The 111,014-nt window shown below is 68.1% G+C and carries 104 protein-coding genes, 1 tRNA gene, 1 pseudogene and 1 riboswitch (2 of these 107 running past the window's edge); of the genes and pseudogenes, 51 read left to right on the top strand and 55 right to left on the bottom strand.

Annotated features, from left to right (window positions below; translation table 11 throughout):
* The 3 genes in view from B5D37_RS03980 to B5D37_RS03970 are tightly spaced (each overlapping or abutting the next) and all read left to right on the top strand, a layout consistent with a single transcriptional unit that may run on beyond the window.
* A protein-coding gene (locus tag B5D37_RS03980) for a PAAR domain-containing protein (protein WP_234987686.1) crosses the window boundary here: on the top strand, positions 1-465 show its 3' portion. It extends 66 nt beyond the left edge of the window; 465 of the gene's 531 nt are visible here — the last part of the coding sequence; the start codon falls outside the window, past its left edge; it ends in the stop codon at positions 463-465.
* Positions 462-1,169, top strand: a complete 708-nt coding sequence (locus B5D37_RS03975) for a peptidoglycan recognition protein family protein (protein WP_078757362.1) — start codon at positions 462-464, stop codon at positions 1,167-1,169. The genes B5D37_RS03980 and B5D37_RS03975 overlap by 4 nt, the downstream gene beginning before the upstream one ends.
* On the top strand, positions 1,114-1,506 hold the full coding sequence (locus tag B5D37_RS03970; RefSeq protein WP_143814110.1) for a hypothetical protein: 393 nt from the start codon (positions 1,114-1,116) through the stop codon (positions 1,504-1,506). Before B5D37_RS03975 ends, B5D37_RS03970 begins: the two co-directional genes overlap by 56 nt.
* 67 nt (positions 1,507-1,573) lie before the next feature.
* Here the strand turns inward: B5D37_RS03970 and gcvP are convergent, their stop codons facing one another.
* Complete coding sequence (gcvP, locus tag B5D37_RS03965; RefSeq protein WP_078757360.1) at positions 1,574-4,483, bottom strand: aminomethyl-transferring glycine dehydrogenase; 2,910 nt, start codon at positions 4,481-4,483, stop codon at positions 1,574-1,576.
* A gap of 42 nt (positions 4,484-4,525) precedes the next feature.
* A riboswitch (glycine riboswitch) is annotated at positions 4,526-4,644 on the bottom strand.
* A 170-nt stretch (positions 4,645-4,814) separates the two neighbouring features.
* Between gcvP and ligD the strand changes: the two genes are divergently transcribed.
* Positions 4,815-7,358, top strand: a complete 2,544-nt coding sequence (gene ligD, locus B5D37_RS03960) for a DNA ligase D (RefSeq protein ID WP_078757359.1) — start codon at positions 4,815-4,817, stop codon at positions 7,356-7,358.
* A gap of 13 nt (positions 7,359-7,371) precedes the next feature.
* Here the strand turns inward: ligD and B5D37_RS03955 are convergent, their stop codons facing one another.
* Together B5D37_RS03955 and B5D37_RS03950 are read right to left on the bottom strand one after the other, a co-directional pair.
* Complete coding sequence (locus B5D37_RS03955) at positions 7,372-9,594, bottom strand: PAS domain-containing hybrid sensor histidine kinase/response regulator (RefSeq protein ID WP_078757358.1); 2,223 nt, start codon at positions 9,592-9,594, stop codon at positions 7,372-7,374.
* A gap of 141 nt (positions 9,595-9,735) precedes the next feature.
* The gene (locus tag B5D37_RS03950) at positions 9,736-10,176 is read right to left on the bottom strand and encodes a hypothetical protein (RefSeq protein WP_078757357.1); all 441 of its coding nucleotides are present in this window, start codon (positions 10,174-10,176) and stop codon (positions 9,736-9,738) included.
* A 132-nt stretch (positions 10,177-10,308) separates the two neighbouring features.
* Here B5D37_RS03950 and B5D37_RS03945 point away from each other — a divergent pair, with 132 nt between their 5' ends.
* Entirely contained in the window at positions 10,309-10,764 is a 456-nt protein-coding gene (locus B5D37_RS03945; RefSeq protein WP_078757356.1) for a metallophosphoesterase family protein, read from the top strand.
* A gap of 15 nt (positions 10,765-10,779) precedes the next feature.
* Here the strand turns inward: B5D37_RS03945 and B5D37_RS03940 are convergent, their stop codons facing one another.
* The 3 genes from B5D37_RS03940 to B5D37_RS03930 form a co-directional block, all read right to left on the bottom strand.
* Positions 10,780-11,685, bottom strand: a complete 906-nt coding sequence (locus B5D37_RS03940) for a tetratricopeptide repeat protein (RefSeq protein WP_078757355.1) — start codon at positions 11,683-11,685, stop codon at positions 10,780-10,782.
* A gap of 137 nt (positions 11,686-11,822) precedes the next feature.
* Positions 11,823-13,424 (bottom strand): ATP-binding response regulator, encoded by a 1,602-nt coding sequence (locus tag B5D37_RS03935; protein ID WP_078757354.1) that lies wholly within the window; start codon positions 13,422-13,424, stop codon positions 11,823-11,825.
* Positions 13,421-14,905, bottom strand: coding sequence for an ATPase domain-containing protein (locus B5D37_RS03930; protein ID WP_078757353.1), 1,485 nt, complete (start codon positions 14,903-14,905; stop codon positions 13,421-13,423). The genes B5D37_RS03935 and B5D37_RS03930 overlap by 4 nt, the downstream gene beginning before the upstream one ends.
* 135 nt (positions 14,906-15,040) lie before the next feature.
* Between B5D37_RS03930 and B5D37_RS03925 the strand changes: the two genes are divergently transcribed.
* Positions 15,041-16,324, top strand: coding sequence for a multidrug effflux MFS transporter (locus B5D37_RS03925; protein ID WP_078757352.1), 1,284 nt, complete (start codon positions 15,041-15,043; stop codon positions 16,322-16,324).
* A 57-nt stretch (positions 16,325-16,381) separates the two neighbouring features.
* Here the strand turns inward: B5D37_RS03925 and B5D37_RS03920 are convergent, their stop codons facing one another.
* The 6 genes from B5D37_RS03920 to B5D37_RS03895 form a co-directional block, all read right to left on the bottom strand.
* Positions 16,382-18,430, bottom strand: a complete 2,049-nt coding sequence (locus tag B5D37_RS03920) for a M2 family metallopeptidase (protein ID WP_078757351.1) — start codon at positions 18,428-18,430, stop codon at positions 16,382-16,384.
* Positions 18,431-18,549: 119 nt separating this feature from the next.
* Positions 18,550-19,086 carry a hypothetical protein gene (locus tag B5D37_RS03915; protein WP_078757350.1) on the bottom strand — a complete coding sequence of 179 codons (537 nt, stop codon included), beginning with the start codon at positions 19,084-19,086 and terminating at the stop codon, positions 18,550-18,552.
* A gap of 111 nt (positions 19,087-19,197) precedes the next feature.
* Positions 19,198-19,470: a cell division topological specificity factor MinE gene (gene minE / locus B5D37_RS03910; protein WP_078757349.1), complete on the bottom strand. Its 273-nt coding sequence runs from the start codon at positions 19,468-19,470 to the stop codon at positions 19,198-19,200.
* A gap of 3 nt (positions 19,471-19,473) precedes the next feature.
* Positions 19,474-20,283, bottom strand: a complete 810-nt coding sequence (gene minD, locus B5D37_RS03905) for a septum site-determining protein MinD (RefSeq protein ID WP_078757348.1) — start codon at positions 20,281-20,283, stop codon at positions 19,474-19,476.
* Positions 20,284-20,344: 61 nt separating this feature from the next.
* Positions 20,345-21,136, bottom strand: a complete 792-nt coding sequence (gene minC / locus B5D37_RS03900; protein WP_078757479.1) for a septum site-determining protein MinC — start codon at positions 21,134-21,136, stop codon at positions 20,345-20,347.
* A complete protein-coding gene (locus tag B5D37_RS03895) occupies positions 21,133-21,753 on the bottom strand; it encodes a GNAT family N-acetyltransferase (protein ID WP_078757347.1) in 621 nt (206 codons plus the stop codon). The genes minC and B5D37_RS03895 overlap by 4 nt, the downstream gene beginning before the upstream one ends.
* Before the next feature lie 170 nt (positions 21,754-21,923).
* Here B5D37_RS03895 and B5D37_RS03890 point away from each other — a divergent pair, with 170 nt between their 5' ends.
* From B5D37_RS03890 to B5D37_RS03870, 5 genes are all read left to right on the top strand, one after another.
* Positions 21,924-23,126 (top strand): sensor histidine kinase, encoded by a 1,203-nt coding sequence (locus B5D37_RS03890; RefSeq protein WP_078757346.1) that lies wholly within the window; start codon positions 21,924-21,926, stop codon positions 23,124-23,126.
* Positions 23,123-23,776 carry a response regulator gene (locus B5D37_RS03885; RefSeq protein ID WP_078757345.1) on the top strand — a complete coding sequence of 218 codons (654 nt, stop codon included), beginning with the start codon at positions 23,123-23,125 and terminating at the stop codon, positions 23,774-23,776. The genes B5D37_RS03890 and B5D37_RS03885 overlap by 4 nt, the downstream gene beginning before the upstream one ends.
* A 130-nt stretch (positions 23,777-23,906) precedes the next feature.
* On the top strand, positions 23,907-25,040 hold the full coding sequence (locus B5D37_RS03880) for a polyketide cyclase (protein WP_078757344.1): 1,134 nt from the start codon (positions 23,907-23,909) through the stop codon (positions 25,038-25,040).
* Between the two features lie 99 nt (positions 25,041-25,139).
* Positions 25,140-25,532: a DUF423 domain-containing protein gene (locus B5D37_RS03875; protein ID WP_078757478.1), complete on the top strand. Its 393-nt coding sequence runs from the start codon at positions 25,140-25,142 to the stop codon at positions 25,530-25,532.
* Between the two features lies 1 nt (position 25,533).
* A complete protein-coding gene (locus B5D37_RS03870; protein WP_078757343.1) occupies positions 25,534-26,208 on the top strand; it encodes a DNA-3-methyladenine glycosylase family protein in 675 nt (224 codons plus the stop codon).
* On the opposite strand, the gene B5D37_RS03865 is transcribed toward B5D37_RS03870, so the two are convergent.
* From B5D37_RS03865 to B5D37_RS03825, 10 genes are all read right to left on the bottom strand, one after another.
* Positions 26,209-27,015: a M15 family metallopeptidase gene (locus B5D37_RS03865; protein ID WP_078757342.1), complete on the bottom strand. Its 807-nt coding sequence runs from the start codon at positions 27,013-27,015 to the stop codon at positions 26,209-26,211.
* Positions 27,016-27,052: 37 nt separating this feature from the next.
* Positions 27,053-28,393: an alpha/beta hydrolase gene (locus B5D37_RS03860; protein ID WP_078757341.1), complete on the bottom strand. Its 1,341-nt coding sequence runs from the start codon at positions 28,391-28,393 to the stop codon at positions 27,053-27,055.
* A gap of 61 nt (positions 28,394-28,454) precedes the next feature.
* Positions 28,455-28,580 carry a hypothetical protein gene (locus B5D37_RS15140; RefSeq protein WP_268776102.1) on the bottom strand — a complete coding sequence of 42 codons (126 nt, stop codon included), beginning with the start codon at positions 28,578-28,580 and terminating at the stop codon, positions 28,455-28,457.
* A gap of 11 nt (positions 28,581-28,591) precedes the next feature.
* Positions 28,592-28,771 carry a DUF4177 domain-containing protein gene (locus B5D37_RS03855; RefSeq protein WP_078757340.1) on the bottom strand — a complete coding sequence of 60 codons (180 nt, stop codon included), beginning with the start codon at positions 28,769-28,771 and terminating at the stop codon, positions 28,592-28,594.
* Positions 28,768-28,953, bottom strand: coding sequence for a type II toxin-antitoxin system antitoxin (locus B5D37_RS03850; protein WP_078757339.1), 186 nt, complete (start codon positions 28,951-28,953; stop codon positions 28,768-28,770). Before B5D37_RS03850 ends, B5D37_RS03855 begins: the two co-directional genes overlap by 4 nt.
* Positions 28,954-28,960: 7 nt before the next feature.
* Positions 28,961-29,821 (bottom strand): SPFH domain-containing protein, encoded by an 861-nt coding sequence (locus tag B5D37_RS03845; RefSeq protein WP_078757338.1) that lies wholly within the window; start codon positions 29,819-29,821, stop codon positions 28,961-28,963.
* A 153-nt stretch (positions 29,822-29,974) separates the two neighbouring features.
* Positions 29,975-31,075, bottom strand: a complete 1,101-nt coding sequence (locus tag B5D37_RS14785; protein ID WP_078757337.1) for a hypothetical protein — start codon at positions 31,073-31,075, stop codon at positions 29,975-29,977.
* Positions 31,076-31,196: 121 nt separating this feature from the next.
* Positions 31,197-31,880 carry an HNH endonuclease gene (locus tag B5D37_RS03835; RefSeq protein WP_078757336.1) on the bottom strand — a complete coding sequence of 228 codons (684 nt, stop codon included), beginning with the start codon at positions 31,878-31,880 and terminating at the stop codon, positions 31,197-31,199.
* Between the two features lie 68 nt (positions 31,881-31,948).
* Entirely contained in the window at positions 31,949-33,739 is a 1,791-nt protein-coding gene (locus tag B5D37_RS03830) for an acyl-CoA dehydrogenase C-terminal domain-containing protein (RefSeq protein ID WP_078757335.1), read from the bottom strand.
* A 69-nt stretch (positions 33,740-33,808) separates the two neighbouring features.
* Complete coding sequence (locus B5D37_RS03825; RefSeq protein WP_078757334.1) at positions 33,809-34,300, bottom strand: LEA/WHy family protein; 492 nt, start codon at positions 34,298-34,300, stop codon at positions 33,809-33,811.
* A 151-nt stretch (positions 34,301-34,451) separates the two neighbouring features.
* Here B5D37_RS03825 and B5D37_RS03820 point away from each other — a divergent pair, with 151 nt between their 5' ends.
* Both B5D37_RS03820 and B5D37_RS03815 read left to right on the top strand, forming a co-directional pair.
* On the top strand, positions 34,452-34,706 hold the full coding sequence (locus B5D37_RS03820; RefSeq protein WP_078757333.1) for a type II toxin-antitoxin system HicA family toxin: 255 nt from the start codon (positions 34,452-34,454) through the stop codon (positions 34,704-34,706).
* Positions 34,703-35,050 carry a type II toxin-antitoxin system HicB family antitoxin gene (locus B5D37_RS03815; RefSeq protein ID WP_234987684.1) on the top strand — a complete coding sequence of 116 codons (348 nt, stop codon included), beginning with the start codon at positions 34,703-34,705 and terminating at the stop codon, positions 35,048-35,050. The genes B5D37_RS03820 and B5D37_RS03815 overlap by 4 nt, the downstream gene beginning before the upstream one ends.
* A 124-nt stretch (positions 35,051-35,174) precedes the next feature.
* On the opposite strand, the gene B5D37_RS03810 is transcribed toward B5D37_RS03815, so the two are convergent.
* Positions 35,175-35,250: transfer RNA gene (locus tag B5D37_RS03810), tRNA-Phe, on the bottom strand.
* A gap of 162 nt (positions 35,251-35,412) precedes the next feature.
* Between B5D37_RS03810 and B5D37_RS03805 the strand changes: the two genes are divergently transcribed.
* On the top strand, positions 35,413-35,859 hold the full coding sequence (locus B5D37_RS03805) for a DUF6491 family protein (RefSeq protein WP_078757332.1): 447 nt from the start codon (positions 35,413-35,415) through the stop codon (positions 35,857-35,859).
* Here the strand turns inward: B5D37_RS03805 and B5D37_RS03800 are convergent.
* Genes B5D37_RS03800 through ftsY form a run of 4 tightly spaced genes read right to left on the bottom strand, consistent with a single transcriptional unit; the run spans position 35,838 to position 39,834 of the window.
* Complete coding sequence (locus tag B5D37_RS03800; protein WP_078757331.1) at positions 35,838-36,110, bottom strand: oxidative damage protection protein; 273 nt, start codon at positions 36,108-36,110, stop codon at positions 35,838-35,840. The genes B5D37_RS03805 and B5D37_RS03800 overlap by 22 nt on opposite strands.
* A gap of 20 nt (positions 36,111-36,130) precedes the next feature.
* A complete protein-coding gene (gene mutY / locus B5D37_RS03795) occupies positions 36,131-37,186 on the bottom strand; it encodes an A/G-specific adenine glycosylase (RefSeq protein WP_078757330.1) in 1,056 nt (351 codons plus the stop codon).
* A complete protein-coding gene (locus tag B5D37_RS03790; RefSeq protein ID WP_159447333.1) occupies positions 37,183-38,502 on the bottom strand; it encodes an AsmA family protein in 1,320 nt (439 codons plus the stop codon). Before B5D37_RS03790 ends, mutY begins: the two co-directional genes overlap by 4 nt.
* Before the next feature lie 12 nt (positions 38,503-38,514).
* Complete coding sequence (gene ftsY, locus B5D37_RS03785; RefSeq protein ID WP_078757328.1) at positions 38,515-39,834, bottom strand: signal recognition particle-docking protein FtsY; 1,320 nt, start codon at positions 39,832-39,834, stop codon at positions 38,515-38,517.
* A 66-nt stretch (positions 39,835-39,900) separates the two neighbouring features.
* Between ftsY and rsmD the strand changes: the two genes are divergently transcribed.
* The 7 genes from rsmD (at position 39,901) to B5D37_RS03750 (ending at position 45,324) form a co-directional block, all read left to right on the top strand.
* Positions 39,901-40,596: a 16S rRNA (guanine(966)-N(2))-methyltransferase RsmD gene (gene rsmD / locus B5D37_RS03780; protein ID WP_078757327.1), complete on the top strand. Its 696-nt coding sequence runs from the start codon at positions 39,901-39,903 to the stop codon at positions 40,594-40,596.
* Positions 40,593-41,096 carry a pantetheine-phosphate adenylyltransferase gene (gene coaD, locus B5D37_RS03775; RefSeq protein ID WP_078757326.1) on the top strand — a complete coding sequence of 168 codons (504 nt, stop codon included), beginning with the start codon at positions 40,593-40,595 and terminating at the stop codon, positions 41,094-41,096. The genes rsmD and coaD overlap by 4 nt, the downstream gene beginning before the upstream one ends.
* A gap of 28 nt (positions 41,097-41,124) precedes the next feature.
* Positions 41,125-41,622 carry a hypothetical protein gene (locus B5D37_RS03770; RefSeq protein WP_078757325.1) on the top strand — a complete coding sequence of 166 codons (498 nt, stop codon included), beginning with the start codon at positions 41,125-41,127 and terminating at the stop codon, positions 41,620-41,622.
* 83 nt (positions 41,623-41,705) lie between these two features.
* On the top strand, positions 41,706-41,954 hold the full coding sequence (locus B5D37_RS03765; RefSeq protein WP_078757324.1) for a YfhL family 4Fe-4S dicluster ferredoxin: 249 nt from the start codon (positions 41,706-41,708) through the stop codon (positions 41,952-41,954).
* Between the two features lie 4 nt (positions 41,955-41,958).
* The gene (ggt, locus tag B5D37_RS03760) at positions 41,959-43,698 is read left to right on the top strand and encodes a gamma-glutamyltransferase (RefSeq protein WP_078757323.1); all 1,740 of its coding nucleotides are present in this window, start codon (positions 41,959-41,961) and stop codon (positions 43,696-43,698) included.
* A 1-nt stretch (position 43,699) separates the two neighbouring features.
* On the top strand, positions 43,700-44,590 hold the full coding sequence (locus B5D37_RS03755; protein ID WP_078757322.1) for an MBL fold metallo-hydrolase: 891 nt from the start codon (positions 43,700-43,702) through the stop codon (positions 44,588-44,590).
* The gene (locus B5D37_RS03750) at positions 44,587-45,324 is read left to right on the top strand and encodes a TMEM43 family protein (protein WP_078757321.1); all 738 of its coding nucleotides are present in this window, start codon (positions 44,587-44,589) and stop codon (positions 45,322-45,324) included. Before B5D37_RS03755 ends, B5D37_RS03750 begins: the two co-directional genes overlap by 4 nt.
* Positions 45,325-45,437: 113 nt before the next feature.
* On the opposite strand, the gene B5D37_RS03745 is transcribed toward B5D37_RS03750, so the two are convergent.
* The gene (locus B5D37_RS03745) at positions 45,438-46,949 is read right to left on the bottom strand and encodes an aminotransferase class III-fold pyridoxal phosphate-dependent enzyme (protein WP_078757320.1); all 1,512 of its coding nucleotides are present in this window, start codon (positions 46,947-46,949) and stop codon (positions 45,438-45,440) included.
* Positions 46,950-47,124: 175 nt separating this feature from the next.
* Here B5D37_RS03745 and queA point away from each other — a divergent pair, with 175 nt between their 5' ends.
* From queA to secF, 5 genes are read left to right on the top strand one after another with little or no spacing between them, the layout of a single operon-like run.
* Positions 47,125-48,210 (top strand): tRNA preQ1(34) S-adenosylmethionine ribosyltransferase-isomerase QueA, encoded by a 1,086-nt coding sequence (gene queA / locus B5D37_RS03740; RefSeq protein WP_078757319.1) that lies wholly within the window; start codon positions 47,125-47,127, stop codon positions 48,208-48,210.
* Positions 48,207-49,331, top strand: a complete 1,125-nt coding sequence (gene tgt / locus B5D37_RS03735; protein ID WP_078757318.1) for a tRNA guanosine(34) transglycosylase Tgt — start codon at positions 48,207-48,209, stop codon at positions 49,329-49,331. Before queA ends, tgt begins: the two co-directional genes overlap by 4 nt.
* A 54-nt stretch (positions 49,332-49,385) precedes the next feature.
* A complete protein-coding gene (gene yajC, locus B5D37_RS03730) occupies positions 49,386-49,730 on the top strand; it encodes a preprotein translocase subunit YajC (RefSeq protein ID WP_078757317.1) in 345 nt (114 codons plus the stop codon).
* Positions 49,731-49,789: 59 nt separating this feature from the next.
* Positions 49,790-51,649 (top strand): protein translocase subunit SecD, encoded by a 1,860-nt coding sequence (secD, locus tag B5D37_RS03725; RefSeq protein ID WP_078757316.1) that lies wholly within the window; start codon positions 49,790-49,792, stop codon positions 51,647-51,649.
* Between the two features lie 13 nt (positions 51,650-51,662).
* Positions 51,663-52,628, top strand: coding sequence for a protein translocase subunit SecF (gene secF, locus B5D37_RS03720; RefSeq protein ID WP_078757315.1), 966 nt, complete (start codon positions 51,663-51,665; stop codon positions 52,626-52,628).
* 158 nt (positions 52,629-52,786) lie between these two features.
* Here the strand turns inward: secF and B5D37_RS03715 are convergent, their stop codons facing one another.
* The gene (locus B5D37_RS03715) at positions 52,787-53,617 is read right to left on the bottom strand and encodes an inositol monophosphatase family protein (RefSeq protein ID WP_078757314.1); all 831 of its coding nucleotides are present in this window, start codon (positions 53,615-53,617) and stop codon (positions 52,787-52,789) included.
* Between the two features lie 107 nt (positions 53,618-53,724).
* On the opposite strand from B5D37_RS03715, the gene B5D37_RS03710 reads away from it, so the two are divergent.
* The 3 genes from B5D37_RS03710 (at position 53,725) to B5D37_RS03700 (ending at position 57,677) form a co-directional block, all read left to right on the top strand.
* The gene (locus B5D37_RS03710; protein ID WP_078757313.1) at positions 53,725-54,501 is read left to right on the top strand and encodes an RNA methyltransferase; all 777 of its coding nucleotides are present in this window, start codon (positions 53,725-53,727) and stop codon (positions 54,499-54,501) included.
* Positions 54,502-54,606: 105 nt separating this feature from the next.
* The gene (locus tag B5D37_RS03705) at positions 54,607-55,530 is read left to right on the top strand and encodes a phosphate/phosphite/phosphonate ABC transporter substrate-binding protein (protein WP_143814108.1); all 924 of its coding nucleotides are present in this window, start codon (positions 54,607-54,609) and stop codon (positions 55,528-55,530) included.
* On the top strand, positions 55,527-57,677 hold the full coding sequence (locus tag B5D37_RS03700) for a putative bifunctional diguanylate cyclase/phosphodiesterase (RefSeq protein ID WP_078757311.1): 2,151 nt from the start codon (positions 55,527-55,529) through the stop codon (positions 57,675-57,677). Before B5D37_RS03705 ends, B5D37_RS03700 begins: the two co-directional genes overlap by 4 nt.
* A 3-nt stretch (positions 57,678-57,680) precedes the next feature.
* Here B5D37_RS03700 and B5D37_RS03695 read toward each other — a convergent pair whose 3' ends face one another.
* Together B5D37_RS03695 and B5D37_RS03690 are read right to left on the bottom strand one after the other, a co-directional pair.
* On the bottom strand, positions 57,681-58,310 hold the full coding sequence (locus B5D37_RS03695) for an exopolysaccharide biosynthesis protein (protein ID WP_143814107.1): 630 nt from the start codon (positions 58,308-58,310) through the stop codon (positions 57,681-57,683).
* Positions 58,294-59,631 (bottom strand): hemolysin family protein, encoded by a 1,338-nt coding sequence (locus B5D37_RS03690; RefSeq protein WP_078757309.1) that lies wholly within the window; start codon positions 59,629-59,631, stop codon positions 58,294-58,296. The genes B5D37_RS03695 and B5D37_RS03690 overlap by 17 nt, the downstream gene beginning before the upstream one ends.
* A 291-nt stretch (positions 59,632-59,922) precedes the next feature.
* Between B5D37_RS03690 and B5D37_RS03685 the strand changes: the two genes are divergently transcribed.
* Both B5D37_RS03685 and B5D37_RS03680 read left to right on the top strand, forming a co-directional pair.
* A complete protein-coding gene (locus B5D37_RS03685; RefSeq protein WP_078757308.1) occupies positions 59,923-60,549 on the top strand; it encodes a DUF47 domain-containing protein in 627 nt (208 codons plus the stop codon).
* A 10-nt stretch (positions 60,550-60,559) separates the two neighbouring features.
* Entirely contained in the window at positions 60,560-61,687 is a 1,128-nt protein-coding gene (locus B5D37_RS03680) for an inorganic phosphate transporter (protein ID WP_078757307.1), read from the top strand.
* Between the two features lie 25 nt (positions 61,688-61,712).
* Here B5D37_RS03680 and B5D37_RS03675 read toward each other — a convergent pair whose 3' ends face one another.
* Positions 61,713-62,123 carry a hypothetical protein gene (locus tag B5D37_RS03675; protein ID WP_078757306.1) on the bottom strand — a complete coding sequence of 137 codons (411 nt, stop codon included), beginning with the start codon at positions 62,121-62,123 and terminating at the stop codon, positions 61,713-61,715.
* A gap of 37 nt (positions 62,124-62,160) precedes the next feature.
* Here B5D37_RS03675 and B5D37_RS03670 point away from each other — a divergent pair, with 37 nt between their 5' ends.
* Both B5D37_RS03670 and B5D37_RS03665 read left to right on the top strand, forming a co-directional pair.
* Positions 62,161-62,505, top strand: coding sequence for an MGMT family protein (locus tag B5D37_RS03670; protein WP_078757305.1), 345 nt, complete (start codon positions 62,161-62,163; stop codon positions 62,503-62,505).
* 61 nt (positions 62,506-62,566) lie between these two features.
* Entirely contained in the window at positions 62,567-63,220 is a 654-nt protein-coding gene (locus B5D37_RS03665; protein ID WP_078757304.1) for a rhomboid family intramembrane serine protease, read from the top strand.
* A 90-nt stretch (positions 63,221-63,310) separates the two neighbouring features.
* Here B5D37_RS03665 and B5D37_RS03660 read toward each other — a convergent pair whose 3' ends face one another.
* Positions 63,311-65,395, bottom strand: a complete 2,085-nt coding sequence (locus tag B5D37_RS03660; RefSeq protein ID WP_078757476.1) for a M13 family metallopeptidase — start codon at positions 65,393-65,395, stop codon at positions 63,311-63,313.
* Between the two features lie 228 nt (positions 65,396-65,623).
* Here B5D37_RS03660 and B5D37_RS03655 point away from each other — a divergent pair, with 228 nt between their 5' ends.
* Positions 65,624-66,358, top strand: a complete 735-nt coding sequence (locus tag B5D37_RS03655) for a sulfite exporter TauE/SafE family protein (RefSeq protein ID WP_200809178.1) — start codon at positions 65,624-65,626, stop codon at positions 66,356-66,358.
* 331 nt (positions 66,359-66,689) lie between these two features.
* Positions 66,690-68,015, top strand: a complete 1,326-nt coding sequence (locus B5D37_RS03650; RefSeq protein WP_078757303.1) for a DEAD/DEAH box helicase — start codon at positions 66,690-66,692, stop codon at positions 68,013-68,015.
* Between the two features lie 74 nt (positions 68,016-68,089).
* On the opposite strand, the gene scpC is transcribed toward B5D37_RS03650, so the two are convergent.
* From scpC to B5D37_RS03630, 4 genes are all read right to left on the bottom strand, one after another.
* The gene (scpC, locus tag B5D37_RS03645; RefSeq protein WP_078757302.1) at positions 68,090-69,604 is read right to left on the bottom strand and encodes a succinyl-CoA:acetate CoA-transferase ScpC; all 1,515 of its coding nucleotides are present in this window, start codon (positions 69,602-69,604) and stop codon (positions 68,090-68,092) included.
* Between the two features lie 156 nt (positions 69,605-69,760).
* Complete coding sequence (locus B5D37_RS03640; protein ID WP_078757301.1) at positions 69,761-71,581, bottom strand: DUF885 domain-containing protein; 1,821 nt, start codon at positions 71,579-71,581, stop codon at positions 69,761-69,763.
* 125 nt (positions 71,582-71,706) lie between these two features.
* The gene (locus B5D37_RS03635) at positions 71,707-72,372 is read right to left on the bottom strand and encodes a DUF502 domain-containing protein (protein ID WP_078757300.1); all 666 of its coding nucleotides are present in this window, start codon (positions 72,370-72,372) and stop codon (positions 71,707-71,709) included.
* Between the two features lie 39 nt (positions 72,373-72,411).
* A complete protein-coding gene (locus tag B5D37_RS03630) occupies positions 72,412-74,421 on the bottom strand; it encodes a bifunctional serine/threonine-protein kinase/formylglycine-generating enzyme family protein (RefSeq protein ID WP_159447332.1) in 2,010 nt (669 codons plus the stop codon).
* Between the two features lie 155 nt (positions 74,422-74,576).
* On the opposite strand from B5D37_RS03630, the gene B5D37_RS03625 reads away from it, so the two are divergent.
* Positions 74,577-75,884, top strand: coding sequence for a hypothetical protein (locus tag B5D37_RS03625; RefSeq protein ID WP_159447331.1), 1,308 nt, complete (start codon positions 74,577-74,579; stop codon positions 75,882-75,884).
* On the opposite strand, the gene B5D37_RS03620 is transcribed toward B5D37_RS03625, so the two are convergent.
* From B5D37_RS03620 to B5D37_RS03605, 4 genes are all read right to left on the bottom strand, one after another.
* Positions 75,853-76,317 (bottom strand): DUF4442 domain-containing protein, encoded by a 465-nt coding sequence (locus tag B5D37_RS03620; RefSeq protein ID WP_078757297.1) that lies wholly within the window; start codon positions 76,315-76,317, stop codon positions 75,853-75,855. The two genes, B5D37_RS03625 and B5D37_RS03620, sit on opposite strands and share 32 nt — an antisense overlap.
* A 65-nt stretch (positions 76,318-76,382) precedes the next feature.
* A complete protein-coding gene (gene trxA, locus B5D37_RS03615) occupies positions 76,383-77,261 on the bottom strand; it encodes a thioredoxin (protein ID WP_078757296.1) in 879 nt (292 codons plus the stop codon).
* An 80-nt stretch (positions 77,262-77,341) separates the two neighbouring features.
* Positions 77,342-78,676, bottom strand: a complete 1,335-nt coding sequence (locus tag B5D37_RS03610) for a metal-dependent hydrolase family protein (protein ID WP_078757295.1) — start codon at positions 78,674-78,676, stop codon at positions 77,342-77,344.
* Between the two features lie 63 nt (positions 78,677-78,739).
* Positions 78,740-80,431 carry a sensor domain-containing diguanylate cyclase gene (locus B5D37_RS03605; RefSeq protein ID WP_159447330.1) on the bottom strand — a complete coding sequence of 564 codons (1,692 nt, stop codon included), beginning with the start codon at positions 80,429-80,431 and terminating at the stop codon, positions 78,740-78,742.
* Between the two features lie 156 nt (positions 80,432-80,587).
* Between B5D37_RS03605 and leuS the strand changes: the two genes are divergently transcribed.
* The 6 genes from leuS to rlmH all read left to right on the top strand — a co-directional run bounded on the left by leuS (position 80,588) and on the right by rlmH (position 86,732).
* Positions 80,588-83,320, top strand: a complete 2,733-nt coding sequence (leuS, locus tag B5D37_RS03600) for a leucine--tRNA ligase (RefSeq protein ID WP_425478026.1) — start codon at positions 80,588-80,590, stop codon at positions 83,318-83,320.
* A 76-nt stretch (positions 83,321-83,396) separates the two neighbouring features.
* Positions 83,397-84,035, top strand: a complete 639-nt coding sequence (locus B5D37_RS03595; protein ID WP_078757292.1) for an LPS-assembly lipoprotein LptE — start codon at positions 83,397-83,399, stop codon at positions 84,033-84,035.
* On the top strand, positions 84,035-85,081 hold the full coding sequence (holA, locus tag B5D37_RS03590; protein ID WP_078757291.1) for a DNA polymerase III subunit delta: 1,047 nt from the start codon (positions 84,035-84,037) through the stop codon (positions 85,079-85,081). The genes B5D37_RS03595 and holA overlap by 1 nt, the downstream gene beginning before the upstream one ends.
* A complete protein-coding gene (nadD, locus tag B5D37_RS03585) occupies positions 85,074-85,763 on the top strand; it encodes a nicotinate-nucleotide adenylyltransferase (protein WP_078757290.1) in 690 nt (229 codons plus the stop codon). The genes holA and nadD overlap by 8 nt, the downstream gene beginning before the upstream one ends.
* A 30-nt stretch (positions 85,764-85,793) precedes the next feature.
* The gene (gene rsfS / locus B5D37_RS03580) at positions 85,794-86,234 is read left to right on the top strand and encodes a ribosome silencing factor (RefSeq protein ID WP_078757289.1); all 441 of its coding nucleotides are present in this window, start codon (positions 85,794-85,796) and stop codon (positions 86,232-86,234) included.
* Positions 86,235-86,261: 27 nt separating this feature from the next.
* Complete coding sequence (gene rlmH, locus B5D37_RS03575) at positions 86,262-86,732, top strand: 23S rRNA (pseudouridine(1915)-N(3))-methyltransferase RlmH (RefSeq protein ID WP_078757288.1); 471 nt, start codon at positions 86,262-86,264, stop codon at positions 86,730-86,732.
* Positions 86,733-86,792: 60 nt separating this feature from the next.
* Here rlmH and B5D37_RS03570 read toward each other — a convergent pair whose 3' ends face one another.
* The 3 genes from B5D37_RS03570 to B5D37_RS03560 form a co-directional block, all read right to left on the bottom strand.
* Positions 86,793-87,476, bottom strand: coding sequence for an energy transducer TonB (locus B5D37_RS03570; RefSeq protein WP_143814105.1), 684 nt, complete (start codon positions 87,474-87,476; stop codon positions 86,793-86,795).
* 207 nt (positions 87,477-87,683) lie between these two features.
* Positions 87,684-87,872 (bottom strand): hypothetical protein, encoded by a 189-nt coding sequence (locus B5D37_RS03565; protein ID WP_078757286.1) that lies wholly within the window; start codon positions 87,870-87,872, stop codon positions 87,684-87,686.
* A 3-nt stretch (positions 87,873-87,875) separates the two neighbouring features.
* Complete coding sequence (locus B5D37_RS03560) at positions 87,876-88,634, bottom strand: SIMPL domain-containing protein (RefSeq protein ID WP_078757285.1); 759 nt, start codon at positions 88,632-88,634, stop codon at positions 87,876-87,878.
* Between the two features lie 162 nt (positions 88,635-88,796).
* Between B5D37_RS03560 and B5D37_RS03555 the strand changes: the two are divergent.
* The 4 genes and pseudogenes from B5D37_RS03555 to tldD all read left to right on the top strand — a co-directional run bounded on the left by B5D37_RS03555 (position 88,797) and on the right by tldD (position 96,271).
* A pseudogene (locus B5D37_RS03555) lies at positions 88,797-89,365 on the top strand (Maf family protein).
* The gene (gene rng, locus B5D37_RS03550) at positions 89,362-90,882 is read left to right on the top strand and encodes a ribonuclease G (protein ID WP_078757284.1); all 1,521 of its coding nucleotides are present in this window, start codon (positions 89,362-89,364) and stop codon (positions 90,880-90,882) included. Before B5D37_RS03555 ends, rng begins: the two are co-directional and overlap by 4 nt.
* Positions 90,883-90,906: 24 nt before the next feature.
* Positions 90,907-94,749 (top strand): YhdP family protein, encoded by a 3,843-nt coding sequence (locus B5D37_RS03545; RefSeq protein ID WP_078757283.1) that lies wholly within the window; start codon positions 90,907-90,909, stop codon positions 94,747-94,749.
* Positions 94,750-94,828: 79 nt separating this feature from the next.
* Entirely contained in the window at positions 94,829-96,271 is a 1,443-nt protein-coding gene (gene tldD / locus B5D37_RS03540; protein ID WP_078757282.1) for a metalloprotease TldD, read from the top strand.
* Between the two features lie 20 nt (positions 96,272-96,291).
* Here the strand turns inward: tldD and yjgA are convergent, their stop codons facing one another.
* Positions 96,292-96,855 (bottom strand): ribosome biogenesis factor YjgA, encoded by a 564-nt coding sequence (gene yjgA, locus B5D37_RS03535; RefSeq protein ID WP_078757281.1) that lies wholly within the window; start codon positions 96,853-96,855, stop codon positions 96,292-96,294.
* A 127-nt stretch (positions 96,856-96,982) separates the two neighbouring features.
* Here yjgA and pmbA point away from each other — a divergent pair, with 127 nt between their 5' ends.
* A complete protein-coding gene (gene pmbA / locus B5D37_RS03530; RefSeq protein WP_078757474.1) occupies positions 96,983-98,293 on the top strand; it encodes a metalloprotease PmbA in 1,311 nt (436 codons plus the stop codon).
* A gap of 270 nt (positions 98,294-98,563) precedes the next feature.
* Positions 98,564-98,911 (top strand): DUF4870 domain-containing protein, encoded by a 348-nt coding sequence (locus B5D37_RS15250; protein WP_078757473.1) that lies wholly within the window; start codon positions 98,564-98,566, stop codon positions 98,909-98,911.
* Between the two features lie 155 nt (positions 98,912-99,066).
* Here B5D37_RS15250 and B5D37_RS03520 read toward each other — a convergent pair whose 3' ends face one another.
* From B5D37_RS03520 to B5D37_RS03500, 5 genes are all read right to left on the bottom strand, one after another.
* Entirely contained in the window at positions 99,067-99,948 is an 882-nt protein-coding gene (locus B5D37_RS03520; RefSeq protein WP_078757280.1) for a polyprenyl synthetase family protein, read from the bottom strand.
* The gene (locus B5D37_RS03515) at positions 99,941-100,213 is read right to left on the bottom strand and encodes an exodeoxyribonuclease VII small subunit (protein WP_078757279.1); all 273 of its coding nucleotides are present in this window, start codon (positions 100,211-100,213) and stop codon (positions 99,941-99,943) included. Before B5D37_RS03515 ends, B5D37_RS03520 begins: the two co-directional genes overlap by 8 nt.
* A 31-nt stretch (positions 100,214-100,244) precedes the next feature.
* On the bottom strand, positions 100,245-101,690 hold the full coding sequence (tilS, locus tag B5D37_RS03510) for a tRNA lysidine(34) synthetase TilS (RefSeq protein WP_078757278.1): 1,446 nt from the start codon (positions 101,688-101,690) through the stop codon (positions 100,245-100,247).
* A 117-nt stretch (positions 101,691-101,807) separates the two neighbouring features.
* Positions 101,808-102,215: a type 2 periplasmic-binding domain-containing protein gene (locus B5D37_RS03505; RefSeq protein ID WP_078757277.1), complete on the bottom strand. Its 408-nt coding sequence runs from the start codon at positions 102,213-102,215 to the stop codon at positions 101,808-101,810.
* Between the two features lie 13 nt (positions 102,216-102,228).
* A complete protein-coding gene (locus B5D37_RS03500; protein WP_143814104.1) occupies positions 102,229-103,374 on the bottom strand; it encodes a hypothetical protein in 1,146 nt (381 codons plus the stop codon).
* A gap of 203 nt (positions 103,375-103,577) precedes the next feature.
* Here B5D37_RS03500 and B5D37_RS03495 point away from each other — a divergent pair, with 203 nt between their 5' ends.
* Positions 103,578-105,722 (top strand): methyl-accepting chemotaxis protein, encoded by a 2,145-nt coding sequence (locus B5D37_RS03495; RefSeq protein WP_078757275.1) that lies wholly within the window; start codon positions 103,578-103,580, stop codon positions 105,720-105,722.
* 39 nt (positions 105,723-105,761) lie between these two features.
* On the opposite strand, the gene B5D37_RS03490 is transcribed toward B5D37_RS03495, so the two are convergent.
* Both B5D37_RS03490 and B5D37_RS03485 read right to left on the bottom strand, forming a co-directional pair.
* Positions 105,762-106,721 (bottom strand): acetyl-CoA carboxylase carboxyltransferase subunit alpha, encoded by a 960-nt coding sequence (locus B5D37_RS03490; protein WP_078757274.1) that lies wholly within the window; start codon positions 106,719-106,721, stop codon positions 105,762-105,764.
* Between the two features lie 91 nt (positions 106,722-106,812).
* On the bottom strand, positions 106,813-107,298 hold the full coding sequence (locus tag B5D37_RS03485; protein ID WP_159447329.1) for a lysozyme inhibitor LprI family protein: 486 nt from the start codon (positions 107,296-107,298) through the stop codon (positions 106,813-106,815).
* A 65-nt stretch (positions 107,299-107,363) separates the two neighbouring features.
* Here B5D37_RS03485 and B5D37_RS03480 point away from each other — a divergent pair, with 65 nt between their 5' ends.
* Positions 107,364-108,428, top strand: coding sequence for an NADH:flavin oxidoreductase/NADH oxidase (locus B5D37_RS03480; protein WP_078757272.1), 1,065 nt, complete (start codon positions 107,364-107,366; stop codon positions 108,426-108,428).
* Positions 108,429-108,437: 9 nt separating this feature from the next.
* On the opposite strand, the gene B5D37_RS03475 is transcribed toward B5D37_RS03480, so the two are convergent.
* Both B5D37_RS03475 and B5D37_RS03470 read right to left on the bottom strand, forming a co-directional pair.
* Entirely contained in the window at positions 108,438-109,556 is a 1,119-nt protein-coding gene (locus tag B5D37_RS03475; RefSeq protein ID WP_078757271.1) for an alpha/beta fold hydrolase, read from the bottom strand.
* A gap of 69 nt (positions 109,557-109,625) precedes the next feature.
* Complete coding sequence (locus B5D37_RS03470) at positions 109,626-110,120, bottom strand: TspO/MBR family protein (protein ID WP_078757270.1); 495 nt, start codon at positions 110,118-110,120, stop codon at positions 109,626-109,628.
* A gap of 160 nt (positions 110,121-110,280) precedes the next feature.
* On the opposite strand from B5D37_RS03470, the gene B5D37_RS03465 reads away from it, so the two are divergent.
* A complete protein-coding gene (locus B5D37_RS03465; RefSeq protein WP_078757269.1) occupies positions 110,281-110,841 on the top strand; it encodes an outer membrane beta-barrel protein in 561 nt (186 codons plus the stop codon).
* A 79-nt stretch (positions 110,842-110,920) separates the two neighbouring features.
* Here B5D37_RS03465 and B5D37_RS03460 read toward each other — a convergent pair whose 3' ends face one another.
* Positions 110,921-111,014, bottom strand: partial view of an SGNH/GDSL hydrolase family protein gene (locus tag B5D37_RS03460; RefSeq protein WP_078757268.1) — the end only. Its footprint extends 659 nt past the window's final position; the window shows 94 of its 753 coding nt (coding positions 660-753); its start codon lies beyond the right edge, outside the window; it ends in the stop codon at positions 110,921-110,923.

Here is a 111,014-nt window from a genome sequence, read left to right as displayed (position 1 = left end):
CCTTTCACCGATATCGATGGTTCCCCGGTGGCACGGATAGGCGATTCCGCTACCTGCCCCAAACACAACGGCACCTTCCCGATCGTCGACGGCGATCCGACGACCATCATCGATGGGCAACCGGTAGCGCTCCACGGCTCCCGCCTGGCGTGCGGCTGCGGAATCCTGGCCGTACGCCAGACGCGGGTGCATCTCGAAGCTTCCGGGGTGGAAGCGACGGAACCCCCGCTCTTTGCAACTCCTACTACGCTAGGTGCGTCGCCTGATTCGTTTGCTGCGGCCTACGATGAAGCCTTCGTCCTGCGCGCGGAGAGCGGTGAACCGCTCGTGGGACGAGCGTACCGGATAGTCGGCGCCGAAGGCCGTACCGAGGAGGGGGTCACCGATGGGAACGGCAGGACTCACTTACTCGCTTCTCAATACTCGGAAACGCTCGTCCTGGAACTCAAGGAGGAAGGGCCATGAGCAGGTTCGTCCATGTGGCGGGCTCGATCACAAGTGTCATTGCCAATTCCCAACGCAAGGAAGTGGCAGTCCCCATATACGTGGGTAGCAACGGCTATGTGCAGAACGCAGGCTACGAGATCCGCCCTGTCCCGGCACTCGAGAACGGGCCCCTCGACGGACCACGGGCGATAGTTCTTCACCGCACCGATTCGACTACCACCGAGGGAACCATCCGGTCGTTTGAGCGCGGCGTCGGTACCCATTTTCTGGTTGGAAAGGATGGAGCCGTGATTCAGGCGGCGAGCCTGCTGCAGAAGACGGCGCACGTGGGAAAGATCCGTTCCCGCTGCCACATCACCGGAACATGCTCGGCCGAGGAGCAGGCCTTGATTGACAGTTGGGGGTGGGCGCCGTCACGGATCCACTCTCACGAGAGAGACAAGCCCTATCCGATTCGATTTCCAACAAACGAAGACAGCGTAGGAATCGAAACTGTTGCCAAGTTCGACAAAGCCGCGAATGTCTGGGAAGCACCTACAGTGGCGCAGGCTAGTTCTATTGCGCGGCTGATCGGGATCCTCAAGAGCGAATACGGACTTACCAATGCGGACATCTATGAGCACGATGAGATTTCATACAAACAAGGTGGTGAAGGTGCTGGGCTGTATGACAGTGATGGTGATGACCGGCTGCCTGTCCGCCTCGCCCCGCCCTTCTTCTGAGCCATCCGTACGAGTCGTCGAGGTACACGCACCGATCCATCAAGGCGTGGATGGCGCGGAGGGTTCGGCTTGCGCCGCCTGGCAGCTGGATGCAACGCAGGTAGAGCAGTTCTTCCGGCTGAGCGAAGAGTTCGAAGAATCTCCCTATGCGATGTTCTATCAGCTCCCCTGCAAGATCACTGGACGACTGATCTCGGAAGGGCAGTCATGGGACTTCTCCATCGATGGAGGCGGAACGGCTGTCTGGACCGACCATGGACGGACCCGCCATTGGGGATGCAGCGCCAAAGCCTGCGAACCCCTCGTGCTGCTGCGGACGGACATGATGTCGCCCTGACATTGCGGGTTCGCAGAAACAAAAAAGCCCCGCACGAAGCGGGGCTTCTCGTTTCACTCGCGGCCAATCAGGACACCATCGGCTCGCTGAAGGCTTCGATCTCGCCTTCATACTCGTTGATCGGCACGCAGCTGCAGAACACGTTCTTGTCGCCGTAGACGTTGTCCACGCGCGCCACCGGCGGCCAGTACTTCTGCCGCTTCAGCACGTCGAGCGGGAAGGCGGCGAGTTCGCGGCTGTAGCCACGGGTCCACTCGCTGGCGGTGACCTGGGTCGCGGTGTGCGGGGCGTGCTTGAGCGGGTTGTCCTCGCGGTCGAGCTTGCCTTCCTCGATGGCGCGGATCTCCTGCCGGATCTCGATCATCGCGTTGATGAAGCGGTCCAGCTCGTGCAGCGATTCGCTCTCGGTCGGCTCCACCATCAGTGTCCCTGCCACCGGGAACGCCAGCGTCGGGGCGTGGAAGCCGAAGTCGACCAGTCGCTTGGTGACATCCTCGGCGCTGATACCGGTGGCGTCCTTCAGCGGGCGCAGGTCGAGGATGCACTCGTGCGCGACCAGCCCGTTGCGGCCGGTGTAGAGGGTCGGGTAGTGCGGCTCCAGCCGCTTGGCGACGTAGTTGGCGTTGAGCAGCGCCACCTGGGTCGCCTTGCGCAGGCCCTGGCTGCCCATCAGCGTGATGTACATCCAGCTGATCGGCAGGATCGATGCGGAGCCGTAGGCCGCCGCGCTGACCATGCCGACGCCGGCATCCTCGCCACCCTCGGCCCGCGGCGCGGTGCGCGGCAGGTAGGGCGCCAGGTGCGACTTGACCGCGCACGGGCCGACGCCCGGGCCGCCGCCGCCGTGCGGGATGCAGAAGGTCTTGTGCAGGTTGAGGTGGGAGACGTCCGAGCCCCACTTGCCGGGCTTGGCGATGCCGACCAGGGCGTTCATGTTGGCGCCGTCGGTGTACACCTGGCCGCCGTGCTTGTGGATGATCTCGCAGATCTCCACCACGTCCTCCTCGAACACGCCGTGGGTCGAGGGGTAGGTGATCATCAGCGCTGCGATCCGGTCCGAGTACTTCTCGGCCTGGGCGCGGATGTCCTCGACGTCGACGTTGCCGTTGGCGTCGCACTTGGTCACCACCACCTTCATCCCGCACAGCTGCGAGGACGCCGGGTTGGTGCCGTGGGCCGACTCCGGGATCAGGCAGATGTCACGCTGCTCCTGGCCGTTGGCACGGTGGTAGGCGCGGATTGCCAGCAGGCCGGCGTACTCGCCCTGCGCCCCGGAGTTCGGCTGCAGGCTGACGGCGTCGTAGCCGGTGCACTCCACCAGCATCGCTTCCAGCCCGTCGATCAGCTCCTTGTAGCCCTCGGTCTGCTCGGCCGGGGCCAGCGGATGGATGTTGGCGAACTCGGGCCACGTGATCGGAAGCATCTCCGCGGTAGCGTTGAGCTTCATGGTGCAGCTGCCCAGCGGGATCATGGTGCGATCCATCGCCAGGTCCTTGTCCGCCAGCGAGCGCAGGTAGCGCAGCATCTCGTGCTCGCTGTGGTGCGTGTTGAACACCGGGTGGGTCAGGAACCGGCTCTTGCGCAGCAGGCCCTCGGGCAGGGCATCGGCGGTCTGGCGGTCCAGCCCGTCGATGTCGGTGACCTCGGTGCCGAACAGGCCGGCCAGGGCGGCGACGTCTTCGCGGGTGGTGGTCTCGTCCAGGCTGATCCCAACGCTGCTGCTGTCGATGGCGCGCAGGTTGATGTGGGCGTCGCGGGCGCGGCGGTGCAGCTCGGCGGCGTCGATGCCGCTGACGTGCAGGGTGTCGAAGAAGTGCTCGCCGACGGTGATGCCGGTCTTGCTCAGCACGCCGGCCAGGATCGCGGCCAGGCGGTGGGTGCGGTGGGCGATGCGTACCAGCCCTTCCGGGCCGTGGTAGACAGCGTACATCGCCGCCATCACCGCCAGCAGCACCTGCGCGGTGCAGATGTTGGAGGTCGCCTTCTCGCGGCGGATGTGCTGCTCGCGGGTCTGCAGGGTCAGGCGATAGGCCGGGTCACCCTCGGCATCGACCGACACGCCGATCAGGCGGCCCGGCATCGAACGCTTGTAGGCGTCGCGGCAGGCCATGAAGGCCGCATGGGGGCCGCCGAAGCCATAGGGCACGCCGAAGCGCTGGGTATTGCCGACCACGATGTCCGCGCCCCATTCGCCCGGCGGCGTCAGCAGGGTCAGCGCGAGCAGGTCGGTGGCGACGCACACGATGCCTCCGCTGCGCGCGCGGTAGCGCTCCACCCATTCGCGATAGTCGCGGACCACGCCGTTGACACCGGGGTACTGCAGCAGCACCCCGAAGCTGTCCTGCTCCAGGGCTTCCTCGCCGCTGCAGCTGCGCAGCTCGATGCCCAGCGGTTCGGCGCGGGTGCTCAGCACTTCCAGGGTCTGCGGCAGCACGTCGTCGGCAACAAAGAAGACGTTGGACTTGGCCTTGCTGGAGCGGCGCGCCAGTGTCATCGCCTCCGCCGCGGCGGTGGCCTCGTCCAGCAGCGACGCGTTGGCGATCTCCATGCCGGTGAGGTCGGCGCACATGGTCTGGAAGTTGATCAGCGCTTCCATGCGGCCCTGCGAGATCTCCGCCTGGTACGGGGTGTAGGCGGTGTACCAGCCCGGGTTCTCCAGCACGTTGCGCAGGATGACGTTGGGGGTGTGGGTGCCGTGGTAGCCCTGGCCGATGAAGCTGCGGAACACCTTGTTGCGCTGGGCGATGGTACGGATCTTGGCGATCGCCTCGACCTCGCTGATCGCGCGCGGCAGGGCCAGCGGCTCGGGCGACTTGATCGCCGCCGGCACGATGGCGTCGGTCATCGCCTCCAGCGACTCATGGCCGATGACGCGCAGCATCTGCGCGACCTCGGCGTCGTTGGGGCCGATGTGGCGCTCGATGAACGCGTCGTGGTGCTCGAGCGAGCGCAGGGAGGAAGCGGGGTCGTGGCTCATGGGCAAGGCATTCCAATGGGCTACGTGCGGTGCCGCACGTAAAGGCGCCCCTCTGTCCTTTTGCCTGAGAGTTTGAAGCGCGTTGCAATTGCAACGGGGGAGGGTCGCGCTTCGTGCACCTTCGGCGCCGGATTCGAACCGGTCTCTCCAGAGTTGTCCCAGCCGGTGGTTCGGGAGCCTGAGCGATTACGGGCGTTGCGCCTTCGGCAGCGGGTTGCCCCGCTTCTCCCACCGGTGGGTCTACCACCGGCCGATTATACGTATTCGCACCGGTTTCATCCTCCCCGGCCTATTCATGTGCACTCCAACCGGGGCCGGAGGACGTGCCACCTTGAGCCTGACCGAATACCGCCGCAAGCGCCGCTTCGACAAGACCCGTGAACCCGCACCGGGCAAGCGCCTGCCTCCGGGGCAGCGGGCCATCTTCGTGGTCCAGTTGCACCACGCCAGCCGCCGCCACTACGACTTCCGGCTGCAGGTGGGCGACGCGCTCAAGAGCTGGGCGGTGCCGAAGGGGCCGAGCTTCGACCCCAAGGTCAAGCGCATGGCGGTGGAGGTGGAGGACCACCCAGTCGACTACGCCGGCTTCGAGGGCGAAATCCCCAAAGGCGAGTACGGCGGCGGCCACGTCGCGCAATTCGATACCGGCATCTGGGCGACCGCGCATGATGCGGAGGCGCAACTGGTGAAGGGCCACCTGCGCTTCGAACTGTTCGGCGACAAGCTGCGCGGTGGCTGGCACCTGGTGCGCTCCGGCAAGCCGGCGAAACAGCCCCAGTGGCTGCTGTTCAAGGACGACGACGAATACGCGGGCGCGGTCGAGGCGGACGACCTGCTGGAGGACGTGACGCCGCCGCCGGACCCCAAGGACGCCAAGAAGACAGCAACGAAGAAGGTGGCTACGAAGGGCACCGGCAAGGCCGCCGCGAAGGCTGCTGGAAAGGCAGCCGGGCCGCCGCGACCCAAGGCGCGGCGCGTCGACTGGGCGAAGAAGGCGCTGAAGCTGGAGGGTGCGGCAAAGGGCAAGCTGCCGGACGAGGCCTTCCAGCCCCAACTGGCCAAGCTCGGCAACCACCCACCCAAGGGCGACCAGTGGCTGCACGAGGTCAAGTGGGACGGCTACCGACTGGTGGTGACGATCAGCGGCGGCCGGGTCCGTTTGTGGTCGCGCAACGCGATCGAGTGGACGCGGAAGGTGCCCGAGATCACCGCGGCACTGGAGGCGCTCGGGCTGGACAGCGGCGCGCTCGATGGCGAACTCATCGCCGGCAAGGGCACCCAGGCCGACTTCAACCTGCTGCAGGGGACGCTGTCGGGCGAGCAGCAGGGGATGTTGTCGTTCGTCCTGTTCGACCTGCTGCATATCAACGGCGTCGACATCGACAAGGCGCCACTGGTCGAGCGCAAGGCCCTGCTCGAGGAACTGCTGGACAAGCCGCCGCGCCACCTGGCCTACAGTTCGCACATCCCCGCCGATGGCGACGCCGCGTACCAGCTGGCGGCCGACCAGAAGTTCGAGGGCATCATCTCCAAGCGGGCGCACGCGACCTACCACCCGGGCCGCGGCGACGACTGGCGCAAGACCAAACGGCTCGAATCCGACGAGTTCGCGGTGGTCGGCTACACCGCAGCCAAGGGCTCGCGGAAGGGATTCGGTTCCCTGCTGTTGGCACGTCCCGATGCAAAGCATGGATGGCTGTACGCCGGACGGGTCGGCACCGGGTTCTCCGACGAGCTGCTGCGCGAGCTCGCCAAGCGCATCGGCAAGTCCGGTACCGCGAAGCCGACGGTACACGTGGCCAGCGGGAAGGCCGACCTGCGCGGGGCGAAGTGGTTCGAGCCGATGTTCGTGGTCGAGGTGTTCATGCGCGGCATCAGTGACGACGGTGTACTGCGGCAGCCGTCGTTGAAAGCCGTGCGACCGGACAAGGATCCGTTGGACCTGGCGGACAGCGACCGCGCGCAGAGCTCGGGTAGCAAGAACGGCAAGCCCGCCACCAAAGCTGTCAGCCCGGTGAAAATCAGCAGCCCGACCAAGGTCATCTACCCCGACCGCGGCCTGACCAAGCGCGACGTCGCCGATTACTACGAGGCGGTCATGGACCACCTGTTACCGGAGATCGTCGATCGGCCGCTGTCGGTCATCCGCTGTCCCGGCGGGGCGGGCAAGGCCTGTTTCTTCCAGAAGCACCACACGCCGGGCCTGGAGCGTGTCGACCTGGTGCGTCTGAAGGAGGAGGCCGGCAATAACGCCAATTACCTGGTGGTGCGCGATGCCGAAGGCCTGATGGAGCTGGTGCAGCTCAACGGGCTGGAATTCCACCCCTGGGGCTCTACCGCCGAGAATCCCGACATCGCCAATCGGGTGGTGTTCGACCTCGACCCGGGGGAGGGCGTGCCATGGGCGGAGGTCAAACGTGCCGCCCGCGACGTGCGCGATCTGCTCAAGCAGATGGAGCTGACCTCATTCCTGCGCGCGACAGGTGGCAAGGGGCTGCACGTGGTGGTGCCGCTCAACCCGGGCTGCGAATGGGACCTGGTGAAGTCCTTCGCACATGGTTTCGCCGATGCGCTGGCGCAATCGCAGCCGCAGCGCTTCGTGTCGGTGTCGACGCTGAAGCTGCGGCCGAAGAAGATCTTCGTGGACTACCTGCGCAACGGGCGCGGGGCGACAGCGGTCGCCTCGTACTCGCTGCGTGCCCGAGACGGCGCGCCGGTGGCGATGCCACTGGCGTGGTCCGAGCTGGGCGCGCTGAAGCGGGGTGACGCGTTCGACCTGGTCGAGGTGCCCAAGCGCCTGAGGCGGCGGCGCAAGGACCCCTGGGCGGGCATCGACAACCTGCGGCAGGACCTGTCCCGCTGGTCCAGCGGCTGACCGTGCCGCGGAATCAGAGGTTGGTCGCGGCCAGGCTGTGGCCCGGGCCGACCGAGGCCACCAATTCCCTGAGCACGCCGATGTCCGCCGGCTTCAGCAGGTGGTGGTGGAAGCCCGCCTCCCGTGCCTGGCGACGATCGTTCTCCTGGCCCCAGCCGGTCAATGCCACCAGGGTGGCGCCGTGGTCGGGGAAGCGGGCGTGCAGGGTACGCGCCACCTCGTAGCCGTTCATGCCGGGCATGCCGATATCCAGCACCACCACTGCCGGACGCCAGTCGGCGAACATCTCCAGCGCCTGCTCGCCGTCGCGTACCACGCGCGCTTCGGCGCCCAGCAGGCCGAGGACCTGGCCGAGACTGTCGCCGGCATCGATGTTGTCGTCCACCACCAGCACCCGCGAGCGCACCAGCTGGCCGTGACCCTCCGCAGGCGCGTCCGCGTGTTCGGGCGCGGATTCGGCCAAGGGCACGCGAAGGGTGAACTCGCTGCCCTGGCCGATGCCGTCGCTGCTGCCAACGAGGGTGCCGCCATGCATCTCGGCGAGCTTGCGCGACAGCGCCAGGCCGATCCCGAGGCCGCCCTGGCTGCGGCTGCTGTCCCGCCCGCCGCGGCTGAACATTTCGAACATGCGCGGCAGCTCGTCGGGCGTGATGCCCATGCCGTTGTCGCGCACAACGATGACGGCTTCATCGCCCTGCGCGCTGGCGCGGACTTCGATGCGGCCGCCGTCGGGGGTGTAGCGGGCGGCGTTGCTCAACAGGTTGCCCAGGATCTGCGCGAGCCTGACAGGGTCGCCCTGCAGCCATACCGGTTGCGCTGGCAGGTCGATCGACAGTTCGTGCCCCACGGCACCCACCAGCGATTCGACCGTTTCGACCGCGTTCGACACCACCGCCTCCAGTCCGACGCGCTCCATGCGCAGTGACAGATTGCCGCGGCTGATGCGCGACGTCTCCAGGAGGTCGTCGACCAGCCGGACGAGGTGGTTGACCTGCCGCTCCATCATCATGTGGATGGTGGCCGACTGTCCGGTGTCGCGGCCGATCATGCGCAGCAGCTCGATCGAGTTGCGCAGCGGCGCGAGCGGATTGCGCAGCTCGTGGGAGAGCGTGGCGAGGAACTCGTCCTTGGCGCGGTCAGCCTCGGCCAGCCGCTGCGCCTGCTCCCGGAGCGCCTGTTCGGCAGCCTGCCGCTCGGTGATGTCGCGGGTAGTGCCTGCAACGGCCACGACCTCGCCTTCGGGGTCCAGCACGGGGGAAAAGATGTACTCGTAGACGCGGCGCCCGTTGGTGCCGGTAAACGGGATCTCGCCACGTATCGGTGCCCGGGTCGAGATCACCTGGTCGATCTCGCGGTCGTGCATGTCCGCGTGCCACTGCTCGTAGCCCAGGTCCATCCATTTCTTGCCGCGGGCGTCGGCCACGCCCCACATTGTCAGCAGGGACTGGTTGGCATAGATGACGTAGTGCTCAAGGTCGAATACGTAGACGAAGTCCGGGGTGCTGTCGAGGGCGGTCTCGTACATGCGCCGCTGGTTGTCGGACTCCAGCACCAGCCGCTCGCGTTCGGCCTCCGTGTTCTTCTGGGCGGTGATGTCGCGGAAGTACACCGAGATCCCTTCGGGGGCGGGATAGGCCGTGACTTCGAACCAACTGCCCAGATCGGCATAGAAGGCGGTGACCGATCGTTTCTCGCGAGTAGCCATGGTATGCCGGTAGGCTGGGGCAAACTCGGTCTGCTCCAGCCCCGGGTACTCGTCCCACACGTTCCTGCCGTGGAGATCGCCAGGATGCCTGCCGAGGATGCGGTGAGCCTCGGGATTGGCGTAGTCGAACCGCCATTGGCGATCGATCGTGAAGAATCCCTCGGTAATGCTCTCCAGAATGGCTTCCGCATCGCGACTGGATTTCGGGGCGGTGTCCTCGATGCGATGGACGATGTATTCGACGCTGCCCGTGGCATCCAGCACCGGCGTATTGACGACCGACCACCGGTGACCGATGAAGCCAGCGGCTTGTCTTCCCTGGATGTCGTACCCGACGGTGCCCATGTCGTCGGGCGCGCACGTGGCAACGACGCGGTCCAGGGATTCGCCAAGCGGGTCCGCCTGCTCCGCACTGTCCGCTCCACCCACGACCTCCAACAGCGGCCGGCCGATGATCTCTGGGCCCGCAGATACCTCCCGGAGCCAGCCGTCGCTTGCGGCGACGATCGCGTATCCGGGGGAAGGTGTCACGACCAGGCACCGGCCCGGCAGGGCGCGGAGCAGGCGTTGAATTTCACTATGGTTCAAGTGCGGGTGCTCGCGCCGGCTGGAAAGCGGAGGGTAGGACAGGTCGGGCGAACGTGGCGTGGTGACGGCTCGGATGCGGCGTATCTAGGCCTCGTCGCCCTGCGGCGCTTCTTCGGACTGGCAGTTCGCCTCGTGCCAGGCACCCAGTACACCAGTGTGGCGTTGATAGGGCTCGGACTTCGCCATGGCGGTGGTTGTTTCGATAGTGGTCCCCTTGACCTCGTCCAGCATGTCGGCGATTTCGCGGGCCGCGTTGCGCAGCGTCGGCTGTCCGGTTTCGTCCAGCGGTAGAGCATCGGCTCCCCCTCGCAGGGCTTCGATGATCTCGTCGGTCTCGGGTGTTTGCTCCACCACCGACAAGGGGCCGAAGCCGGCGTGGAGCAGGGAGGTGTGGACCAGCATGCAGTCCTTGGCGCCTTCCATCATCGAGGGCAGTGCGGCGAGCTTGGCACCCTCTTCGGCGACGCCGCAGGCGGCCAGGGGCAGAAGGAGGGCGAGGGCGGTGATTCGGGCTGGTAGGCGCATGGGTCTTCCTTGCATGTTGGCTGCCGGCAAGTGTCGGGGATCGCGGATGGCCGCTCAACCCGGCCCTGGCCCACGGCCACGCGGGCTCCACGGTCGCCGTGCGAACGTCGCCGGCCCGAGCGGAGCATTCCCATGCGAATCGGCCTCGTCTCCGATACCCACGGACTGGTCCGGCCAGCGGCCCTAGACTACCTGCGTGGCAGCGACCACATCATCCACGCTGGAGACATCGGCCAGTCCGGGGTGCTGGATGCGCTTGGCGCACTGGCGCCGGTGACGGCGATCCGCGGCAACATCGACAGCGGCGAATGGGCGAGCGGGTTGCCCGAGGTGCGCGAGGAAACCATCGGTCGCGTGCGCATCCTGGTGCTCCACGACCTCAAGCAGCTGGACCGGGACCCGGCCGCCACGGGCATCCGCGTCGTGGTGTCCGGGCATTCGCACAAGCCGGCCGTCGAGGAGCGCGACGGCGTGCTCTATATCAACCCGGGCAGTGCAGGGCCGCGACGCTTCAGCCTGCCGGTCACGGCCGGGGAGCTGCTGGTCTCGCTCGACCTGGTGACGCCGAAGATCGTCGAGCTCGAATGAGCCGCGCCGGCTGCGCTACTTCCGCCGCGCCAGGAGGCGGTCGAGGTCCCTGCGGGCGTCATCCAGATCGGGTGCCAGTGCCACGGCGCGGCGGAAGTCCGCCGTTGCGGCAGCATGCTCGCCGCGTTTCTCGCGCAACTGGCCGCGGCGCCAGTGCGCGCCCCCCAGCGACACCTCTTCGGTCGCCTCGGCGGATCCCGTGATGATCCGGTCGAGTGCGGCCTCGCCCTCTCCTGTGCGCACGTCGTGCATCGCCGCGTGGCGACCGAGCAGGTACAGCAGCCGGGCATCTTTCGGGGAATGTTTGAGCCCGGCCTCCAAAGCCGCAAGGGCCTCGTCGGGGCGCTCGTTGCGGTCGAGCATGACGGCAAGCCCCCGGCTGTAGAGCGGTTGCCGGGGGTCGAGGCGGACGGCGCTACGCAACTCGCGTATCGCGGCAGAACCCTCCAGTGTGAAAGCACGCAGGTAATGGCCTCCGGCCGGGTTGCGGCCGGCATACGAGGCAATCTCCGCAGCGGCTTTGTCCTTGCCCCCGCCCATGAAGCCCGGCGCCATCGAGTAGAACTGCACCAGCCCCTCGCGGGCGCCCAGGTGATCCGGATCCAGGTTGGCCGCGCGCTGCCACGCGTCCCGGGCCTTGGTCGCCCAGCTCGCCTTGCGCAGCATGTTCACTTCGATGGCCATCCGTCCGTACGCCTGTCCAGCGCGATGCCAGGCCTCGGCACTTTTGGGCAGGGCTGCGATGGCCCGCTCCCCGGCAGCCACGGCCGCTTCGGTATCCGGCGTGCGCAGCGCCTTCTTGACTGCGTCGATCGCCGGCTCTCCCGCCCATGCGGTGCCGGCCAGCGCGAACCAGGCAGCGGCGGCGAAAAGGGCGATGAAGGCGCCTTTCGGGCGGCGCGAGGTGGTGTTCGTGTTCATCCGAGGGTCCTTCCTGCTTCGACGATGGCGGGATCCTAACCGAGTTGTCGCCCGGCGCGGCCCCCACGCACGCTGCTGGTCGCACCATGCTGCCCGCGCATGGTCGGCAGTTGCAGTGATGGTGGCGGTCTTGTCGCTCAGTGCATTCGGGCGGACATGAGGTCCGAGCGAATCTCATCGACCAGGGCAGTCAGTCGCGGAATATCGGCCGGCTTTGCCAGGTGGTGGTCAAAACCGGCGGCTCGGCTCTTTGCCAGGTCCTGGGCGTGGCTCCAGCCGGTGACGGCCACGATCACCGGATCGCCTGCTCCATCGCCGGTCCTGACACGGCGCGCCACCTCGTAGCCGTCCATCCCGGGCATGCCGATGTCCAGCAGGATCAGGTGTGGCTGGTAGTCCGACGCGATCCGCAATGCTTCGGGCCCGCTGTGTGCGACCCGTGGAGCCAGGTCCATGGACTCCATGACCAATGCCAGTGATTGAGCGGCATCGCGGTTGTCGTCGACCACCAGCACCCGGATCTCGGGTGCAACCGACGACAATGTCTTCCCCGGTGCGGGCGTGGAGGGCTGTGCACTCTTGCTGCTCGCCAGCGGTAGCCTCACCACGAACCGGGCGCCCTGTCCTCGCCCCTCGCTGTGGGCTTCCACCGTGCCGCCGTGGAGCTCCACCAGGTTCCTTACCAGCGCCAGGCCGATGCCCAGCCCTTCCTGCTGGTCGCCGCCTGCCCGGGCGCCCTGGGTGAACAGCTCGAAGACATGTGGGAGTGTCTCGCGGTCGATGCCCAGTCCGTCATCGGCGACTTCGGCCACTGCCTGCCCGCCGTCGGTATGGACCGTCACCTTGATGCAGCCGTCGCGGCGGCCGTACTTCACGGAGTTGTTGAGCAGGTTGCCAAACACCTGGGCAATGCGCACCGGGTCGGCGTCCACCAGAAGCGGGGTCTCGGGCAGGTCGACCTCCAGTTGGTAGCCGCCCTGGTCGAGCTGCGGCCGGCTGGCCTCGATCGCCACGCGCATGGCATTGCAGAGTTCCATGCGCTCGCGATGCAGGGTGATCATCCCCCGTGACAGACGCGAGGCCTCCAGCAGGTCATCCACCAGCCGCACCATGTGCACCACCTGGCGCTTCATCATGGTTCGCAGCGTCGCGCGGCGCACCGGATCGCTGTCGTCCATTTCCAGCACGTGCAACGCGTTGCTGATCGGCGCGAGTGGATTGCGCAGCTCGTGCGCCAGCATGGCCAGGAACTCGTCCTTGCGCCTGACCGCCATCACTTCCGCATCGTGCGCCTGTTCGAGCTCGCGCAGGTGTTCCTGGATCTCGTACTGCCGGTTTCGCGCGCGCAGAGCGGTCCGGACCGCGCTCAGCAGGGCCTGCACCCGCAGCGGGCGTTCGAGCAGGGTGACGTTGTTGAGCATGGCGACGGCGTCGCCGACGACGGTCGAGTTCGCGCCACCGTGGGTGAGCAGCAGCACCGGCAGGTCCGACCATCGCGGCTGTGACTCTATCGCCTGGGCCAGTACCGCCTGGGCGCCGGAGGACGAGAGGGTTTCCTCGGTCGCCATGACCGCGCCGGCGCCACGGGCGAGCTCGTGCTGCAGCTCCCGGGAGTCGGAGCAGACATGCGCGGGGATGTCGCTGCGCGCCAGCAGCTCCCGGGTGAGTTCCGTATCGCGCGCCGTCGAAAGCAGCAACAGGACGCGCTGGTGCAGGTCCGCCTGGCGGGCCCGGTTCACTCTCCTCCAACCCGCGGATCTTCGTCACCTTCCGGCAAGCCGCTCAGGACACCCCGGAAGTGCCTCAGGGGTTCGCCGACGGATATGCCGGCAGCGCCGAAAGTGAGCTCCCTGATCGAGCGTTCATGCGCGCCGGTGCGCTTCTTCAGCACCGACATCGCCTGTCGCACTTCTCCCTTGGCCTCGAAATACCGCAACAGCATCACCGTGTCGGCCAGGTAGCTGATGTCGATGCTGCTGGTCATCTGCCCGATCAACCCCTGCTGGGCGTTGATGAGCAGGGTCACCACGCCGAGCTGGCCGAGGTAGGCCAACAGCTCGTGCAGCTGGATCATCACGAACTTCTCGCCTGGCATCGCATTGAAATAGCCATTGAGGCTGTCGATCACGATGACCCGGGCGTTGTCCTTCTCGACCGCGCAACGGATGCGGTGGACGAATTCACCCGGCGAGAGTTCCGCCGGGTCGATCGACTGCACCGACACCATGCCATCGGCCAACCGGGCCTCCATGTCGAAACCAAGGCCCCGGGAACGGGTCAGCAGGGCGCGCTCGCTCTCGTCGAACAGGAACATGGCGGAGCGCTCGCCCCGCTTGGCGGCGGCCATCACGAAGTGGGCGGCGAGGGTGGACTTGCCGGTACCGGCGGCACCCACCAACAAGGTGCTGGTACCGCGGTCCAGGCCCCCGCCGAGCAAGGCATCGAGTGCGGGCAGGTCGCTGCTGACGCGTTCGGTGGCACCGTCACGACGGAACTTTGCGGCCACCAGGCGGGGGAACACGACCACGCCGCCGGTGTTGATGACGTAGTCGTGGTTGCCGCTGTGGAACGGTCGGCCGCGCAGCTTGCTGACCCGCAGGCGACGGCGGTCGCCGCCGTACTCGGGGCGCATCTGGTCCAGCTCGATCGAGCCATGGACGATGGTATGTACCGGCAGCCCGTGCTCCACGCCCTGGCGGTCGTCGAGCAGGAGGACGGTGGTGCCACGGCCGGCGAAGTACTGCTTCAGGGCCAGCACCTGGCGCCGGAACCGGAGCAGCGTGCCCGCCAGCAGCCGGATCTCGGCGAGGGAGTCGAACACCACCCGGTCGGGTTTCAGGCGCTCGACCTCTTCCAGCATCCGCCCCGTGGTATCGGCCAGCTCAACCTCGGATGGGTGGAACATCGTGTACTGCGATTCGGGATCGAGCTGGTTGCCCATCGGCAGCAGCTCGTGGATGTGCATGCCTTCCAGCGACCAGCCGTGGGAGGCGGCCGCCTCGGTCAGTTCGGTGCGGGTCTCCGATAGCGTCACGTACAGCACGGTTTCGCCCCGGCGCAGGCCTTCCAGCAGGAACTGCATGGCCATGGTGGTCTTGCCCGAGCCCGGCACGCCCTCGAGCAGGTAGAGCCGGTGGGGCGTGTAGCCTCCGTCCAGGATCTCGTCGAGGCCTTCGATGCCGCTGCTGACGGTGGCGGTCTTTTCGGCGCCTTGCTGCATGGGGATTCCCTTGGCTGAATACGGGAAACGATGCGCGACTGGTCGTGGTTCCGGGGTGAAAGTCCCCGCCAGACCGTGCCAATGCGACCAATGGGGCACAGGCATCGCCGCCGTGGATTGCTATGCTGCGCGGCCATGTCCGCCGCCTCCCCCAGTCCAACAACGGCCCTGTCGCTGCGGCGGCTCGCTTTGTTGCTGGGCGGCCTGGCGATGTTCGGCCCGTTCTCGATCGACACCATCTTCCCCGCCTTCCCGGCCATGGGCGCGGACCTGGGGGCCGACAAGGTGGCGATGCAGCAGACCATCAGCGTCTACCTGATCGCCTACGCCCTCACCAGCCTGCTGCACGGGCCGCTGTCGGACGCCTTTGGCCGGCGCAAGGTGATCCTCGGCGGCCTGGGCGTATTCACCATTGGATCGATCGGTTGCGCACTGTCTCCGGACCTGGGGACGCTGTTGATGTTCCGCGCGCTGCAGGGACTGTCGGCGGGGGTGGGGTTCATCGTCGGCCGAGCGGTCATCCGGGACGTCCTGCAGGGCGACGACGCCCAGCGCCTGATGAGCCAGGTCTCGATGATCTTCGGCATCGCCCCTGCGATCGCCCCGGTCATCGGCGGCTGGATCCTGGGCTGGAGCCGCTGGCCGATGATCTTCTGGTTCCTGGTGGCGTTTTCGGCGGTACTGCTGGTGGCGGTGTGGGCAGGCCTGCCGGAGACGCATCCGGCGGAGTCGCGCCTACCCATCCGGCCGGCACGGCTGGTCCGCGACTACACGGCGATCCTGGTGAACCCGCGGTTCCAGCGCCTGGCTGCCGCGGCGGCGTTCAATTTCGGCGCGCTGTTCCTGTACATCGCCTCGGCGCCGGCCTTCGTGCTGGACCTGCTGCACTTCCGCGGGCAGCCCCTCGACGAGGGCGATTTCGGATGGTTCTTCATTCCGATGATCGGCGGCATGATCATCGGCGCCTGGTTGTCGGGCCGCGCCGCGGGCCGGATCAGCGGCAACCGGCTGGTGGCGATCGGGTTTTCGGTCTCCGCCGTGGCGATGGCCTTCAACGTGGGCTACAACCTGCTGGTCGACGTGCTCGAGGTCCCCTGGGCCGTGATCCCGATGAGCATGAACGCCTTCGGCATCGCGCTGGTGTTCCCGATCATCACCCTGGCGATCCTGGACATGTATCCGCGACAGCGTGGGTCGGCATCATCGCTGCAGGCGTTCACCACGCTGGTGATGAACGCCATGCTCGCCGGCGTGCTGTCGCCGTTGATCAGTGGCAATGGCCTGTGGCTCGCTTTGACCGCCACGGCCTTCGTCGCCATCGGCTGGCTGTTCTGGCGCTGGGAAGCAGGTGCCTCGCCCTCTTTGGAAGCGACCGGGCAGGTCACCGAGGCGGAGCGGGTCCCGGGCGGGTCGCTCTAACAGGCGGACAAAAAAGGGCCGGCTTTCGCCGGCCCCCGGATACAGCGGGCAGCGGTATCAGGCTGTCCCATCCCCGTCGGCACCATCGGCAGCGGGAGCGTCCTCGGTACGTTCCGTCGCTTCCGTGGCCGGGCCCGGCCGGGGCGCGGCACTGGCCTGCCAGCCACAGGTCTGGCCTTCGTTCTGCTGCTTCAGCCAATCCTGGAGCGGGGCGAAGTACTCCAGCACCGCGCCCGCGTCCATGCCTTCGCCGCCGGTAAGCTCCTGCAGCGTGCGTTGCCAGGGCTGGCCCGCACCGCGCGAAAGCATCGCCTGCAGGCGCTCGCCCGCCGCCTCGTTGCCGTAGAAGCTGCACTCGTGCAGCGGGCCCTCGTAGCCCGCGGCATCGCACAGCGACTTGTAGAACTGGAACTGCAGCACGTGGGCCAGGAAATAGCGCGTATAGGGCGTATTGCCCGGCACGTGGTACTTGGCGCCCGGGTCGAAGAATTCCTCACCGCGCGCATCCACCGGTGCCACGCCCTGGTACTGCGCCTTCAGGTCCCACCACGCCTTGTTGTACTGGTCCGGCGTGATCGAGCCGTCGAACACACCCCAGCGCCAGCGATCGATCATCAGGCCGAACGGCAGGAAGGCGACCTTCGACAGCGCCATGCGCATCTGCGCGTTGATCACGGCCTCCTCGCTCTGCTGTTGCGCATCGACCAGGTCGATCGACTCCAGGTACTGCGGCGTCATCGCCAGCACGATGGTGTCGCCGATGGCTTCGTGGAAGCCGTCATGGGCGCCGGCCTGGAACAGGGGCGGCAGGTCGTTGTAGGCCAGGTAGTAATAGACGTGGCCGAGCTCGTGGTAGATGGTGGTGAAGTCTTCCTCGTTGGGCTTGATGCACATCTTGGTGCGCACGTCGCCTTCCATGTTCATGTCCCACGCGCTGGCGTGGCAGACCACGTCGCGGTCGCGCGGCTTGATGAACTGGGTGTTCTCCCAGTAGCTGTCGGGCAGCTTGGGCATGCCGAGGGAGACGTAGAAGTCCTCCGCGCGCTTGGTCATCTGGCGGGCGGCGGCCTCGCGGGCTTCCTGCTCGATGTCGGCCAGGCGCGACGGCGTGCGCTCCCCGGTCGCCTGGGCCAGCTTCTGTGCGTGGATCTGCTGGTACCGCGACTCCAGCGCGGCGTTGATGTCCAGGCTGCCGGCGTTCTCGTACGGCGCCAGCACGTCCCACAGGTTGCCCCAGTCCTGCTGCCACATGTTGCCCATCAGGTGCGCGGGCAGCATGCCGCCAGCGACCTCCGCACGCTCCTGGCCGTATTCGGCGCCCAGGCGCGTGCGGGTGTAGCAATGAAGCTGCTCGTAGAGCGGCTTGACCTGGGTCCACAGCCGGTCGGTTTCCGCGGCGATCTCGACCGGGCTCATGTCGTACGCGGAGCGCCACATTTCCCCCGCATCGGTGAAGCCCATCTCGTCGGCGCCCTTGTTCACCAGCTCGACGAAGCGCGTGTAGTCCTTGCGCATCGGCTGGGACACCGTGTGCCAGCCGCGCCAGGCATCGAGCTGGTCGTCGTAGTCGCGGCTGTTGCGCAGCACGTCCTCCAGCTCGCCGAGCTGGCGGCACTGCCGTGCGTCGCCTTCGCCGGTGCAGTACTCGCCCGAGCCGTACATGCCTTCCATGCGGGTGACGATCTCGGTCAGCTCCTTGAGCTCGGTCGGATCGGTGGGGGCCGGCATCGAAGTGGCCAGCTTGAGCAACTGGATCGAGCGCGCGGTCTCCGGCGTCATCTCCTGGCCTTCGAACCGCCGCGACTGCGCGATCCAGTCGTTGAGGCGCGAGAGGTACTCCTCGTTGGCCTTGGCGGCCAGCAACTGGCTGTCCTCGTTGATGTAGGTCGAGGAGAGCCACTGTGCCGCGGTGAGCTGCGGGTACATCTCCTTCAGCTCGGCGTTGACGCGGGCAATGAACTGGTCGGCGGTTTCCTCGCCCTGGGCCGTGCTGGACGTTGCCGGCTGGTCGGCGGTGGTATCGGGGCTGGGCGAGCGATCGCAGCCAGCCAGGGCCAGCACGCCGGTGGCGATGGCGGCGGCAAGGAGTGCGCGTACAGGTTTCATGTCGGTGCTCCGTTGGATGAAGCGCGTGCATCGCGCCAACCGACGAAGGCTAGATGCGGGCCGGCCGTGGCGCAAGCGCGGTGCCGCCAGGACCTGCGTCCGTACTTCGAGGGGCCGGATCAGGCGGAAGGAAGCGCCGGGACCTGCGGGGGCTGGAGCAGGTTGCGCGCTGAATCCACCAGTCCGCGTGCTGCAAGCCATGCCCAGGCCTCGTCGGCGTCGTGCTCGAAATAGGCGGCGGCGGACCCGAGGCGGAAGGTGTAGCCCCAGCCGTCCATGTCGGCGAGGATCCGGGCGCGGCCGACGCCCGGCAACTGGTCGCCCAGCAGGGCCTGCAGCAGGCAGACCGCGTCCTCCTCCTCGATCGAGTCGGTAGCGTCGGTGTGTACCGCATGCCGCCGCTCCGGGGGCAGGACGATCAGGTGGCACGCCTCGTGGAGCAGGGAGTGCACCGGCGTGTCCCGCCGGGCGTAGACGGTGCCGGCGATGATGCCGGCTTCGCAGTCGCCCCAGTAGCTGCCGGGGATGGGCTGGCCATCGGCGACGCGCTCCAGCTGCAGGCCGTAGCGGGCGAGCAGGGCGGTGGGGGCATCGAAGCCGATGTCGGCGAGCGTGAGCATTGGATCAGTGGTGCTGCCATCCCCGAGGGGCTTCATTCGGAACGTAGGAGCGGCTTCAGCCGCGATCGGATATCCGCGCGGCGACGACTTTCCGATCGCGGCTGAAGCCGCTCCTACAGGGGCAGGGGGCGAAAATGCCCGCGCGGATCAGCCGTGCGCGGGCCTGGCCTCGCCGTTCTGGGGCAGGGACACCGAGATGTCGAGCACCTTGTTCTCGCCTTCGCCCATCAGGTCGACCTTGACCGCCTCGGCGTCGACGCTGACGTACTTGCGGATCACCTCCAGCAGCTCGCGCTGCAGCATCGGCAGGTAGTCCGGCCCGCCGCGGGTGGCGCGCTCGTGGGCGACGATGATGCGCAGGCGGTCCTTGGCGACCGACGCGGTCTGCTTCTTGGCGAGCAGGAAGTCGAACATGCCCATGGCTTAACCTCCGAACATCTTGCTGAAGAAGCCTTTCTTCTCCGGCGTGATGAAGCGCATCGGGCGGGTGTCCCCGAGCAGGCGCGCAACGGCGTCGTCGTAGGCCTGGGCGGCGTCCGATTCGGCATCGAGGATGACCGGCTCGCCCTTGTTGGAGGCATGCAGGACATCGGTGGATTCGGGGATGACGCCGATGGTCTTGAGGCCGAGGATCTCCTCGACGTCGCCGACGCTCAGCATCTCACCCGATTCCACGCGCTTGGGGCTGTAGCGGGTCAGCAGCAGGTGCTCCTTGACGCGCTCGCCCTGTTCGGCGCGGCGGGTCTTGCTGGCCAGCAGGCCGAGGATGCGGTCGGAGTCGCGTACCGAGGACACTTCCGGATTGACCACGACGACGGCCTGGTCGGCGAAGTACATGGCCAGGAACGCGCCCTTCTCGATGCCCGCCGGAGAGTCGGCGACGATGTAGTCGAAGCCGTCCGCCGCCAGGTCCTCCAGGACCTTCTGCACGCCTTCCTTGGTGAGGGCGTCCTTGTCGCGCGTCTGCGAGGCAGCCAGCACGTAGAGGTTCTCGAAGCGCTTGTCCTTGATCAGCGACTGCTTGAGGCTGGACTCGCCGTTGACCACGTTGACGAAGTCGTACACCACGCGGCGCTCGCAGCCCATGATCAGGTCGAGGTTGCGCAGGCCGACGTCGAAGTCGATCACGCAGACCTTGTGGCCGCGACGGGCGAGGCCGCAGGCGAGGGAGGCGCTGGTCGTGGTCTTGCCGACGCCGCCCTTGCCCGAGGTGACTACGATGATTTCGGCCAAGTTCTGATCCTCCGGATGATTTGATGTGCGGCAATGCGTGACAGCATGCCCGTTTTTTGGTTCACGAGGCGGCCTGCGCCTCGATGTGCAGCTGGTCGTCTTCCAGCCAGACCTGCACGGGCTTGCCGCGCAGAGCCGCCGGGATGTCCTCGAGCACCTTGTAGTGGCCGGCGATGGCGACCAGCTCGGCATGGAACTCGCGGCAGAAGATGCGGGCCTGGGCGTTGCCCTGGGCGCCGGCCAGGGCCCGGCCACGCAAGGGGCCGTAGATGTGGACCGAGCCGTCGGCCATGACCTCGGCGCCGGCGCCGACGCCGGTCAATACCGTCAGGTCGCGGTTGTCGGCGTACACCTGCTGCCCGGAGCGCACCAGCCCGGCGTGGATCATCCCGGGTGCTGGGGGAGCGGTTGCCGTGGCCGGTGCGGGTGCGGCCGCCTGCGGCGTGGGAGCCGGCGCGGGCGCGGGTGCCGACGGCGGCGGAACGTTGGCGTCGGCCGGCTCGCCCGTCCGCTCGTACTGCGCGCGGAACTTGGCCAGCAGCGGCAGGCCGAGGGCCTCCGCCAAGTGCTCGGTGTCGCTGGATCCGTAAGCCAGCGCGACCGGCAGCACGCCGGTCCCGCGCAGGCCGTCCAACAGCGCTCGGGCGGTCGCCTGGTCCGGCACCTGCGAGAGGCCACCGAAATCGATCACCACCGCCGCCCTCAGGAACAGCTTCGGTGCCCGCTCGACCCGGCTGCGCATCTCCTCGACCAGCCGCGGCACGTCGAGGTTGCGGATGCGCAGGTTGGCGATGCCCACCTGGCCGATCTTCAGCTCGCCCGCCTGCTCGTAATCCACTGCGGCGGCGGTCATGGGCCAGTCGTCCCGGTCGGGCGCGGGGCGGCCTGCGCGGCCGGGCGGGCGGGAAGCACCCGTCGCCGGGTCCACGGCACCTCCGGCAGCTCGCTGCCGTAGGTCTTGCGTACCCAGGCGTGGCAACTGAGCTCCTTCATCAGCATCGCTGCGCGTAGTTCGTTCCCCGGCATCACGTGCTGTCCGACCTCGCGGAAGCCGAAGCTGCCGTGGAAGAGCAGCACCGGATCGTTCGCTCCCTGGTCGAGGAATACCTCGCAGGCCATCTGCGGATAGCGCAGTTCCGCGTAGCTCTGCGCATCGGCGTAGAACGCGCGGCCTACGCCGCCGCCGCGGCGACGGCTGGCGACGACGATGCGATCGATGTAGAAAAAATCCGGGAAATGCTTGCGGAACCAGCGGAAGTTGCTGCTGTCGTACTCGGCATTGCTGCCCATCCCGATCATGAAGCCGGCGATCGTGCCGTCGCGTTCGGCGACGCGGAAGTACTCGGCGTTCTCGTAGAACTGGCGCAGGCGCCCGGCATCGAGCGGCAGGATCGCGGGTCCGGCGGCGTTGTTGAGGGCAAGGACGGAATCCAGCTCGTGCTCGCGCACGTCGCGGACGACGATCGACATTCCGGGCTCCAGGGGGTGTTTTTACCGGTGTCGCTGGGCGACCGGCGGATTATCGCATGGAGGCCGGGGGCGGGCGAGCCGCGCCGATCTGATGGCGTCCGGCGCCGGTGCCTGTTCAGGCATGACTTTCGGGCGCTCCGGATGGGGGCGGATGCCGATAGGATGCGGCAATGCTCGCCCGCCTGAACCACACCCGACTCCTGAGGTTCGCCGGCCTCTTTACCTGGGGCGCTGTCGGACTGTGGCTGATCCAGATGTGGATGGAACCGGAGCAGTTCCAGTTCCTGCCTGGCGCCGGGGATCATCCGTTCCAACTGCTGATTGCACGATGGGTGGCCCTGTATCTGAGTTTCGGGGCCACCTACTGGTGGATCACGCGCGAGTTGGGGCAGCGGCGACCCGGTTACATGGACCACGTCCTGCTGCTGGTGCTTACCGCCTGTGCGGTGGGTGTGAGCTACTTCTCCAACAGCGGGTTGGGCAGCATCCTGCTGATGGTGGCGGCCGGTCTGCTGCCATGGCTGCTGTCGCTCCGGGTGGGCGTGGTGTGGCTGATTGGCGGCAACCTGGCGATCACGCCGGTATTCGTGGCCGCCGGAATGCCGGGGCCACTGGCGCTGGTGCAGGCGCTTGCATATGTGGGGTTCTCGGGCCTGGTTTTCGTCACCGCTTTCGTCGCGAGGCAGCAAGCCGAGGCCCGCGACGAGCAGCGGCGCCTCAACGCGGAGTTGCGCGCCACCCGCCTGCTGCTGGCCGAGAGCGCCCGCATCAACGAGCGCACCCGCATTTCCCGCGAGTTGCACGACCTGCTCGGCCACCACCTGACGGCGCTGAGCCTCAACCTGGAGGTCGCCGGCCACCTGGTGGAGGGCCGCGCCAAGGAACACGTCTCCCAGGCCCACACGCTGGCGCGGCTGCTGCTCACCGACGTGCGCGAGGCCGTCAGCCACCTGCGCGAGGATGGCGCGATCGATTTGACCGCCGCGCTGCAGCCGTTGGCGGAGAACGTGCCGGGACTGGATATCCACATGGAGATCGAACAGCCGCTCACCCTGGATGACCCGGAGCGTGCGCACGTGCTGTTGCGCTGTACCCAGGAGATCATCACCAACGTGGTCCGCCACGCCGCCGCCGACAATCTCTGGATCACCGCGCGCAGCAGCGGTGGGCTGATCACGATGCGGGCGCGCGACGACGGTCGGGGCGCCGACCAGTTGGCGGTCGGCAACGGCCTGCGGGGCATGCGCGAGCGGCTTGCCCAGTACGGTGGCCAGCTCACGATTGAAACCCGGCCCGAGGCAGGCTTCCGCCTGTGCCTGGAGTTGCCGGTATCGGCGGCAGCCGCCGCCGCTTGCGAAGGAGCCGTCAAATGAGTGCCGATCCGATCCGAGTATTGCTGGTGGACGACCAGACCCTGGTCCGCCAGGGCGTCCGCTCCCTGCTGTCCCTGGCCGAGGGTATCGAAGTCGTCGCCGAGGCCAGCGACGGCAAGCAGGCGGTCGAGGTGATCCCGCAGATCAGGCCCGACGTGGTCCTGATGGACATGCGCATGCCGGTGATGTCCGGCCTGGAGGCCCTGCAGGCGCTGGCCGGGCTGGGGCAACTCCCGCCCACGATCATCCTCACCACCTTCGATGACGACCAGCTGGTGCTGGCAGGGATCAAGGCGGGTGCGAAGGGCTACCTGCTCAAGGATGTGTCGCTCGAGCAGCTGGTCGGGGCGATCCAGACCGTGGCGCGTGGCGGTTCGCTGGTGCAGCCGGCGATGAGCCAGCGCCTGCTGTCGGGGCTGGAGCACATGCGCAACGATTTCGTCAGCCTGGACCGGCCCGATCCGCTGACCGACCGGGAGACGGAGATCCTCCGACTGATGGCGGGCGGCTTCTCCAACAAGGAGATCGCCAATTCGCTGGGCGTGGCCGAGGGGACGATCAAGAACCACGTCTCCAACATCCTGTCGAAGCTGGGTGTTCGCGACCGCACCCGGGCCGTTCTGAAGGCGTTCGAGCTCAAGCTGGTGTGAACGCCCCGGGGACCGGAGGACGGGCGGTGCATTTATGTGATCTCCAGAGGCTGCGCCCGGCACGGCATCCTTGCTAGGATTACCGGTCTGCGCCCAGTCCCGTCCCGGGCCCGGCCCTGGAGAACCCTGAATGACCCGTCTGATCGAGTTCCTGATTTCACTGGCCATCGTCGTCGCGGTATTCGTCGGCGTCGGCTTCCTGCTGCCTTCGAGCCGCCACTTCGAGCACTCGGTGGAGACCAACCGCAAGATGACGATCGTGTACGACACGATCAACAGCCTGCGTCGCTTCCCGGCCTGGAACATCCTGGTCGCCAAGGATCCGAACATGGACCTGGAGCTCGTTGGCCCGGAGGAGGGCGTCGGTGCCCGCCTCGAGTACAGCTCCGAGGAGCGCGGGATCGGCGAAGGTGCCTGGGAGATCGTCGAGACGGTGCCGAACGAGAGCGTGACCTACGCGATCGAGGACCCCGAGCGCGGCAACAACAAGCGCACCACGTTCCACCTGGAGCCGACCGGTCGCAACAACCGCAACGTCAAGATCACCCAGACCTATGACGTCGACTACGGCATGGACCTGCTGGGCCGCTATGCGGGCATGTACGTGAGCAGCAGCGTCGGCTCCGACATCAAGATGAGCCTGACCCGCCTGAGCAACATGCTGGCGGCGGTGCCGAACTACGACTACTCGCTGCTGAGCAAGGACAACCCCGAAAACGCGCCGCGCATCGAGGACCGTCCGGCGCAGAACGTGTTGATCGTGGGCGCGGCGGTGGAGCGCAACAACGAAGTCGTGCAGCGCACGATGAACAACAACATGCAGTGGATCGAGAAGGTGATGAAGGCCAACAACCTCGTCGCCGATGGTCCGGTGCAGATCATCACCAACGAGTTCGGCTCCGAGAGCTACGCGTTCGAGGTGGCCCAGCCCGTGCGTCCGTCCGGGAACGGCGACGGCGCGGACGAAGATGCCGAAGGCGAGGCCACCGACGGCGGGGATACCCAGGCAACCGCCGCCACCGGTCCGCTGGACGTCGACCTCGAAGGTCCGGTCGAGCTGGTGCAGCGCGAGGCGTCGAAGGTCGCGGCTGTCCCCTTCACCGGCCACATGGCGAACCTGCCGACCGTGCGCGACGGACTGCGTGCGTGGGTGCTGACCCGCGGGATGGAAACCACCGGGCGCCCGTACGAGGCCTGGAACGACGGTATCGAGGAAGGCTTCACGCCGGAAGGCGAGTTCACGGTGTACTGGTCGGTGCGCTGACCGATCCGGGACGCCAGACACGAAACGCGCCGCGGGCTTCCGCGGCGCGTTTTTTTGTGGGCGCTGGTATGGTTCGCGGTCTACCGCCGAGCCGTCGCGATGAATCCTGCAGATGCCAGCCGCCTCCGCCCTGACTCCGTGCCTGTTACGAGGGTGCGGCTGTTTGGATTCGCAGGCGGCCTGCTGGCGGCCGCGTCCGTTGCGTTGGCCGCCTATGCTGCACATGCGGCTGATCCGGCTGCGCGCGCGAGCCTGCAATCGGCGGCGTTGTTCGCGTTCGGCCACGGGATCGCCCTCACCACGTTGGCGCCCCGTGCATTGCCTCGTCTCGCTGCCGCGGCGCTGGGCCTGTTGCTGCTCGGCACGCTCATGTTCTCCGGCACGCTGGTCGCTGCGCATTTCCTCCAGCTGCCCACCGCGCTCGCGCCAGTCGGCGGCGGGCTGATGATCGTGGCGTGGTTGCTATGGGCCGCCCACGCGGCAAGGCGGTGAGATGGCAAGGCACGCAAGGGGGTTCGATACCGACGCCGCAGCAGCGCACCTGGCGCGGCGGGACCGCAAGCTTGGTACCTGGATGCGACGCATCGGCCCGATCGAGCCAGACCTGCGATGGCGCAAGCGCTTTGACCCGGTGGACGCGCTGGCCCGTGCCATCCTCTACCAGCAGCTCAGCGGCAAGGCCGCGGCAACGATCGTCGGGCGGGTAGAAGCGGCGATCGAAAGTCCGCGCTTCCATTGCGACACGCTGGGCCGGTGCGACGACGCCACGCTGCGCGGGTGCGGCGTGTCGGGCAACAAGCTGCTGGCGCTGCGCGACCTCGCGCTCCGGGAGTCGCGCGGGGAGATCCCGTCGCTCACGCAGATGGCGACGATGGACAACGACGCCGTCATCGACGCGCTGGTGCCGGTCCGCGGCATCGGCCGCTGGACGGTCGAGATGATGCTGATGTTCCGCCTGGGTCGCCCCGATGTGCTCCCCGTCGATGACCTGGGTGTGCGCAAGGGGGCACAGCGGGTACACCGGCTCGAGGTGATGCCGACGCCCCGCGAACTGTCGGCGATGGGAGAGCGCTGGGGGCCATACCGCACCTACGCCAGCTTCTACCTGTGGCGGGTTGCGGATGCCGATGCCAAGGCCACCACGCCGACCAAACGGTCGCAGGACTGACTACGGGCCGATCGAGGGGCCGAAGCGCCAGTGCCACGGCTCGTAGACGATGCCGTGGGGGTTGTCCCGCGGGTAGCTCATCGCGAAACCATGGTCGCCGGCGTGTTCCGACAGCCACTCGAACGCAGCCGTCTGCTCGAAACTTTCTTCGGCGGGAGGCTCGCCCGGTGTGCCAATGTCCAGCGCCAGCCCCGAGTGGTGCTCGCTGTAACCGGGCGCCGCGTTGACCGCGAGGATATGTTCCACCGTCTGGCCGCGTTCGCGCTTGCGCTCGAAGATGCCCAGTTGGTAGTCGTGGCTGCGATAGCCGGAGATCGCATCCAGGTGCATGCCCGCCGCCGAGGCGGCATCGCGCATGCGCTTCCAGGCGAGGGCGGCCAAGGGGTGCAGCCACAGGGCACGTCCAAAGCGGTCCTTCCCGGCGAACGCGAGCCACCCTGGCTCGGCCACCAGCGGCAACCCCGTCCTCTGCCCGTAGCTGCCGTCGAGACCGAGGCTTTCGAGCCGTTCCTGCAGCCGGTCCAGCGGCAGGTGGGCGACCCGGAGCAGTCCGGGCCGGGATGGAAAGTGCTGGCTCGTTGCCGCGGTCGCATCCGCCAAGCCCGGTTCCCGCGCCAATCGCGGGATCAGCGGTTGCAGGCCGTCGGGCCCCAGCGCCGCGAGGTACCGACCATCCCGCTTGCGCCGGAACACCCGCTGGGCGCCAGCGAGGATCCGGGCGTCGCGATTGCTGCGTGCGCGCAGCAGGCCGCCCGGCCACAGTTCGATGTGCGGAGTGTTGACGAGTATCCGGGGCTGTACACGCATGCCTGGCAGGTTAGTCAGTCACGAGGGGTGGCGCCAGCTATCGCTTGATCCACCGGGCGATATCGCCGATCAGGCGCTCGTCCACGTGGCCAGGTGTCTGGTATTCCTCGAGGCTCCCGGGGCCGTCACCGGCGATCCCGAGGTGGTTGAGTGACGGGTAATGCCGGAGGGTCACATCGTCGCGGTCGCCGAGCGCGCGCTGCCAGAGCTGCCAGTCGGCATCCACCACCTGGAAGTCGCGACCGCCCTGGAGAAGCAGCATCGGCAGTTCGGTCTGGACCGCGTCGGCGACGGGGTCAATGGCGTCGAACTGCCGCCAGTATCCAGGCGGCAATCCCATCGGCGTGTCCTTGGCCTCCATGGGTTCGCCGCTGCGGACGCGGGCAATCTGTTCGTCGAGCGTCTCGAGGAAGTCTTGTTCCGCGGCGTTTATCGAACCGTCGGCGGACAGCAGGTAGCGGTTCTGCTCCGGCAACAGGTCGAGCAGCGGACGGGCTGGCGCAGCCAGCATCACCAGTCCCGCGACTTCGCCGGATCGAGCCGCGATGCGCGGCGCCAGCATCCCGCCCTGGCTATGGCCCAGTACGAACACCCGGTCGGGATCGACGCGGTCGGCGCCGCGCAGCGCGGCAACCGCGGCTACGGCGTCGTCGGTCGTTTCCTCGTCGATGGTGAAATCGCCATCGGCAAAATCCTGCGGCCGTGCCGACGTACGCTTGTCGTAGCGCAGCACGGCGATGCCCTGGCTCGCCAATCCGCGGGCGATGTCCAGGAACGGCCGGTTGGCGCCAACGGTTTCGTCCCGGTCATGTGGCCCGGATCCGTGGACAAGGACCAGGCCGGGAAACGGCCCCTCGCCAGCAGGCATCGCCAGGGTACCCGGCAGCGCGTCGTCCCCCTCGCCGATGCTGAAGTCGCTTTCGCTGAATCCGGCATCTTCCGGCGGCGGTGCAGCGGCCGGCGGCGGGGCGGGCTTGATCATGAAGCCGGCGACCTTGCCCTCCGCATCGACGGCGACCTGCGCCAACAGCTCGCCCCGCTCGTGGTGCAACGGAACCAGCACCACCTGCATGCCGCCATGCTCGACGATCGTTGATTCGCCGCGTCCGGTTGCGGCACCGAACTGCGCCGGCAACGATTCCCACACGGCTTTGAGCTGGTCGACCGGCAGGGCGGCCGCCATCTCGGCGGAGAAACCACTTGCTGCGCCGCGATAGTCGCTGGCATCCAGCTGGTCCAGCAGCCGCGTCGCCGTCTCTTCGGCAGCGCTGGATGCCACGGCGGCGACAGGGGCGGGCGGGTTGGGAGTCTGGGCCAGGGCGGTGGCAGCGCCCGCCAGGAGCGTCGCCAGGGCGAGGGTGCTGATCGATCGATGCATGTGGAACTCCTTCTCTTGGCACGCGATGCGACGGGGCTGGCGTTGCGCCAGCGGTGGGCGGTCAGCGGTTCAGCAGCAGCACCATGCCGGCGAGCAGTCCCAGGCCGGCAGCCGTGGCCAGGATGGGGACCACCAGGTGGGCATGGGCGGGGAACCGCTGTTCGAGCAAACGGACGATGTGCAGCATGTGCGCCTCCTTCAGGCCTGCTTCTTGAGGATCAGCCGGACGTGGTCGAACGGTGTCACCTGGTTGCACGACACCAGCTCCCAGCCCTGCCGGCCCAGCTTGTCCAGTTCTTCACTGAGCCGGTCCGCCATGGGCGGGCCGATCATGTTCGGGCTCAGTTCGACGACTTCATAGATCCAGCGCGTGCTCATTGCTTGTCACTCCTGCCTTGTCGATCCGCGGCGTTCGGCAGCCGCCCCGCCTTGCGCAACGCTTCGCGCAGCACATATTCGATCTGCGCGTTGACGCTGCGCAACTCGTCGTCGGCCCAGCGTTGCGTGGCCGCCAGGACCTCGGCGTTGATTCGCAGGGCGTAGGCCTTCTTTTCCGCCATCGGGGGCTCAGTACAGGCTGCCGGCGTTGACGATCGGCTGCGTACCCCGGTCGCCGCACAGCACCACCAGCAGGTTGCTGACCATGTTGGCCTTGCGCTCCTCGTCCAGCTCGACCACGCCGTTCTTCTGCAGCTCCTGCAACGCCATCTCGACCATGCCCACGGCGCCGGCGACGATGCGGGTGCGGGCGGCGATGACGGCATTGGCCTGCTGCCGTTGCAGCATCGCGTGGGCGATCTCGGGTGCGTAGGCCAGGTGGCTGATGCGGGCCTCCAGCACATCCACGCCAGCAGTGGTGAGGCGCTCGTCCAGCTGCACCTTCAGGTGCTCGGAGATCTCCTGCGGGTGGCTGCGCAGGGAGATGCCTTCTTCGTGGTTGTCGTAGGGGTAGCTGGTCGCCATGGCACGCAGCGCGGCTTCGGACTGGATGTGCACGAAGCTCTCGTAGTCGTCGACGTTGAACACGGCCTCGGCGGAATCCACCACCTTCCAGACGATCACCGCGGCGATCTCGATCGGGCTGCCCTCCAGCTCGTTGACCTTGAGCTTGCCGCTCTCGAAGTTGCGCACCCGCAGCGACACCTTGCGCTTGGTGAAGAACGGGTTGTTCCAGCGCAGGCCGTTGTCGTGCACGGTGCCGATGTACTTGCCGAACAGGCTGAGTACGGCGGACTGGTTGGGCTCGACCATGTAAAGCCCGACCAGGCCGAACACCGCCAAGGCGCCGATGACGATGCCGGCAATGATGGAGGCGGGTTGCTGCTCTCCAACCCCGCTGATCAGCAGCCAGCTGGCGACCAGCAGTGCGGCGATGAGGGCCAGCAGGACGGGAATGCCGGGCAGGGAACGGACGGGGTTCTCTCTCATGGCGATGCTCGGGGACGAATGATGGATGAAAGTGATATCACTTTGATATCAGACAGGCAAGTTCCACCCACGAAAAAGGCCGCCCATGGAGCGGCCCTTTTCGTGGGGCGAGTCGATAATTGCGGCGCGGCGACAGGCCGTCGCCGCAAGGGCTCAGCGGCCGCGCAAACGGCCGAACAGGCCGGTCGGCTTCTGCGGCTCGGGAGTCGGTTCGGGCAGGTGCTCCACGTCGGCGAAGCCGGTCGCCAGGCTTGCGTTGACGAAGTCGGTGACGTCGGCGAGCGGGACACCACTGGCTTCGGCGATGTCCGGCAAGGTGGCCGGGCCCTTCATCATCACCGTCGCGATGCGGAAGTGCTTCGGATACTCGCGCTCGGTCTGCGGCCACTTGAGCATCTGGTAGCGGGCCTCCGGATCGAAGCCCTGCATCAGTTCCCCCTTGCCGGCCAGCAGGCCACCAAACCACACCAGTCGCGACAACGGCTGGCCGGCGCCGAGCGTGGCCGCTTCCCTGTCCCACCCGGCGTCATCGGGTTGCTGGAAATCCGCCGCGACCAGGGTGTCGGAGACGTGCGCGGACAAGGGTTTCAGCGCGGCAGGGCCATGGTATTGGCGTTGGCGGGCATCGATCAGCAGTGGCGTACCGTCGCGCTCAAGCCGCACGCGGCCGGCGATGCGGCCGCGCGCGAGCCACTCCGCCAGGGTCTTCGGCTCGGCTTCGGGTGCCGGCGCAGCGGGCCGTGGGGGCGTATGGGGCGCGACGGTCGGAGCGGCCGGCACCACCTTGGCCACGGCAGCGCTGGGCGGCTCCTCCGGGGAGGTGGTTTCCTCGGTGCTGGCGAGCGAGGGATCGGCTTCCTCGTCGGGCCGGGCACGCTCTTCCGGCAACTGGTCCTGCGGCACGGGTGACGGGGTCAGGCCGGACGGGATGGCCGTGTCGGCGCCGGCTTCGCCCGGGGCCAGCTCCTGCAGCAGGCGCGCCACCGAACCGGTATCGAATGGCTGGGATAGCCGGAAATCCGCCTGCGTGCGCGGGGCCGAGGTCAGGCCGATGACGGTCTTGCCGGCCGCATGCAGCCGCAGCCAGCTCATCGGGCCGTACATGCTGTCCATGTCCACCACGACGAACTCGGCCTGGGTCTCTGGCTGGAGTTGCCATGCACCGCCGAGGCGGGCGTTGGCTTCGTTGAAGGCGTCCTTCAGCGAGGCCTCCGTCGTAGCATCCATGCCGGTAAGGCCGAGGGTCAGCGCCATTCTGTGTTCCCGTGAGCAAACTCCCCGGAGTGTCGGGGAGCGCAAGACGGGCGTCAATGCGCGTTTCGCGTCGGTTGCACGCAGATCAGGTCGCAAATGGACAGGGCCGAGCAGGGGCGCGTCAATTGAGCGCGCGCGCGTGCTTCTTGGGGAGCTGGCTCTTCAGGAAGGCCATCTGGTCGGCCAGGATATTGCGGTTGGAGAGGATCAGGTGCTCCACCCAGCTCGGCCTGTATGGCACCGCGAGCAGGGGCATGTGGGCCTGCTGCGGCGTGCGGTTGCCCTTGCGCGAGTTGCAGTGGAAGCAGGCCGAGACCACGTTCTCCCAGATGTCGCGCCCGCCCTTCGATACCGGGATGACGTGGTCGCGGGTGAGCTTGGGCCGATGGAAGCGGTCGCCGCAGTACAGGCACAAGTGGGCATCGCGCGCGAACAGGGCGGTGTTGGTCAGCGCCGGTGTGGGGTTGAGTGCGCGGGCACGGGCGTGCCCAGTGGTGGCGACGATGGGGTGCAGGTGGAGCAGGCTCTGCTCGCCGCTGGACCGGCTGGTACCGCCATGGATGGTCAGGCAGGGGTCGCCGAGGGTCCAGGCGACGGCGCCGCGCGCATACAGGCAGGCGGCGTCCTGCCAGTTCATCCAGTCGAGTACGCGCCCGTGGGCGTCCAGCGACAACAGCCGCACGCCATTGAGCCGTTCAAGTGCCAGGCGCGGAGAGCAGTGGACTTCCTCCGGTCCCCGGAGTGCGTCGGCCGCCCCCGGGGTTCCGGAGCTGACCAAGCGCAGATTCGCTCTGTCGGTCTCCATTGGAAACCGAGCATACCCCCGTTGCGTTGCAATTGGACACCGGGGCCGGTGACGGCCCCGGCGGGGGCTCAGGCGTCGAAGTGTGCGGCGTCCAGCGTCATCAGCGACCCGGCGCCGGCGGTGATGCCTGCCGCGTGCGCGAGCGTGCGTGGCAGGATGCGGTCGAAATAGAACCGCGCCGTCTCGCGTTTGGCCGCCTTGAATGCTTCGGGATGCGAGGAGGCTTCGGCCGCCACCACGCTTCGCGCCCACCAATAGGCCAGCGCGACGTAGCCGGAGTACATCAGGTAGTCGTAGGCGGCGGCACCGATTTCTTCGGGGTTGGCGGCCGCGCGCTCGGCGACCTGCCGGGTCAGCTGCTGCCATTCGGCCGCCTTTTCCTGCAACGTGCCGAGCAGCCCGGCGACTGCCGGGTTGCCCGCATGTTCCTTGCAGAAGGCCCCGACCATGCCAAGGAACACCTTCAGCCCTGCGCCCTGCAACTGCATGACCTTGCGCCCCATCAGGTCCAGCGCCTGGATGCCGGTGGTGCCTTCATAGAGGGTGGTGATGCGGGCATCGCGGGCCAGTTGTTCCATGCCGTGCTCGGCGATGTAACCGTGGCCGCCGTAGCACTGCAGCGCGTGGTAGGTGCACTCCACGCCCCATTCGGTGAGGCAGGCCTTGACGATGGGGGTCATGAAGCCCACCAGGGCATCGGCCTGTTGGCGTTCGCCCTCATCGCTGGCGTGCTGGGCGGTGTCGATCAGCAGGCCGGCGTGGTAGCTCATCACCCGGCCACCCTCCACCAGCGCCTTGCAGGTCAGCAGCATGCGGCGCACGTCCGGATGCACGATGATCGGGTCGGCCGGTTTCTCCGGGAACTTCGGGCCGGACAGCGAACGCATCTGCAGGCGCTCGCGCGAGTAGGCCAGCGCATTCTGCAGCGCCCGGTCCGAAAGCCCGAGCCCCTGCAGGCCGACCGCCAAGCGTGCGGCATTCATCATGGTGAACATGCCGCTCATGCCCTTGTTGGGCTGGCCGACCAGGTAACCCTGCGCACCGTCGAAGTTGATCACGCAGGTGGCCGAGCCATGGATGCCCATCTTGTGCTCGATGCTGCCGCAGCGCACTTCGTTGGCGTCTCCGACGGTGCCGTCGCGGGCGACACGCTTCTTGGGCACCACGAACAGCGAGATGCCCTTGGTCCCGGCCGGTGCGTCGGGCAGGCGCGCGAGCACCAGGTGCACGATGTTGTCGGTGAGGTCGTGCTCGCCGGCGGTGATGAAGATCTTGGTGCCGGTGATGGCGTAGCTGCCGTCCTCGTTGGGTTCGGCGCGCGTCTTGAGCATGCCCAGGTCGGTACCGCAGTGGGGCTCGGTCAGGCACATGGTGCCGGTCCAGCGTCCCTCCGTCAGCGGCTTGAGGAAGACCTCGCGCTGCCAGTCCTCGCCGTGATGGAGCAGGGCTTCGGTGGCGCCGTGGGAGAGCAGCGGGAAGTTGCCCCAGGCCAGGTTGGCCGCATCGATCATTTCCTTCTGCGGGAAGCCCACCGCCTGCGGCAAGCCCTGGCCGCCGTACTCCACTGCCGATACCAGGCCGGTCCAGCCACCCTCGACGTACTGCTGGTAGGCCTGCTTGAAGCCCGTGGGCGTGGTGACGGTGCCGGTGGCCTTGTCATGGGTGCAGCCTTCGCGGTCCCCGACCTCGTTGAGCGGAGCCAGCACGTTCTCGGCGAAACGCGCGCTTTCCTCCAGCACCGCCTCCACCAGCTCCCGGTTGGCATCGGAGAAGCCCAGCCGCGCGAACTCGGCTTCGGCGCCGACCACGTCGAACAGGGCGAACTGCATGTCGCGCAAGGGGGCTTTGTACTGGCTCATCTCGACCTCGTTTCGTGGGGTGCCGGGTGCCGCCGATGGCGGACGGATGGAAAATGGCGGGCGTCTGCCTCAGCGCAACACGCCGGGCAGACCGGGGGCCGGCGACAGGGCGCTGCTGCGCTCTATCTCGAACTCGCGCTGCCGCTCTTCGTCAGGCGTGGCGGTGACCGAGCCCTCCAGCGAATAGCCGATGCTGCCGCGACCTGCGAGCGCGTCGGCGACGGCCAGCTTGGCGGCAGTGGAGGGCTGCAACTGCAGCGAGGTGACGTCGGCGGATTCCGGCCCGATGGTCAGGGCGGGGCTGGCCCGCAGCGCGCCGGCCTCGTGTCCGTCCAACTGCACGTCGATGTCCAGCGAGTCGAAGCGCATCGGAATGCTGCTGAAGTTCTCGATCCGCAGCTCGACCGACCAGCTGCCATCGGCGAGCACGGTCAATTGCTGGATCCTCGCCGACGGCTCGGACACGCGCCGCACCGGACCGCTGGCGCAGGCGGCCAGCAGGCCGACCACGACGAGCGCGGCCAGCCAGCGGATCAAGGGGGTCGGGCGGAGTGCCTTCATGCCGTACTTCCTTCGAGCGGGACCCGGAGGATACTACGGCGCATGGTGGGGGCGGGGTAGCGCCGGTCTTGCCTTTCGCTGTGGCCGCCTCGGCAGCGGCCGCACCGCAAGCCAAGTTGACGTGGTACCGAAAGGTAGTACTATCTACCGAATGAAACGGAAGCATGCCAAGACATTGGAAGCCATCTTTGCCCGTCCCGTATCCGGGTCGATCCGGTGGAGCGACATTGAGGCCCTTTTGGTGGTGCTTGGTGCGGACAGGGAGGAGCGGGAAGGTTCTCGGGTCGCCTTCATCTGGAAGAGCCAGGTACAAGTGTTCCATAGGCCGCATCCGTCGCCTGATGCCGATAAGGGCGCCGTGGTCAGCGTAAAGAAGTGGCTTGAAGCAAACGGAGTGACACCATGAGCATGCGAAACGTTCTCGACATTGACGGTTACAGCGCGGTGGTCAGCTATGACCCCGAAACAAATCTTCTGCGTGGCGAGTTCATCGGGCTCAACGGCGGCGCGGACTTCTACGCCGACAACGTGGCGGCACTTTTCGAAGAGGGGCGCAACTCCCTGACCTTGTTCCTTGAGGTTTGCCGCGAACGTGGTATCGCTCCACGCAGGAACTTCTCGGGCAAGTTCCAGATGAGGCTTGACCCCTCGGTGCATGAGAAGGCTACGGTTGCGGCTGCTGCGCGAGGCACGAGCTTGAACGCCTTGATCGAAGAGGCTGTCCAGCACGAGCTCGAGGCGGTTGCCTGACGTATTGGGCCAAAGCAGGAACGAGCTGCACATATGCTGCAGCGCCAGCCGACCCGTGCCTGAAAACAAAAAACCCCGCGAGGCAAAGAGCCTTGCAGGGCCTACGTTTCACACGCCACCAAGATGGTGGCCGGGGAGGGAATCGAACCCCCGACACGGGGATTTTCAATCCCCTGCTCTACCAACTGAGCTACCCGGCCGGACTTGCATCACGGCAGGCCGTGCGAAGGAGCGGAATGATACGGGGCCGGAACAGGACTGGCAAGCGGGATGTGCGCTGAACGTCGTCGGGCGGTCGTGCTGAAGCTTGCCCTCGATGCGCGCATCGTGCTTTGCATGTCCAAGCGCTGGAAGGAGTCGGTATGAACAAGCTGGATCCGAAGCGGTTCTCTGTACTTGCGATCGCGGTCGCGCTGCTCGCGGGTTGCGCCACGGGCGGCAGCCTGACTGATGAGCAACGTGGTGAAATCCACCGCACCCATGCCGGCGAGCCGGTCAGGAGCTTCCACCACTTCGGCACGCTGCACAGCTGGTCGCCGGTGGACGACTCGTCGATCGTGGTGCACACGCGCCCACGGACGGCCTACCTGCTGACCTTGTCGGGGAGCTGCCCCGGCTTGCAGTACGCGCGGGCGATCAGCCTGGGCGACCAGTCCGGGACGGTGCACGCGGGCTTCGACAACGTCACCGTGCTGGACCGCAATGCGATCGACATCCCGTGCAGGATCGAGCAGATCCAGCCGATCGATGTCGATGCGGTGCGCGAAGCGGAGAAGGCCGCCCGCGATCAGGTTTCCGGCGGAACGTAACCTGCGACCTTGTCGGCGCCGCCCTCGAACAGGAACTTGATCATCTGCTGTTCGAGGAACTTGCGGTGCTCGGGGTTCATCGGTGACAGGCGGTTTTCGTTGATGAGCATGGTCTGGTGCGCCAGCCATGCCGCCCAGGCCTGCTTGCCGATGTGGGCATAGACGCGTTTGCCGGCTTCGCCGGGCCAGGGGACGAAATCCAGCCCTTCGGTTTCGCGCTTCTCGTATTCGCAATGGACGGAACGGGGCATGGCGGGCCTTCGATGGTGGATCAGCCGGCTTCCAGCAGCCGGCGAATCGGGGCGGGGATGCCGAGCGACTGCATGTCTTCGCGCGTCACCCAGCGCAGGGCGCCATTGTCGCGCACGGCGGGCCGCAGTTCGACGCCACGCAGCCGGCGCGGGCGCAACTGCAACTTGAAGTGGGTGAAGGCGTGGTCGACCGGCTGCAGGGGCTCGGGCTCCGCCTGCCGGGCGTGGCTGTCGATGTGCGTGTCCAGCCACAACGTCGCCCCCGCATCGTCTTCCGCCTGCGGCAGGCTCCAGAGCGACGCCCAGATGCCGCTGGGCGGGCGCTGCTGGAGCAGCACGCGGCCGTCGGCGTCTTCCAGCCAGAGCACATCGGCCTGCCTTTGGGGCACGCTGCGTGTCGGCCGCGCCGTTGGCAGCTCGCCGGTGCGTCCCTCGATGCGTGCGACGCAGCCGTCTCGCAGGGGACACAGCACGCAGGCGGGGTTGGCGCGGGTGCAGAGGGTGGCCCCGAGGTCCATCTGCGCCTGGGTGTAGTCGGCCAGGCGCTCGTGGGGCAGGTGGTTTTCCGCCAGGGCCCAGAGCTGTTTTTCCACCGCCGGTCTGCCCGGCCAGCCTTCGATGCCGTGGTAGCGGGCGAGCACGCGCTTGACGTTGCCATCGAGGATGGCGTGGCGGTCGCCCCAGGCCTGGGCGAGGATCGCGGCAGCGGTGCTGCGGCCGATGCCGGGCAGGGCGACCAGTGCGTCCAGGTCCCGCGGGAGATCGCCGTCGTGTATCTCGACGCAACGCTGCGCGGCGGCATGCAGGTTCCGGGCGCGCGCGTAGTAGCCAAGCCCCGACCACAGCGCCAGTACCTGCTCCTGCGGCGCACCCGCCAGCGCGGGGACATCGGGCAGGGCGGCGACGAAGCGCTCGAAGTAGGGGGCGGCGGTGCGGACCTGGGTCTGCTGCAGCATGATCTCCGACAGCCAGACCCGGTACGGGGTGCGCGGGTGCTGCCATGGCAGGTCGTGGCGCCCGCTGTGGTCGAACCAGGCCAGCAACCCCGAAGAAAAACCGTCACCGACGGAACTCATTCCGAGCCGGCTCCCGCCTCGTCGCTGCCGTCGCTCATCTCGACCCTGACGCCGTGCAGCGTTGCACCCGCAAGTTCGAGGCGCGGTGTTTCAAACGTGCCGTCGACCGGCGGGAGCGGATTGCCACGGTCGAGCTGTTCCAGCCATTCGAGGATTTCCGGCAGGCGGAAATCGCCGGCAAGCCGGGTGGTGCCGGGCGTGCTGCCTTCGGTGGCCAGTTCCAGGTGCGCCGGCCCCGACAGGTTCGTGGCACCGGAATAGGTGAGCCGGAACGGCATCGCGTCAGAAGGCCGCGCCAGTGGCTCCGGCAAGACGGGCCATGCCTCCGGCCACCCTGCGAACTCGCCGCCCAGTTGCAGCGAGAGGTGTTCCTGCCATGCGAAACCGCCGGATGCCGCCAGCGTGGGCACGAGGCCGCCGCCGCGCGTCGCCAGGCCCATGGGCTCGATCGAGAGCATGCCGTCCCGGTAGCGCAGCGGACCTGCAAGCCCGAGTGCAAACCGGTGCGACTGGTCCGGCAGGGTCAGACGCGACGGTGATGCGAAACGCATGCGGTCCAGGCCGAAGCCGTTTTCACCCTGGAACAGCAGCCCCGACAGCGTGGGCTTGAGCGCGAGGCGCCAGTCCGGGGTGACCACGGTGGCGATGCCGGACGCGCCGAGGGCGGCATCCTGCGAAGGTGCGGTCAGTGCCAATTGCAGGTCGAACGGTACCGAAGTGTCGCCATTGACGAACCGGCCGTCCACGCGTGCCGCCACCGGAGCGGAGGGCGCCAGCGACGGCAGGTCGATGTTGACGCCCTCGATGCTCCAGCCGCTGCCGATGACTTGCCCCCGCACGATGTGCAGGCCTTCGGTCAGGGTCGGGATGCGTGGATCGGTGGTGGAGGGCGGGCGGCTGTCGAGCCATCTGCCGAGCATTTCGATGTCCAGCCGGGGGGCGTCGGCCTCGACCCGCTCCACCGTCAGGTCGGCGCCACGCGCGCGCAGGGTCGACCACGGCAGGGAGAGGCGCAGGCGCTCGGCGACCAGCAGCGGCTCGGATGCGCCGGGCATGCGTGCAACGACATCGCGGACCACCAGGTGCGGCGTGCCGCGCAGCCGGTACTCGCTCGCTCCTGAAGAGGTGATTTCCAGGCCGAGTGCGCTACCCGCCTGGCCGAGCACCAGCCGCGCGACCTGGGAGGGGCGGCTGAACCAGAACGCGAACGCCAGCAGCAACGCCGCCAGCACCGCGGCCACGATGAGAAGGGTGCGCCAGCGGCGGCGGGGACCGGGGTCGGAGCGATCCGGCGCTGGCGTGGCGCCCACGGACACGGGGAGCCGGCGCTAGGCGCCGAGCGTCTCCGGCAGCAGGGCGTCGACGAAGGCCTCCGCATCGAACACGCGCAGGTCCTCCGGACGCTCACCGATGCCGGCGAAGCGGATCGGGATGCCGAACTCGCGTGCCAGTGCGAACACCACGCCACCCTTTGCGGTGCCATCGAGCTTGGTCACCACCAGCCCGGTCACGCCGACGGCGGCATGGAACTGGCGCAACTGAGAAAGGGCGTTCTGGCCGGTGGTGCCGTCGATCACCATCAGCACCTCGTGCGGGGCAGTGGGGTCGACCTTCCGCAGTACCCGCCGGATCTTGCCGAGCTCGGCCATCAGGCCCTGCTGGGTGTGCAGGCGACCGGCGGTATCGGCGATGAGTACTTCGGTGCCCCGGGCCTTGGCCGCCTGCAGGGCATCGAAGGCGACCGAAGCGGGATCGGCGTTCTGGCCTTGGGCGATCACCGGCACGCTGTTGCGCTCGCCCCAGGCCTGAAGCTGTGCCACGGCCGCGGCGCGGAAGGTATCGCCGGCGGCGAGCATCAGCGGGCGGTTTTCGTCGCGGAAGCGCTTGGCGAGCTTGCCGATGGTCGTCGTCTTGCCGACGCCATTGACACCCACCGTCAGCAGCACGAACGGGCGCGCGCTGGAGTCGATCTCGAGCGGGACGCTGACCGGCTTCAGCAGCGACAGCAGGTCCGCGCGCAGGGCCTTGAGCAGGGCCTGCGCATCGGCGAACTCGCGCGATTTCATGCGCTTGCGCAGGCCTTCCACCACCTCGGTGGTGGCCGTCATGCCGACGTCGGCCGTGATCAGCGCGGTCTCGATGTCGTCCAGCAGCGCATCGTCGAGCTTGGGGTTGGAGTAGAACAACCCGCCGAAACTGCGCGCGAAGGCGCTGCCATGCAGGCGCTCGCGCCAGCCGAGTTTGCCCGCCGGTGCGGCCGGCTTGTCGGTGGTCTGTCCGATCCAGGAGCTGTAGTCAGGCTCCTCGATCGGCCTCGGTGCTGGCGGCGCCGGGGAGGGCGCGGGCACATCCGCGGGTGGCGGGCTGACCGGCGGAGGCGGCGTGGCTTCCGCGGTCGTGTCGGCAGCCGCGCCTACTTCCGGCGACTCCGCGCGCGGGCGGCCCGTATCGCGTTGATCATCGGCGGGGGCGCCGGCGGGAGGTGCGAGCGGTGCGGGCGGCGCCTTGCCCGTTTCGGCTTCGTCCTTCCGCGGCGCTTCTCGCTTGTCGGAGGGGGGCTGGGCGTCAGGAAACGCCGCCGCCAGCTCTTCTGTGCTGTAGCGACGCTCGGACGATTCCGGCTTTTTGCGGCGGAAGAAGCTGACCATCGACAGGTGGTATCACGAATGCGCGAGAATGCCGCACATGCTAGCACCGGGGCGCATGCGCCACCCATGAAGAAAGACAGCTCCGGCCGCCCCCGCGGGCGTGCGTCCAGACATCTCCACGCGCCGGGCCAGGTCCGCCTGATCGGGGGCCGTTGGCGCGGCAGCAAGCTTCCCGTCGCCGACATCGAAGGCTTGCGCCCGACCTCCGACCGCGTGCGCGAAACCCTGTTCAACTGGCTGATGCCGGTGCTGCCGGGGGCGCGGGTGCTCGACCTGTTCGCCGGCAGCGGCGCACTGGGGCTGGAGGCACTGTCGCGGGGCGCGGCAACGGCGACGCTGGTCGAGCGCGATCCGCTGCTTGCCACGGCCCTGGCGCAGGTCGCCGCGCGCCTGCCGGGCGGCGAGGCGGCCACCGTGGTGCAGGCCGATGCGCTGGCCTGGCTGCCGGCCCAGCCGCGCGGGTCGTTCGACATCGCCTTCCTCGATCCGCCGTTCCCGGCGGGGCTCTGGGAGCAGGCGCTGGCGGCGGTGGATCCGCTGCTGGGTGCCGGGGCGTGGCTGTATGTCGAGTCGCCGGCGGGACTGCCGGTCACCGCCCCCGCGGGGTGGGTGATGCACCGCCAGGGCACCACCCGCGAGGTGGCCCACGTGCTCTACCGGCGCCTGCCCGCCCCGTCGGGCGAACCCGGCGCGCCGGTTGATACACTTGGGCACGTCCCGGCCAGCCCGGGCACCCGTCCATCCGAACCCGGTATCGAATGACCTCGGCCCGCAACCGCATTGCCGTCTATCCCGGCACGTTCGACCCGATCACCAACGGCCACGTGGACCTGGTGGATCGCGCCGCGCCGCTGTTCGACCGGCTGGTCATCGGCGTGGCCGAGAGCCCCACCAAACGGCCCGCGCTGCCGCTGGAATTGCGCGTGCAACTGGCCCAGGGCGCGCTGTCGCACCACGACAACGTCGAGGTGCAGGGCTTCCAGTCGCTGCTGGCCCATTTCGTGTCAGGGATCGGAGCCGGGGTCCTGCTTCGCGGCCTGCGCGCGGTCTCCGATTTCGAGTACGAGTTCCAGATGGCGAGCATGAACCGCCACCTGATCCCGGATGTCGAGACCCTGTTCCTGACGCCCGCCGAGCAATACGGCTTCATTTCATCATCGCTGGTACGCGAGATCTCCCGCCTGGGTGGCGATGTCTCGGGTTTCGTGCCCCCGGCGGTGGCCGACGCGTTGCAGGCCCAATGGCAACGCACCCATGCCTGACCATCCAAGACACCACTGGGGAAACCACATGAAAACCACGACCCGACTGATGCTGATCGCCCTCCTTTCCATGCCGGTGCTGGCGGCCTGCGACAAGGAGGCCCCGCAGGCGGAAGTCGCCGAGGCGCAGGCGCCGATGGCCGCACCGACCACCAACGGCGATGAGGAGTGGGGCGCCTACCTGACCGACGTTGTCCGCCGCAACATCGGCGACACCAGCAACAGCCCGTACCTGTACTACCTGCCCTCCAGCGACAGCGAAGGATTCCAAGGCGCCCATGACCGTCTGAAGGAAGAAGTCGAGCTGGCCATGCAGCGTGGCATCGTCGAGGGCAACCTGGTGGCGTTCGGCTCCCCCGAATCCACCATGATGGCCGACATCGTCGTCGGCGCCTTCGCCCAGGTGGACCCCGCCTCGATGAAGGGCGTCCGGGTGATCTTCATCGGCGATGCGGCCGACAGCGAGCGCGTGCGCGAAGCCGTCGAGCCGGCCGGCGTGAACTACCAGTTCGTCGAGGCCAAGTAATCCGGCTGCGGTGAACGTCCGGGTGCGGCCAGCCGCACCCGGCACACAGGAGTACCGGGCGGTGTACGCGCCGCCCATCCCCCATGTCCCTCAAGATCAACGAGCTTTGCGTCAACTGCGACGTCTGTGAGCCGGCTTGCCCGAACCAGGCGATCTCGCAGGGCGAGACCATCTACGTGATCGATCCGGCCCGCTGCACCGAATGCGTCGGACATTTCGACGAGCCACAGTGCGTGGTGGTGTGTCCGGTCGAGTGCATCGATCCGGATCCCGAGATCCCCGAGACCCACGAACAACTGCTGGCCAAGCTGGCCCGGTTGCAACAGGAGTAGGCCGATGCGCATGGCGCTGAAGACGGTATTGCTGGTTGGCTTCCTTTCCACTGCCGTTGGCGCCTGCGCCACCGGTACCGATACCGGTACGGGGGTCCAGGCAGCCGCGGCCGCGCCGCAGGAAACCCGCACGCCCCCCGGCGTCGCCATCGCCAGCGCGCACTCGCTGGCCACCCAGGCGGGGTTGGACGTCGTGGCCGCCGGCGGCAACGCCTTCGACGCGGCGGTCGCGGTCTCGGCCACGTTGTCGGTGGTCGAGCCGATCAGCTCGGGCATCGGCGGCGGCGGGTTCTTCCTGCTGCACGATGCGTCCACCGGACGAGATGTCTTCGTGGACGCGCGCGAAACGGCGCCTGCGGCAGCCACTCCCGAGGCCTACCTCGACGAGGATGGCGAGCTGGACCGCGACCGCGCCACGAACGGCCCGTGGTCGGCAGGCATCCCGGGGCTGCCGGCGGCACTGGTGCACGTCTCGGAGAAGTACGGGCGGCTGCCGCTGGCCGAGTCGCTCGCGCCCGCCATCCGCATCGCGCGGGAAGGTTTCGAGGTCTACCCTCGGCTGGAGCGCGGCTATGCGCGGCGCAGCGAGGTGATGGAGCGCTACCAAGGGACGCGCGAGGTGTTCCTCGCCGATGGTGATCCGCCGCAGGCCGGGGAGATCCTCAGGCAGCCGGACCTTGCGCGGACGCTGGAGCTCATCGCCGAACGCGGTTTCGATGGCTTCTACCGCGGGGAGGTGGCCGACAAGCTGCTGGCCTCGGTGAGGGAGGAGGGCGGCCACTGGCGTGCCGGGGAACTTGCCGGCTACACCGTCCGCGAGCGCGAGCCGGTGGTGTTCGACTACCGTGACTGGCGCATCGTGACCGCGCCGCCACCGTCGTCGGGTGGGGTCGCACTGGCCCAGATGCTGCAGATCCTGGAAGGCTGGAACCTGCCCGAACTGGATGATGCCAAGCGCACGCACCTGGTGGTGGAAGCGATGCGTCGCGCCTACCGCGACCGCACCATCTACCTGGGCGATCCCGACTTCGTGGAGATGCCGCTCGGGCTGCTCACCGACGGGCGTTACGCCGCCGGCCTGCGTGCGACGATCCATCCGGAGAAGGCCACGCCCAGCACGCTGCTCTCCGGCGAGCCGGTGCCGCTGGAGGACGACGAGACCACGCACTTCTCGATCATCGATACCGAGGGCAACCGCGTCTCGACCACCCAGACCGTCAACCTGCTGTACGGCTCCGGGCTGGTCGCACCGGGCACCGGCGTGCTGCTCAACAACGAAATGGACGATTTCGCGCTCAAGCCGGGCACGCCCAATGCCTTCGGCGTGATGGGGTTCGACGCCAACGCGGTGGAGCCGGGCAAGCGCATGCTCAGTTCGATGACGCCCACCTACATGGAGTCCGCCGACCAGGTCGCGATCCTCGGCGCGCCAGGGGGCAGCCGCATCATCACCGAGGTGCTGATCGGCATCCTCGGCTACGACGATGGCCTCTCGGCGCAGCAGGTAGCGGCCCTGCCGCGGATCCACCACCAGTGGATGCCCGACGCGATCTCCGCCGAGCCCGATGCGCTGGCGCCACCGACGGTGAAAAAGTTGCGGGCGATGGGCCATACCGTCAACGCCGGGGAAGACACCTGGGGCAACCTGCAGACCGTATGGTGGGACAAACAGGGCAACCGCCTCGAAGGTGGTACCGATCCGCGCAATCCCGTGGGGTCGGCGGAAGTGGTCCTGGAGGACTGACATGAAACTCTGGTCGATCAACGGCAACAGCCAGAAGCTCGACGGCGGCGCGATGTTCGGCAATGCGCCAAGGGCGATGTGGTCCAAGTGGTCACCGCCCGACGAGCTCAACCGCATCGACCTGGCCTGTCGGGCGCTGCTGGCGACGCCGCTTGCGGGGAAGACGGTCCTGTTCGAGACCGGGATCGGCGCCTTCTTCGAGCCGCGATTGCGCGAACGATACGGCGTGGTGGAAGACCGCCACGTTCTGCTGGACTCGCTGGAGCGGGCGGGATTCAGGCCGGAGGACATCGACGTGGTGGTGCTGTCACACCTGCACTTCGACCACGCCGGCGGGCTCCTGGCGCCATACGAGGAGGGGGTGCCGCCGCGGCTGGTCTTCCCGAACGCGAGCTACATCGTCGGCGCCAGGCACTGGGCGCGCGCGACCGGCCCGCACGCGCGCGACCGTGCGAGCTTCATTCCGGAGCTGCCGGCGCTGCTGGAAGCCACGGGCCGATTGGAACTGGTCGACGGCGAATACTCCCGCACGCTGGGTGACGCCGTCCGTTTCGAGTACAGCGATGGGCACACGCCGGGGCTGATGCTCGCGGAGATCGTCGGGCCGGAACGGGTCGATGGCCAGGCTCATGGCGGGGTGGTGTTCTGCGCCGACCTCGTCCCCGGAAGGCCATGGGTGCACGTTCCGATCACCATGGGCTACGACCGCGACGCCGAACTGCTGATCGACGAGAAGAAGGCCTTCCTGGCCGACAAGCAGGCGCGCAACGTGCACCTGTTCTTTACCCATGACCCGGACTGCGCGCTGGCGCAGGTGACCCGGGACGAACGCGGGCGCTTTGGCACCACCCACGAAGTATCCAGCCTGCAGGCGAGGGCGCTGGGCGCATGATTCGTGCCGCCCGGGGGCTCGCGGTGGCCGTCGCGCTGGCCGTTGCGCTGCTGCTGCCGGCCATCGCATCGGGACAGCAGGCAGCACTGCCGCAGGGCGAGCCCGAACCCGGGCAGGTACTGGAGGATCCGGATTTCGGGGTGCGCACCGACCAGTTCGGGCTGGACCGCCGGGTGGAGATGCTCCAGTGGCAGCGCGAGCCCGATGGGGGCTATCGCCAGGTGTGGTCGTCGGGGCTGGTCGACTCGACCGGCTTCGACAAGGGCTACGAGAACGTGCCGGGCGTGCCGCTGGAGAGCCGCCGCTGGTGGGCGGAGGGCGCGACGCTGGATGGCAAACCGCTGGACCTGTCGGTGCTCAAGACACTGGGGCAGTGGCAGGAGTTCCGCCCCCCCTTCAGTCGCTTGCCGGCCAACCTGGCGGCCACTTTCCAGCCCGAAGGCAACGGCCTTGCGAGCTCGGACAATCCGCTGGAGCCGCGCATCGGCGATCTCAGGATCCGCTGGCGGGAGCTTCAGTTGCCGCCGCTGGCGGGGCGTGTCGAGCTCGTGGATGGCGCATGGCAGGTTTCGGCTGGCGCGGAGAATGCGGCGTTGAACGCCAGGCCCTTGCCGCCGGTTGCGACCGTGGACGGAAGCGCACTGCCGGACCTGCGCCTGCGGATCCTGCTTGGGGGCGGCGTCTTCCTGCTGCTGGTCGTACTCGTCGTGGTGGTGCGGCGGCTCAGGCGCTGACCTGACCGGCCCATGCCGCGCCGCGCGGTAACGGCGAAAAGACCGAAAAGAAAAAGGCCGGGAGCAACCCGGCCTTTCCGTCAAGCAACTGCAGGTGGCGATAGGTCAGGCAATCAGGCAGCAGCTTCCTGCTGCTTGCGCGGACCTTCCCTCAGCGCCCGCGCGACCATGCCCACCAGCAGGTCGACCTCTTCGCTGGTCATGGTGAAGGTCGGGGTGAAGCGCAGCGAGTTGGTGCCGCCGTGGATCACGCCGATGCCGTGGCGGCGCAGCCACTCCTCGGTGGAGTCGGCGCCGTAGCACTTGAACTCCGGTGCGAGCTCGCAGGAGAAGAGCAGGCCGGTGCCCTGGACCTTGGTGATCAGGCCACCCAGCTCGTCCTTCAGCTTGCCGAGCTTCTCCAGCGCTTCGGCGCCACGGGCGCGAATGTTCTCGCGCAGCTCCGGCGTCACCAGTTCCAGCACGGCGCAGGCGGTGTCGAGGGCGCGCGGATTGCTGGTCATGGTGTTGCCGTACAGGCCCTTCCGGTAGCACTTGGCGGCGCGCTCACCCACGGCAAGGACGGACAGCGGGTACTGGCCGGCGTTGAGGGCCTTGGAGTAGGTCTCCATGTCGGGCGCTTCCACGCCTTCGAAGCCCGGGTAGTCGACGATCGACAGCACGCCGTTGGCGCGCAGGCCGGCCTGGATGGAATCCACCAGCAGCAGCGAGCCGTGCTCGCGGGTCAGCTCGCGCGCGGCGTTGTAGAAGTCGACGGGCACGCTGCGGCCCGGGTCGCCTTCACCCATCACCGGCTCCAGGAACATCGCTTCGATGAACCAGCCGTTGGCGTCGGCATCGGCGAAGACCTTCTTCAGGGCATCGATGTCGTAGGGCGCCACGGCGATGACGCTGTCCTCGCCCCGGTAGCTGGCCAGGAACTGCATGTAGGTCTTGCGGGTGGAGTCGGAGTACAGCGCCGGGCGGTCGGTACGCCCGTGGAAGCCGCCCTTGACCACGACGCGCTTGATGCTGCGGCCGGCATGGCGGCCATCCTTGTCGGTCATCGCCTTGGCGTTGGCGTCGGCAATGCGCGCCGCAAGCGTCACCGACTCGGAACCCGAGTTCAGGCACAGGAAGTTGCTGTACGGGCATTCGCGACCGATGCCGATCGCCTCGCGCAGCAGTTGGGCGAAGCGCAACTGCGACAGGCTGGGGGTCATGATGTTGGCCATCGCCTGCGGCTTGGCCATCGCTTCGATGACCTTGGCCGGCGCGTGGCCGAAGCCGAGCATGCCGTAGCCGCCGGAGTCATGCAGCACGGCGCCCTTCAGGGTGACGATCCAAGGGCCGCGGGCGGCGAGCGCCACGTACGGGTTGACCGCATCGTCCTGGTAGAAGTTGACGTAAGCCTCCTGGACACGGGCCGCTTGGGCGTCTTCGTCGAGGTCCAGCAGGTCGCCGAACTCGTCCTTCGCCTGCTGGTAGGCGGCGACCGCCGCCTCGACGGCTTCCTGCAGCTCGGCGTTGCCGGCGAAGCGGGCGAGGGTGGCGTCGTCGAGGCCGGTGGTGCGGCGGGTGCCGGAATGGGCGCGCAACGGTGCGAGCTTGGCGACGACGGCATTGTCGTGGGCGGTGCTGGACATCGGGATGGATCCTCCAGGGTGTGGACAACGTCGCAAACAAAAATGCGCGGACACAACCGCGCAGCAGCGTTTTCCGTTTCTATTCAATTAGTTGCGGGATTCTATCACGCTGGACCAAGCGGCATAACCCCCGCCATCGCTACACTGTGCCGTTGCCCAGCCGCTCCAGCGCCCGATGTTCCCGGGGCCACCTGCCAAGCCATTGATCTTGAAGAAGTCCGATTTCAGCTACGAGCTGCCGCCCGACCTGATCGCCCAGGCACCGCTCCCGGAGCGATCATCCAGCCGGCTGTTGGTGGTCCCACCCGCGCCGGCATCCTTATCCGACCGTGTGTTCCGGGACCTGCCCGACCTGCTCGAAGCGGGTGACCTGCTGGTGTTCAACGACACCCGGGTCATCCCGGCGCGGCTGTTCGGCCGGAAACAGACCGGCGGCCGCGTCGAAATCCTGATCGAGCGCATGCTCGGTGGCCAGGAAGCGCGGGCCCAGCTGGGCGTCAGCAAATCGCCGAAGGCCGGAGCGCGTATCGAGCTGGACGCAGGCGGCGAGGCGGAGGTGATCGGGCGAGACGGCGAGTTCTACCACCTGCGTTTCCACGTGCAGACGGGGCTGGAGCAGTACCTCCTGCACGCCGGCCGCCTGCCTTTGCCTCCCTATATCCAGCGCGAGCCGGGCGCGGATGATGCCGAGCGCTACCAGACCGTTTTCGCGCGCCAGGCCGGCGCCGTCGCCGCCCCGACCGCCGGGCTGCATTTCGACCAGCCCCTGCTGGACGCCCTCGCGGCACGGGGTGTCGAATTCGGCCACGTGACGCTTCACGTGGGGGCGGGGACGTTCCAGCCGGTCCGTGCCGACGACCTGTCCGAGCACGTGATGCACAGCGAGTGGCTCAACGTCGGCGCCGGACTGGTGGAACAGGTGCGGCGGACGCGTGCAGCCGGACGCCGGGTGGTCGCCGTCGGTACCACCGTGGTGCGTGCGCTGGAGTCCGCGATGCAGCGGACCGACCGCCATCCGGAGGGCGAGCTGCAGCCGTTCGCGGGTGAGAGCCGCTTGTTCATCCTGCCCGGCTACCGGATCCGCTCGATCGACGCGCTGGTCACCAACTTCCACCTCCCCGAGAGCACGCTGTTGATGATGGTTTCCGCATTTGCCGGCAAGGCGCGCATCTCCGAGGCCTATCGGCACGCGATCGAGCAGCGCTACCGGTTCTTCTCCTACGGCGATGCCATGTTGCTGTTGCCGGAGGAGCGGTCATGAGCGCCAGTCCCGCCAGTCGGATGTCCTTCGAACTCCTCGGCACGGACGGCGGTGCGCGCCGGGGGCGGGTGTCGTTCCCGAGCGGCACCATCGAGACGCCGGCGTTCATGCCGGTCGGCACCTATGGATCGGTCAAGGCGGTGCTGCCGCAGCAGGTTCGGGAGCTGGGCGCCGAGATCATCCTCGGCAATACCTTCCACCTGTACCTGCGCCCCGGACTGGAGGTGATCGAGGCCCACGGCGGCCTGCACCGGTTCATGGGCTGGGAGCGGCCGATCCTGACCGACTCGGGCGGCTTCCAGGTGTTCTCGCTGGCCCACAAGCGGAAGATCACCGAGGCCGGCGTGACCTTCGCCGCGCCCACCGACGGCCGCAAGGTGTTCCTCGGGCCCGAAGAGAGCATGCACATCCAGAAGGTGCTCGGCTCGGACATCGTGATGATCTTTGACGAGTGCACGCCCTATCCGGCGACCGAGGACGTCGCGCGGGCTTCGATGGAACTGAGCCTGCGCTGGGCCGAGCGCAGCCGGCGCGCGCACGAGGGCAACGATGCCGCCCTGTTCGGCATCGTCCAGGGCGGCGTCCACCACGGCCTGCGCACGCGCTCGGCGGAGGCGCTGAAGCAGATCGGCTTCGATGGCTACGCGATCGGCGGCCTGGCGGTCGGCGAGCCGGAGGCCGAGCGCAATGAGATGCTCGAGCACACCACGCCGCAGTTGCCCCAGGATCGCCCCCGCTACCTGATGGGGGTGGGGCGGCCTGAGGACCTGGTGGAGGCGGTGGCGCGTGGCGTGGACATGTTCGACTGCGTGATGCCCACCCGGAACGCCCGCAACGGCCACTTCTTCACTGACCAGGGCGTCGTGCGCATCCGCAACGCCCGCTACGAGCACGACCTGCGCCCGATCGAAGAAGGCTGCGACTGCCATGCCTGCGCCAATGGCTTCAGCCGCAGCTACCTGCGCCACCTGGACCGCTGCAACGAGATGCTCGGCCCGATGCTGGGCACGCTGCACAACCTGCGGCACTACCAGCGCCTGATGGCCCGGATGAGGGCCGCGATCGAGCAGGGCGGTTTCGCCGCCTTCCGGGAGTCGTTCCACGCCGCCCGGCAGGGATGACCGGCGGCCGTATGCCATAATCCCCGGCTATTTTCAGCCCTTCCGGATAACGACATGAACCTGCTCGACCTCGTGATCGCTCCAGCCCATGCCGCAGCCGCTCCGACCGGTGGCCTGTTCGGCGGAGGCCTTGGCGGCCTGCTGTTCCCGATCCTGCTGATCGGCGTGATGTACTTCCTGATGATCCGCCCGCAGATGAAGCGCGCCAAGGAGCACCGGGCGATGCTCGAGAAGCTCTCCAACGGCGACGAGGTGCTGACCAACGGGGGCATCGCCGGCACCGTGGTGGCACTTGGCGAGAGCTTCATCACCGTCGAGATCGCCGACAACGTGCGCATCCGCGTGCAGAAGGGTGCCATCGCCAACGTGCTCCCCAAGGGCACCTTGAAGTCGGCCTGAGCCGTCTCCACACCACTTTGACGTAACGGCGGCCGGGGCGGCCGCCGCAGGGGCAATCGATGCTGACTTACGCGCGCTGGAAATACATCGTCCTGGTGCTGGCCATCCTGTTCAGCGTGCTCTATGCACTGCCGAACGTGTACCAGAAGGATCCCTCGGTACAGATCACCTCCAGCCGCGGTGCGCCCGTCGACCAGGCGCTTGCCGACCGGATGGGCAAGGTCCTGGCGGATGCCGGCGTGACCACCAAGTCCATCGAGCTTGCCGATGAGACGCTGCTGGTCCGGCTGCCCAGCACCGAACTGCAGACGCGCGCTTCCGATGTGTTGAAGGACGAGTTGGGCAGCGACTACGTGTCGGCCCTCAACCTCGCGTCGACGGTTCCGGACTGGCTGTCGTCGCTGGGCGCCGAGGGCATGTCGCTGGGCCTGGACCTCCAGGGTGGCGTGCACTTCCTGATGCAGGTGGACCAGGAGGCCGCACTCGACAAGCGGCTGGACGCGATCACCGACGATGTCCGGGTGGTGCTGCGCGAGGAGCGCATCCGCTACGAAGCGGTCAACCGTCGTCCCGACAACAGCATCACCGTTCGCCTCTCCGATGCCGCCGACGCCGACGAGGCCATCCGCCGGATCGCCGTCAGCCAGCCGTCGCTGCGCTCCGATGTCGACGGAAGCACCCTGCGCCTGGAGGTGCCGGAGACGGAGATCCAGCGCATGATGACCGATGCGCTGGAGCAGAACCTGGGTACCCTGCGCAACCGCATCAACGCCCTTGGCGTGGCCGAGCCGCTGATCCAGCGGCAGGGCAACGACCGCATCGTGGTCGAACTCGCTGGCGTGCAGGACACCGCCGCGGCAAAGCGCCTGATCGGCGCCACCGCCACGCTCGAATATCGCGCGGTGGTCGAAGGCAATGCATATGAGGCCGCGGCAACGGGCAACGTGCCGCCGCAGGCCGAGATCTATTACGAGCAGGTGCCCGGCGGAGAGCCCATCCCCCACCTGCTCAACAAGCGGATCATCGCCTCCGGTGACCAGCTGGTCGGCGCGACCTCGGGCATCGACCCGCAATCGGGGACGCCTTCGGTGTCGGTCCGCCTGGACAGCGCCGGCGGTCAGCGCATGTTCGATTTCACCAGCGAGAACGTCGGCAAGCCGATGGCGGTGGTGTACATCGAACGCATCCCCGAGGTGCGCATGGTCAACGGCGAGGAGGTGCGCAGCACCCGCGTCGAAGAGAACGTGATCTCGGTCGCCAACATCAACGGCGTCTTCAGCAAGGAGTTCCAGACCACCGGCCTCGACAGTCCCAAGGCCGCGGCGGAACTCGCGCTGCTGCTGCGCTCGGGCTCGCTGGCCGCGCCGATGGATTTCGTCGAGGAGCGCATCGTCGGCCCGAGCCTGGGCAAGGAGAACATCGAGCGCGGCCTGACCGCCGTCAGCTACTCGTTCGTGTTCGCGCTGCTGTTCTTCCTGGTGTACTACCGGATGTTCGGCCTCATTACCTGCGCCGCACTGCTGCTCAACATCCTGATGCTGGTCGCGGTGATGTCGCTGTTCGGTGCCACCCTGACCCTGCCGGGGCTGGCCGGCATCGCGTTGACCGTCGGCCTTTCGGTGGACGCCAACGTGCTGATCAACGAGCGCATCCGGGAGGAGCTGCGGGCGGGCATCCCACCCAAGTCGGCGATTGCCACCGGCTACGAAAAGGCCACCGGCACCATCTTCGACGCCAACATGACGGCCATCCTCGCCGGCGTCGCGCTGTTCGCCTTCGGCACCGGCCCGGTGAAGGGCTTCGCGGTCGCGCTGATCGTGGGCATCGTCACCTCGATGTACACCGCCGTCTCGGCATCGCGAGCCATGGCCACGCTGCTCTATGGCCGGCGCTCCAAGCTCAAGTCCATCGCGATCTGACGGGGATACGCATATGAAACCGTTCAACATCATCCCCCACGACGTCAACATCGACTTCCTGCGCATGAAGTGGGTGGCGCTGGCCATCACCAGCCTGCTGGTGCTGGTCTCGATCGGCGCGATGGCGACCAAGAGCTTCAACTTCGCGCTCGATTTCACCGGCGGCACCGTCACCGAGCTGCGCTTCGAGAACGAAGTGGATATCGATGCCGCCCGCGGCCGGCTGGCCGAGGCCGGCTACGGCGATGCACAGGTTATTTCGTTCGGATCCGGCAACGACATCCTCGTGCGCATGCAACTGGAAGACGGCAGCGATGGCAGCAACCCGGCCGCCAACTCGGCGGCGGCCCGGGAGATCACCAACGCCGTCTCGACGCCGGACAACCCCGGCACCATCGTCCGCAGCGACTTCGTCGGCCCGCAGGTCGGCAAGGAACTCGCCCTCAACGGCATCTGGGCGGTGATCTTCGTGATCGTCGGCTTCCTGATCTACATCACCTTCCGCTTCGAGAAGAAGTTCGCGATGGCGGCGGTGATCACCTCCCTGCAGGACGTGTTGATCGTCACCGGCTGGTTCGCCATCACCGGCCACGAGTTCGACCTGACGGTGCTGGCCGGCATCCTCTCGGTGCTGGGCTTCTCGATCAACGACACCATCGTCGTGTTCGACCGCATCCGCGAGAATTTCCGCTCGACCCGTGCCGATGCGGCCACGATCATCAACAAGTCGATCAACGAGACACTGTCACGCACCATCATCACCTCGGTGGTGGCGTTCCTGACGGTGCTCGCGCTGTGGCTCTACGGCGGCGGTTCGCTGCGCGGCATGGCCGAGGCGATGATGATCGGCGTGGTCATCGGTACGCTGTCCTCGATCTTCGTGGCGTCCCCGCTGCTGACCCTGGGCTTTCTCAAGGTGACCAAGCAGGACCTGCTGCCGAAGGCGAAGGATGAGGCGGTGCTGGCACGCCGGCCGTAAACTGGCAGCGACATCTCAGCAAGCAAAAGGCCGCGCAATTGCGCGGCCTTTTTCTATGGGGCTTCCTGGAGGAGCGACGTCAGTCGCGACCTGTACATCATCTCCAGCGTTCGGTGGGTCGCGACTCGCGTCGCTCCTACAAGCGCGGGGAGGAGGGGTCAGTCGAACGAGCTGGCGTAACCGGTATTGACGATGCGCTGCTGCAGCAGGTTCGCGACCTTCAGGTTGCCGGCCAGCAGGGGACGGCCCGCGACGCCCCGGGCATCCATCGGCCCGGTGCCGCGTCCGCGGAAGTCGGTCACGGTGCCGCCCGCCTCTCGCACCATCAGGGCGCCGGCGGCGATGTCCCACGGCTTCACGCCCGCCTCGAAGTAGGCATCGGCGCGGCCGCAGGCCACGTAGGCCAGGTCCAGGGCTGCGGAGCCGGTGCGGCGGATGTCCTCGATCTCGTTCAGCAGGGTGTCCACGCACTTGAGCTGCGCGCTGGCACGGCTGCGCTCGCGTGGCGGGAATCCGGTCAGCACCATGGCGCCTTCCAGGTCCTTGCGGTCGGCCACGCGCACGCGCTTGTCGTTGAGGGTGGTGCCACTGCCGCGGCTGGCGGTGAACAGCTCGTTGCGCAGCGGATCGAAGATCACGCCGTGGATCGGTTCGCCGTTCTCCACCAGGCCGATGGAAACGCAGAAGTGGGGGATGCCACGCAGGTAGTTGCTGGTGCCGTCCAGCGGGTCGATGACCCAGGTGAACCGGCTGTTGCCGACCTTCGACTTCAGCGATCCACTCTCTTCGCCGAGGATCGCGTAGTCCGGCGTGGAGCGACGGAACTCCTTGATGATTTCCTTCTCGGCCAGCTCGTCGACTTCGCTGGCGAAGTCCATGCGGTCCTTCTCGACCACGTTCAGCGCGTCCAGCTTGTACATGTGGCGCAACAGGACGTTGCCGGCGGCGCGGGCAGCCTTGACCATGAGGGTGACGGCGGGTTTCTGCATGGCGAACGGCCTCTGGGGCTGAGGTGGGGAAGGGCTGGCGGGGATAAAGAGCAGCCGGCGGATGCACGATCGGGTCGTGGCCGGTCGCGCAGTTTACCATTGCCGGCATGACTGCCGATTCCCTTCCTGAACCCCTGCAGGGCGAACCTGCCCATCACCTGCGCATCGTGCTCGTGGGTACCCAGCATCCGGGCAACATCGGCTCCGCGGCGCGGGCCTTGAAGACCATGGGGCTGGGTCGGCTGGTGCTGGTGGCTCCGGAAAAGGCACCCAATGCCGAGTCGATGGCGCTGGCCGCTGGCGCCGACGACATCCTCGCCAGCGCCGTGACCTGCGCGACCCTGGCGGAGGCCGTGTCGGACTGCCGGCTGGTGCTGGGCTGCACTGCGCGGAGCCGGCGGGTCGCGCTGGACGAGCTGATGCCGCGCGAAGGTGCCACCCGCGCCGTGTCGGCGGCCAGGGCCGGACGGGAGGTCGCGATCGTGTTCGGCCGTGAGCGCACCGGTTTGGACAACGACGAGCTGCAGCTGTGCCATGCCGCCATCCATATCCCGGCCAACCCCGATTACAGCTCGCTCAACCTCGCGGCCGCCGTGCAGGTGGTGGCCTATGAACTTCGCCTCGCCCTGCTCGCGGAAAGGAGGGAAGAACCCGTCGGGCACGTCGATCCGCCTGCCACCCACGCGCAGCTCGAAGGGTTCTTCGAGCAACTGGGGGACACGCTCGATGCGGTCGACTTCCACAAGGGACGGTCCCCGGACTCGGCGATGCGCAAGCTCCGCCGCCTCTACCTCCGCGCCGATCTGGACGAACGCGAAGTCCGGCTGCTGCGCGGCATCCTGGCCGATTGCCAGCGCATGGCGATGCTGGCGGGACGGCGTTAGGCGCAGGGTCCGATAGGCGGACCGCAGGGCCTGCTGTATCGGCCGGGGCGGGGATGCATTAGGCTGCGCCGTCGCCTGTTGCCGGCGCTACCCGCGGGTTTCACCTTGCTCCCAAGCCTGCCTCGCCTCGTCTTCGCCCTGGTGGTGGGTCTTTCCCTCGCGGTGCCAAGGGCCGTGGCGGGCCCCGCGGACGGCGTGCTGGTGCTGGGACGGATCTCCGATGATCCGGTGGCCCATTACGACCAGCTCAAGCCACTGCTCGATTACGTGGTGCCGCGCATGGCCGGGACCGGCATCACGGAGGGACGCGTGCTGATGGCGCCGGATGCGCGCCAGATGGCGAGCTACATGCGTCGCGGGCAGGTCGACTGGGTCACCGAGACAGCCGGCTCGGGCATGCTCCTGAGCGACCGGGCCGGTGCCGAGCCGCTGGTGCTGACCGAGCGCGATGGCCGTAGCCACTACAAAAGCGTGTTCTTCGCCCGGCGCGACAGCGGGATCACATCGCTGGACCAGTTGCAGGGCAGGACCGTGGCGTTCCAGCGGCCTTCCTCGACCAGCGCCTATTTCGTTCCCGCCGGCGAACTGCTGGGGCGGGGCTACACCCTGGAGATACTGCTGTCGCCGACCGACGCCCTGCGGGGCGATGAGGTTGGCTACCTGTTCGCCCGCTCCGAGCTCAACATTTCCACCTGGGTCCACAAGGAGCTGGTCGACGTTGGCGTGATGAGCGATGTGGACTGGGCCAATCCGGCGCGCATGCCGCCGGCATTCAAGCCGGACCTCGCCATCATCGGTCGCTCCGACGATTACCCGAGGGCGGTGGAGATGGTTCGCCCGGACCTGGATGGGCCGGTGCGCGAGCGTTTGCGACAGGTGCTGATGGAAGCGGCCGGGGATCCAGCGGCTGCGGACGCCTTGCGGCAGTTCTTCGGTACCACCCGGTTCCTGCCAATGGACGCGACCTCCCGCGACGCACTGCAGGGAATCCGCTCGGGCGTACGACGCGTCAGGTCGGAGGTGGAATGAGCTTCCGCCACGGCCTCCAGGCCCAGTTCCTTATGCTGATCGGCGCCGCGCTGCTGGTGGTGCTGGCCCTGATGGCGCTGCTGCTGGAGCGCCAGCAAGCGATCCAGGCGGAGGTCCAGGTGCTCGGGCGCGAGGTGATGGAGACGGTTGCTGCCGAGGTGGTGCGCCGGCGCGGAAAGGGGCTGGTGGAGCCGTTGGCGGGCGCGTTGGCCAACCCCCTCTACTACTACGATCTCGATGAAGTGGGGCAACTGGTGCGTACGGCGCTGGCACAACCGGACATCGCCTATGTCCAGGTGTTCGATACCGAAGGCCTGCTCCTGCACGACGGCAGCGACGGGATCGAAGGGTACGGTCGGCGGCTGGATGATCGCTTTGCCCCGGCAGCGGTGACCGCCGGTGTGACCACCATCCAGCAGGACGCCTCGCTGATGGATGTCTCCGCGCCGATCCTGATCGGGCGTGAACGCATCGGTGGAGTCAGGGTCGGGTACGACCTGCGCAACTACCACGCCACCCGGGACCGGGCGCTGGGCGACCTTGCAGGGCGCCTGGAGGCACTGGGACGCAGGCAGTGGTGGTGGATGGGACTGCTGGGCGTGGGGCTGATGGTGGTTGCAGCCGCCGGATTGTGGTTCATCCAGCGGGCACTGGTCCGGCCGATCCGCGAGTTGGCCCGTTCGGCGGGAGAGATCGAGTCGGGCAACTTCAGCGCTCACTTCCCGGCCAGTGGTCGACGCGACGAGCTGGGGGAACTCATGCGTGCGCTGGGGCGCATGGGCCACAGCGTGGAGCGCCACGACCGCGAGATCCGACACCTGGCCTACACCGATCCCTTGACCGGGCTGGCGAACCGCCTGGCCTTCCGGGAGCTCCTGGAGGCGCGGTTGCAGGACACGCGGCCGCCAGCGGGAAAACGGCCCCTGGCGCTGCTGTTCGCCGACATCGACGACTTCAAGCGGGTGAACGATTCGCTGGGGCATGACGCCGGCGACGAAGTGTTGCTGCAGGTGGCCGCCCGCATCCGCCAGGTGGTCGAACAGCTGGGTGGCGAGCGCGCCGTGCTCGCGCGCTTCGGCGGCGACGAGTTCGTGGTGCTGGTCGAGCCCGACGATGGAAGCGATGCCCGCGCCGTCGCCACGCGGGTGGCGACCGCGCTGGTGGAGGCGCTGGCAGTACCGCTGCAGGTGCATGACCGGGACGTGTTCCTCGGCACCTCGATCGGCATTTCACTGTTCCCGGAAGACGCCGCCAGCGTGACCGGCCTGATGAAGAACGGCGACATCGCCATGTACCAGGCGAAGGTCGCAGGCAAGGATTGCTTCCGGTTCTACAGCCGGTCGATGGACCAGGCGGTCGAGCGTTGGGTGCACCTGGAACAGGAGCTCCGGGTGGCATGGGAGCGCGGGCAGCTCAGCATCGCCTACCAGCCGGTCTTCCGGCTGGGCGACGGGGCCCTGGTGGGAGCGGAGGCGCTGCTGCGCTGGAACCATCCGGAACTCGGCCTGGTGGCGCCATCGGTATTCATCGATGTCGCCGAACAGACCGGGCTGATCTCGGTGCTTGGCCCGCAGGTGCTGCAGGCGGCCTGTGCCGACGCCGCCACATGGTGCAGTGCCGAAGGGACCGAACCCTTGTTCGTATCGGTGAACGTATCGCCGAGGCAGTTGCGTGGTGGCGACCTGCCGGACGTGGTCAGCCGTTGCCTGGCCGAGACGGGCCTGTCCCCGCACTGCCTGCACCTGGAGCTGACCGAGACGGCGGTGATCGGCGACGAGGCCAACGCGAGCCTGATGCTCGATCAGCTGCGCGCCACTGGCGTCAAGGTCTGGCTGGACGACTTCGGGACCGGCTTCTCGGGCCTCAGCCACCTGCGCCGGGTGCCGGTGGACGGCGTCAAGATCGACCGCAGCTTCGTCGCCGACATCCTGCACGACCCCGACGACCTGGCGTTGACCACCGCGATCATCGCGATGGCACATTCGCTGGGCATCACCGTGGTGGCCGAGGGTGTTGAAAAGGAAGGCCAGTACGCGCTTCTGCGCGAGCGCGGATGCGACCTCGCCCAAGGCTACTGGCTGGGCCATCCGCTGGCATTGCCGGAGCTGCTGGCCCTGATCGGGCAGCCAACACCGCCGCGCGCGTGAGGTTCAGACCAGCAGGTCGACCCAGCGCGCCAGCACCCCGGCCAGTTGCCCCGACAACACCCCGAACACGCCCACCGCTACCGCACCAACGCCCCAGGCCACCGCCATGAGTCGGCCATCGCGCTCGAGCAGGGCGAAGGCGAACAGGAGCAGCAGCACCCCGAACAGATAATTGGTCAGGGGAATCGGGAGCGAAAGCAGCAGGCCGAGCAGGGCCAGCAGCAGCCCGGTCACGGCACTTGCAAGCCGATGGTCGAGCAGCACCGCGGCGCGGGGCCGTACGACCCGCTCCAGGCGATCCAGCCACGGCGCCAGCAGGTCACGGAAGCGGGCGACGGCACGCCGGTGCGGACCGCGCCTGGCGATGAACCCCGGCAACCATGGCGTGCGTCGCCCGACCAGCAACTGCAGCCCGACCAGGATGACCAGTGGCCCGGACACGGCACCGCCGACCCCGGGTACCGGTATGAAAGCGGGCAGGGTGCAGATGAACAGCAGCATCCCGAACGAGCGCTTGCCCAGCCCGTTGAAGACTTCCCCCAGCCGGACCCGGTCTTCCGGATCGCCAGCGGCGAAGGCGTCCAGCAGGCCCCTTGCCCCGGCCTCCTTGGAGGGCCTAGTGCCCGGCGCCATCATGCTCCTGGTCCTGCACGAGGTCCCGCGAGAGCAGCAGCTTATCGACGCGTGGCCCATCGAGGTCGACTACCTCCATGCGCCACCCGGGCCACGAGAACACTTCACCGACATTGGGAATCCGTCCGACATTGGCGATCACCATGCCGGCGGCGGTGTGGAAATCATGTTCATCCGCGCCCGGCACGAAGTCGCCGACCAGTTCGCGCAGGTCTTCGATGTGCAGGGAGCCATCGATCAGCCACGAGCCATCGGCGCGTTCGACTACCGGTGAGGAATCCGCCTCGTGGCTGTCGGAGGCGCCGCCCATGCCGGACTGCACCCGGCCGATCACCGCGCCCATCACGTCGTTGACCGTGACCACGCCGGTGACGTCGCCGTACTCGTCCACCACCAGCGCCAGCGACTGCTGCTCTTCCCGGAAGATCTCCAGCAACTTGAGCGCATGCGTGGACTCCGAGACGAACAGTGCCTCGCGCATGTCGCCGAACAGGTCGATCGGCACGCCGGGTTCCAGCGCCCGCAACAGCGATTTGGCCTCCACCACGCCGATCACGTCCTGGTCGCCGCCGCGCATCACCGGGAACCGCGAGACCGGTGAGTTCCGCATGGTCGCCAGGTTGTCTTCCAGTGGCGCCCCCGCGTCGAGCCAGATGATGCGTGTTCGAGGAGTCATCAGGCTGTCGGCGGTGCGGTCGCCCAGGCCGAGCACCCGGTTCATCATCTTGTGTTCGTCGGCGTCGATCACGCCCTGCTCGTGGCTCTCGCTCACCAGCATCCGGATCTCCTCTTCGCTGACGTTCGAGGCCTCGCTGTTCTGCAGGCGCAGCAGGCGCAGCACGCCGCGGGTGCTGACCGTCAGCAGCCACACCGCAGGGGTTGCGATGCGCGAGATCCAGTGCATTGGCGGGGCCACGAAGGCGGCCAGTTTTTCCGGCGCCAGCAGCGCAAGCCGCTTGGGCAGCAGCTCACCCAGTACGATCGTCAGGTAGGTGATCAGCCCGACCGCCAGTACCGTGCCGGTGTTGTCGGCGTAGTCGCCCAGTATCGGAAGGTGCGCTGCGAGCCACTCGCCGATCGACGCGCCGATGGCGTCGCCGCCGTACATGCCGGTCAGGATCGCCACCAGGGTGATGCCCACCTGCACGGTGGACAGGAACCGCTCGGGATGCTCGGCCAGGTCCAGTGCCCGGGCCGCACTCCGGCTGTTGGCGCCAAGCTGGCGCAGCCGCGGTTTGCGGGAGGTGACCACCGACATTTCCGACAACGCGAAAAACGCGTTGATGGCGATCAGCAGCAGTACGACGATGAGCTCGATCATCCGGGGCGACCCGTCCCGGGCTCAATCGGATCGGGCGGGCGGCACTGCCTGCCTGCGGGGAAGGCATGCCCCGGTCGAGGGCAAGGGTCGTCGTCCATTGGGAATCGGGTGCGATTGCGCGCCGGAGGGGCGCCGCCGGAGTTTAACAGCAGGCGCCTGGTGGCCCCGGCGGGCGGCGAGGGGGGCAGCGGGACTGTCTTCGAACCGTCATAATCCCGCGGTTGCCGCAGGGTGCCCCTGACGGCCCGTGTCCCCACGATGCACCGCCGCCTGGCAAGACGAGGTCCTTCAATGTTCTCCCTGCAAACCATGTTCGGCCAAGGCAACCAGTTCTATGCGCTGCTCGAGGAGGCCGCGGTGGCCGCCCACGACAGCACCCGGGCCCTGCACGAGATGCTCAAGGGGTCCGAGCGGCAGCCGGCGCTGGACGCGTTCAGGCTGGCGCGCCAGCGGGAGCGTGATGCTTCTGCCCAGATCAGCCAGGAGCTGGTGGACAGCTTCATCACCCCGATCGAGCGCGAGGACATCGAGGCGCTGGGTTCGGCGCTCTACAAGATCCCGAAGCAGGTGGAGAAGTTCGCCGACCGCTATTCGCTCGCGATCCAGCACCTGGAGCACATCGACTTCGCACCGCGCGCGGCAATGCTCGAGCAGGCGTCCTCGGTGGTGGTGGAGATGGTCCGGCTGCTGCCCAGGATGAAGCTGGAGCCGATGAAGGCCCTCAGCGACAAGCTGCGCGCGCTCGAGAACGAGGCCGACCGCCTGATGCTCGAGCTATACCGCGACATCTACTCGGGCAAGCTCGACCCCTTGCAGATGTTCCTGCTCAAGGAGTTCTTCGAGATCCTGGAAAAGGCGATCGACCGTTGCCGGGAAGCCGGCGTGGTGGCGTACGAAATCGTCCTGAAGAACTCCTGAGGTCTCCGGGATGCTCACCCTGGTCATGACGGTGGTGCTGGTCGCGCTCGCCTTCGAGTACATCAACGGCTTCCACGACACCGCCAATTCGATCGCGACCGTGGTCGCCACCAAGGTGCTGACGCCGATGCAGGCGGTGGGCCTGGCGGCCAGCATGAACCTGCTGGGGGCGTTGGCCGGCACCGCGGTCGCCAAGACCATCGCGTCGGGGCTGATCGACGTCGGCGTGGTGGAGGTGGGTTCGCAGCTCATCCTGTGCGCGCTGCTGGGCGGCATCGTCTGGAACCTGATTACCTGGTGGCTGGGCCTGCCATCGTCTTCGTCGCACGCGCTGATCGGCGGGCTGGTGGGCGCGGCACTGGCGGCTGCAGGCAACAATTTCGGGGCGATCATCTGGTCTGAACCCGCCGAGCCCGTTTACCGGAGCGCGGGCGTGCTCTGGAAGGTCATCGTGCCGATGGTCAGCTCACCCCTACTCGGCTTTGTCGCCGGCTTCCTCGTGATGGGCGTGCTGTTCTTCCTGATTTCGATGATGGCGCGCAGTGGCGGGGTGCTTGCCCGGCTGGCCCGCCCCCGCTGGGTCAACGGCTTCTTCGGCAAGAGCCAGATCGTCAGTGCCGCCGGCATGGGGTTTGCCCACGGCATGAACGATGCGCAGAAGACCATGGGCATCATCGCCCTGACCCTCGTGAGCGCCGAAGCCACCGGCGTGCTCGACGACCTTCCGGCGATGCTCGCTTTCCTGCATCCATCGCCCGGGGCGCTCGCCGAGGGCGACATCGACCTGTGGATCAAGATCACCTGCGCACTGGTCATGGCCGCCGGTACCGCGGCGGGTGGCTGGCGGATCATCAAGACGCTCGGCCACAAGCTGGTCAAGTTGCACCCGATCCACGGCTTCGCGGCCGAGACCAGCGCCGCCTCCGTGATCCTCGCGGCGTCCTCGCTGGGTATCCCCGTGTCGACCACCCACAACATTTCCTCGGCCATCATGGGCGTGGGCACGGCCAAGCGCTTCAACGCCATCAAGTGGACGGTGGTGGAGAAGATGATCTGGGCTTGGATCCTGACGATCCCGATGGCCGGGGGCATCGCCTACCTGCTGTTCCGCCTGCTGGTGGCGATGGGTTGGGCCTGAGCGGATTCCCGCTCCGCGGCGTGCCTCAGAGCACGTCGCCCTCGGCCGACAGCACGCGCTCCATGCTGTCGCCGAGCCCGCCGATCTCCAGCACCAGCCGGTGTACCTCCGCCGCGTCGAGGCCCTCGAACGGGCGGTTTTCGCACAACTGCAGGTAGGGCACCCCTTCCATGTCGCCGATGGCGAGGTAGCCCACGCGGCTCTGCCAGTTGAAGACCAGTGCCTTGGCGGCGTCCAGCCCGGCGGCGGGCGCGACCGCGGTGCTGACGCGGAGATAGGGCCGGCCGTCGTCGTCCTCGAGCTGGGACAGGAAGATCGCCTGGTGCCGGGTGCCCTGTTCCAGCGAGAGCTCGACGCACACCACGCCCTCTTCCTGGATGGTGGTCTGGAACTCCGCCTGGCGCAGGTGATGGCGGATCTGGTCGAAGTTCTGCATGAGGCGGCTCCCGTTGCGGAGGCCCTATGCTACCGCGATGACCCCGGGCTCCCCTGCAGACGCTTCCGCCGAACGCATCCTCGCCGCCGTGCACGCGATTCCGATTGGCCAGGTCGCCGGCTACGGCGAGGTCGCACGCCGTGCCGGGCTTCCGGGGCGGGCGCGACTGGTGGCGAGGCTGCTGGCCGGCAACGAGGATCCGCGGCTGCCCTGGCACCGGGTACTGCGCTCTGACGGCCGCATTGCCTTCCCGGCCGGTTCGACCGGCTTCATCGAGCAGGAGCGCCGGCTGCGGGCCGAAGGCGTCCGGGTGGTTGCGGGGCGGGTGAAGGGGCAGCGCATCGCCACCAGCGTCGACGAGCAGGTCTGGGGCCCCGGCTGAGCCCACGCGGACGACGGCCTCACATCGCCCGGGTACCATGGCGCCATCTTCAGGAGGCGCGATGTTTTCCAACCTGCCGGCCGTGACCAAGGCCCTGCTCATCGCCAACGGACTGGTGTTCGTATTGCAGCTTGTCGCCGGTGGAGCGCTTGCACCCTTCATGCTCTGGCCGCTGGGGAGCGGGGGCGATCCCTACTCCGCGGGCGGCTTCCTGCCCTGGCAGCTGGTGACCTACGGGTTCATGCATGGCGATATCGGCCACCTGCTGTTCAACATGCTTGCGCTGCTGATGTTCGGTGCGCCGTTGGAGCACACGTGGGGCGACAAGCGCTTCCTCACCTACTACCTGGTCTGCGTGGTCGGCGCGGCGCTGTGCCAGCTCGCCGTGGGTGCATGGATGATGTCGGAGGGCGCGCCGCCGTATCCGACACTCGGCGCTTCGGGTGGCGTGTTTGGGCTGCTGCTGGCCTACGGCATGCTGTTCCCGCACCAGCGCGTGATGCTGCTGATCCCGCCGATCCCGATGAAGGCGCGGACCCTGGTAATCGTCTACGGGGTGATCGAGCTGTTGCTCGGCTTCAGCGGCCTGCAGCCCGGCGTCGCCCATTTCGCCCACCTGGGGGGCATGCTGTTCGGCTGGCTGTTGATCCGGTACTGGCGCGGGCAGCCGCCGTTCGGGCGACGTGGCCCACCGCGGCCGCGCATCGTGCGCTGAGCCGGTCGCCACAAAGACGAAGGCCCGGGAAAACCCGGGCCTCTGCCTTCTGGCCGACGAGGATGGCCAGATTCCTTCAGACCTGCGGACTTACCAGATCACCACCTGCTGGTCGCCCTGGCGCACCATCGGCTGGCCCGGCTTGCACTCGAACGCCGCGGCGAAGGCCGGCAGGTTCGAAGGCGCACCCATGGCGCGGAAGTTGGCCGGTGCGTGCGGGTCGGTGTTCAGGCGCACCTTCAGCTCGTCTTCCGTGAAGTTGCGACGCCACACCGTGGCCCAGTTGGCGAAGAAGCGCTGGTCGCGGCTCATGCCGTCGGTCATCGGATCCTCGGTGCCTTCGGTCGCCTTCTTCATGGCGTCGTAGGCCACCGCCAGGCCACCCAGGTCGGCGATGTTCTCGCCCAGGGTCAGCTTGCCGTTGACGTTCTGGCCCGGCATCGCCTCGTAGGCGTCGAACTGCGCGACCAGCTGGTCGGTACGGCCGGTGAAGCCCTTCGAATCTTCCTCGGTCCACCAGTTCTCGAAGTTGCCGGTCGGGCCGAAGCGGCTGCCCTGGTCGTCGTAGCCGTGGATCATCTCGTGGCCGATCACCGCGCCGATGCCGCCGTAGTTCATCTCCGGGGTGGCGTCCGGATCGAAGAACGGCGGCTGCAGGATCGCGGCCGGGAAGACGATCTCGTTGGCCAGCGGGTTGTAGTAGGCGTTGACCGTCTGCGGGCTCATGCCCCATTCGGACTTGTCGACCGGCTCGCCGATCTTGCCCAGCTGCCACTTGTAGTTGAACTCCTGGGCAGCCAGCACGTTCTCGATGTAGCTGTCGCGGCTGGTCTCCAGGCCGCTCCAGTCACGCCACTTGTCGGGGTAGCCGACCTTCGGCGTGAAGCTGGCCCACTTCTCGATGGCCTTCTTCTTGGTCTCGTCGCCCATCCAGTCGAGGTTTTCGATGCGGGTCTTGAGCGCGTCGCTGAGGTTGCCGACCAGCTCTTCCATCCGTGCCTTGGAGTCGGCGGGGAAGGCGACGTCGACGTACATCTGGCCGAGGGCTTCGCCCGCCTGGCCGCCGATGGTGTCGAGCACGCGCTTTTCGCGCTCCTTCATTTCCTTCTGGCCGCGCATGGTCTGGCTGTAGAACTTGAAGTTCTCTTCGGCGAACTCGTCCGACAGGTACGGCGAGGCACCGTCCACGGTGTGGAAGCGCAGGTAGCTCTGCCACTGCTCGGCCGGCACGTCGGCCAGCATTTCGCTGACTTCCGCGTGGAAGTCGGGCATGGCGAACGAGAACATCTCGGGGGTCGCAACGCCCTGCGATTCGAAGAAGCGCGTCCACGGGAAGTTCGGCGCGATCTCGTCGGCCTGCGCCGGGCTGACCGGGTTGTAGTACAGCGAAACGTCGCGCGACATCTCTTCGCTGGACTTGGAGACTTCGGCCAACCGGGTCTCGAAGGCGATCACGTCCTTGGCCTGGCTCGCGGCCTCGTCGGCCGGGATGCCGGACAGTTCCAGCACCTTGGCGACGTGCTGCTCGTAGGCGGCCAGCTTGTCCTGCTTGTCGTCGTCGAAGTAGTAGCCGCGGTCCGGCAGGCCCAGGCCACCCTGGGTCGCATAGGCGATGTTGAGGTCGGAGTTCTTGAAGTCGGCTTCCGGGCCGAAGCCGAACAGGAAGCTCTCGCCACGCGCTGCGCTGGTGCGCAGGTATTCGGCGATCGCCTCCTGGCTGTCCAGCGCTTCGATCTGCTCGAGCCGCGACTTGATCGGTTCGATCCCCTGGGCGTTGATCTTCTCCGCGTCCATGCCGGTGGCCCAGAAGTCGCCGACGATGTTCTCAACGCCATCGTTGGCGTCCATCGCGGCGGCCTGTTCGGCCAGCTGGCGCTGGATGGCGGTGGAGCGCTCGGCGAGCATTTCGAAGGCGCCCCACGAGGTGCGGTCACCGGGGATCTCATTGGCCTCCAGCCACTTGCCGTTGACGTAGCCACCGAAGTCGGTGCATGCGTCCACGGAGGTGTCGAGGTCGGACAACTGGAAGCGGTTGACGCCCGGCAGGTTGCTCTCGTCCAGGGTCAGGGTGGCTTCGTTGCCTGCTTCGGGCGCAGCGGTGGTGCCCGCGGCCGGTGCGGCATCGTCCCCCGAGCAGGCGGACACGGCGGTGGCGATGGCGAGCGAAAGCAGCAGGACTTGCGGTTTCTTCAGGGTCACGGGTAACTCCGGACATGGATTTCGGAAGGGCGGCCGGTGCTTCTGCACGTGGGGCCGCGACGGTCAACCTTAGACGGGAACCGCTCGCCCGGAGGGTGTAGAAGGTCATGGCGGACCGCAGCGGCTGAGCGTGGGGGTGTTCGGCCTGCTGTTCAGGCATCCTTGGCCGGGCGGCCTTTGCCGTTGCCGGTGGGGAGGATCATCTTGGGATTCGAGCGGGCGCTGTTGTTCCTGGCCCTGGCGCTGCTGGCGGAGGTGGCGGGGACCGTCGGTGGCTTCGGCTCCTCGGTGTTCTTCGTACCGATTGCCAACTTCTTCTTCGATTTCGAATCCGTGCTGGGCATCACGGCGCTGTTCCACCTGGCCAGCAACGCGAGCAAGCTGGGGCTGTTCCGGGCGGGTATCGATCGGCGGCTGCTGCTTCAGATGGGCGTCCCCTCGGTGCTGTGCGCGGTCCTCGGTGGGCTGGCCGGCACGCTGGTCGACACCGTATGGCTGGAACGCTTGCTGGCGGTGTTCCTGATCGTCTTCAGCGGCTGGCTGCTGTTCCGTCCATCGGTATCGTTCGCGCCAACCGCCACGGGTGCCGTCATCGCGGGCGCGGTGTCCGGAGGCATGGCCGGGCTGGTGGGTACGGGTGGTGCGGTGCGTGGCTTGGCCATGGCCGTCTTCAACCTGCCCAAGGAAGTGTTCGTCGCGACCTCGGCGGCAATCGACATGGGTATCGACCTCAGCCGCGCGCTGGTCTACTGGCGCAACGGCTACATCCATGCCGACGACCTGGTGTGGATCCCGCTGCTGGCGATCGTGGCCCTGGCCGGTACCTGGCTGGGCAGGCGCGTGCTTCGCCGCGTGCCGCAGTCGGCCTTCCGTCGCATCGCGCTGCTCCTGGTGTTCCTCATCGGCTGGGTCACACTGCTGGGCGTGGCACTGGGGTAGGGCGGGGGAGGCCGGTTGGCGCCTGAACAAGGCGGCCGCGGGTGCTGGCGCGAAACCACGGTTTCACGTAGGATCGCCCTGTTCAGCGCACGGCTGCCTCCCCGAAAGGGTACGTTTCCCAGGTATGCCTGTCGCATTGGTTCGGTTCCGGCCGAAACCCCACGCCCCAGGGCGAGGACTGTCCAGCGCGACTTTATCCCGCACGTCTTTCGTCGCGCCGACACGGCCCGGAGCATCCGGTCCGTCACATCCATACTCGCAGCGCGGTTCTAGGGAACGCTCCGGGTAACGCCGCACTCGTGCGGTATTTCCAATACTTGGAGCATCAAGAATGTCTTTTGAATCCCTCGGGCTTTCGCCCGCGTTGCTGCGTGCGCTTGCCGAACAGGACTACAACACCCCCACCCCGATCCAGGTCCAGGCGATCCCGCTGGTGCTGGCGGGGCACGACCTGCTGGGCGGCGCCCAGACCGGTACCGGCAAGACCGCCGCGTTCGGCCTGCCGCTACTGAACCACCTGTCCAAGCAGACCTCCGCCAACGGCCCGCGCAAGCCGCGCGCTCTGGTGCTGGTGCCGACCCGCGAGCTCGCCGTGCAGGTCAACGACAGCCTGAAGTCCTACGCACGCCACCTGCGCCTGAACTTCGGCACCATCTTCGGTGGCGCCGGCATGGGCCCGCAGGTCGACATGCTGCGCCGTGGCGTCGACGTGCTGGTGGCCACCCCAGGCCGCCTGATCGACCACATCGAGCGTGGCACCGTGAAGCTCGATGCCATCGAGGTGCTGGTGCTGGACGAGGCCGACCGCATGCTCGACATGGGCTTCCTGCCGGCGATCAAGCGCATTCTCGGCCGCGTGCCGACGCAGCGCCAGACGCTGTTGTTCTCGGCCACTTTCGAGACCCAGCTCAAGCAACTGGCGCTCCAGTTCATGCGTGAGCCGAAGCAGGTCCAGGTGGCGGCGCGCAACATCATCGCCGACACCATTGCCCACCGTGCCCACCCGGTCGACAGCGGCCGCAAGCGCGACCTGCTGGTCAAGATCCTGGCCTCGCGCCCGCATGACCAGGTGATCGTGTTCGGTCGCACCAAGCATGGTTGCAACCGCTTGGCCGAGCAGCTGGAGCAGTCGGGCCTGAAGGCCGTGGCGATCCACGGCAACAAGAGCCAGGCGCAGCGCCAGAAGGCCCTGAACATGTTCAAGGCCGCCAAGGCCCGCGTGCTGGTGGCCACCGACGTCGCCGCGCGTGGACTCGATATCCCCGACCTGCCGCTGGTGATCAACTTCGACCTGCCGATGGTGGCCGAGGACTACGTGCACCGCATCGGCCGTACCGGTCGCAACGGTTCCAGTGGCGAGGCGCTGTCGCTGGTCTCCCACGACGAGGGTGGCCTGCTGCGCCAGATCCAGCACGTGCTGAAGAAGGACGTCGAGCTGGTCACCGTTGATGGCTTCGAGCCGAGCCGGCCGATCCGGCTGGACGTTGCGATTCCGAATCCGCGCCAGAACGCGGGTAACCGTGGCCCGCGTCCGGCCGGTCGCAACCCCGGCAACCGAGGCCATGGCAAGCCGGCGCCGCGCCAGGCGCATGCCCATGCCGGCCCGAAACAGCGCGGACAGGGCGGGCGCGGCGTGCGCCGCGACACCAGCGCCTGACATCGGCTGGACGTTGCAATGAAGAAGGGCCGGCAGTGATGCCGGCCCTTCCTCGTTGTGGCGCCCGGTTCCGGTCAACCCGGCATCATCGTCCCCGTCTCCACGAACCGCTGGTGCCATGACAGGGCCTCGTTCAACAGGTGCGGCGTGTGCTTGCCGTAGCTGTCGCGGAATGCGCGGTCGTAGTAGTCCTGCAGCAAAGGCCTGTAGTCCGGGTGCGCGCAGTGCTCGATGATCTGCTTCGCGCGCTGCTTCGGCGCCAGCCCGCGCAGGTCGGCCAGCCCCTGCTCGGTCACCACCACCATGGTGTCGTGCTCGGTGTGGTCGACGTGGCTGGCCATCGGCACGATGCCCGAGATCTTGCCCTGCTTGGCGATGCTGGGTGACATGAACACCGACAGGTAGCCATTGCGCGCGAAGTCGCCGCTGCCGCCGATGCCGTTCATGATCCTGCTGCCCGCGATGTGGGTGGAGTTGACGTTGCCGTAGATGTCGGCCTCGATCATCCCGTTCATCGCGATGCAGCCCAGCCGCCGGATCAGCTCGGGATGGTTGGAGATCTCCTGCGGTCGCAGCAGGATCCGCTTGCTGTAGAACTCGACGTGGGCGTTGAACTCTTCGATGCCTGCCGGGCTCAGCGAGAACGAGGTCGCCGACGCCATGCGCAACGTGCCGTTCTTCAGCAGTTCCAGCATGCCGTCCTGGATCACCTCGGTGTAGGCGGTGAGGCCCTGGTAACCACCCTGGGACAAACCGGCGAGTACTGCGTTGGCGATGTTGCCGACACCTGATTGCAGCGGCAGCAACTTGTCGGTCAAGCGGCCGCGCCTGATCTCCTGGCCGAGGAAATCGAGCAGGTGCCCGGCGATCTGCCGCGAAGCCTCATCGGGCGGGCTGAAGGCCGAGTTCCGGTCGGGTGCATCGGTCTCGACGATGGCGACGATCCTGTCCGGGTCCACGCGCAGGTACGGCTCGCCAATGCGCTGGTCGGGCAGGGTGAGCGGGATCGGCTTGCGGTTGGGCGGCAGGGCGGTGCCGTAGTAGATGTCGTGCATGCCTTCCAGCGCCGCCGGCTGCCAGCGGTTGACCTCGAGGATCACCTTGTCGGCCTGGTCCAGCCAGGTCTTGTTGTTGCCGACCGAGGACGACGGGATCAGCCGACCGTCCTCCAGGATCCCCGCCACTTCCACCACTGCGACGTTGATGTCGCCAAAGAAGCCGAACCAGGTGTGCTGGGCGACGTGGCTGAGGTGGATGTCGATGTAGTTCAGGGTGCCGGCGTTGATGCGCTCGCGCACGTTGGGGTCGGACTGGTAGGGCAGTCGCAGCTCCATGCCCTCGACCCTGGCCAGTGCGCCGTCGAGCTCCGGGGCGGTCGAGGCGCCGGTGAGCACCTTGATCTTGAAGCCGCGGCCGCTCGCCGCCGACTGCTCCATCCTTGCAGCCAGGGCTTGCGGCACGGCCTTCGGATAGCCGGCGCCGGTGAAGCCGCTCATGGCGACCGTCATGCCAGGCTCGATCAGCGACGCCGCCTGTTCGGCGGTCATCAGGCGTTCGAGCAGGGCGGAACTGCGGATTCTGTCGTGCATCTGGATACCGATGTTCAGGTGACCCCCCGATTCTAAGGGCTGGACCTTAAGCGGCCGTGCCCTCCGGCGGGACACGCTGTTCCCGGCCGGATGGGATGCCCAAATGGACAAGGCCGGCAAATACCGGCCCTGTCGTCATGCTCGTGGGGAAGATTCTCAGCCCTTGCGGGCCTCGATCCAGCGCTCGATCTTGCCTTCCAGGACATCCAGCGGCACCGAGCCGTCCTTCAACACTTCGGCATGGAACTCGCGGATGTCGAAGTCGTCTCCGAGCTCCGCCTCGGCGCGGGCGCGCAGCTCCTTGATCTTCAGCTCGCCGATCTTGTAGGCGAGCGCCTGGCCCGGGATGGCCATGTAGCGCTCGGTCTCCGAAATTGCCGGCGTCTCGGCGGTGGCGGAGTTTTCGAGCATGTAGGCGATCACCTGCTCGCGCGTCCAGCCCTTGCTGTGCAGGCCGGTATCCACCACCAGGCGGATCGCACGCCACAGCTCGTTCTGCAGGTAGCCGAAGTAGTTGTACGGGTCCTGGTACAGGCCCAGGTCCTTGCCGAGCGATTCCGAATACAGACCCCAGCCCTCGGTGAAGGCGGTCTCGCCACCGAAGCGACGGAACGCGGGCAGCCCGGTCAGCTCCTGCTGCAGGGCGAGCTGGAAGTGGTGGCCCGGGATGGCTTCGTGCAGGAACAGGTCTTCGGCATCCCAGCGCTGCCGCGAGGGCAGGTCATAGGTGTTGACGTAGAAGATGCCCGGGCGGCTGCCATCCTCGCTGGGCCGCATGTACGAACCGCCGGCGGCGGACTGCGCGCGGAACGGCTCGACCGGACGGATCTCGAAGTCCGCCTTGGGCGTCAGCGAGAACAGCTTGGGGATGTGGACGTTGACCTTGTCCTCCAGCGCCCGGTAGTAGGTCAGCAGCGCTTCCTCGCTTTCGAACTGGAACTGCGGGTCGTTCTTCATGAACTCGAAGAACTCCTGCAGCGTGCCGTCGAATCCGACCTCGGCCATCACCTTGCGCATCTCGCCGTGGATGCGGGCGACTTCATCCAGCCCGATCTGGTGGATCTCCGCCGGGGACAGGTCGGTGGTGGTGGAGTTGCGTGCGTTGTACGCATACCACTCGTCGCCGCCGGGCAGGGCGCCCAGGCCGGCGGTCTCGCGGGTGTGCGGCATGTACTCGTCGGCTACGAAGTCGCGCATCTCCCGGTAGGCCGGCATCAGCTCGTCCTCGATCATCGTCCGGTACTCGGCGGTGATGCGCTCGCGCTCGGCGGCGGAGAAGGACTCGGGCATGGTCTCGATCGGGCGCCAGAACAGGGTCTGCTCGGGGTCGTCCTTGATCAGGGCGTCGAGCTGCGGGACCACCTTCTCCATCAGTGCGCGCGGCTGCACCACGCCGTTCTCCACGCCGATGCGGCTGTTGGCGATCGCCGTGTCGAACAGCTCGGGGAGCTTCGAAGCACGCTCGCGCCAGTTGTCGTAGTCCTCGACCGTCTTGAATGGCTGGGCGCCCGTGCCGGAGCCCAGCTGCACCGCCGTGGACGCGAAGTTGTAGAACTGGTTGATCGGCTGCTGCCAGCCGGGAAAACGCTCGCCCTCCAGCTCGTTCTTCGCGTCGCGCACGAAGATCTGGTAGCTCAGCAAGTCCTGGCCTTCCAGTCCTTCCGGGCCCACGGCCTGCACCGTCTCGAGCCAGCGCCGGGTGAACGCGCGCGACTTCTCGCGGTATTCCTCGGACAGGAAGTTGGGCAGGCGATCGTTGTAGCGGCTGTCGCCCTGGAAGGTGGCCGCAAGCGGGTTGAGCTCGAGCATCTCTTCCCAGTACTGCGCGTACAGCTCGTTGAGCCGGGCAGCCTTGTCGGTGGCCGGCTGCTCCGTCGCGGCTGCCTGTGCGGGCTGGGCGAAGGTGGCCGGCGCGACGCCGGCGAGCGCCAGGCCGAGCGCCAGGGCGAGGAGGGTACGGGGAGTGCTGGATGTCATTGAGTCTTCTCCGGAACAGGCGAATCAGGCAAACCCCGAGCGTCGCCGGCTTGGCGTGCAGGGGCATGGGCCGAAGGTAACCCGTGCGGGGTGGAGCGGGTGCATCCGTGACCGCAGCGACGGTGCTACTGTCCGGCCACCGGTTTTGGCGGCGAGAACGGGATCGACTCGGGCGAAACGGCACCGCCGGAAATGATGAAGCTCATGGCCTGGTCCACGGTCCAGTCCGTCGGCGTCATCTTCTCGACCGGCACGATTTCCAGGTAGCCGGAAGTCGGGTTGGGCGTGGTGGGGACATATACCGCGGCGAGCTCACGCCCGGTCCCCTGCTCCTTGAGTACCCGGGTGACGAAACCGATCGACTTCATCTCGGTGTGGGGGAAGTCCACCAGCACCACCCGCTGAGTGCCGTCGGGCTTGGTCTGCAGGATGTCCAGTAGCTGCCGCGCGCTGCCGTAGATGGTGCTGGCGAACGGAATCCGCGCGATCAGCGACTCCACCCAGCGCAGCAGGCGCTGCCCGATCACGCGGTGGGCGAGGATGCCGGCCAGCAGGATCACCAGCAGGGTCGCCGCCAGTGCGATCGTGGCCTGGACCCAGGGCTGCGCCAGCCACACTGCGACGCCGGGGTAGTGGGTACCCAGGCGATGCAGCAACAAGCCGGTGACGGGGCGGCTGGTATCGGACAGCAGTACGAATACGAACTTGCCGACCACCCAGGTCAACCACAACGGGAGCAGGGTCAGCAGTCCGGTCAGGAACAGCCGCTGGAGCGTGGGGGGTTGGCGCATGGCGCGATTGTACGGGGCGTTGCCCCCTGGCTGCGGGAACTACAGCTCGCGGACCACGCGGAAACCGACGTCGTCGTAACCGCGGCTGGCATCCAGCAGGCGTCCACCCTCATCGCTGCGCCAGGACGGGCCGGAGACCCGCCGCTGGTTGCAGTCACTGCCACAGTCGCGCAGCCACAGGGACAGGTCGCGGCCGCTGATCTCCGGCGCGGTCTGGTTGGCCTCGGTGGCAGTGGGCAGGCGGTACTGGTGGCCCGTCTGGCCGCTGTACCAGCGGGCGTAGGCTTCGGCATCCGCCATGGAGACGCACACCACCGGCTCGGCTGCGCCCTGGGGGAAGCCGGGGTCCTGCCAGTCGCGCGGTGCCAGTACCCGCAACACGGAGGCGCGCTCGCGGCACCTGGCGGCTGGCCGGCCCGTCTCGGTGGCGAAGCGGGCGTAGTCCTCCCGGCTGACCGGCCGGTGCCCGATGGCGACGCCGCCGTCGGCGAGTACCGTCCCCGCGGGGTCGCCCGGCAGCATCTGGCCGCGTTGCGGGACCCTGGAGGCGAGCGATTGCAGCGTGGCCCCGGTTTCCGGTGCCAGGCCCATCGGCCTGGCGAGTGCCGCCGCCGCAGACGCGGCGGGGCGGTCGTAGCGGGCCGCCGCCTGCGCGATGCGCTCCCGCAGGGACTGCTCGATCTCCTGCCGCAGCCGGACCTGTTCGTCCGAATCCAGCGTGTCGGTCTGCTCACCCAGCGTGCGTATGTGGGTGGCATATTCGGTGGCGCGCGTGTCGCGGCGGTTCTGCAGGTTGGTCGCCAGTTCGGCGGCCAGGGCGCCAGTGAGTTCACCGACCACCTTGCGCGCGTGGTCGTTGCCGGGGTCGGTGCGCCATGCCTCCAGCACTGTTTCCATCGCGTTGTCGCCTTCCGGAGCGGTCAGGCTCCGGCGCTGGATCTGGTCCCTCGCCAGCTCCAGCTCCGCCTGCACCGGGGCGACGGGAAGGGGGCGCAGCATCGAGTCGATCGGATCGGGACGCGCGGCTGCCTGCTCCGCTGGCCGGCCGCCCATGAAGAAGCCTTCGCCCTGCTGGTCCCGCGCCACCAGGGCGGTACCGGCTGCCACCACGCCCACCAGCGCCGCGGTGCCCCAGGCCTTGGCGGGTATCCGCCCCAGCGGCTTGCCGATCTTCTGTCCCAGCGCGGCCAGGCGCGGCCAGGCACGCCGACGCTCCACCTGCGAGATCATCGCGCCCATCTCCGCTGCATCACGGAACCGGTCGACGGGGTTCTTTGCCAGCGCCCGGTTCATGAAACGCTGCCAGTGGCGCAGGTGCGGAGGCAGCTTCGGTATCGGGTTCTGCGCGTGCATCACGGCCATCGACAGCGCGTCGGCGGCACGGAAGGGCAGCTCGCCGGCCAGCATCTCCCACGCCAGCACGCCGAGGCTGTAGAGGTCGGCACGGCCGTCGACATCCTCGCCACGCGCCTGTTCCGGCGCCATGTAGGCGGTGCTGCCGACCGCGAGCCCCGCGGCGGTCACCCGCGGACCGAACCCGCGGCGCAGGGCAATGCCGAAGTCCGCCAGCAATGGGCGCTCGTTGTCGTCGAACAGGACGTTCTCCGCCTTGACGTCGCGATGCACCACGCCCCTGCCATGGGCGTATTCCAGCGCCGACAGCAGGGCGCGCAGCGTCTCCACCACCCGCACTTCGTCGACGCCGTCCGCGGTCTGGAAGCTGCGCTGGCCGAGATGGCCGCGGCCCATGTAGGGCATCGCGTAGTACGGCAGGCCTTCGCTGGTGCGGCCGAGCTCATGGATGCGCACCACGTGCGGGTGCTCCAGACGGGCGATGGTGCGCACCTCGTTCTCGAACCGGCGCCGGCTGACCTCGTCGGACAGCGCCTGCGGGGCCATCACCTTGATGGCCACCTCGCGCGACAACGCGATCTGCTCGCCCAGGTACACGGTCGACATGCCGCCGTGGTTGACGACGCGCAGCAGCCGGTAGCCCCTGATTTCGGGCAAGGCTGCGGTATCGGTGTCGGTGTGGTTCAAAGCTGCCATCGCGGCCCCCTGTCGCGAGAGGGCAAGCATACCCCCCAAAAGTAATGGCAGTGTGCATGGATCACGGTGGTGTCCGATACTGCCCGCCGGAGCACGGATGTTCATGCGAGGGGGTGGTGGTGCGACAGGGGCTAGTCTGGTTGGGAAGGGTGCTGGTGGTGTTGGTGCTGTTGGCGGCGGTGCTGTTCGCGGGTTCCCGTTGGCTGGGCCGCGACAGCGCGGAGCTGCGCCTGATGGAGCAGGCCTCGCCGACGCCCGGACGCAATGCGTTCGCGGCGTTGTGGCTGATGCCCTACGACATTCCGCCGGACGAGATCGAAGCGATCGCGGCCCAGGATGTGCGGCGATTCGCCGCTCGGGATCCTGCCGACACATCCGAATTCGTCAGCAGTGCCGAAGGCCGCTACCCGCGCGCTGCCGATTCCAGTGGTGGTTCACCCGAGTGGTGTGACTGGCGCGGCAACGGCTGCCTGGCCCACGTGCGGGCGAACCGGGATGCGTTGGCGAAGGCGCTTGCCGAACGTGCGCCGGTGATCGACCGGATGCGTGCCTTGTCGGGAGTTGGCCATCATCGAGATCTGTTCAAGCCGGTCGTTCACAGGCCGCTGTCGATACCGATCGGAACGTACTCACGCGAGCTGCTGACGGCGCAAGCGCTGACGGTTGTCGATGGCGACGCCGCCGGTGCGATGGCTGACCTCTGCACCACGGTCTCGACCTGGCGGCCGTTGGCTGCCAACTCGGATTCCCTCATTGCCACGATGTTGGCCATGTCGATCGTGGAAAGCTCCTCGCGCTTGCTTGCAGACGTGTTGGCCGAACAGCCCGACGGCCAGCCGATCCCTTCGACATGCAAAACCGCCTATGTGCCGCCAGTGCCCGCCGAGTACCTGCCGTGCACGGCGATGCGCGGTGAGCTGGGTCTCGTCGATGGCGCGGCGAAAACCATGGATCGCGAGGCACTGGAGAACCCGTGGGGATGGTTGGTCTACGACCGCCAGATGACTCGAGTGCGCACGGCGAACCATCTGGCGCACTCCTGCAAGAGAGAGGTGCAGGAGGCTGCTCTGCGGGGAGAGCCCGTCACCGTGCCTTGGGCAGGTGGTCTGGCGACGCCCCTGTGCGCCGGCAACCTTGCCGGCTGCTTGGTCACCGAAATTGCCGCACCCGCGTATACCGATTACCTGCATCGCACCCAGGATCACGCCGCGCGCCTGCAGGCGATGGAATTGCTGCTGCGGCTCCACGAGAATACAGACGACAGGTCCTACGGCGAGCGCCTGGCCGCGATGCCCGCGGATTCGATTCCGACCGGCAGGAAGATCGAGGTGGTCGACACGGACGGGGGAGAAGCGCTGCGACTCGAGCTGTTCTGGCAGGGGCAGGGCCGGTACTGGGAAGTCCCGCTGACGGCCCCGACGGACCCTGCCGTCAGTCCGCCGCCGACCGGTGGCGGGGCTTGAGGCGCACGTAGAGCTGCTTGCGCACGCGGGCCACCACGTCGCCACCGCTGTCGACGACATCCGTCTCGAACCAGCGGAGCACCTTGTCGCCGTTCGCCGCCGCCTGTCGCAGCTCTTCCAGCATGGACTCCTCCAGGCGGAAATCGGCATGAACGGTGCCACGGCCCGGCTTCACGAACTCGATGCTGCCCGCCTTGTCCCAGACGATGTAGTCCCGGCCCAGCGAATGCATCGCCAGCAGCATCCAGAACGGGTCGGTCATCGCGAACAGGCTGCCGCCGAAGTGGGTGCCCACGTAGTTGCGGTTCCAAGGCCGCATGCGGAGTTCGACGCGGGCGTACCGGTAGTCCCGGGACAGCTCGCGCAGGTGGATGCCTGCAAACAGGAAGGGCGGCCACAGGTTGATGCCGTGGCGGAAGAGGCTGGGATTCATCGGCGAAAGACTGACATACGCAGGCGTACAGTCAAGCCCGCCACAGCCCTTTCCGCGGGCAGGACCTAGAACAGCAGCGAAGCCATCCGGCGACGGTAGCGGCTGACCAGCGCGGCATCCTCGACCACCCGGAACGCATCGATCAGCGCCTTGCGGGGCAGGCCGTCGCGAAAGTCGCGTTCGCGCTGCAGCATCTGGATGAACTGTTCCAGCCCGGCTTCGGCGTTGCCCGCCACGATTTCCCGCGCACCCAGGAGGTGGCGCGCGCCGAGGTCACCGGGGTCCTTCCCGACCGCCTGCCGCAGCGCATCGATCGGTGGCGCATCGGCCACCACCGCGGCGAAGTCGAGCCGGGCCCGGGCCCGCTGTGCACGCTCGTCGGTGGCAAGGTTCGCCGGCAGCCCCTCGAGCAACGCCTCGGCTTCGGCGATGGCGCCCGTCTGCAGCAACACCAGCGCCAGGTCGAGCTTCAGCTCGTCCTTGTCGGGGGCGGCGGCGATCTCCTCCTTCAGGCGTTGCGCTTCCGCGTGCGGATCGACCGGAGCCGCCTCGACCGGATCCGGCGTCTCCTCGGCGGGCGCCGGCAACGGCTCGATGCCGTGGTGCTTGAGCATCTCGCGGATCTGCCCTTCCGGCACCACCCCGGGGAAGCCGTCCAGCACCTGCCCACCCTTGACCAGGAACACGGTGGGAATGGAGCGCACCTGGAAGGCGCCCGCGAGCTGCTGCTCCTTGTCGACGTCCACCTTGGCCAGTTCGAACGCCCCGTGGTATTCCGCCGCGAGCTTCTCCAGCACCGGCCCGAGTTGCTTGCAGGGCCCGCACCACTCCGCCCAGAAGTCGACCAGTACCGGTGTCTGCAGGGACTTCTGCAGGACTTCGGTCTCGAAGGCATCGGTGGTGGCGTCGAATACGTGCGGCTTGCTCTGGGCTGCGGCGGTCATGCGTCATTCCTCATGGCGATGGCCCGGACATGGTGCCGGGCGGATGCGATTCCAACCGCCCCGCCGCCGGCCGCGATCAGTCAGGGGGCCGGAGCGCTTGCGGAAGTGGCCTGGGCGTCGCGCTCCGGCTGCTTGTAGACCTTGCCGTCCTTCATCACGAAGGCGACGTCCAGCACTGTCTCGATGTTGTCCAGCGGATTGCCGCGCACCGCGACGACATCGGCGCGCTTGCCTGGTGCCAGCACGCCCTGGTCTTCGACGCCGAGCACCTCCGCGGCACGGATGGTGGCCGCCTGCAGCGCCTGTGCGGCGGGGATGCCGGCTTCGACCATGTAGAGGAACTCGCGGGCATTGTCGCCATGGGGCCCCACGCCCATGTCGGTACCGAAGGCGATCTTGACGCCGGCCCGATGGGCGCGGGCAGCGGTGTCCTGGATCAGCGCGCCAATCCGTGCCGCCTTGGGTCGTACGACCTCCGGGAAGTAGCCGTCGATCTCCGCCTTTTCCGCGACGAAGCGGCCGGCATGGATGGTCGGGATGTACCAGGTGCCGCGCTGCTTCATCAGCGACATCACCTCGTCGCTCATGTAGGTGCCGTGCTCGATGCTGGTGACGCCCGCCTCGACCGCGCGCCGCATGCCTTCCTCGCCATGCGCATGGGCGGCGACCGCATAGCCGTAGTCCTTCGCCGTCTGTACCACCGCAGACACTTCATCCACGGTGAACTGCGGCGCGTCACCGGATCTCGCATAGGACAGCACGCCGCCGGTGGCGGTGATCTTGATGACGTCGCTGCCTTCCTTGTAGCGCTGGCGCACGGCCTGGCGCGCCTCGTCGACCGAGTTGATCACGCCCTCGGTCGGACCCGGCGGCCCGAGCAGGTGCGAGAGCATCGAGTTGTAGCCGTTGGTCGGGTCGGCATGGCCGCCGGTGGTCGCGATCGACTTGCCCGCCGCCCAGATGCGGGGCCCATCCACCAGCCCCTGGTTGATGGCGTCGCGCAGGTGCGGTGCCACTTCGCCACCCAGGTCGCGGACGCTGGTGAAACCGGCCAGCAGCGTCTTGCGCGCATAGCCGACCGACCGGAAGGCGTAGTCGACATCGTCCAGCCGGAAGCCTTCGGAATAGCTGTCGGGGCTCGACTGGCTGCCCAGGTGTACGTGCAGGTCGGTCCAGCCGGGCATGCAGGTGTGCCCGCGCAGATCGATCGACGGGGTGCCCAGGACATCCGCGTGGCCGCCGGTGACCATCTGTTCGATCCGGCCGTTGCGCACCAGCAGCGTATGCGGCCCCCGCACTTCCCCGCTGCGGCTGTCGAACACCTGCCCGCAGTGCACGGCGACAGGGTTGGCTTCGTTGGCGAGCAAGGTGGCGGGTGCAAGCGCGCAGGCCACCAGCAGCAGGAGTGGACGCATGGGAAAAATCCTTTCGGGGTCGGCTCCGATCATAGTCGCCACGCTTGCCGGCCGGGCAAGCAATCAGGCGCTGACCACCCGGTCCCGGCCCTGTGCCTTGGCCTCGTAGAGGGCGCGGTCGGCCTTCGCCAGCAGTTGCGCCGGCGTGTCGCCGTCGGCCGGGAACGTGGCGACACCGATGGAGATCGTTCGGGGGCCAAGGGTCGAGCGCAGGTGGGTGACCGTGGTCGAGCCGATTTCGCTGCGGATGCCTTCGGCGCGCAACGCGGCTTCCCCGGCGCCCGCTTCGGGCAGGACCACGGTGAACTCCTCGCCACCGTATCGGCAGGCGATGTCCTCCTCGCGGACCAGCGAGCCCAGGGTCTGGCCGATCTGCGATAGCAGGGCATCGCCGGCGGCGTGTCCATACTCGTCATTGAACGATTTGAAGTGGTCGACGTCGAGCATCATCACCGTCAGCGGCAGCCCCCGGCGGGCGCAGCGCTGCAGCTCGCGGTTGAGGTTCTCCTCGAGGTACCGGCGGTTGAACAGCCCGGTCAAAGGGTCGCGCAGGGATTGCAGTCGCAGGGTCTCGCGAAGATGCAGGTTGGCGATCGCGAGGCTGAGCTGTTCGGCGATCGCCTCCACCAGCGTGGTGTCGTTGTTGGCAGTGCCATCGCGTTCATGCGCACTCACGTGCAGCATGCCGAGCGAAGTGCCGTGCGCGATGAGCGGCACGCACAGGGTCCATATGCCCGCCAGCGGAACCGCCTGGTCCAGGTGCTGGCACTTGATGTGCCCGTGCTCGTCATCCGTCCGGTGCGGTTGCCCGCGGCGCAGTGCCCAGCACTGGTTGGGGGCGAGTACATCGGCGCTGGCAATGGCTTCGGTGCCGAAGCGGGCTGCCGTGTCCGCGATGTCCGCTGACGGATGCAGGGTGTAGAAGCGGCCGCCAGCTTGCGGCAGCAGCTTCTCAAGGGTTTCGACCGTCAGCGAGAACGCCTCGGTGACGTCCTCCGCGCTCTGCAGCATGCCGGCGTAGATGCCGAGGATCCGCCGCTGCTCCGACAGGCGGTCGCGCTGGGCCAGCGATGCCTCCAGCTCGCGCATCGCACTGCGCGCTTCACGCTCGAGCTTGCGGGCGCGGCCGTTCTCCCGCAGCAGGCCGGTCAGCAACAGGCCCAGCAGGACGACGGGGATGGCCGTACCCAGCACCACGAACATGGTGAGCTGGGTGGCACGCTGGTCGGTCGTCGCCCTGCGCTGGACCAGCAGCTTGCGTTCGACCACGCGCATTTCGTTGGCGAGGGTCGAGGCCCGGCGCATGCGGCTGAACCGCACGTCGCGGTTGATGGCTTCGTCGGCGGTGCCGGTGGCCTGGGTGTCGTCCATCAGGCGCTCCAGCTCCCCCAGGCGCGTGTGCACCAGGTCCCGCCAGCGTCGCGCGCGCTCGTTTTGTTCCGGATTGTCGTCGGTCAGCCGGACCAGGTTGTCCGGGTGCTCCAGCACCTGCGGGACGATCAGGAGGTAGTCGGCCTGCTGTGCGGCGGCGCCGGTGCGGCGGTACCCACGCGCCGCGGACTCGGACTTCAGCAGCGCGACTTGGCCGCCATCGATCTCGCTGATGACGCGGTAGGAATGGTCGACCCAGGTGATGCCTCGCTTCAGCTCGGCGATCCCCCATACCATTGCGACCCCGACGGCGAGCAGCAGCCCGGCGGCCAGCGCCATGGACGGATAGCGGTAAGGTCGGAGCCTGGTCAGGGTATCGGGCAAGGGCGGTCCGGGGTCGGGGTGCCAGGCCATTCTAGGGGTACCCGGGTGTGCCGCGGGTGCGTGCGGGCCGGAGGGGGGTGGGGTAGTCTTTCCGGTCCCCCCTACCGGCCAGAGCTCGTGTCCCAGGAAGCCTCCAACGATTCCTCCGTCCACGCCGTGGATCCCGCGGCCTTCGAACCGTCCAGGCTCGAAGCCGGTGCGCGGGAGTTCTGGGACCGCACGCGGGCATTCGAGGTCGACGAATCCTCGGACAAGCCCAAGTACTACTGCCTGTCGATGCTGCCGTATCCCTCCGGTGCGCTGCACATGGGCCACGTGCGCAATTACACGATCAGCGACGTGATCAGCCGCTACAAGCGCATGACCGGGCACAACGTGCTGCAACCGATGGGCTGGGATGCCTTCGGCCTGCCGGCGGAGAACGCCGCGATCAAGAACCGCACTGCGCCGGCCAAATGGACCTACGCCAACATCGAGCACATGAGGGCGCAGCTCAAGCAGATGGGCTACGCGATCGACTGGTCCCGCGAGTTCGCCACCTGCACACCCGACTACTACGTGCACGAGCAGCGCATGTTCGTGCGCCTGATGAAGCAGGGCCTGGCCTACCGCAGGAACTCGGTGGTCAACTGGGATCCGGTCGACCAGACCGTGCTGGCCAACGAGCAGGTGATCGACGGCCGCGGTTGGCGCACCGGGGCGCTGGTGGAGAAGCGCGAGATCCCGCAGTGGTTCCTCAAGATCACCGCGTACGCGCAGGAACTGCTCGACGGCCTGGACACCCTCGATGGCTGGCCGGACGCGGTCAAGACCATGCAGCGCAACTGGATCGGCCGCTCCGAAGGCCTGGAGATCCGTTTCGACGTGCGCGACGCCGCGGGCGCCCCGGTCGAACCGCTGACCGTCTACACCACCCGCCCCGACACCCTGATGGGTGTGACCTTCGTATCGATCGCAGCCGAGCATCCGCTGGCGACGCATGCCGCACGCGACAACGAAGAGCTGGCCGCGTTCATCGCCGAACTGCGCAAGGGCGGGGTGACCGAGGCGGAGCTGGAGACCCAGGAAAAGCGCGGCATGGATACCGGCCTGCGCGCGGTGCATCCGGTCAGCGGGGAGGAGGTGCCGGTCTACGTCGCCAACTTCGTGCTGATGGGCTACGGCACCGGCGCGGTCATGGCGGTACCCGGCCACGACCAGCGCGACTGGGAATTCGCGACCCGCTACCGCCTGCCGATCCGCACGGTGGTGGTGCCCGAAGCGGTGCGTGACGCATTGAAGGAGATCCGCCGCGACCTGGGCCACCACGTCGATCCCATGGGTACGGCCCTGGGCGAGGCGGCCGCGACCGATACCTACGACACCCGCGCCGCGGTACAGGTGGTGCAGGAGTTCCAGGAGTTCCTGGACAACCAGGGCGCCTACACCGAACGTGGCTGGCTGGTGAATTCGGGCGAGCTGGACGGCATGGATTTCCAGCAGGCGTTCGATGCGCTGGTGGAGAAGCTGGGCGCGGAAGGCCACGGCCAGCGCCGGGTCAACTTCCGCCTGCGCGACTGGGGCGTCAGCCGCCAGCGCTACTGGGGTTGCCCGATCCCGGTCATCTATTGCGACGCGTGTGGTGCGGTGCCGGTGCCGGAAGACCAACTGCCGGTGGTCCTGCCGGAGGACGTCGAATTCATGGGTACCGGTTCACCGATCAAGGCCGATCCGGAATGGCGCAAGACCACCTGCCCGCAGTGCGGCGGCGCGGCCGAACGCGAGACCGACACCTTCGACACCTTCATGGAGTCGAGCTGGTACTCGGCCCGATACACATCGCCCGCCGCCTTGCAGCAGGTCGACCGGCGCGCCGACTACTGGATGCCGATCGACCAGTACATCGGCGGCATCGAGCACGCGATCCTGCACCTGCTGTACTTCCGCTTCTACCACAAGCTCATGCGCGACCAGGGCCTGGTGTCGTCCGACGAGCCGGCGCGCAACCTGCTGACCCAGGGCATGGTAATCGCCGAGACCTACTACCGTGAGAACCCCAACGGCTCGAAGGACTGGATCAACCCGGCCGACGTGGACGTGGTGCGCGACGAGCGCGGCCGGATTACCGGTGCCACCCTCAGGGCCGACGGCCAGCCGGTGGTGGTGGGCGGCATCGAGAAGATGTCCAAGTCCAAGAACAACGGCGTGGATCCCGAGGAAATGGTCGGCCGCTACGGCGCCGACACGGTCCGCCTGTTCTCGATGTTTGCCGCCCCGCCGGAGCAGTCGCTGGAATGGCACGAGGCCGGTGTCGAAGGCATGGCCCGGTTCCTGCGCCGGTTTTGGCGCGAGGTGACCGGCCATGCGGCGCAGCCTGACCATCCGGTGGTGGATCCCGCCGCACTCAATCCGGTCCAGAAGACGATGCGGCGGCAACTGCACGAGACCATCCAGAAGGTCGGCGACGACTATGGCCGGCGGCACAGCTTCAATACCGCAATCGCCGCCTTGATGGAGCTGCTCAACCACGTCACCCGGTTCAACGACATGAGCGACCAGGGCAGGGCGGTCCGGCACGAGGCCCTGGAGGCGATGGTGCTGCTGCTCAACCCGGTCACGCCGCATACCTCGCACGCACTGTGGCAGGTGTTGGGACACCCCGAGACCCTGCTGGAGGACGTGCCGTTCCCGGCAGCCGATCCCGCGGCGCTCGCGCGCGACGCGGTGACGATGGCGGTGCAGGTGAACGGCAAGCTGCGCGGCACCATCGAGGTCGCGGTCGATGCCGACAAGGCCGCGGTCGAAAAGATGGCGCTGGCCGAACCGCACGTATCGCGCTTCCTCGAGGGGTTGCAGGTGCGCAAGGTGATCGTGGTGCCGGGCAAGATCGTGAACATCGTGGCCAACTGAACCGGCACCGGTGGCCACCCGCCCGGGTCCGGCTCCGCGCTTGCCGCGGCCATCCTCCTCATACAGACTCCCCCGCATGATCCGTCGCCTGCTGTCCCTCGTCCTCGTGCTCGCCGTCTCGGCCTGCGGCTTCCACCTGCGTGACGCGCTCACGCTGCCGGTCGGCCTGGACCCGGTGAAGGTGGTCTCTCCGGATCGCTACAGCCCGTTGGCCGAGACCCTGGCCCAGGCACTCACCCGCGCAGGGGCCACGCCCGCCACGCCGGATACGCAATCGCCCGCGGTACTCGAGCTGCTGGCCGAGCAGTGGGGCAGCACGCCGGTGAGCGTCGACGAGCGTGGCCGCGCCCAGGAGTACAGCCTGCGTTATGCGGTGGTGTTCGAGCTGCGCAATGGCGACGGCACGGTACTGGTGCCGATGCAGAACATCGAGCTTTCACGCGATTACATCTCGGTGCCGGAGGCTTCGATCGGTACCGAGGGCGAACGCGACATCCTGGAACGCGAGCTGCGCCGCGAAATGGCCGCGGCGGTACTGCGCCGAATCGACGCCGCCAGCAGCCAGGGCCGCGTGGTCGACGACGTCGACGCGGTGTTCGCGCAGCCGACGGATGCCGCCCGGGCCGCGATGGAGGCGGCGGAGGCCATGGCGCCGGCCGAAGCCGGGAACGAAACGCCCAGCCCGGAACCGGCCCCGGATCCCACTCCGCGCTGATGGAATCGCAGCCGGAACAGCTGGCCGGCCAGCTCGCATCCGGGCCGCTCAAGCCTGCCTACCTCATCGCCGGTGCCGAAACCCTGCGGGTGCTGGAAGCGGCCGATGCGGTACGTGCGGCGGCACGCGCCCAGGGCATCAGCGAGCGCGAGGTGTTCGAGGCGGAGGGCAATCAGCGCGAGCCGGACTGGAGCGCGATGGAGTCCAGCTTCAATGCCCCGAGCCTGTTCGCCAGCCGCCGCCTGGTGGAGCTCCGCTTGCCGACCGGCAAGCCCGGCAAGGAGGGCGGCAGGGTCATCTGCGAGTTCTGCGCGAATCCGCCCGCCGACGTCGTGCTGCTGGTCACCGCCGGCGAGTGGAGCAAGAAGCACGCAGGCAAGTGGAGCGAGGCGATCGGGCGCATCGGCGTCATCTCGCTCGCCTATCCGGTCAAACCGCACGAATTAGCCGGCTGGATCGACCAGCGGCTGCGCTCGCGCGGGCTGAAGGCCGACCGCGACGCGGTGCAGCAACTGGCCGAACGGGTGGACGGCAACCTGCTGGCCGCCGCCCAGGAGGTCGAGAAGCTGGCGCTGCTGGCCAACGGCGACACGATTGATCTGGCCCGGATGGAATCGCTGGTGGCGGACTCGGCCCGGTACGACGTCTTCCGCGTGATCGACGCCGCCCTGAACGGGCAGCCGGCGCAGCTCGCACGGATGCTGTCCGGCCTGAAAGCCGAAGGCGAGGCGGTGCCTGCGTTGCTCGGCATGGTGGTGATGGAACTGCAGCGCACCGCGGCGTTGGCCCGTATCGAAGCGCGGGGCGGCAACATCGCCGCCGAATTCAAGGCGCAGCGGATCTGGGATTCCAAACAGCCGATGTACCGGCGCGCGCTGCAGCGGCACCCGGCGCCCCGGTGGGAAGCCTTCGTCTCGCAGGCAGGGCGCGTGGACCGCATGGCGAAGGGCCGCGAGCGCGGAGACCCCTGGACCGCGCTGGAGCGGCTGCTGCTCGCGGTGGCGGAGCCCCGCGCAATCCGCTTGCTGGCGCGTTCCGATGGCTGAACCGACCGTCCCCGAGCCCAGCCGCTTGACCATCCTTTACGGGGGCACCTTTGATCCGGTCCACCTGGGGCACCTGGCGGTTGCCCGCCATGCCCGCGATACGCTCGGCGCCAGCGTCAGGTTGATGCCGGCGGCCGATCCGCCGCATCGCGCGACGCCGGGCGCCAGCGCGCTCCACCGCGCCCGGATGCTCGACCTGGCCGTCGCCGGCGAACGGGGGCTGGAGGTCGACCGGCGGGAGATGCAGCGCAGCACGCGCTCCTACACCAGCGAAACCCTGCGCGAGCTCCGCCGCGAGCTGGGGCCCGACCAGCCGGTGGCGCTGCTGGTGGGCGCCGACAGCTTCCGCGGCCTGCCGGAGTGGAAGGACTGGGAGGTGCTCCCGACGCTCGCGCACTTCGTGGTCGCCGCGCGGCCGGGCATCGAACTGTCGGACCTGCCCGAAGCCCTGTCCCGTATCCTCGAACAGCGCCGCACCGACCGCGTGTCGGACCTGCAGGACAGCCCCGCCGGCCGGGTGCTGTTCCTGCGGCAACCACTCCAGCCCGAGTCCGCCACCCGCGTCAGGTCCCTCATCGCCGCCGGCGGGCCCTGGCAGCACCTCGTCCCTGCATCCGTGGCCGGCTACATCGACCGTCACCGGCTGTATGCATCCACGGATGCAACCTCGCCTTCGCTATAATTCCGCCGACCCCCATTCCCGAGCGCGCCTTTGACCACTCCAGCCCAAGTCATCAAGACCCAGTTGCCGAGCCCGCCCCCCTCCGTAGACGAGCTGCTGCAGGCGGTCCGCGGCGCCCTGGAGGAGCTGAAGGCGAAGGACGCGGTGGAGATCGACGTACGCGGCAAGAGCAGCGTGACCGACTACATGGTCGTCGCCGCGGGCACGTCTTCCCGGCACGTGAAATCGATCGCCGACGAGGTGGTGAAGTTCGCCAAGAAGCTGGATGTCATGCCGCTGGGCGTGGAGGGCGAAAGGGAAGCCGAGTGGGTACTGGTCGATCTCGGGGACGTGGTCGTGCACGTGATGCTGCCGCGGGTGCGCGAGTTCTACGCGCTCGAGCGCCTCTGGACGGTCGGCGACGAGCCGCCGGAAGAAATCGACGAATACGGTGACGAGACCGGCGGGAACCACGGCGCCGGCCACCGCTAGGCGCGTGGTTCCACAGCGCTCGACGCCGTGAAGGCGAAGCTCATCGCCGTAGGCGAGCGTGCCCCGCGATGGGTCGCCGAGGGCTTCGAGGACTACCGCAAGCGGTTGTCGCACTGGTTGCCGCTGGAGCTGATCGAGATCGAACCAGGCCTGCGCGGCAAGAACCGCGACGTCCTGCGGGCGACCGCCGACGAAGGCGCACGGGTACTCGCGGCGCTACCCAAGAACCCGCTGGTCGTGACGCTGGATGGCCGAGGCCGGGCGTGGAGTTCGGAGGAACTCGCGCAACGGCTGGAGCACTGGCGGGGGCAGGGGCGGGACCTCGCTTTCCTGGTGGGTGGCCCGGAAGGACACGCGCCGGATGTGCTGGCGCGGGCGGACGAGTCGTGGTCGCTGGGGCCGCTGACCCTCCCGCACATGCTGGTGCGGCTGGTGATGGCCGAGCAGCTGTACCGCGCCGCGGCGATGCTCGCCAACCACCCTTACCACCGGGCCTGACCCCACTCGGGGCGGATGCCGCCGCGCCCGTATCGGCCGCGGCGGCAGTCCTGCTGTTGCCTAGCGATCCAGGGTGAACGAGATCGGCACCAGGCCGACGGCCTGTACCGGCCGCCCATCGACCAGTGCCGGGCGGAACCGCCAGGTGGCCTCCACGTGCCGGAGCGCCGCCCGGTCGAGATCACGGTTGCCACTGCTGCGTGAGATCTCCACCGAAAGCGGGCGCCCGTCGGTATCGACCCGGATCTGCAGCAGCACGGTGCCCTGTGCCCCGTCCTGCAGGGCCCGGCGGGGGTAGGGCGGCGGCGGAGCCACTTCATATTGCAGGCTCGCACCCTCGAGAACCGGCGACAGCGACGGCGTACCCGTGGGCAGGGCGGGTGCCCTTGCGGCAGGTTCCACGGTAGGGGCGACCGGCAAACCGGCCGGCTCCGGCAGTACCACGGCCGGCTCGGGCACGCTGCGTGGGACGACAGCGGGCGTCGGCTCCGGCACACGGACCTGCTCCCGCGGCGGCTCCACCGGCACCGGGACCGGAACCACAGGCACCGGTCTCTCCCGTGGCAGCCATTCCACGTCCGGAAGCGTGATCAGCCGTTCCGGCGGCGGCTCGAACTGGATCGGCACCATCATCAGCATCAGTACGACGATATTGACCGCGATGGCGCCGGCTGCAGCGGCGATCCGGGTCGGCTCGAGCCCGAGCGGGCGGGGGTTGGCGGGACTGCGGGAAATCACCTGCATCATGGTCCACCTCCTGTCGTCGATCGTTGACTGTTGCAACGCTCGGACACGGCCGGTGGGGTTGCCCCACCCGCGGCGCCCTCGGCTTCAAGCTGCGCCATACGCTGTCGAATGGCAAGCCGCTGCTGTGGGGATGGTGGGGCGGGCCGACGGGCGGCAATGAAAAAGCCCGCCGGTGGCGGGCTCTGGTAGTGGAGCGGCGGCTCGTCAGTCGTCGGCCGCGCCCGGCTTCTCCTCGGGCTCTCGGTCCAGTCCGCCGACGTCGGGATTGGGCGGTCGCCGCGGGCGCGGGTCCTGTGCATCCTCCTTGTCCCTGGGTTCGGTCTCCGCGTAGCCCGGGTTGTGTCCCGGCTGCGGGTCGGTTGCCGGCGGCGAATCCTTGTCCGGTGTGCTCATGTGTTACCTCCCGAGTTCGAATACCACGTCAAGATTGACCGAAAGCGTCGATTCGCCCGGCGCCACCGGCGTGTCCGCCTGGGCACTCTCCATGCGCGCCATCGCCATCATCGGCACCGGCTGCGGCAGGCCCATGCCGCCGCCCTCGCTGATGCTGACGATCCGCCGTACCTGCAGCCCCAGGGTGCGGGCGTACATGTCGGCGCGGGCCTGGGCGGTCTCCAGGGCGGCGCGGCGGGCCTCGTCCCGGGCCGCCTCCTTGTCGTCCACCTCGAAGCCGGGGCCATGCACCTGGTTGGCACCCACTTCGACCAGGGCATCCATCAGCTCGCCAAGCTTGCCGATGTCGCGCACGGTGATGTTCACGGTGTTGCTGGCCTGGTAGCCGGTGATGGTCGGCGGCTGGTTGTCGTTGTAGCGATAGTCGGGGTTGAGGTTGACCCCGCTGGTCTGGATGTCGCGCTCGGCGATGCCGGCGGCGCGGATCGCCGCGACCACCTTGTCCATCTCCGTCGCATTAGCCTGCATGGCCGCACGTGCGTCCGGCGCGCGGGTGACGACGCCGGTGGATAGGGTGGCGATGTCGGGCACGCGCCTGGCTTCACCAACGGCCGATACCGACAGCAGGGTGCCCTGCACGTTGGGCTGGACGGGGACGGTCTGCTGGGCGGAAACGGGCATGGCGATGGCTCCGGTGGACAGGGCGATGGCCAGCACGAGCGGGCGCAGCGAGGCGGGAGAGAGCGAGCGGGACAGGATCATTCGGTACTCCGTTTGGAAGTGAAGGGTCTGGCGGGAGGGGTGAACGAACCGTGAGCCGAAGCGGGGTTGTGGGACGGGGAACGCCGGGGTCGCCGGTCAGCGCGGGTTATGCTTGCCCCAACACGCGTGGCCCACGCCGCGCCCGCTTCCATCTGGATCCCGATGCTGTATCTCGCTTCCAAATCCCCCCGCCGCCGGGAGCTGCTGGGCCGGCTCGGTGTCGAGTTCAACCCGATCGACCTCGACATCCCCGAAGTCCGCCAGCCCGGTGAAACCCCGGCGGACTACGTTGTCCGGGTGGCGCGCGAGAAGGCCATGGCGGGGCTGCAGCGGCTGGAGGCGGGCGGCGGGGCGCTGGTGCTCGGCTCCGATACGGAAGTGGTCCTGGACGACGAGGTCTTCGGCAAGCCGGCCGATGCCGCCGACGCGGTGGGATGCTGCAATTGCTGTCGGGACGGACCCACCAGGTCATCTCGGCGGTTTCCCTGGTGGGGGCCTCCGGCGAGTGGCGGGACTGCTCGTTCACCTCCGTCACCTTCGGCGAACTGACGGATGCCGTGATCGAGCGCTACGTCGCCACCGGCGAAGCCTTCGGCAAAGCGGGCGCCTACGGCATCCAGGGCGCGGCGGAAGTCTTCGTCAGCCGCCTGGAGGGCAGCTACTCCGGCGTCATGGGCCTGCCCCTGTACGAGACCGACAAGCTGCTGCGCCAGGCGGGGGTGATCGCGTGAGCGAGGAGATCCTGGTCAACGTCACCCCGCGGGAGACCCGGGTGGCGGTGGTCGAGAACGGCATGCTGCAGGAACTGCACATCGAGCGTGGCTGGTCCCGCGGCGTGGTCGGCAACATCTACAAGGGCAAGGTGCAGCGGGTGATGCCCGGCATGCAGGCCGCGTTCGTCGATATCGGGCTGGAGCGCGCCGCGTTCCTGCATGCGGCCGACATCGTCAAGCCGGCCCCGGTCGGCAACGGCGACGGCGAGGACACCTCGCTGCCGGCCACGCCCACGCGGCCGATCGCCGAGCTGCTGCGCGATGGCCAGGAAATCGTGGTGCAGGTGGTCAAGGACCCGATCGGCAGCAAGGGCGCGCGCCTGACCACCCAGCTGAGCATTCCCTCCCGCTACCTCGTGCTGCTGCCGCGCACGCGCGTGGTGGGGGTGTCGGCGAGGATCGAGGACGAGGTCGAGCGCGCTCGCCTGAAGGGCATCCTCGCCTCGCTCGCCGACAGCGGCGGAGGCCACGGCTACATCGTCCGGACCAACGCCGAAGGTCAGCCCGAGGAGGCGCTGGCTGAAGACGTCGCCTACCTGAGCCGCGCCTGGGCGCTGATCAACGAGAAGACGGCCAAGGCCCGGGTCGGCGAGTGCGTCTACGAGGACCTCAGCCTGCCCTTGCGCGCGGTTCGCGACCTGATCCGCCGCGACGTGGAGAAGGTGCGGGTCGACTCGCGCGAAACCTTCGAGCGGCTGCGCCAGTTCGCCGCCCAGTACATGCCGGCGGTTCAGGCGGCAGCCTCGGACGATCGCGCCGCCCTGGACGGCAAGATCGAGCACTACGCTGGCGCCCGGCCGATCTTCGACATGTACGGCATCGAGGACGAGATCCAGCGGGCGCTCGACAAGCAGGTGCCGCTCAAGTCCGGCGGTTACCTGGTGATCGACCAGACCGAGGCGATGACCACCATCGACATCAACACCGGCTCCTTCCTCGGCCAGCGCAACCTGGAAGAGACGGTCTACCGCACCAACCTGGAAGCCACCCATGCGGTGGCCCGCCAGCTCCGCCTGCGCAACCTGGGCGGGATCATCATCATCGACTTCATCGACATGACCGATCCCGAGCATCGCCGCCAGGTGCTGCGACAGCTGGAGAAATCACTCGCCCGTGACCACGCCCGGACCACCGTGTACGAGTTCTCGCCACTGGGACTGGTGGAGATGACCCGCAAGCGGACCACCGAAAGCCTGGAGCGGCAGCTCAGCGAGCCCTGCCACGAGTGCGGCGGCCGCGGAATGCTGAAGACGCCGGAGACGGTCACCTACGAGATCTTCCGGGAGATCGTGCGCCAGGTGCGCCAGTTCGATGCCGTGCGGTTGCTGGTGATGGCGTCGCCGAAGGTGGTCGCCCGCATCACCGATGAAGAGTCCGTCGCGGTCGCCGAGCTGGAGGAGTTCCTCGGCAAGTCGATCCGCTTCCAGCCCGACGACCAGTACGCCCAGGAGCAGTTCGATGTCGTGCTGCTCTGATGCCCTGACCGGCCGCTAGACCGGATGCCGACGCCGCTGCGCCGCCGCTTGCGCATGGCCCGCCGCGGGCTGGGCTACGTCGTGGCGATCGGCCTGGTGCTGGTGGCCATGGTGCTGGCCCTGGCGAACCAGCTGTTGCCGCTCGCCGAGCGCAATCCGGAGCGGGTGGCGGCTTGGCTGAGCGAACGCTCCGGCCGCCCGATCGCCTTCGACGCCGTCCAGACCGAGTGGACCCGACGCGGACCGCTGCTGCAGCTGGAGAACCTGCGCGTCGGAGAGGGGGAGGGCGCCTTCACCGTGGGCGACACCGAGATGCTGGTGTCCATCTATGCAGGCCTGTTCCCGGGAATTCCGCTGTCCGAACTGCGACTGAGGGGACTCGACCTGACCCTGGAGCGCCTGCCGGACGGGCGATGGCAGGTGCGCGGGCTGCCCGGACAGGAACAGAGCGGCGGCGACCCGCTCGCGGCGCTGGAGGGGCTGGGCGAGCTGCAGGTCATCGACGGCCGGTTGTCGGTGGTCGCGCCTGCAATGGACATCGACGCCACGATTCCCCGCATCGACCTGCGGCTGCGGGTGGAGGAAGACACCGTCCGCGCAGGCCTTCGTGCGTGGCCGACGCCGCACCCGCACGCCGGCGCCTCTCCGCTGGATGCCTCGCTCGAGCTCGACCGCACCAGCGGCGACGGGCGGGTGCACGCCGGGGCGCCGCAGGTCGACCTGGCCCAGTGGTCCTCCCTGCTCCGGCTCATGGGCGTGGCGGTGGATGCCGGGAAGGGTCGCGCCGAGGGCTGGGCCCGCCTGCGTGGCAACCGGGTGGACCAGGTCGCCGTCGACGCGGCGCTGGACGCGGTGACACTGGTCGGTGCATCCACGGAAGGGGCAGGGAACGCGAAGCAGGTCGTCCTCGCCAAGGTCGCCGGCCGCGCCCAGTGGCAGCGCATGCCGGGTGGATGGCGCCTTGACGCTCCGTCGGTCCAGATCACCGACGAAGCCGGCCAACACGAGGTCGGCGACCTCCTGCTTGCGACCGGCGAGACGATGGCGGTGCTTGCCGAGCGGGTGGACGCGGGGCCCCTGGTGCGGGTCGCCGCGCTGAGTGATCGGCTGCACCCCGCGCTACGGCGCTGGATCGGCCAGGCCGATCCGCGTGCCTCGTTGCATGACATCCGTGTCACGGGCGAGCGCGATGGTCCCCTGTCGGCCAGCGCACGTGTCACCGGCCTGGGATTCGACCCGGTCGCCGGGCGTCCGGGACTCGACGGTATCGCTGCCTCCGTGGCTGGAGACGCGACCGGCTTCAGCGCCGAACTGGATGGCGACAGCGCGGTACGCGTGCACTGGCCGGTCGCTTTCGGGCAGGACCACGTCGCCCGGCTCGAGGGCACGATTTCCGGCTGGCGTGGGGACGACGGCTGGAGCGTCGGGTCCCGTGCGCTGCGCGTTACCAGCGGCGATGTCGGCATCGATGCGCGGGGCCATCTGCGCTGGCAGGGAGACGGGTCCCGCCCCTGGATGGAGCTCGCCGCCACGGTGGACGACACCGACCTGCCGGTGGCCCGGCAGTTCTGGCTGCGCCACCTGATGTCGGATGCGCTGATCGACTGGCTCGATACCGCGCTGGTGGCCGGGCGGCTGGAGGATGGCCGCGCGCTGTTGTCGGGGGACCTGGACGAGTGGCCGTTCGAAGGTGATGACGGCCGCTTCGAGGCCAGCGCCCACATCAGCGGCGCGACGGTGCGCTACCACCCCGAGTGGGCACCGGCGGAGCAGGTGGAGGCCGATACCCGCTTCATCGGCAACGGCTTCGACATCACCGGTACCGCAAGCGTGGCCGGTATCGCCGTGGACCGGGTGGAAGCCGGGCTGGACAGCTATCGCGGCGGCACGCTGAAGGTGCGCGCGTCTGGAGATACCGGTGTGGGGCCGCTGTTCGACCTGCTCCGGGCAAGCCCGTTGCATGCGCTGCAACCGGAGACTTTCGACAGCATCGAAGGCAGCGGCCCGGCCCGGGCCAGCTTCGGACTCGACATGCCCCTGCGCGGCCGCGTCCCGCTTTCGATCGCTGGCACCGTACAACTGCAGAACGCGCGTCTGTCGGACCCGCGATGGGACCTGTCGTTCCAGGGGGTCACCGGCCAGGTCGACTACTCAAGCACCGGCTTCTCCGCCGAAGGGTTGAGGGTGCGCCACCAGGGCCGGCCCGGGCGGCTGTCGATGCGCGCCGGCGAGGGGCACGTCAACGCGGCGGCCAATGTATTCGAGGCCGAGCTCGATGCCAGCCTCGGTGTTGAAGCGCTGGCCGACCGCGCACCCCAGCTGGACTGGTTGTCGGCGCATGTGGCCGGGCGGTCGGACTGGAACGTGGCGGTCACGGTTCCAAAAGGCGGCTCGGCGGCGGAGGGGGGTGCCCGGCTCCGTATGCGCTCAGACCTCACCGGCACCACCCTGCGGCTACCGGCGCCGTTGGACAAGGCCGCGGCCACGGCGTTGGAAACCACCGTCGATGCGCCGCTGCCGCTGGAAAGCGGAGAGCTGCGCGTGGGGCTGGGCCATCTGATGGCCCTGCGTGCGCGCAGTGGCAATGGCCGTACCGGCGTCCGCATCGAGGCCGGCAGTAACCGGGTGGCGGAGGCACCGCCTTCCTCCGGGCTCATCGCTACCGGGCGCGCCGCACGTCTCGATGCACTGGAATGGCTGGGCCTGGTGCAGGGCGGCGATGGCGGTGGAGATTTTCCGCTGCGGCGTGTCGATATCACCGCCGGCGGCCTGAGGCTGCTCGGCAGCACGTTCCCGGATACCCGGGTGCGCGTGTCGCCCGATGCCAGCGGTGGGATGGTCGTGACGGCCACCGGCGCTTCCCTCGACGGGCGGCTCCGGGTGCCGAAAGCGGAGGGCGTGGCCATTTCGGGTCGCTTCGCCCGGCTGCACTGGCGATCCACGCGCGAAGGCACCGCCCCGGCCGGGCCAACGGCGACCAGCGCAACGGCACCGGCCCCGGACGATGGCATGGATCCCGCGCGCATCCCCTCGTTGTCGATCGACGTCGACGATCTCAAGGTGGCGGATGCCGCGCTGGGCCGTGGCACCATCCGCACCCGGCAGACGCCCGCCGGGCTGCAACTCGTGCAACTGGCGACCCGCGGTGATGGCGAGGCCATCGACGCCACCGGCAGCTGGACCGGGATCGGCACGGCGGCCCGTACGAAAATGGTGGCCGACGTGACCAGCGACGACTTCGGGAAGCTGATGTCGGAGCTCGGGCTGGGCAACCGGTTGGCGGACGGCGAAGGCCGGTTGCATCTCAGCGCAGGCTGGCCCGGCAGCCCCGCGGCGTTCCAGCCCGCCCGCCTCGATGGTGAGCTGGAGATCGACGTGCGCGACGGCACGTTGATCGAGGTCGAGCCCGGTGCCGGTCGCGTGCTCGGCCTGCTCAGCCTTGCCGAGCTTCCGCGGCGGCTGTCGCTGGATTTCGGCGACTTCTTCCAGAAGGGCTTCGCGTTCAACCGACTGGACGGCAACATCCGGTTCGAGGATGGCCGGGCACGCAGTGAAAACCTCACCATCGAGGGACCCGCGGCCGAGATCAACATCCGTGGCGCGGCGGACCTGCGCAATGCCACCTTCGACCAGACCATCGAAGTGCTGCCCCGTACCGGCAACCTGCTGACCGCGGTCGGAGCGATCGCCGGTGGCCCCGTCGGCGCGGCACTGGGCGCGGCCGCCAACGCCGTGCTGCAGAAGCCGCTGGGCCAGATGGCGGCCAAGACCTACCGCGTCACCGGCCCTTGGGGAGCACCCGAGGTCGAGGTGGTCGGCCGCGACCAGGGCCGGGCAGCCACCCCGACGCCCCCGCCCGCAGGTTGAAGCGGCCGGCACCGCCCGCATATCGTCATAAGGCCCCGGTCATCGGGGCCTCGTTTTTCCACTTCCAGATGGCCGCCCCATGACCCTACCGCTCCAACTCGCCGAGACCCGCCTGCTGCTGCCCGCCGGGCTCGATGCCGGTGGCCTCGAACGCACCTTCGGGACACTGCTGGGGCCGGGCGTCGATTTCGGCGACCTGTATTTCCAGCACACCCGCCGCGAGAGCTGGACGGTCGAGGACGGTATCGTCAAGGACGGCGCCCATTCGATCGAGCAGGGCGTGGGCGTGCGTGCGATCAGCGGCGAGAAGACCGGCTTCGCGTACTCCGACGAGATCAACGCGGCGGCGTTGATGGAGGCCTCGCGATCGGCCCGCGCCATCGCCCGCGACGGCTCCACCATCACCACCCATTCGCTGATGCAGGGCACCGGGCGCGAACTCTATGCACCACGCGACCCGATCGATTCGCTGCCCAACGAGGAGAAGGTCGAAGCCCTGCGCCGCATCGACAAGCTGGTGCGCGCCGCCGACCCCCGCGTGAAGCAGGTGATGGTGAGCCTGTCCGGTGGCGTCGACACCATCCTGGTCGCCAGCAGCACCGGCGTGCTGGCCGCGGACGTGCGGCCGCTGGTGCGTTTCAACGTGCAGGTGATCGTCGAGCAGGGCGGGCGCCGCGAGTCCGGCTACACCGGTGGTGGCGGGCGCTATGACTACGCCGAGCTGCTGGCCGACGGCAAACCGGAGGCCTGGGCACGCGAAGCCCTGCGGCAGGCGCTCGTCAACCTGGAGGCGGTGGATGCGCCGGCCGGGGTGATGCCGGTGGTGCTGGGCAGCGGCTGGCCGGGCGTGCTGCTGCACGAAGCGGTCGGGCACGGCCTGGAGGGCGACTTCAACCGCAAGGGCACCAGCACCTATGCCGGCCGCATGGGCCAGCGCGTGGCCTCGCCGGGCGTCACCATCGTCGACGACGGCACCCTGCCGGGCCGCCGCGGATCGCTCAACATCGACGACGAAGGCATGCCGACCGAATGCACGACGCTGATCGAGGACGGCGTGCTGGTGGGTTACATGCAGGACTCACTGAACGCGCGGCTGATGGGCATGAAGCCGACCGGCAATGCGCGCCGCGAGTCGTTCGCGCACTTGGTGATGCCGCGCATGACCAATACCTACATGCAGGCCGGCGAACATGATCCGGAAGAGATGATCCGCTCGGTGAAGAAGGGCCTGTACGCGGTCAACTTCGGCGGCGGGCAGGTCGATATCACCAGCGGCAAGTACGTCTTCTCGGCCACCGAGGCCTACCTGATCGAGGACGGCAGGATCACCGCGCCGGTGAAGGGCGCGACGCTGATCGGCAACGGCCCGGAGACCATGCAGAAGGTGCGCATGATCGGGCACGACCTCGCGCTGGACGAGGGTGTCGGCGTGTGCGGCAAGGACGGCCAGAGCGTACCGGTCGGCGTGGGCCAGCCGTCACTGCTGATCGACGGGCTGACGGTGGGCGGCACGCAGGCGTGAGCCTGGCGCCGCCCGCGGAATCACGCGGTCTCTTCGTCGCCGTCTTCGGGGTCGGCATCGGTGGCCGTCGGCAGCATCGTCTCGCGCAGGTGCCGGAACAGTTCGCGGTAGGCCCGCGGCGGCTTGTTGCGCTTGCGCTCCTCCAGGGTGTTGCGCACCAGCTGGCGCAACGCCTGGCGGTCGGCTTCCGGATGCTGCTCGACCAGCTCGCCCAGCGCTTGGTCGCCTTCGTCCAGCAGGCGCTCGCGCCATGCTTCGACCCGGTGCATGGCTGCCACCTCGCGGCGCGCGGCCTCGCCCTTCTCGTCCATGGCATCGCGGATCGCATCCAGCGTCTCGTCGTCCTGCCGGCGCATCTGCTTGGCCAGGAACGCCAGTTGCCGCTTGTGGGCGATGTGGGAAGTGATGCGGCGGGTGTCGCGGATGTGCGGCAGCAGTTCCTCCGGCACCGGCAGGCGCGCCAGCTGGGCGTCGGTCAGTGCGACCAGGCGCTCGCCCAGCGACAGGATCTCCAGCGCCTCGCGCCGCTGCTGGCTGCGGCTGGCGCCGCGGTATTCGCCGGTTTCTTCGTCTACGCCGCGCATCTTGCCCCTTCCAGAAAACCCGGTTTCCGCAGATCTGGCGGAAACACCATCGTGCAAGGATAAGACATTGAACGACATCGCCCCTTCATCCGTGCCCCCCGCCGCCGACAGCGAAGCCCGCCTGGACATGCTGGCCGGGCTGTCGCGCCGCCTGCTCGACCACGCCCTGGCCGAGGGTACCGACCAGGCGGAGGTCTCCTGCTCCGAAGACACCGGCCTCAACGTCAACGTGCGCATGGGCGAGGTCGAGACGGTGGAATCCACCCGCGACCGCGGCATTGCAGTCACCGTGTACTTCGGCGGCCGCAAGGGCAGTGCTTCGACCGCCGACCTGCGCGAGGACAGCCTGCAGGCGACGATCCAGCAGGCCTGCGCGATCGCACGCCACACCGAACACGACCCGGCGGCCGGCCTGGCCGATGCCGGGCTGATGGCCACCGACATCCGCGAGTTCGACAGCTGGCATCCCTGGGACCTGGACGCCGACCACGCGATCGAGCTGGCGCTGGCATGCGAACAGGCCGGACGCGACCACGATCCGAGGCTGGAGAACTCCGACGGCGCCTCCGTCGGCAGCGGCAGCAGCCTGTCGGTGTATGCCAACTCGCATGGTTTTGTCGGGCGCGAGCGCAGCACCCAGCACAGCCTGGGCTGCGCGCTGATTGCCGGGCGCGGCGAAGGCATGCAGCGCGACGGCTGGTACAGCATCGCGCTGTCGGCGGACGAGCTGGAATCGGCCGCGACCATCGGCCGCAAGGCCGCCGAACGCGCCGTGTCGCGCCTGGCGCCACGGCAGGTGCCGACCGGTGAATACCCGGTGCTGTATTCGGCCGAGGTGGCGCGGTCCCTGGTCGGGCACCTGCTCGGCGCGGTATCGGGCGGTGCGCTCTACCGCCGCGCCAGCTTCCTGGTCGACAGCGCCGGCACGCAGCTCTTCCCCGAGTGGTTCGGGATCGAGGAGCTGCCGTTCCTGCCGCGCGGCTTCCGCTCCGCTTCGTTCGATGCCGAGGGCGTGGCGACCCGTGAGTCGCCCCTGGTGCGCGCCGGCGTGCTGCAGCGTTACATCCTGGGCAGCTATTCGGCTCGCCGCCTCGGCCTGCAGACCACTGCCAACGCCGGCGGGGTGCACAACCTGCAGGTCGCTTCCAATGCGGGCGACCTCGATTCGATGATCGCCGGCATGGGTCGCGGCCTGCTGGTCACCGAGCTGATGGGGCAGGGCGTCAACAACATCACCGGCGATTACTCGCGCGGCGCCGCCGGCTTCTGGATCGAGGACGGCCGGATCCAGTATCCGGTGGACGGCATCACCATCGCCGGCAACCTCAGGAAGATGTTTGCTGCGATCGAGGCGGTGGGCAGCGATGTCGACACCCGTTCCCACGTGCGCACCGGTTCGATCCTCGTGGGCCGCATGACGGTGGCCGGCGAAGGCTGACCATCGCGTTGGCTGTGGCGGTCGGTGTGTGCGTGGCATAGTGTCGATTCACGTGACCGTCACCAGGAGCTGCAAGTGAACCCCAACGAGAACGAGCCGGGCACGCCGCCCAACGATCCGCCTTCCAGCCAGCCTGCGTCCGGCCAGGCGCCGCCGAGCCCGCCGCCGCCGAATGATCCGCCCGCTGGTGGTCCGCCGCCGTTCAACCAGCCGCCGCCGGCCGCGGAGACGGCTGCCCCGGGGCACTCCCCGGAACAGCGCCAGTGGGCGATGTTCGCGCACCTGTCGGCGATCGTCGGTGGACTGCTCACCGCGGGTTGGGCCGGCAGCATCGGTGTATTCATCGGCCCGCTGATCATCTGGATGGTCAAGAAGGACACGATGCCCTTCGTCGATGACCAGGGCAAAGAGGCGCTCAACTTCAACATCACCGTCGGTATCGTCTTCCTGGCGCTGCTGCTGCTGTCGGTGCTGACCCTCGGCATCGGCCTGATCATCGCGATCCCGGCGTGGATCATCATCGGCATCGCCTGGCTGGTGTTCGCCATCATCGGTGGCATCAAGGCCAACGAAGGCGTGGCCTACCGCTACCCGCTGACGATGCGGCTGATCAAGTAAGGAATACGGGCGCCGGCCACCCGGCTGGCGCCCGCTGTTTTTGCAGGAACCTGTAGGAGCGGCTTCAGCCGCGATCGGGAGCCGGCGACAGGTGCCGTTTCCGGATCGCGGCTGAAGCCGCTCCTACAGGTTTTTGCGCGTCGGATGCGGGACGATCAGCGGTCGCGTTCGACCGCCAGCCGGCCCAGCGAGCGCAGCGCCTTGGCGCGCTCTCCGAACGGAGCCAGTGCCTCGTCCATCACCCGGCGCAGCTCGTCCAGCCGATCGCGCGACGCCTGCATGCCGATCAGTGCCGGGAAGGTGGCCTTGTCCTGCTCGGCATCCTTGCCGACGGTCTTGCCGAGGGTGTCGCTGTCGCCTTCGACGTCGAGGATGTCGTCGCGTACCTGGAAGGCCAGGCCCAGCGCGGAGGCGAATGCGTCGAGGCGCGCCAGGGTGTCTTCATCGCCGCCACCGGCGAGGGCCCCCATCCGCACCGCGGCCCGGATCAGGGCGCCGGTCTTGAGGGCGTGCAGCCGCTCGAGGTCGGCGACGGTGAGGCTGCCGCCATTGCCGGTCGCCTCCAGGTCGAGTGCCTGGCCGCCACACATGCCGGACGCGCCGGCAGCGCCCGCCAGCGTGGCCAGCAGCTGTCCGCGCAGCGCGGCGTCGCCAGGTGCTCCCGCGAGCACCTGGAACGCCAGCGACTGCAGGGCATCGCCGGCCAGGATCGCCGTGGCCTCGTCGAACGCGACGTGCACGGTGGGCTGCCCGCGGCGCAGTGCGTCGTCGTCCATGGCCGGCAGGTCGTCATGGACCAGCGAGTAGGCATGCACCAGTTCGACGGCCACTGCCGGTGCATCCAGCAGCGCCGTATCGGCATCCAGCAGGGCACCCGTGGCGTGGACCAGCAGCGGGCGCATGCGCTTGCCACCCAGCAGCACCGCATGGCGCATGGCGGCGTGCAAACGCCCGGGCGAAACCGAAGGGTCAGGCAGCGCCTGTGCCAGCGCCGCGTCGGTGCGCTCGCGCCACGCCGCCAGGCGCGGGTCAGTCATTGCGTTCGGAGGGCCCCGGGGCTGCGGCGAAGTCCTCGCCGCTGGCGGGATCCTGCGGGTCGCTGAGCAGGCGCACGCGCAGCTCCGCCTGTTCCAGCGCCGTCTGGCAATGCCGGTACAACCCGACCCCGCGCTCGTACGCCGCCAGGGACTCCTCCAGCGTCATGTCGCCGTGTTCCATCTTCTCGACCAGTTGCTCGAGCGCGTCCAGGGACGTCTCGAAATCGGCGACCGGCGAGGCTTCGTTCTGGGTTTTCCGTGCCATCGGGCAAGTGTGGGGTGGGGTGCCTGCGGGGTCAATCGACGCGAGCCGGGCCACTGCCTTCATCCCACTCCAGGCGGGCGCCGTGCGCTGCGAGCCGGCGGCTGAAAGACGACGACAACAGCCGATCACCCGCCGCGAGCAGCTCGCCGTCCCGGGTGGAGACCAGCGGCATACGCGCGCGCACCCATGGCGGTACGCCGGTGTCCTGCAGGACGTGCTTGAGCGCGTGGGAATGGGCCCGGCCTGGCAGCGCGATGCGCTCCCCGCCACGCCGCGCGTGGACCACCAGCGGCTCGGCGAAGCCGGGCATCCTGCCACCGTGCCCGGAGGCCGCTGTCCCCCAAGGGGACTTCCTTCGGCGCGTAGGAGCGGCTTCAGCCGCGATCGTGGACCCGGCGCGGGCGAATGATTCTCCGATCGCGGCTGAAGCCGCTCCTACGGGGGCGGGTGGGGTGACGAGGGCCAGGGTGCCGCCGCCGGGCAAGTCCAGCGGCGCGCGTCCGTCCCACTCCACCTGCCAGCCATCAGGCAGCGGTGGCCGCACCGGTCCGGCATGGAGCCGGTCGCGCCAGGCCACCACCGCGGCGTTGTTCCACTCGAACCGCGCCGAGGCGTCGTCCCGCGCACGCAGGAGATCGGATTCGATCCGGGCGACTCCGGTTGCGGGGAGCGGTGGCAGGCCGAGCGAGTCGATCCAGTGCCGCAGCACCCGTGCGCGCCGGTCGACGTTGAGCTGGAGGAGCTTCGCGCGGGAGAGCTCCCCTGGCTCGGCGCCCGAGACGCCGGCCATGGCTGCCGCGTCCTCTTGCTGGAGCAGTCCAGCGGCCTGTGCGCACAGGGAGGCCGAGCCGGCCAGCGCCGCGGTCGCATGTGGCCACCGCTCCCTAAGCACGGGCATCACGCGGCGACGCAGGAAATTCCGGTCCATCGAGACATCGGAGTTGCTGGGGTCCTCGATCCAGCGCAGGGCGTGTGCCGTTGCGTAGTCCTCCAGCGATTCCCGTGTCGCCTGCAGCAGCGGCCGCCACATGAACCCCGATGCGAAGGCTTGCCAAGGCTGCATCGCCGCCAGTCCATCGATGCCCGACGCACGAAGCGCGCGCAGCAGGAAGGTCTCCGCCTGGTCGTCCTGGTGGTGGGCCAGCGCCAGGACTTCACCATGGCCAAGCCCGGATGCGAATGCAGTGCGACGGGCGCGACGTGCAGCCGCCTCGGGGCCGTCGCCGCCGGCAATCACAGACACCCGGGATACCCGCAACTCGACGTCCAGCGCACGACACGTATCGGCGCAGTGGTTGGCCCAGCCGTCGGCCGCGGGCTGCAGGCCGTGGTGGACATGCCATGCGCGCAGGCCGCGCTCACGGGCCATCGGCAGGGCGGCGAGCAGGTGCAGCAGCACGCTCGAATCCAGCCCGCCGCTGAAGGCCACGCAGATCGGGGCCTTGGGCAGGTCGTTGGGCGAGAGGAGGGCGCGCATGCGCGAATGGTGCCACGGCGCCAGGTCCTGGAATGGAGCGGGAATGCCTGGCGCCGGAAACGGAACGGCCCGCGGGGCTTTCGCACCGCGGGCCGTCCGGTCATCCCGGTGAAGCACTCAGAACTTGTGCAGCACCTTCACCGATCCATCGACGGCGGCATCGGACACGTAGCCGATGGCACCCGGCGTACCGGCGACCTTCGCCTTCACCGCCGCATCGTTGGCCACCTCGTCCGGCGCGGTGGCCTTGCCGGTGAAGATCAGCCGCGACCAGTAGGTGGTCAGTTCGGCGCCGGCCTTGCCCAGTACCGCCTTGTCGAAGGTCTCGCGCACCGCGCCGCCCTTCTGGTAGATGACCTGCGCCTTGGCGCCGCCGACCGAAGCCTCGCGGCCGAGGAACACGCGGCGTACCGCTTCGGCGTCCATCGCGCCGGCCTTGCTGTCGGCGGCGACGATCACCGAGCCGGCATGGGCGTGGCCGGCCAGCAGTGCGAGCGCCAGGAATGCCAGGAAGTTCTTTTTCATGATGGGCTCCCGGTCAGAACGTGAAGACGAGGCCGGTGGAGACCATGTCGGCGTCCCCGTGTTCGGCGATCCTGCTGTCGTAGCGGGTCCAGTCGGCCTTGAACGCGACGTTGGTGGCGAAGTCCCACCGCACGCCCAGGCCCACGAAGGACTCGTCCAGCTGTTCGCTGGCGGCGGCGCTTGCCACCGGCCCGTACAGCGGATGCTCCGGCGGTAGCGCCGCCAGCAGGTCGGTGCGGACGTCGGCGTCGCGACGACCCCAGGTCAGGTGCGGCATCACGTTGCCGAATCGGCGGCCCGCCGACAGGTACCAGTCGGCGCGGTCGTTGCCGGCCATCGCGGTGTCGTCCATCCGGGTGATGGCGTATTCGCCGACCACCAGCCAGTTGGCCCGGTCGACCTTGAAGCCGACGTTCGCGAAGCTGCCCTTGTCTTCGTTGTAGTCGAGCTCGGCGGCCAGGCCCGGCTGCCCGTAGGCCTGGAGTGCGGCGGCGAGGTCGTCCATCGAGGTGCCGGCGACGCTCAGGTCGCCCTGGAGATAAGCCGCGCGCAGCGACAGCCACTCGTTGTATTCGCCGTCCCAGGCGAAACCGACGATGTTCTCGAGCTTCGCGTCGTAGTTGTAGCCGTCGAAGCGGGCGTCGCCTTCGAAGTGGCCATAAACCAGCTGGAGCTGCGAGTACCAGTCACCGAAGTAGCCGGTGTGGGTGAAGCTGATGCCATCGTTGTTCGACCACGGCTGGTTGTACATCGATACCGGCGTGCGGATCCACGGATAAGCGTAGCCCACGTCGAGGAAGTCGGAGTAGCGGTAGAAGGGGGTGCGCTGGCGGCCGGCCTTCATCGACCAGCCCTTGCCGAGGGTGACGTTGGCATAGGCCCAGGCGAGCTCGGCGTCGAAGTCCTCATGGCCGCGTGCGAGCACCTGGCCGGTGACCGAGACGCGATCGTTGAGGGTGGAATCGACCTGCACGGCGAACAGCGACTCTTCCTTGAAGCTGACTTCATCGGTGTAGGCGCTCTGCGGGAAGCGCTCGCCTTCGCCGGTGGTGGCGCCAGCGACCACCTGGCCGAACCCGCTCACGCGGACTTCGGCCTGGGCGGAGGCGGCGGCAAGGATCAACGTCGCGGCAATCGCGACGGAGAGGGAATTCTTCACGAAGGTCTCCAGGATAGGGGGAACAGCGTCGCCGGCAGGCCCGGTGCGGGCGATGCGGTGGAGCGACGCTCCGGTTGTCGGCACTTCGCCGCGGATCTTTAGCGCCGCATCCGCTGCGACCATTCAAGTTCCGGGGCATCCCGCCGATAGAGGGGGCACTGGAAGCGCCGCCGTACCGGAGGCGCACACGCACCACGAGAGCCATGGCTATTTCCCCCCGATTCCACCCGAACCTCATGCTCGGCGGTCTCGTACGTCCGCTGCGACACATGTCCATTCGCGCCAAGGTCATGCTGGTGCCTGCGGCGGCGCTGGCCGGGTTCCTGCTGTACGCGCTGTTCAGCGTGATGCTGGCGCGCTCCAATGCGACCACGCTGGACGGTTTCGCCCAGAACACCCTGCCGGTGCTGAATTCGCTGGCGGAGGCGCGCACCGACCAGGTCGAGGTGCGCTCGCTGTTCACCCAGGCGCTGGGCACCAGTGACGAGTTCCTGGTTGAGGACGCGGTCGCACAGAGCGAACAGGTGGCCGCGGAACTGGCGGCCATGGGCAAGGCCAACCCCGCGCTGGCGGCCCAGCTCGAAACGCTTTCGCTGCAGTGGGCGGACTATGTCGCACTTGCGCGCGGCACGGTGATGGGACAGATCAACGGCGATATCGACATCGCCGACCTGCAGGCACAGGCGCAGGCCATGCAACAGGCCTACGACACCTTCAGCACCGGGCTGGCCGCGCTGGCCACCGAGCGCCAGGGTGCCTTTACCGCGGCACTGGGAGACGCCTCCGCTTCGGCCAATCGCGCGGCCATGCTGGGCATCGGCCTCGTGGTGCTGCTGGCGATCGTTGTGATCCTGGCCTCGATCGCGGTCGACCAGGCCATCCGCGGCCCGATCGACCGGCTGCGCAAGGTCATCGCCGACGTCTCCGCCGGCCGCTTCTCCTCGCGTATCGAGGTCGAGGGCAGCGATGCCATCGCCATGATGTGCCGCGATTTCCAGGGCCTGCTCGGCAACCTGAATTCCGCCATCGGAGAGACCAACGAAGTGCTGGGCGCGGTCGCGCGTGGCGACTTCTCCCGTCGGGTCGAGGCCGATCTTCCCGGTGACCTCGCCACTCTGAAGCAGGGTGTCAACCAGGGTGCCGATTCGGTGGCGGGCACGATGGCCGCACTTGACGAGGTGATGGACGCGATCGCCCGTGGCGACTTCGCCGCCCGGATGGATGCCAGCGTGCAGGGCGAGTCCCGCGCCAAGGTCGATGCCGCGATGGGCGGCCTGCAGTCGGCACTTGCCGCCCTGCGTTCGACCATGGCCGGCGCGGCCGCAGGCGACTTCAGCCAGCGCATCGACCTGGACCTGCCGGGTGAGCTCGACGACCTGAAGGGCTCGGTCAACCGCGCGCTGGAGTCGCTGGATTCGGCCTTCCACGAGATCGGAGCCACGACCGCGGCACTGGCGGAAGGCGACCTCACCCGACGTGCTACGGGCGAGTTCGATGGCGCACTGGCGGACGTGACCGGCACCCTGAACCGCTCGCTGGACCATCTGCAGTCCGCGCTGCAGGGCGTGGCGGCAGCGGCCGACGAGGTCGGCGCGGGTGCGAACGAGATCGCCCGCGGCAATGCCGATCTGTCGGCCCGGACCGAACAGCAGGCCAGCTCCCTGGAGCGCTCGGCAGCCAACGTGGTGCAACTGGTCAGCTCGATCAGCGCCGCGGCCGAGAACAGCCGCCAGACCCGCGAGATCACGCGGTCGGCCAACGAGCGGGCGCAGGAAGGTGCCGAGGTGGTGCGCGGGGCGGTCAGCGCCATGGCCGCGATTACCGAAGCCACCACGCGCATCGCCGACATCATCGGGCTGATCGACTCGATCGCGTTCCAGACCAACCTGCTCTCGCTCAACGCCGCCGTCGAGGCCGCGCGGGCGGGCGAGCAGGGCCGGGGTTTCGCCGTGGTCGCCTCCGAAGTGCGCATGCTTGCACAGCGCACCACGCAGTCGGCCAAGGACATCCGCGGGTTGATCGCGGTGGCGGGTGATCGCGTCGCCGAAGGCAACGACCTGGTGGCCCGTTCCGGCAAGTCGCTGGAGCAGATGGCAGGCTCGTCGGAGCAGATCGCCGCCCTGGCCGCCCAGGCCTCGGATTCCATCGAGGCGCAGTCGCGCGGGCTGCAGGACGTCAGCGAATCGATCGGCCAGCTCGAGGACGCCAACCTGCAGAACAGCTCGCTGGTGGAGGAGGTGGCGGCATCGAGCACCTCGCTGACCGACCAGGCGGACCGCCTCCGCGCGGCGGTCGGCCGGTTCGTGCTGTCGACCAGTGGAACGCGAAAGGCCGCTCGCGCGGCCTGACCGGGAACTGCGAATCTCGACGGAAGATCGGGGCCGCCCTCAGGCGGCTTCGTAGGCCCCGTAGCTGCGCAGGCGCTGGTAGCGGCGCTCGAGCAGCTCGGCCACCGGCAGTTGCTCCAGCGCGTCAAGCTCGTTCATCAGCGTCGCCTTGAGGCGGGTCGCGATCTGCTTCGGATTGCGGTGCGCGCCGCCGGTGGGCTCGCGCACCACCTTGTCGACCAGCCCCAGGCCCTGCAGGCGGTGGGCGGTCAGGCCCAGCTGCTCGGCCGCGTCCTTGGCCTTGGCCGGATCCTTCCACAGGATCGAGGCGCAGCCTTCGGGCGAGATCACCGAGTAGGTGCTGTACTGGAGCATCACCGTGCTGTCGCCGACACCGATGGCCAGCGCACCGCCGGAACCGCCTTCGCCAATCACGGTGCAGATGATCGGCACCTTCAACTCGGCCATCTCCAGGAGGTTACGGGCGATCGCCTCGGATTGCCCGCGTTCCTCGGCGCCGATGCCGGGGTAGGCGCCGGGGGTGTCGATAAAGGTCAGGATGGGCAGCTGGAAGCGTTCGGCGAGCTTCATCAGGCGCAGCGCCTTGCGATAGCCCTCCGGCCGCGGCATGCCGAAGTTGCGGCGCACCTTGCTCTTGGTGTCGCGACCCTTCTCGTGGCCGATGATCACCACGCTGCGGCCATCGATCCGGCCCAGGCCGCCGACGATCGCGGCATCGTCGCTGTAGGCGCGGTCGCCGGCGAGCTCCTGGAACTCCTCGCACATCACCCGGATGTAATCGTTGGTGTGCGGGCGGGCGGGGTGCCTGGCCAGCTGCGAGACCTGCCAAGGCGAGAGGTCGCGGAAGATCTGGGCGGTGCGCTTGCGCAGCTTGTCCTGCAGCGCGTACACCTCGGCGTCCGCATCCACCGCCGAGCCGTGGCTGGCGTGGCGCAGTTCCTGGATCTTCGCTTCCAGGTCGGCGATGGGCTGCTCGAAATCCAGGTAGTTCGGGTTCATCAGTGGCCTGGGCTCATGCCAGCGGTAATGCGGCGGAACGGACAGTCTAGCCGACCACCCCCCGCCATACCGAGGGGTCCGGAGGCGGCCTTCAGGCCTCGCCGATGCCCGGCACCGGCGGCTGCAATGGCTCAAGGCAGCTGTATAGGCCGAGGTCGCGCTCGCCCTCGGGCTGCGCCTCGATGCACTGGACGGCATTCGTCACCGTCTCCAGGCGCCGGGTGGTCAAGTCGACCTCGCAACCCAGTGCGTGGGTGCTGGGCCAGGTGCCGCCAGCGCCGGTCGCCGCTCCGAAGAGTTCGCAACCGGCCTCTCGATACGCCAGCCACGCCGCGTGCTCGGCCTCGATCGCAGATGGAATCCGGGTGCCCATGTAGTCGGAGCTGTACTCGGTGGCCAGTTCGACGAGCCGTTTGTGCCGCTGCTCCAGCGCAGCCTGTGCCTCGTCGAGCTGTTCTGCGAACACGAACCCGGTGTGCATCGCACTGCCTTCCGGCCAGTCCGACTTGTCGTTCTGCGCCGCGGCGGAGAAGCTCGCAAGCAGGATGCACGCAGTACCTGCAACGATCAGTTTCATCGGTGTTCCAGCTGCCATGACCGCCCCAGACTACCCTGTACGGCCGCCATCGATGAGGCACCAGCATGTCCCGTTTGTTCGACCCGCTGACCCAGCGCGACCTCGTCTTTCGCAACCGCATCATCGTCTCGCCGATGTGCCAGTACTCCGCCCACGACGGAGTGCCGAACGAGTGGCACATGGTGCACCTGGGCAGCCGGGCGGTCGGCGGTGCCGCGGCAGTGATCGCCGAGGCCTCGGCGGTCTCGCCGGAGGGCCGCATCTCGCCCGCCGACACCGGGCTGTGGAACGACACGCAGGCGCAGGCGTGGTCGCAGATCAACGCCTTCATCGAGAAGAACGGCGCGATCGCAGGCGTGCAACTTGCGCACGCCGGCCGCAAGGCGAGTACCGACGCGCCGTGGAGGGGTGGCGGTGCGGTGGATCCGGCGCAGGGTGGATGGACGCCGGTGGCGCCGTCGGCACTGGCCTTCGATGCAGGCTCCCCCGTGCCGGATGCGCTCGACGAGGCGGGTATCAAGAAAGTGGTGGCCGACTTCGCCGCCGCCACCCGGCGCGCGCTCGATGCCGGCTTCCGCCTGATCGAGATCCACGCCGCCCACGGCTACCTGCTGCACCAGTTCCTCTCGCCGCTGGCCAACCAGCGCGATGACCGCTACGGCGGCAGCTTCGAGAACCGCATCCGCCTCACGCTGGAGGTCATCGACGCCGTGCGCGCGGCGCTGCCCGAGCGGCTGCCGCTATGGCTACGCATCTCCGCCACCGACTGGGTGGAGGGGGAGGGCTGGGACATCGAGCAGAGCGTGGAGCTCGCCCGGCTGGTCAAGGAGCGCGGTGTGGACCTGGTCGACGTATCCAGTGGCGGCACCGTGCCCAAGGCGCGCATCCCCGTCGGCCCCGGCTACCAGGCGCCGTTCGCCGCCCGGATCCGCCGCGAGACCGGCATCGCCACCGGTGCAGTCGGCCTGCTGACCGAGCCGGCCCAGGTGGAACGCATCATTGCCGAGGGCGAGGCCGACGTCGTGTTGCTCGCCCGCGAACTGCTGCGCGATCCGTACTTCCCGCGGCGCGCGGCGGCCGAGCTGGGCGGCAAGCTGCAGCCGCCGGACCAGTACGGCCGCGCCTGGTAGCGGATGGTGCTAGCGGCCGCCGGCTGGCTCGATGGCCAGCGGCCGCACGTGTTCCAGCAGGCTGACCAGCGTCTTGCCCGGCTCCTCCCACGGCACCATGTGCGAGGACCGCTCGAACCACACCGCGCGCTTGTAGGGCGCCTCGACCGCCTCGATCCACTCCGCCGTGGGCGCCGAGGGGGTGGTGTAGTCGTGCCGGCCCATGAACATCACCACCGGGATCGGGAAGCGATCCACGCCGGTGAAATCGACCTCCAGGAACTCCGGCAGGATCCGCCACAGGGTGAACACGTTGCCGTCGTTGATGGCGGCGACGTCGTCGGCGTCGTATTCGGGCGACAGCCACGGCCCACGGTGGTAGTACGGCGACTCGGCGCGGTACGCGGTCATGCCGCCGTAATGCTGCGGCCACTTGCGCGCGATGATGATGCGCTCGCGGGTGATCGGCTCGTCGCCGGGGTAGGGCGCGATCGATTCCATCTCGGCGATCGCCGCCTCGTTGCCTTCCGCCCGGGCCTGCGCCAGGCCGAACTCGAAGCTCAACTTCTCGTTGAGGCGGGTGTTGATGACCTGCCCGATGCCGACATAGGCGTGAAACAGGTCCGGGCGCTCCAGCGCGGCCTTCGTCGCCACGATCGTGCCCCAGCTGTGGCCGACCAGCACCAGCTTGTCCTTGCCCAGCCGCTCGCGCACGTGCTCGGCGACCTCGATGGCATCCTCCACGTAGCGATCGATCCGGATGCTGTCCTCGACCGCCTCCGGATCATTGGCGCGGAAAGTCTTGCCGGCCGCGCGCTGGTCGTAGTGGACGACGGTGAAGTACTCCTCGATCGGGCGCTGGAACTGCCAGGCTGTCGGCATCGCCGGGGACGCCGGCCCGCCATGCACGAACAGGATCACCGGGTTGGTACGGTCGTGGCCGCGGATGTTGATCCACTGGTCGATGCCGCCGATGCGCGCCTTGTAGGTATCCTGCACGCCGCCGGGCGTCTCTATCCGGGTCAGGTCCTGCACCACCTGTCGCATCTTGCCGCACAGTTCCCCGCATCCCGGCAGTGCAGGGGCCGCCTGGGCCGGCGCGGCGAGAAGCGCAAACAAGACGGTCGCGATCGATGCAAGTGCCTTCATCGGCATCTCCGTTGGCTGTCCTTGCCGCTACCGTAGCCGCGCGCGCCTGCGCCCACCCGTGCCGAAAGCTCAGAGCACGCCGGGGTTGAGCTGCCACACCGTGTAGTTCAGGAAGCCGGCGAAGCTCACCCACAGCAGGTAGGGCACCAGCAGCCAGGTGGCGAGCCGGCTGACCCGCCAGAAGGCGACCATCGTCGCGACGATCAACAACCACAGCAGCACGATGTCGGCCAACGCCGGCCCGCCCATGTGCCAGGCGAAGAACAGCCAGCTCCACAGCGCATTGACCGCCAGTTGCACCAGGAACAGGGTGAGCGCCGTCGGTGCGGCGCGGAATCCGCGTTCGCGCCAGACCAGCCAGGCCGATACCGCCATCAGCGCGTACAGCGTCGTCCAGACCGGTCCGAACACCGAAGACGGCGGCGCCCAGTCCGGCTGCGCCAGCGCCTGGTAGAACTCGCCGGCCTGCATCGAAGCCACGCCGCCAATGCCGGCCGCGATGAAGCAGACCAGCACCCAACCCAACAGCCCTGCGAATGCCTTCCCACCCGTGATGCGTGCCATTGCGTGTTCCTTCTTCCAGGAAAGCCCGGACCGTAAGCCACAGCCATGCGAGGGGGCGTCAATGACTGTCGGATTAACGAAAAATTGACAGCGTGTGAAAACGTGGCATCCTGCCCGCCGCCCAAGTGTGGGCGCTATCAAGCAAAGGATTCGTACCCCCATGAAGAAGACCCTGATCCTGTCCTCCGCGCTGGCCCTGGCCATGATTGCCCCGGCCGCTATGGCCCAAGATGGCACCGGTGGCTTCATCCGCGGCGAGATCGGCCAGAGCGACGTTGAAGTCAGCTTCGCCGGCGTCTCCGACAGCGACAACGACACCTCCGCCGTGTTCGGTGGTGGCTACTGGTTCAACCAGAACTTCGCCGTCGAAGGCCACATCGGCACGATGTACTCCGAGTACCTGGGCGACGACGTCGACTTCGACCTGGTCTCCTTCGGCGCCGGCATCGCTGGCAAGAAGAACTTCGGCCCGGCCGCGCACACCGGCTTCTTCATCGGTGGCCGCGTCGGCGTCGCCCGCGTGACCGCGCAGCTGCGCGAGGACGACTTCGACGTCATCGACGACGAGCACTCCACCAAGCCGTACTACGGCGTCAGCGTCGGCTACGACTTCAACCCGCGCTTCGGCATGTCGTTGAACTTCGACCGCCGCCAGGCCGACTACGACGGCGTGGACGTGGACGTGGACACCATCGCCCTGGGCGGTGAGTTCCGCTTCTAAGCAGCTCGTCCTGCTGTACCCGACGGCCGCCTCCGGGCGGCCGTTTTTTTTGGGGCGCCGGTCCTTGTTCCTTCGCCCGCTACGTGGGCTCCGCCATCCCGCTGCAACGCTCCGGCTCCTCGCGATGGGCTCGTGCTGCGGCCTGGTGCAGGGTGTGCAGCTCTTCGTCCATT

This window comes from Lysobacter spongiicola DSM 21749 (genome assembly GCF_900167055.1).
GTDB classification, from domain to species: Bacteria; Pseudomonadota; Gammaproteobacteria; order Xanthomonadales; family Xanthomonadaceae; genus Novilysobacter; species Novilysobacter spongiicola.
The sequence above is the reverse complement of the archived record's forward strand: the minus strand, read 5'-3'. Positions and strand labels throughout refer to the sequence as shown.

Excerpts from the sequence above, each read along its gene's own strand:
- B5D37_RS03975 (WP_078757362.1), top strand. The coding sequence starts at position 462 with ATGAGCAGGTTCGTCCATGTGGCGGGCTCGATCACAAGTGTCATTGCC.
- B5D37_RS03970 (WP_143814110.1), top strand. The coding sequence starts at position 1,114 with ATGACAGTGATGGTGATGACCGGCTGCCTGTCCGCCTCGCCCCGCCCT.
- gcvP (WP_078757360.1), bottom strand. The coding sequence starts at position 4,483 with ATGAGCCACGACCCCGCTTCCTCCCTGCGCTCGCTCGAGCACCACGAC.
- B5D37_RS03950 (WP_078757357.1), bottom strand. The coding sequence starts at position 10,176 with ATGCGCCTACCAGCCCGAATCACCGCCCTCGCCCTCCTTCTGCCCCTG.
- B5D37_RS03945 (WP_078757356.1), top strand. The coding sequence starts at position 10,309 with ATGCGAATCGGCCTCGTCTCCGATACCCACGGACTGGTCCGGCCAGCG.
- B5D37_RS03940 (WP_078757355.1), bottom strand. The coding sequence starts at position 11,685 with ATGAACACGAACACCACCTCGCGCCGCCCGAAAGGCGCCTTCATCGCC.
- B5D37_RS03930 (WP_078757353.1), bottom strand. The coding sequence starts at position 14,905 with ATGCAGCAAGGCGCCGAAAAGACCGCCACCGTCAGCAGCGGCATCGAA.
- B5D37_RS03925 (WP_078757352.1), top strand. The coding sequence starts at position 15,041 with ATGTCCGCCGCCTCCCCCAGTCCAACAACGGCCCTGTCGCTGCGGCGG.
- B5D37_RS03920 (WP_078757351.1), bottom strand. The coding sequence starts at position 18,430 with ATGAAACCTGTACGCGCACTCCTTGCCGCCGCCATCGCCACCGGCGTG.
- B5D37_RS03915 (WP_078757350.1), bottom strand. The coding sequence starts at position 19,086 with ATGAAGCCCCTCGGGGATGGCAGCACCACTGATCCAATGCTCACGCTC.
- minE (WP_078757349.1), bottom strand. The coding sequence starts at position 19,470 with ATGGGCATGTTCGACTTCCTGCTCGCCAAGAAGCAGACCGCGTCGGTC.
- minC (WP_078757479.1), bottom strand. The coding sequence starts at position 21,136 with ATGACCGCCGCCGCAGTGGATTACGAGCAGGCGGGCGAGCTGAAGATC.
- B5D37_RS03895 (WP_078757347.1), bottom strand. The coding sequence starts at position 21,753 with ATGTCGATCGTCGTCCGCGACGTGCGCGAGCACGAGCTGGATTCCGTC.
- B5D37_RS03890 (WP_078757346.1), top strand. The coding sequence starts at position 21,924 with ATGCTCGCCCGCCTGAACCACACCCGACTCCTGAGGTTCGCCGGCCTC.
- B5D37_RS03885 (WP_078757345.1), top strand. The coding sequence starts at position 23,123 with ATGAGTGCCGATCCGATCCGAGTATTGCTGGTGGACGACCAGACCCTG.
- B5D37_RS03880 (WP_078757344.1), top strand. The coding sequence starts at position 23,907 with ATGACCCGTCTGATCGAGTTCCTGATTTCACTGGCCATCGTCGTCGCG.
- B5D37_RS03875 (WP_078757478.1), top strand. The coding sequence starts at position 25,140 with ATGAATCCTGCAGATGCCAGCCGCCTCCGCCCTGACTCCGTGCCTGTT.
- B5D37_RS03870 (WP_078757343.1), top strand. The coding sequence starts at position 25,534 with ATGGCAAGGCACGCAAGGGGGTTCGATACCGACGCCGCAGCAGCGCAC.
- B5D37_RS03865 (WP_078757342.1), bottom strand. The coding sequence starts at position 27,015 with ATGCGTGTACAGCCCCGGATACTCGTCAACACTCCGCACATCGAACTG.
- B5D37_RS03860 (WP_078757341.1), bottom strand. The coding sequence starts at position 28,393 with ATGCATCGATCGATCAGCACCCTCGCCCTGGCGACGCTCCTGGCGGGC.
- B5D37_RS15140 (WP_268776102.1), bottom strand. The coding sequence starts at position 28,580 with ATGCTGCACATCGTCCGTTTGCTCGAACAGCGGTTCCCCGCCCATGCC.
- B5D37_RS03855 (WP_078757340.1), bottom strand. The coding sequence starts at position 28,771 with ATGAGCACGCGCTGGATCTATGAAGTCGTCGAACTGAGCCCGAACATG.
- B5D37_RS03850 (WP_078757339.1), bottom strand. The coding sequence starts at position 28,953 with ATGGCGGAAAAGAAGGCCTACGCCCTGCGAATCAACGCCGAGGTCCTG.
- B5D37_RS03845 (WP_078757338.1), bottom strand. The coding sequence starts at position 29,821 with ATGAGAGAGAACCCCGTCCGTTCCCTGCCCGGCATTCCCGTCCTGCTG.
- B5D37_RS14785 (WP_078757337.1), bottom strand. The coding sequence starts at position 31,075 with ATGGCGCTGACCCTCGGCCTTACCGGCATGGATGCTACGACGGAGGCC.
- B5D37_RS03835 (WP_078757336.1), bottom strand. The coding sequence starts at position 31,880 with ATGGAGACCGACAGAGCGAATCTGCGCTTGGTCAGCTCCGGAACCCCG.
- B5D37_RS03830 (WP_078757335.1), bottom strand. The coding sequence starts at position 33,739 with ATGAGCCAGTACAAAGCCCCCTTGCGCGACATGCAGTTCGCCCTGTTC.
- B5D37_RS03825 (WP_078757334.1), bottom strand. The coding sequence starts at position 34,300 with ATGAAGGCACTCCGCCCGACCCCCTTGATCCGCTGGCTGGCCGCGCTC.
- B5D37_RS03820 (WP_078757333.1), top strand. The coding sequence starts at position 34,452 with ATGAAACGGAAGCATGCCAAGACATTGGAAGCCATCTTTGCCCGTCCC.
- B5D37_RS03815 (WP_234987684.1), top strand. The coding sequence starts at position 34,703 with ATGAGCATGCGAAACGTTCTCGACATTGACGGTTACAGCGCGGTGGTC.
- B5D37_RS03805 (WP_078757332.1), top strand. The coding sequence starts at position 35,413 with ATGAACAAGCTGGATCCGAAGCGGTTCTCTGTACTTGCGATCGCGGTC.
- B5D37_RS03800 (WP_078757331.1), bottom strand. The coding sequence starts at position 36,110 with ATGCCCCGTTCCGTCCATTGCGAATACGAGAAGCGCGAAACCGAAGGG.
- mutY (WP_078757330.1), bottom strand. The coding sequence starts at position 37,186 with ATGAGTTCCGTCGGTGACGGTTTTTCTTCGGGGTTGCTGGCCTGGTTC.
- ftsY (WP_078757328.1), bottom strand. The coding sequence starts at position 39,834 with ATGGTCAGCTTCTTCCGCCGCAAAAAGCCGGAATCGTCCGAGCGTCGC.
- rsmD (WP_078757327.1), top strand. The coding sequence starts at position 39,901 with ATGAAGAAAGACAGCTCCGGCCGCCCCCGCGGGCGTGCGTCCAGACAT.
- coaD (WP_078757326.1), top strand. The coding sequence starts at position 40,593 with ATGACCTCGGCCCGCAACCGCATTGCCGTCTATCCCGGCACGTTCGAC.
- B5D37_RS03770 (WP_078757325.1), top strand. The coding sequence starts at position 41,125 with ATGAAAACCACGACCCGACTGATGCTGATCGCCCTCCTTTCCATGCCG.
- B5D37_RS03765 (WP_078757324.1), top strand. The coding sequence starts at position 41,706 with ATGTCCCTCAAGATCAACGAGCTTTGCGTCAACTGCGACGTCTGTGAG.
- ggt (WP_078757323.1), top strand. The coding sequence starts at position 41,959 with ATGCGCATGGCGCTGAAGACGGTATTGCTGGTTGGCTTCCTTTCCACT.
- B5D37_RS03755 (WP_078757322.1), top strand. The coding sequence starts at position 43,700 with ATGAAACTCTGGTCGATCAACGGCAACAGCCAGAAGCTCGACGGCGGC.
- B5D37_RS03750 (WP_078757321.1), top strand. The coding sequence starts at position 44,587 with ATGATTCGTGCCGCCCGGGGGCTCGCGGTGGCCGTCGCGCTGGCCGTT.
- B5D37_RS03745 (WP_078757320.1), bottom strand. The coding sequence starts at position 46,949 with ATGTCCAGCACCGCCCACGACAATGCCGTCGTCGCCAAGCTCGCACCG.
- queA (WP_078757319.1), top strand. The coding sequence starts at position 47,125 with ATGTTCCCGGGGCCACCTGCCAAGCCATTGATCTTGAAGAAGTCCGAT.
- tgt (WP_078757318.1), top strand. The coding sequence starts at position 48,207 with ATGAGCGCCAGTCCCGCCAGTCGGATGTCCTTCGAACTCCTCGGCACG.
- yajC (WP_078757317.1), top strand. The coding sequence starts at position 49,386 with ATGAACCTGCTCGACCTCGTGATCGCTCCAGCCCATGCCGCAGCCGCT.
- secD (WP_078757316.1), top strand. The coding sequence starts at position 49,790 with ATGCTGACTTACGCGCGCTGGAAATACATCGTCCTGGTGCTGGCCATC.
- secF (WP_078757315.1), top strand. The coding sequence starts at position 51,663 with ATGAAACCGTTCAACATCATCCCCCACGACGTCAACATCGACTTCCTG.
- B5D37_RS03715 (WP_078757314.1), bottom strand. The coding sequence starts at position 53,617 with ATGCAGAAACCCGCCGTCACCCTCATGGTCAAGGCTGCCCGCGCCGCC.
- B5D37_RS03710 (WP_078757313.1), top strand. The coding sequence starts at position 53,725 with ATGACTGCCGATTCCCTTCCTGAACCCCTGCAGGGCGAACCTGCCCAT.
- B5D37_RS03700 (WP_078757311.1), top strand. The coding sequence starts at position 55,527 with ATGAGCTTCCGCCACGGCCTCCAGGCCCAGTTCCTTATGCTGATCGGC.
- B5D37_RS03695 (WP_143814107.1), bottom strand. The coding sequence starts at position 58,310 with ATGGCGCCGGGCACTAGGCCCTCCAAGGAGGCCGGGGCAAGGGGCCTG.
- B5D37_RS03690 (WP_078757309.1), bottom strand. The coding sequence starts at position 59,631 with ATGATCGAGCTCATCGTCGTACTGCTGCTGATCGCCATCAACGCGTTT.
- B5D37_RS03685 (WP_078757308.1), top strand. The coding sequence starts at position 59,923 with ATGTTCTCCCTGCAAACCATGTTCGGCCAAGGCAACCAGTTCTATGCG.
- B5D37_RS03680 (WP_078757307.1), top strand. The coding sequence starts at position 60,560 with ATGCTCACCCTGGTCATGACGGTGGTGCTGGTCGCGCTCGCCTTCGAG.
- B5D37_RS03675 (WP_078757306.1), bottom strand. The coding sequence starts at position 62,123 with ATGCAGAACTTCGACCAGATCCGCCATCACCTGCGCCAGGCGGAGTTC.
- B5D37_RS03670 (WP_078757305.1), top strand. The coding sequence starts at position 62,161 with ATGACCCCGGGCTCCCCTGCAGACGCTTCCGCCGAACGCATCCTCGCC.
- B5D37_RS03665 (WP_078757304.1), top strand. The coding sequence starts at position 62,567 with ATGTTTTCCAACCTGCCGGCCGTGACCAAGGCCCTGCTCATCGCCAAC.
- B5D37_RS03650 (WP_078757303.1), top strand. The coding sequence starts at position 66,690 with ATGTCTTTTGAATCCCTCGGGCTTTCGCCCGCGTTGCTGCGTGCGCTT.
- scpC (WP_078757302.1), bottom strand. The coding sequence starts at position 69,604 with ATGCACGACAGAATCCGCAGTTCCGCCCTGCTCGAACGCCTGATGACC.
- B5D37_RS03640 (WP_078757301.1), bottom strand. The coding sequence starts at position 71,581 with ATGACATCCAGCACTCCCCGTACCCTCCTCGCCCTGGCGCTCGGCCTG.
- B5D37_RS03635 (WP_078757300.1), bottom strand. The coding sequence starts at position 72,372 with ATGCGCCAACCCCCCACGCTCCAGCGGCTGTTCCTGACCGGACTGCTG.
- B5D37_RS03630 (WP_159447332.1), bottom strand. The coding sequence starts at position 74,421 with ATGGCAGCTTTGAACCACACCGACACCGATACCGCAGCCTTGCCCGAA.
- B5D37_RS03620 (WP_078757297.1), bottom strand. The coding sequence starts at position 76,317 with ATGAATCCCAGCCTCTTCCGCCACGGCATCAACCTGTGGCCGCCCTTC.
- trxA (WP_078757296.1), bottom strand. The coding sequence starts at position 77,261 with ATGACCGCCGCAGCCCAGAGCAAGCCGCACGTATTCGACGCCACCACC.
- B5D37_RS03610 (WP_078757295.1), bottom strand. The coding sequence starts at position 78,676 with ATGCGTCCACTCCTGCTGCTGGTGGCCTGCGCGCTTGCACCCGCCACC.
- B5D37_RS03595 (WP_078757292.1), top strand. The coding sequence starts at position 83,397 with ATGATCCGTCGCCTGCTGTCCCTCGTCCTCGTGCTCGCCGTCTCGGCC.
- holA (WP_078757291.1), top strand. The coding sequence starts at position 84,035 with ATGGAATCGCAGCCGGAACAGCTGGCCGGCCAGCTCGCATCCGGGCCG.
- nadD (WP_078757290.1), top strand. The coding sequence starts at position 85,074 with ATGGCTGAACCGACCGTCCCCGAGCCCAGCCGCTTGACCATCCTTTAC.
- B5D37_RS03570 (WP_143814105.1), bottom strand. The coding sequence starts at position 87,476 with ATGCAGGTGATTTCCCGCAGTCCCGCCAACCCCCGCCCGCTCGGGCTC.
- B5D37_RS03565 (WP_078757286.1), bottom strand. The coding sequence starts at position 87,872 with ATGAGCACACCGGACAAGGATTCGCCGCCGGCAACCGACCCGCAGCCG.
- B5D37_RS03560 (WP_078757285.1), bottom strand. The coding sequence starts at position 88,634 with ATGATCCTGTCCCGCTCGCTCTCTCCCGCCTCGCTGCGCCCGCTCGTG.
- B5D37_RS03545 (WP_078757283.1), top strand. The coding sequence starts at position 90,907 with ATGCCGACGCCGCTGCGCCGCCGCTTGCGCATGGCCCGCCGCGGGCTG.
- tldD (WP_078757282.1), top strand. The coding sequence starts at position 94,829 with ATGACCCTACCGCTCCAACTCGCCGAGACCCGCCTGCTGCTGCCCGCC.
- yjgA (WP_078757281.1), bottom strand. The coding sequence starts at position 96,855 with ATGCGCGGCGTAGACGAAGAAACCGGCGAATACCGCGGCGCCAGCCGC.
- pmbA (WP_078757474.1), top strand. The coding sequence starts at position 96,983 with ATGCTGGCCGGGCTGTCGCGCCGCCTGCTCGACCACGCCCTGGCCGAG.
- B5D37_RS15250 (WP_078757473.1), top strand. The coding sequence starts at position 98,564 with ATGTTCGCGCACCTGTCGGCGATCGTCGGTGGACTGCTCACCGCGGGT.
- B5D37_RS03520 (WP_078757280.1), bottom strand. The coding sequence starts at position 99,948 with ATGACTGACCCGCGCCTGGCGGCGTGGCGCGAGCGCACCGACGCGGCG.
- B5D37_RS03515 (WP_078757279.1), bottom strand. The coding sequence starts at position 100,213 with ATGGCACGGAAAACCCAGAACGAAGCCTCGCCGGTCGCCGATTTCGAG.
- tilS (WP_078757278.1), bottom strand. The coding sequence starts at position 101,690 with ATGCGCGCCCTCCTCTCGCCCAACGACCTGCCCAAGGCCCCGATCTGC.
- B5D37_RS03505 (WP_078757277.1), bottom strand. The coding sequence starts at position 102,215 with ATGAAAAAGAACTTCCTGGCATTCCTGGCGCTCGCACTGCTGGCCGGC.
- B5D37_RS03495 (WP_078757275.1), top strand. The coding sequence starts at position 103,578 with ATGGCTATTTCCCCCCGATTCCACCCGAACCTCATGCTCGGCGGTCTC.
- B5D37_RS03490 (WP_078757274.1), bottom strand. The coding sequence starts at position 106,721 with ATGAACCCGAACTACCTGGATTTCGAGCAGCCCATCGCCGACCTGGAA.
- B5D37_RS03485 (WP_159447329.1), bottom strand. The coding sequence starts at position 107,298 with ATGAAACTGATCGTTGCAGGTACTGCGTGCATCCTGCTTGCGAGCTTC.
- B5D37_RS03480 (WP_078757272.1), top strand. The coding sequence starts at position 107,364 with ATGTCCCGTTTGTTCGACCCGCTGACCCAGCGCGACCTCGTCTTTCGC.
- B5D37_RS03475 (WP_078757271.1), bottom strand. The coding sequence starts at position 109,556 with ATGAAGGCACTTGCATCGATCGCGACCGTCTTGTTTGCGCTTCTCGCC.
- B5D37_RS03470 (WP_078757270.1), bottom strand. The coding sequence starts at position 110,120 with ATGGCACGCATCACGGGTGGGAAGGCATTCGCAGGGCTGTTGGGTTGG.
- B5D37_RS03465 (WP_078757269.1), top strand. The coding sequence starts at position 110,281 with ATGAAGAAGACCCTGATCCTGTCCTCCGCGCTGGCCCTGGCCATGATT.